The sequence below is a fragment of the Silvimonas soli genome, from assembly GCF_030035605.1.
Taxonomy (GTDB): Bacteria; Pseudomonadota; Gammaproteobacteria; order Burkholderiales; family Chitinibacteraceae; genus Silvimonas; species Silvimonas soli.
The window spans coordinates 2,766,745-2,881,469 of record NZ_CP106736.1; the positions used below are offsets into that span (position 1 = coordinate 2,766,745).

General features: G+C 58.0%; 105 protein-coding genes (2 of these 105 only partly in view). 41 read left to right on the top strand and 64 right to left on the bottom strand.

All coding sequences use genetic code 11. The annotated features are described in order from the left end of the window. Window positions 1-483: the end of an LLM class flavin-dependent oxidoreductase gene (locus N7220_RS12670; RefSeq protein ID WP_283147883.1), read on the top strand. Its footprint begins 870 nt before the window's first position; the window shows 483 of its 1,353 coding nt (coding positions 871-1,353); the start codon falls outside the window, past its left edge; it ends in the stop codon at window positions 481-483. A gap of 130 nt (window positions 484-613) precedes the next feature. Here N7220_RS12670 and N7220_RS12675 read toward each other — a convergent pair whose 3' ends face one another. After that, on the bottom strand, window positions 614-1,729 hold the full coding sequence (locus N7220_RS12675; RefSeq protein ID WP_283147884.1) for a sigma-54 interaction domain-containing protein: 1,116 nt from the start codon (window positions 1,727-1,729) through the stop codon (window positions 614-616). A 348-nt stretch (window positions 1,730-2,077) separates the two neighbouring features. Further along, complete coding sequence (locus tag N7220_RS12680) at window positions 2,078-3,100, bottom strand: sensor domain-containing diguanylate cyclase (RefSeq protein WP_283147885.1); 1,023 nt, start codon at window positions 3,098-3,100, stop codon at window positions 2,078-2,080. Between the two features lie 338 nt (window positions 3,101-3,438). Here N7220_RS12680 and N7220_RS12685 point away from each other — a divergent pair, with 338 nt between their 5' ends. Next, window positions 3,439-4,626: an alpha/beta fold hydrolase gene (locus N7220_RS12685; RefSeq protein ID WP_283147886.1), complete on the top strand. Its 1,188-nt coding sequence runs from the start codon at window positions 3,439-3,441 to the stop codon at window positions 4,624-4,626. Here N7220_RS12685 and N7220_RS12690 read toward each other — a convergent pair. Further along, window positions 4,623-5,537: a LysR family transcriptional regulator gene (locus tag N7220_RS12690; protein WP_283147887.1), complete on the bottom strand. Its 915-nt coding sequence runs from the start codon at window positions 5,535-5,537 to the stop codon at window positions 4,623-4,625. The genes N7220_RS12685 and N7220_RS12690 overlap by 4 nt on opposite strands. Before the next feature lie 151 nt (window positions 5,538-5,688). Here N7220_RS12690 and N7220_RS12695 point away from each other — a divergent pair, with 151 nt between their 5' ends. Continuing rightward, window positions 5,689-7,140 (top strand): MFS transporter, encoded by a 1,452-nt coding sequence (locus tag N7220_RS12695; RefSeq protein ID WP_283147888.1) that lies wholly within the window; start codon window positions 5,689-5,691, stop codon window positions 7,138-7,140. An 8-nt stretch (window positions 7,141-7,148) separates the two neighbouring features. Here the strand turns inward: N7220_RS12695 and N7220_RS12700 are convergent, their stop codons facing one another. The 3 genes from N7220_RS12700 to N7220_RS12710 form a co-directional block, all read right to left on the bottom strand. Then, complete coding sequence (locus N7220_RS12700) at window positions 7,149-8,702, bottom strand: hypothetical protein (protein ID WP_283147889.1); 1,554 nt, start codon at window positions 8,700-8,702, stop codon at window positions 7,149-7,151. A 179-nt stretch (window positions 8,703-8,881) separates the two neighbouring features. Continuing rightward, window positions 8,882-10,129 (bottom strand): DUF1479 domain-containing protein, encoded by a 1,248-nt coding sequence (locus tag N7220_RS12705; RefSeq protein WP_283147890.1) that lies wholly within the window; start codon window positions 10,127-10,129, stop codon window positions 8,882-8,884. Between the two features lie 110 nt (window positions 10,130-10,239). After that, window positions 10,240-10,590, bottom strand: a complete 351-nt coding sequence (locus N7220_RS12710; RefSeq protein ID WP_283147891.1) for a hypothetical protein — start codon at window positions 10,588-10,590, stop codon at window positions 10,240-10,242. Between the two features lie 439 nt (window positions 10,591-11,029). On the opposite strand from N7220_RS12710, the gene N7220_RS12715 reads away from it, so the two are divergent. From N7220_RS12715 to N7220_RS12725, 3 genes are all read left to right on the top strand, one after another. Next, on the top strand, window positions 11,030-12,277 hold the full coding sequence (locus N7220_RS12715) for an MFS transporter (protein ID WP_283147892.1): 1,248 nt from the start codon (window positions 11,030-11,032) through the stop codon (window positions 12,275-12,277). 294 nt (window positions 12,278-12,571) lie between these two features. After that, a complete protein-coding gene (locus tag N7220_RS12720; RefSeq protein WP_283147893.1) occupies window positions 12,572-13,306 on the top strand; it encodes a substrate-binding periplasmic protein in 735 nt (244 codons plus the stop codon). Window positions 13,307-13,358: 52 nt separating this feature from the next. Next, window positions 13,359-14,660: a GGDEF domain-containing protein gene (locus N7220_RS12725; RefSeq protein ID WP_283147894.1), complete on the top strand. Its 1,302-nt coding sequence runs from the start codon at window positions 13,359-13,361 to the stop codon at window positions 14,658-14,660. Window positions 14,661-14,675: 15 nt separating this feature from the next. On the opposite strand, the gene N7220_RS12730 is transcribed toward N7220_RS12725, so the two are convergent. Further along, the gene (locus tag N7220_RS12730) at window positions 14,676-15,395 is read right to left on the bottom strand and encodes an HAD-IA family hydrolase (protein WP_283147895.1); all 720 of its coding nucleotides are present in this window, start codon (window positions 15,393-15,395) and stop codon (window positions 14,676-14,678) included. 170 nt (window positions 15,396-15,565) lie between these two features. Between N7220_RS12730 and N7220_RS12735 the strand changes: the two genes are divergently transcribed. Continuing rightward, window positions 15,566-16,015 carry an SRPBCC family protein gene (locus N7220_RS12735; RefSeq protein WP_283147896.1) on the top strand — a complete coding sequence of 150 codons (450 nt, stop codon included), beginning with the start codon at window positions 15,566-15,568 and terminating at the stop codon, window positions 16,013-16,015. A 78-nt stretch (window positions 16,016-16,093) separates the two neighbouring features. On the opposite strand, the gene N7220_RS12740 is transcribed toward N7220_RS12735, so the two are convergent. From N7220_RS12740 to N7220_RS12750, 3 genes are all read right to left on the bottom strand, one after another. Continuing rightward, window positions 16,094-16,636 carry an isochorismatase family protein gene (locus N7220_RS12740; protein ID WP_283147897.1) on the bottom strand — a complete coding sequence of 181 codons (543 nt, stop codon included), beginning with the start codon at window positions 16,634-16,636 and terminating at the stop codon, window positions 16,094-16,096. Between the two features lie 220 nt (window positions 16,637-16,856). Then, a complete protein-coding gene (locus N7220_RS12745) occupies window positions 16,857-17,309 on the bottom strand; it encodes a hypothetical protein (RefSeq protein ID WP_283147898.1) in 453 nt (150 codons plus the stop codon). A 77-nt stretch (window positions 17,310-17,386) separates the two neighbouring features. Then, entirely contained in the window at window positions 17,387-18,280 is an 894-nt protein-coding gene (locus N7220_RS12750) for a LysR family transcriptional regulator (protein ID WP_283147899.1), read from the bottom strand. A 95-nt stretch (window positions 18,281-18,375) separates the two neighbouring features. Here N7220_RS12750 and N7220_RS12755 point away from each other — a divergent pair, with 95 nt between their 5' ends. Together N7220_RS12755 and N7220_RS12760 are read left to right on the top strand one after the other, a co-directional pair. Beyond that, complete coding sequence (locus N7220_RS12755; protein ID WP_283147900.1) at window positions 18,376-19,347, top strand: quinone oxidoreductase family protein; 972 nt, start codon at window positions 18,376-18,378, stop codon at window positions 19,345-19,347. Between the two features lie 218 nt (window positions 19,348-19,565). After that, the gene (locus N7220_RS12760) at window positions 19,566-19,769 is read left to right on the top strand and encodes a cold-shock protein (protein WP_283147901.1); all 204 of its coding nucleotides are present in this window, start codon (window positions 19,566-19,568) and stop codon (window positions 19,767-19,769) included. Between the two features lie 81 nt (window positions 19,770-19,850). Here N7220_RS12760 and N7220_RS12765 read toward each other — a convergent pair whose 3' ends face one another. Together N7220_RS12765 and N7220_RS12770 are read right to left on the bottom strand one after the other, a co-directional pair. After that, window positions 19,851-21,596 (bottom strand): FAD-dependent oxidoreductase, encoded by a 1,746-nt coding sequence (locus tag N7220_RS12765; RefSeq protein WP_283147902.1) that lies wholly within the window; start codon window positions 21,594-21,596, stop codon window positions 19,851-19,853. A gap of 334 nt (window positions 21,597-21,930) precedes the next feature. Then, window positions 21,931-22,884 (bottom strand): hypothetical protein, encoded by a 954-nt coding sequence (locus N7220_RS12770; RefSeq protein WP_283147903.1) that lies wholly within the window; start codon window positions 22,882-22,884, stop codon window positions 21,931-21,933. Window positions 22,885-23,170: 286 nt separating this feature from the next. Here N7220_RS12770 and N7220_RS12775 point away from each other — a divergent pair, with 286 nt between their 5' ends. From N7220_RS12775 to N7220_RS12785, 3 genes are all read left to right on the top strand, one after another. Further along, entirely contained in the window at window positions 23,171-23,689 is a 519-nt protein-coding gene (locus tag N7220_RS12775) for a DUF2127 domain-containing protein (RefSeq protein WP_283147904.1), read from the top strand. A gap of 136 nt (window positions 23,690-23,825) precedes the next feature. After that, window positions 23,826-25,091: an NRAMP family divalent metal transporter gene (locus tag N7220_RS12780; RefSeq protein ID WP_283147905.1), complete on the top strand. Its 1,266-nt coding sequence runs from the start codon at window positions 23,826-23,828 to the stop codon at window positions 25,089-25,091. Between the two features lie 139 nt (window positions 25,092-25,230). Further along, window positions 25,231-25,548: a plasmid stabilization protein gene (locus tag N7220_RS12785; protein WP_283147906.1), complete on the top strand. Its 318-nt coding sequence runs from the start codon at window positions 25,231-25,233 to the stop codon at window positions 25,546-25,548. 28 nt (window positions 25,549-25,576) lie between these two features. Here the strand turns inward: N7220_RS12785 and N7220_RS12790 are convergent, their stop codons facing one another. Then, entirely contained in the window at window positions 25,577-26,320 is a 744-nt protein-coding gene (locus tag N7220_RS12790) for an SDR family oxidoreductase (protein ID WP_283147907.1), read from the bottom strand. 121 nt (window positions 26,321-26,441) lie between these two features. Here N7220_RS12790 and N7220_RS12795 point away from each other — a divergent pair, with 121 nt between their 5' ends. From N7220_RS12795 to N7220_RS12815, 5 genes are all read left to right on the top strand, one after another. Continuing rightward, a complete protein-coding gene (locus N7220_RS12795; protein WP_283147908.1) occupies window positions 26,442-27,332 on the top strand; it encodes a LysR family transcriptional regulator in 891 nt (296 codons plus the stop codon). A 283-nt stretch (window positions 27,333-27,615) separates the two neighbouring features. Next, on the top strand, window positions 27,616-28,503 hold the full coding sequence (locus N7220_RS12800; RefSeq protein WP_283147909.1) for a transporter substrate-binding domain-containing protein: 888 nt from the start codon (window positions 27,616-27,618) through the stop codon (window positions 28,501-28,503). A 246-nt stretch (window positions 28,504-28,749) separates the two neighbouring features. After that, the gene (locus N7220_RS12805; protein ID WP_283147910.1) at window positions 28,750-29,499 is read left to right on the top strand and encodes an SDR family oxidoreductase; all 750 of its coding nucleotides are present in this window, start codon (window positions 28,750-28,752) and stop codon (window positions 29,497-29,499) included. Window positions 29,500-29,730: 231 nt separating this feature from the next. Beyond that, on the top strand, window positions 29,731-30,168 hold the full coding sequence (locus N7220_RS12810) for a carboxymuconolactone decarboxylase family protein (protein WP_283147911.1): 438 nt from the start codon (window positions 29,731-29,733) through the stop codon (window positions 30,166-30,168). Between the two features lie 91 nt (window positions 30,169-30,259). Next, window positions 30,260-31,108: a GNAT family N-acetyltransferase gene (locus N7220_RS12815; protein ID WP_283147912.1), complete on the top strand. Its 849-nt coding sequence runs from the start codon at window positions 30,260-30,262 to the stop codon at window positions 31,106-31,108. Window positions 31,109-31,113: 5 nt separating this feature from the next. Here N7220_RS12815 and N7220_RS12820 read toward each other — a convergent pair whose 3' ends face one another. Next, window positions 31,114-31,866: a CDP-diacylglycerol diphosphatase gene (locus N7220_RS12820; protein ID WP_283147913.1), complete on the bottom strand. Its 753-nt coding sequence runs from the start codon at window positions 31,864-31,866 to the stop codon at window positions 31,114-31,116. Between the two features lie 368 nt (window positions 31,867-32,234). On the opposite strand from N7220_RS12820, the gene N7220_RS12825 reads away from it, so the two are divergent. The 3 genes from N7220_RS12825 to N7220_RS12835 all read left to right on the top strand — a co-directional run bounded on the left by N7220_RS12825 (window position 32,235) and on the right by N7220_RS12835 (window position 35,158). Beyond that, on the top strand, window positions 32,235-34,148 hold the full coding sequence (locus N7220_RS12825) for a B12-binding domain-containing radical SAM protein (RefSeq protein WP_283147914.1): 1,914 nt from the start codon (window positions 32,235-32,237) through the stop codon (window positions 34,146-34,148). Between the two features lie 92 nt (window positions 34,149-34,240). Further along, complete coding sequence (locus N7220_RS12830) at window positions 34,241-34,867, top strand: glutathione S-transferase family protein (RefSeq protein WP_283147915.1); 627 nt, start codon at window positions 34,241-34,243, stop codon at window positions 34,865-34,867. A 75-nt stretch (window positions 34,868-34,942) separates the two neighbouring features. Next, window positions 34,943-35,158 carry an HP1242/YdcH family protein gene (locus N7220_RS12835; RefSeq protein ID WP_283147916.1) on the top strand — a complete coding sequence of 72 codons (216 nt, stop codon included), beginning with the start codon at window positions 34,943-34,945 and terminating at the stop codon, window positions 35,156-35,158. An 87-nt stretch (window positions 35,159-35,245) separates the two neighbouring features. Here N7220_RS12835 and N7220_RS12840 read toward each other — a convergent pair whose 3' ends face one another. The 3 genes from N7220_RS12840 to N7220_RS12850 all read right to left on the bottom strand — a co-directional run bounded on the left by N7220_RS12840 (window position 35,246) and on the right by N7220_RS12850 (window position 41,491). Next, window positions 35,246-37,525, bottom strand: a complete 2,280-nt coding sequence (locus N7220_RS12840; RefSeq protein WP_283147917.1) for a carbohydrate binding family 9 domain-containing protein — start codon at window positions 37,523-37,525, stop codon at window positions 35,246-35,248. A 218-nt stretch (window positions 37,526-37,743) separates the two neighbouring features. Beyond that, window positions 37,744-39,012 carry an amino acid--tRNA ligase-related protein gene (locus N7220_RS12845; protein ID WP_283147918.1) on the bottom strand — a complete coding sequence of 423 codons (1,269 nt, stop codon included), beginning with the start codon at window positions 39,010-39,012 and terminating at the stop codon, window positions 37,744-37,746. A 439-nt stretch (window positions 39,013-39,451) separates the two neighbouring features. Further along, window positions 39,452-41,491 carry a M3 family metallopeptidase gene (locus N7220_RS12850; RefSeq protein WP_283147919.1) on the bottom strand — a complete coding sequence of 680 codons (2,040 nt, stop codon included), beginning with the start codon at window positions 41,489-41,491 and terminating at the stop codon, window positions 39,452-39,454. Between the two features lie 274 nt (window positions 41,492-41,765). Between N7220_RS12850 and N7220_RS12855 the strand changes: the two genes are divergently transcribed. Both N7220_RS12855 and pta read left to right on the top strand, forming a co-directional pair. Continuing rightward, complete coding sequence (locus N7220_RS12855; RefSeq protein ID WP_283147920.1) at window positions 41,766-42,671, top strand: hypothetical protein; 906 nt, start codon at window positions 41,766-41,768, stop codon at window positions 42,669-42,671. Between the two features lie 317 nt (window positions 42,672-42,988). After that, on the top strand, window positions 42,989-45,049 hold the full coding sequence (gene pta, locus N7220_RS12860) for a phosphate acetyltransferase (RefSeq protein ID WP_283147921.1): 2,061 nt from the start codon (window positions 42,989-42,991) through the stop codon (window positions 45,047-45,049). Window positions 45,050-45,244: 195 nt separating this feature from the next. Here the strand turns inward: pta and pncB are convergent, their stop codons facing one another. The 3 genes from pncB to N7220_RS12875 all read right to left on the bottom strand — a co-directional run bounded on the left by pncB (window position 45,245) and on the right by N7220_RS12875 (window position 48,545). Continuing rightward, window positions 45,245-46,474: a nicotinate phosphoribosyltransferase gene (gene pncB / locus N7220_RS12865; protein WP_283147922.1), complete on the bottom strand. Its 1,230-nt coding sequence runs from the start codon at window positions 46,472-46,474 to the stop codon at window positions 45,245-45,247. A 68-nt stretch (window positions 46,475-46,542) separates the two neighbouring features. Further along, window positions 46,543-47,349 carry a cysteine hydrolase family protein gene (locus N7220_RS12870; RefSeq protein ID WP_283147923.1) on the bottom strand — a complete coding sequence of 269 codons (807 nt, stop codon included), beginning with the start codon at window positions 47,347-47,349 and terminating at the stop codon, window positions 46,543-46,545. Window positions 47,350-47,450: 101 nt separating this feature from the next. After that, the gene (locus tag N7220_RS12875) at window positions 47,451-48,545 is read right to left on the bottom strand and encodes a calcium:cation antiporter (protein WP_283147924.1); all 1,095 of its coding nucleotides are present in this window, start codon (window positions 48,543-48,545) and stop codon (window positions 47,451-47,453) included. Window positions 48,546-48,639: 94 nt separating this feature from the next. Between N7220_RS12875 and N7220_RS12880 the strand changes: the two genes are divergently transcribed. The 4 genes from N7220_RS12880 to N7220_RS12895 all read left to right on the top strand — a co-directional run bounded on the left by N7220_RS12880 (window position 48,640) and on the right by N7220_RS12895 (window position 51,460). Next, window positions 48,640-49,341, top strand: coding sequence for a pentapeptide repeat-containing protein (locus N7220_RS12880; protein ID WP_283147925.1), 702 nt, complete (start codon window positions 48,640-48,642; stop codon window positions 49,339-49,341). Between the two features lie 143 nt (window positions 49,342-49,484). After that, complete coding sequence (locus N7220_RS12885) at window positions 49,485-50,030, top strand: RNA polymerase sigma factor (RefSeq protein WP_283147926.1); 546 nt, start codon at window positions 49,485-49,487, stop codon at window positions 50,028-50,030. Next, complete coding sequence (locus N7220_RS12890; protein WP_283147927.1) at window positions 50,027-50,716, top strand: anti-sigma factor; 690 nt, start codon at window positions 50,027-50,029, stop codon at window positions 50,714-50,716. Before N7220_RS12885 ends, N7220_RS12890 begins: the two co-directional genes overlap by 4 nt. A gap of 192 nt (window positions 50,717-50,908) precedes the next feature. Next, complete coding sequence (locus tag N7220_RS12895) at window positions 50,909-51,460, top strand: fasciclin domain-containing protein (RefSeq protein WP_283147928.1); 552 nt, start codon at window positions 50,909-50,911, stop codon at window positions 51,458-51,460. A 128-nt stretch (window positions 51,461-51,588) separates the two neighbouring features. Here the strand turns inward: N7220_RS12895 and N7220_RS12900 are convergent, their stop codons facing one another. From N7220_RS12900 to N7220_RS12920, 5 genes are all read right to left on the bottom strand, one after another. Beyond that, window positions 51,589-51,723 (bottom strand): hypothetical protein, encoded by a 135-nt coding sequence (locus N7220_RS12900; protein ID WP_283147929.1) that lies wholly within the window; start codon window positions 51,721-51,723, stop codon window positions 51,589-51,591. Between the two features lie 236 nt (window positions 51,724-51,959). Next, window positions 51,960-52,166 (bottom strand): hypothetical protein, encoded by a 207-nt coding sequence (locus N7220_RS12905; protein ID WP_283147930.1) that lies wholly within the window; start codon window positions 52,164-52,166, stop codon window positions 51,960-51,962. A gap of 111 nt (window positions 52,167-52,277) precedes the next feature. After that, complete coding sequence (locus N7220_RS12910; RefSeq protein WP_283147931.1) at window positions 52,278-53,564, bottom strand: aspartate carbamoyltransferase; 1,287 nt, start codon at window positions 53,562-53,564, stop codon at window positions 52,278-52,280. 156 nt (window positions 53,565-53,720) lie between these two features. Further along, window positions 53,721-57,176, bottom strand: coding sequence for a DNA translocase FtsK (locus tag N7220_RS12915; protein WP_283147932.1), 3,456 nt, complete (start codon window positions 57,174-57,176; stop codon window positions 53,721-53,723). 147 nt (window positions 57,177-57,323) lie between these two features. Continuing rightward, the gene (locus N7220_RS12920) at window positions 57,324-58,226 is read right to left on the bottom strand and encodes an ion channel (RefSeq protein ID WP_283147933.1); all 903 of its coding nucleotides are present in this window, start codon (window positions 58,224-58,226) and stop codon (window positions 57,324-57,326) included. Window positions 58,227-58,501: 275 nt separating this feature from the next. On the opposite strand from N7220_RS12920, the gene bioA reads away from it, so the two are divergent. Both bioA and N7220_RS12930 read left to right on the top strand, forming a co-directional pair. Beyond that, entirely contained in the window at window positions 58,502-59,914 is a 1,413-nt protein-coding gene (bioA, locus tag N7220_RS12925; protein WP_283147934.1) for an adenosylmethionine--8-amino-7-oxononanoate transaminase, read from the top strand. Beyond that, entirely contained in the window at window positions 59,898-61,511 is a 1,614-nt protein-coding gene (locus N7220_RS12930; RefSeq protein ID WP_283147935.1) for a hypothetical protein, read from the top strand. The genes bioA and N7220_RS12930 overlap by 17 nt, the downstream gene beginning before the upstream one ends. A 19-nt stretch (window positions 61,512-61,530) precedes the next feature. On the opposite strand, the gene N7220_RS12935 is transcribed toward N7220_RS12930, so the two are convergent. From N7220_RS12935 to N7220_RS13005, 15 genes are all read right to left on the bottom strand, one after another. Further along, a complete protein-coding gene (locus N7220_RS12935) occupies window positions 61,531-62,430 on the bottom strand; it encodes a tyrosine recombinase XerC (protein WP_283147936.1) in 900 nt (299 codons plus the stop codon). Between the two features lie 21 nt (window positions 62,431-62,451). Beyond that, window positions 62,452-63,162, bottom strand: a complete 711-nt coding sequence (locus tag N7220_RS12940) for a DUF484 family protein (RefSeq protein WP_283147937.1) — start codon at window positions 63,160-63,162, stop codon at window positions 62,452-62,454. Window positions 63,163-63,228: 66 nt separating this feature from the next. Next, on the bottom strand, window positions 63,229-64,059 hold the full coding sequence (dapF, locus tag N7220_RS12945) for a diaminopimelate epimerase (protein ID WP_283147938.1): 831 nt from the start codon (window positions 64,057-64,059) through the stop codon (window positions 63,229-63,231). Between the two features lie 316 nt (window positions 64,060-64,375). Further along, entirely contained in the window at window positions 64,376-64,789 is a 414-nt protein-coding gene (locus N7220_RS12950; protein ID WP_283147939.1) for a CoA-binding protein, read from the bottom strand. Window positions 64,790-64,818: 29 nt separating this feature from the next. Continuing rightward, complete coding sequence (locus N7220_RS12955; protein ID WP_283147940.1) at window positions 64,819-65,202, bottom strand: Rid family detoxifying hydrolase; 384 nt, start codon at window positions 65,200-65,202, stop codon at window positions 64,819-64,821. A gap of 140 nt (window positions 65,203-65,342) precedes the next feature. Continuing rightward, entirely contained in the window at window positions 65,343-66,530 is a 1,188-nt protein-coding gene (gene hemW / locus N7220_RS12960) for a radical SAM family heme chaperone HemW (RefSeq protein WP_283147941.1), read from the bottom strand. A 127-nt stretch (window positions 66,531-66,657) separates the two neighbouring features. Then, on the bottom strand, window positions 66,658-67,011 hold the full coding sequence (locus N7220_RS12965) for a hypothetical protein (protein WP_283147942.1): 354 nt from the start codon (window positions 67,009-67,011) through the stop codon (window positions 66,658-66,660). Between the two features lie 105 nt (window positions 67,012-67,116). Continuing rightward, window positions 67,117-67,854 (bottom strand): metallophosphoesterase family protein, encoded by a 738-nt coding sequence (locus N7220_RS12970; protein ID WP_283147943.1) that lies wholly within the window; start codon window positions 67,852-67,854, stop codon window positions 67,117-67,119. Between the two features lie 21 nt (window positions 67,855-67,875). Further along, window positions 67,876-68,097 carry a hypothetical protein gene (locus N7220_RS12975; RefSeq protein ID WP_283147944.1) on the bottom strand — a complete coding sequence of 74 codons (222 nt, stop codon included), beginning with the start codon at window positions 68,095-68,097 and terminating at the stop codon, window positions 67,876-67,878. 2 nt (window positions 68,098-68,099) lie between these two features. Then, entirely contained in the window at window positions 68,100-68,693 is a 594-nt protein-coding gene (rdgB, locus tag N7220_RS12980) for an RdgB/HAM1 family non-canonical purine NTP pyrophosphatase (RefSeq protein ID WP_283147945.1), read from the bottom strand. 79 nt (window positions 68,694-68,772) lie between these two features. Then, window positions 68,773-69,414 carry a retropepsin-like aspartic protease family protein gene (locus N7220_RS12985; RefSeq protein WP_283147946.1) on the bottom strand — a complete coding sequence of 214 codons (642 nt, stop codon included), beginning with the start codon at window positions 69,412-69,414 and terminating at the stop codon, window positions 68,773-68,775. Further along, entirely contained in the window at window positions 69,411-70,373 is a 963-nt protein-coding gene (gene dusA / locus N7220_RS12990) for a tRNA dihydrouridine(20/20a) synthase DusA (protein ID WP_390901584.1), read from the bottom strand. Before dusA ends, N7220_RS12985 begins: the two co-directional genes overlap by 4 nt. 125 nt (window positions 70,374-70,498) lie before the next feature. Beyond that, window positions 70,499-71,215: a ribonuclease PH gene (gene rph, locus N7220_RS12995; protein ID WP_283147948.1), complete on the bottom strand. Its 717-nt coding sequence runs from the start codon at window positions 71,213-71,215 to the stop codon at window positions 70,499-70,501. Window positions 71,216-71,331: 116 nt separating this feature from the next. Continuing rightward, on the bottom strand, window positions 71,332-72,243 hold the full coding sequence (locus N7220_RS13000; protein ID WP_283147949.1) for a PP2C family protein-serine/threonine phosphatase: 912 nt from the start codon (window positions 72,241-72,243) through the stop codon (window positions 71,332-71,334). Next, on the bottom strand, window positions 72,240-73,208 hold the full coding sequence (locus N7220_RS13005) for a serine/threonine protein kinase (protein ID WP_283147950.1): 969 nt from the start codon (window positions 73,206-73,208) through the stop codon (window positions 72,240-72,242). Before N7220_RS13005 ends, N7220_RS13000 begins: the two co-directional genes overlap by 4 nt. Window positions 73,209-73,571: 363 nt before the next feature. On the opposite strand from N7220_RS13005, the gene N7220_RS13010 reads away from it, so the two are divergent. After that, complete coding sequence (locus tag N7220_RS13010; protein WP_283147951.1) at window positions 73,572-74,438, top strand: YicC/YloC family endoribonuclease; 867 nt, start codon at window positions 73,572-73,574, stop codon at window positions 74,436-74,438. Between the two features lie 69 nt (window positions 74,439-74,507). Here the strand turns inward: N7220_RS13010 and N7220_RS13015 are convergent, their stop codons facing one another. Together N7220_RS13015 and N7220_RS13020 are read right to left on the bottom strand one after the other, a co-directional pair. Further along, a complete protein-coding gene (locus N7220_RS13015; protein ID WP_283147952.1) occupies window positions 74,508-75,440 on the bottom strand; it encodes a DMT family transporter in 933 nt (310 codons plus the stop codon). A gap of 803 nt (window positions 75,441-76,243) precedes the next feature. Beyond that, the gene (locus N7220_RS13020; protein WP_283147953.1) at window positions 76,244-77,569 is read right to left on the bottom strand and encodes a carbohydrate porin; all 1,326 of its coding nucleotides are present in this window, start codon (window positions 77,567-77,569) and stop codon (window positions 76,244-76,246) included. A 799-nt stretch (window positions 77,570-78,368) separates the two neighbouring features. Here N7220_RS13020 and gmk point away from each other — a divergent pair. The 3 genes from gmk (at window position 78,369) to N7220_RS13035 (ending at window position 81,616) form a co-directional block, all read left to right on the top strand. Next, entirely contained in the window at window positions 78,369-78,983 is a 615-nt protein-coding gene (gene gmk, locus N7220_RS13025) for a guanylate kinase (protein ID WP_283147954.1), read from the top strand. Window positions 78,984-79,105: 122 nt separating this feature from the next. Further along, window positions 79,106-79,315 carry a DNA-directed RNA polymerase subunit omega gene (gene rpoZ, locus N7220_RS13030; protein WP_283147955.1) on the top strand — a complete coding sequence of 70 codons (210 nt, stop codon included), beginning with the start codon at window positions 79,106-79,108 and terminating at the stop codon, window positions 79,313-79,315. An 87-nt stretch (window positions 79,316-79,402) separates the two neighbouring features. Beyond that, window positions 79,403-81,616 carry a RelA/SpoT family protein gene (locus N7220_RS13035; RefSeq protein WP_283147956.1) on the top strand — a complete coding sequence of 738 codons (2,214 nt, stop codon included), beginning with the start codon at window positions 79,403-79,405 and terminating at the stop codon, window positions 81,614-81,616. 84 nt (window positions 81,617-81,700) lie between these two features. Here N7220_RS13035 and N7220_RS13040 read toward each other — a convergent pair whose 3' ends face one another. From N7220_RS13040 to N7220_RS13060, 5 genes are all read right to left on the bottom strand, one after another. Further along, entirely contained in the window at window positions 81,701-82,357 is a 657-nt protein-coding gene (locus tag N7220_RS13040; RefSeq protein WP_283147957.1) for an alanyl-tRNA editing protein, read from the bottom strand. 182 nt (window positions 82,358-82,539) lie between these two features. Continuing rightward, complete coding sequence (locus tag N7220_RS13045; RefSeq protein ID WP_283147958.1) at window positions 82,540-83,667, bottom strand: ABC transporter ATP-binding protein; 1,128 nt, start codon at window positions 83,665-83,667, stop codon at window positions 82,540-82,542. A 77-nt stretch (window positions 83,668-83,744) separates the two neighbouring features. Then, on the bottom strand, window positions 83,745-84,587 hold the full coding sequence (locus tag N7220_RS13050) for a carbohydrate ABC transporter permease (protein ID WP_283147959.1): 843 nt from the start codon (window positions 84,585-84,587) through the stop codon (window positions 83,745-83,747). Between the two features lie 15 nt (window positions 84,588-84,602). Then, window positions 84,603-85,517 carry a carbohydrate ABC transporter permease gene (locus tag N7220_RS13055; protein WP_283147960.1) on the bottom strand — a complete coding sequence of 305 codons (915 nt, stop codon included), beginning with the start codon at window positions 85,515-85,517 and terminating at the stop codon, window positions 84,603-84,605. A gap of 378 nt (window positions 85,518-85,895) precedes the next feature. Beyond that, a complete protein-coding gene (locus N7220_RS13060) occupies window positions 85,896-87,149 on the bottom strand; it encodes an ABC transporter substrate-binding protein (RefSeq protein ID WP_283147961.1) in 1,254 nt (417 codons plus the stop codon). Between the two features lie 376 nt (window positions 87,150-87,525). Between N7220_RS13060 and N7220_RS13065 the strand changes: the two genes are divergently transcribed. The 3 genes from N7220_RS13065 to N7220_RS13075 are packed head-to-tail and all read left to right on the top strand — an operon-like array spanning window position 87,526 to window position 91,010. Continuing rightward, window positions 87,526-88,821 (top strand): ABC transporter substrate-binding protein, encoded by a 1,296-nt coding sequence (locus N7220_RS13065; RefSeq protein ID WP_283147962.1) that lies wholly within the window; start codon window positions 87,526-87,528, stop codon window positions 88,819-88,821. Continuing rightward, window positions 88,796-89,509: a response regulator gene (locus tag N7220_RS13070; protein ID WP_283147963.1), complete on the top strand. Its 714-nt coding sequence runs from the start codon at window positions 88,796-88,798 to the stop codon at window positions 89,507-89,509. Before N7220_RS13065 ends, N7220_RS13070 begins: the two co-directional genes overlap by 26 nt. Then, the gene (locus tag N7220_RS13075; protein WP_283147964.1) at window positions 89,502-91,010 is read left to right on the top strand and encodes an ATP-binding protein; all 1,509 of its coding nucleotides are present in this window, start codon (window positions 89,502-89,504) and stop codon (window positions 91,008-91,010) included. The genes N7220_RS13070 and N7220_RS13075 overlap by 8 nt, the downstream gene beginning before the upstream one ends. Before the next feature lie 7 nt (window positions 91,011-91,017). Here N7220_RS13075 and N7220_RS13080 read toward each other — a convergent pair whose 3' ends face one another. The 3 genes from N7220_RS13080 to argB form a co-directional block, all read right to left on the bottom strand. Further along, window positions 91,018-91,698 carry a pyrimidine 5'-nucleotidase gene (locus N7220_RS13080; RefSeq protein WP_283147965.1) on the bottom strand — a complete coding sequence of 227 codons (681 nt, stop codon included), beginning with the start codon at window positions 91,696-91,698 and terminating at the stop codon, window positions 91,018-91,020. Window positions 91,699-91,770: 72 nt separating this feature from the next. After that, window positions 91,771-92,205: a CBS domain-containing protein gene (locus tag N7220_RS13085; protein WP_283147966.1), complete on the bottom strand. Its 435-nt coding sequence runs from the start codon at window positions 92,203-92,205 to the stop codon at window positions 91,771-91,773. Window positions 92,206-92,292: 87 nt separating this feature from the next. Beyond that, window positions 92,293-93,171 carry an acetylglutamate kinase gene (argB, locus tag N7220_RS13090; protein ID WP_283147967.1) on the bottom strand — a complete coding sequence of 293 codons (879 nt, stop codon included), beginning with the start codon at window positions 93,169-93,171 and terminating at the stop codon, window positions 92,293-92,295. A gap of 542 nt (window positions 93,172-93,713) precedes the next feature. Here argB and N7220_RS13095 point away from each other — a divergent pair. The 4 genes from N7220_RS13095 to N7220_RS13110 all read left to right on the top strand — a co-directional run bounded on the left by N7220_RS13095 (window position 93,714) and on the right by N7220_RS13110 (window position 98,360). After that, window positions 93,714-94,034 (top strand): H-NS histone family protein, encoded by a 321-nt coding sequence (locus N7220_RS13095; protein ID WP_283147968.1) that lies wholly within the window; start codon window positions 93,714-93,716, stop codon window positions 94,032-94,034. A 140-nt stretch (window positions 94,035-94,174) separates the two neighbouring features. Next, entirely contained in the window at window positions 94,175-96,334 is a 2,160-nt protein-coding gene (locus tag N7220_RS13100; RefSeq protein ID WP_283147969.1) for a UvrD-helicase domain-containing protein, read from the top strand. Further along, window positions 96,331-97,992 carry a response regulator gene (locus N7220_RS13105; protein WP_283147970.1) on the top strand — a complete coding sequence of 554 codons (1,662 nt, stop codon included), beginning with the start codon at window positions 96,331-96,333 and terminating at the stop codon, window positions 97,990-97,992. Before N7220_RS13100 ends, N7220_RS13105 begins: the two co-directional genes overlap by 4 nt. A gap of 68 nt (window positions 97,993-98,060) precedes the next feature. Beyond that, window positions 98,061-98,360, top strand: a complete 300-nt coding sequence (locus N7220_RS13110) for an STAS domain-containing protein (RefSeq protein WP_283147971.1) — start codon at window positions 98,061-98,063, stop codon at window positions 98,358-98,360. Window positions 98,361-98,447: 87 nt separating this feature from the next. Here the strand turns inward: N7220_RS13110 and N7220_RS13115 are convergent, their stop codons facing one another. The 14 genes from N7220_RS13115 to glnA form a co-directional block, all read right to left on the bottom strand. Then, window positions 98,448-100,346 carry a potassium transporter Kup gene (locus tag N7220_RS13115; protein ID WP_283147972.1) on the bottom strand — a complete coding sequence of 633 codons (1,899 nt, stop codon included), beginning with the start codon at window positions 100,344-100,346 and terminating at the stop codon, window positions 98,448-98,450. Between the two features lie 74 nt (window positions 100,347-100,420). After that, window positions 100,421-100,999, bottom strand: coding sequence for a 1,6-anhydro-N-acetylmuramyl-L-alanine amidase AmpD (gene ampD / locus N7220_RS13120; protein WP_283147973.1), 579 nt, complete (start codon window positions 100,997-100,999; stop codon window positions 100,421-100,423). Between the two features lie 4 nt (window positions 101,000-101,003). Beyond that, entirely contained in the window at window positions 101,004-102,518 is a 1,515-nt protein-coding gene (gene ubiB / locus N7220_RS13125; protein WP_283147974.1) for a ubiquinone biosynthesis regulatory protein kinase UbiB, read from the bottom strand. A 92-nt stretch (window positions 102,519-102,610) separates the two neighbouring features. Further along, window positions 102,611-103,171 (bottom strand): ubiquinone biosynthesis accessory factor UbiJ, encoded by a 561-nt coding sequence (locus tag N7220_RS13130; RefSeq protein WP_283147975.1) that lies wholly within the window; start codon window positions 103,169-103,171, stop codon window positions 102,611-102,613. 66 nt (window positions 103,172-103,237) lie between these two features. Beyond that, window positions 103,238-103,975, bottom strand: coding sequence for a bifunctional demethylmenaquinone methyltransferase/2-methoxy-6-polyprenyl-1,4-benzoquinol methylase UbiE (ubiE, locus tag N7220_RS13135; protein ID WP_283147976.1), 738 nt, complete (start codon window positions 103,973-103,975; stop codon window positions 103,238-103,240). 23 nt (window positions 103,976-103,998) lie between these two features. After that, window positions 103,999-104,382 (bottom strand): gamma-butyrobetaine hydroxylase family protein, encoded by a 384-nt coding sequence (locus N7220_RS13140; protein WP_283147977.1) that lies wholly within the window; start codon window positions 104,380-104,382, stop codon window positions 103,999-104,001. A 293-nt stretch (window positions 104,383-104,675) separates the two neighbouring features. Continuing rightward, a complete protein-coding gene (ntrC, locus tag N7220_RS13145) occupies window positions 104,676-106,082 on the bottom strand; it encodes a nitrogen regulation protein NR(I) (protein ID WP_283147978.1) in 1,407 nt (468 codons plus the stop codon). A gap of 95 nt (window positions 106,083-106,177) precedes the next feature. Continuing rightward, window positions 106,178-107,257: a nitrogen regulation protein NR(II) gene (gene glnL, locus N7220_RS13150; RefSeq protein ID WP_283147979.1), complete on the bottom strand. Its 1,080-nt coding sequence runs from the start codon at window positions 107,255-107,257 to the stop codon at window positions 106,178-106,180. A gap of 409 nt (window positions 107,258-107,666) precedes the next feature. Next, on the bottom strand, window positions 107,667-108,158 hold the full coding sequence (locus N7220_RS13155) for a DUF4124 domain-containing protein (protein WP_283147980.1): 492 nt from the start codon (window positions 108,156-108,158) through the stop codon (window positions 107,667-107,669). Between the two features lie 26 nt (window positions 108,159-108,184). Next, window positions 108,185-108,487 (bottom strand): Rdx family protein, encoded by a 303-nt coding sequence (locus N7220_RS13160; RefSeq protein WP_283147981.1) that lies wholly within the window; start codon window positions 108,485-108,487, stop codon window positions 108,185-108,187. Between the two features lie 14 nt (window positions 108,488-108,501). Further along, entirely contained in the window at window positions 108,502-109,125 is a 624-nt protein-coding gene (locus N7220_RS13165) for an HAD family hydrolase (RefSeq protein ID WP_283147982.1), read from the bottom strand. A gap of 115 nt (window positions 109,126-109,240) precedes the next feature. Further along, window positions 109,241-110,752, bottom strand: coding sequence for a sensor domain-containing diguanylate cyclase (locus tag N7220_RS13170; RefSeq protein ID WP_283147983.1), 1,512 nt, complete (start codon window positions 110,750-110,752; stop codon window positions 109,241-109,243). A 110-nt stretch (window positions 110,753-110,862) separates the two neighbouring features. Further along, a complete protein-coding gene (locus N7220_RS13175) occupies window positions 110,863-111,453 on the bottom strand; it encodes an O-methyltransferase (RefSeq protein WP_283147984.1) in 591 nt (196 codons plus the stop codon). A gap of 174 nt (window positions 111,454-111,627) precedes the next feature. Then, window positions 111,628-113,037, bottom strand: coding sequence for a type I glutamate--ammonia ligase (gene glnA, locus N7220_RS13180; protein WP_283147985.1), 1,410 nt, complete (start codon window positions 113,035-113,037; stop codon window positions 111,628-111,630). Window positions 113,038-113,453: 416 nt separating this feature from the next. Here glnA and N7220_RS13185 point away from each other — a divergent pair, with 416 nt between their 5' ends. Further along, window positions 113,454-113,906 (top strand): rhodanese-like domain-containing protein, encoded by a 453-nt coding sequence (locus N7220_RS13185; protein WP_283147986.1) that lies wholly within the window; start codon window positions 113,454-113,456, stop codon window positions 113,904-113,906. 157 nt (window positions 113,907-114,063) lie between these two features. Then, on the top strand, window positions 114,064-114,725 hold the 5' portion of the coding sequence (aroE, locus tag N7220_RS13190) for a shikimate dehydrogenase (RefSeq protein ID WP_283147987.1). 160 nt of this gene lie beyond the right edge of the window; the window shows 662 of its 822 coding nt (coding positions 1-662); its start codon is at window positions 114,064-114,066; its stop codon lies beyond the right edge, outside the window.

The following is a 114,725-nucleotide window of genomic DNA, read 5'->3' on the forward strand; positions in this document are numbered from 1 at the left end:
AAATACAAGGCACTGCAGGAGTTGATCCATCCTTCGGTGGGCCTGGCTTTGTTGTCCGGCATGCTGGGAGGGTTTGACCTGACTGGTTACGCGCTGGACGGCCCGTTGCCAGAACTGCCGGAAAGCAACGGCGGCAAGAGTCGGCAGTCGTTGCTGATTGACCTGGCGCGGCGCGAAAACCTGACCATTCGCGAGCTTTATCTGCGTATTTCAGGCGCACGCGGCCACCTGACGCTGGTAGGCACCGGAGAAGAGATCGCCGATCAATTGCAACTGTGGTTCGAGAACGAGGCGGCCGACGGTTTCAATGTCATGCCTCCGACCTTGCCGGGTGGTCTGGACGACTTCATCGAGCTGGTACTACCGGAACTGCGTCGGCGCGGTTTGTTCCGGACCGAGTACGAAGGCAGAACCTTGCGCGAGAGCCTGGGTCTGGCGCGGCCTGTGAATCGCTATACAACCCCAGCGGCCATTGCGGCTTGATTGACCGATGAAATAACACCGGGCGGCACAGTTCGCGCGGCCCGGTGTTATTGAGCAGATTGGTATTAGTGGAAAAGCGAAATGGTGATGCCGAAGTACCGTCAGCTTGATCAGATGGAGCTAGACCCAGTTAGATGGCTCTGGCGAGATTGGCAATGGACCAGGTCTGCTCGCTGTACAGCGCCGGCGCAGGCGCGGCGGGCTGCAACAAGCCATGCCGTTTCATCAGCGTACGCAAAGCATGCCGCGAAATCCCCAGTGATTCGGCAGTGCGGACCTGATTGAACTGGTGGCGCGACAACGCGGTGCGCACAATCAGCAGCTCCATCCGGGTAAACAAATCGGGCGTGGCGGCGTTCAACATTTTTTCTAGCGCCAAACCAATCTCGGCATCCGGATCGGCTGAGTGCGTTGGCGTTGGCTCACCGGAGGGTGTCGCGAGGTCTTGCTCCAGCAACAGGTGTTCCTGGCGAATTTCACCGCCGTGCGCCAGCAGCAAGGCGGCGTGGATAACGTTTTCCAGTTCGCGGATATTGCCGGGCCAGCCATGTTGCAGCAGCAGCGTTTTCAGTTCCGCACTCAACCGGGGAACCGCTTGCCCCAGCCGGGCGCAATAGTGGTTCAGGAAGTAATCGGCCAGCGGCAGAATGTCTCCCACGCGCGAGCGCAAGGGCAGCACCGGCAGCGTAATGATATTGATGCGGTACAACAGATCACGCCGGAAGCGCCCGGCCAGAACGGCGGCTTGCAGATCAACGTTGGTGGCGGCGACGATCCGCACGTCGATGGGAATCGGTTTGCGCGCGCCAACCCGCACCACTTCTTTTTCTTGCAGCACGCGTAGCAGTCGCGTTTGCAAAATCAATGGCAACTCGCCAATTTCATCCAGAAACAAGGTGCCACCCTGCGCCGCTTCAAAGTAGCCTTCGCGCTGGCGCAGCGCTCCAGTAAATGATCCGGCTTCATGCCCAAAAAACTCGCTTTCGGCCAGCGCTTCGCTGATCGCACCGCAATTGACCGCCACAAACGGGCCTTTGCGCGCGCTGGTTTCATGCAGCCGCCGCGCCAGAATTTCCTTACCGGTGCCGGTTTCGCCCACGATCAGCACCGGTGCTTCGCTGGGGCCAACGCGCGCCAGCATATCGAACAAGGCGTGGGATGCAGGATCAGAAAACACCACGGCTTTGGCCCGCTGGGCGGGGACGTCAGGTGTATGCAGCGTGAGAATCGGAACGTTGGCAGACATATTGGCTCCTCGCAAACAGGGGCAAAACGCATGTTCAAAGCAAAGCGGCTGAATAGCGTTTGAAATCAGCCCTTGATGCGGCGAAGGCGGTGGTGCGCCAGCCGAGCCAACTCACTGTAGCGTAACTTTTTAATAACTTAAATGAATTTAATATTCATTTGTTATTACTATTTTATCTTTTTTTTGAATGGTTTGAAGCGTATGACCAGCCATCCGCGGCAATTCGGGACTGTTTAGGTCAGAGAGAAGAGGGCAGGTATCGGCCGGCAATCAAACCAGCGGGGCTGGCGTGCCCGATCAGCGAACCGGTATGCGCCTTGGGTAAATAACCCGCAGGCGCATGCGGGCTCAGGGATTGGCTGGGGCTGGCAAGCGGCGGGCCTGTTTGACTTTGTACATAGCCGCATCCGCTTCGCTCAGCGCGTCCCAAGGGTTGCGAAAGGCTGGGTCCACAGCGATCGCGCCGACACTGGCACCGGCGTAGTCGAACGTTGCGTTGGGCGTGCTGATGCTGGCGCGCGTTACGTCAAATAGCCGCGACTTGAAGGTGTTCAACGCTTCATCTACCGATTCGCCAAGATGCGGACCCAAGCCAACGGCCACAAATTCGTCGCCACCGATACGCGCCAGCAGATCGCCAGCGCGCACGGCTTGCAGCAACTGGGTGGCGATTTGCCGCAGCACCGCGTCGCCGGCCTCATGGCCATAGTTGTCGTTGATTTGTTTGAAATGATCCAGATCGACAAAACCCAACAGCACATATTGTCCGGCGCGCTGGGCCGCAGCAAACATGCGTTGCAGTTCGTTCATCAAGGCGCGGCGATTGGGCAAGCCGGTCAGCACATCGGTCAGCGCCATGACGGCAAGATCGGTGTTGCGCTGTTTTAGCTCATCCAGCAGCGATTCCCGCTGAATATGCTGGGCAATCAGTTTGGCAAAAAACGCCACGATGCGGTCGGTGCCGACATCGACCGATTTCTGGTCCGAACTGGCCGCACACAAAGTGCCATGGAGGTCACCGGTTGCTGTGTGAATGGGCACGCTCAGATAGGTACGGATACCCAGTTCGCGCGCCGCGTCCGAATCGCCCCAGCAATCACTGACGTTGTCGGTGAACTGGCGACCTTCATCCAGCGAGCGCTTGCACAGGGTGTCTTCCCACGGCACTGACAGACCTTCAGGAATGACCAGGTGCCCGGTGTTGCGGGAAAACTGGATATGTTGCAGCCCTTGCGACAGATCGATGGTCGTGAGATAGGCCGATTCAAGCCCGGTGATGGCGACCAGCATCTCCAGCAATTGCCGGGTCAGGTCTTCCAGGGTTTCCGCCTCGTTGACGGATTCAGATAGCTGGAGCAAAAGTGGATTCACTGCCGGCTCCCTTGCGACGAGTAAAAATGATGAGGTAAGGCCGTCGACCTGCAGCCGGGACGCCAGTGTTGCGCCAGGCCCGGTTCAGTCAGCGCGATGAACAAGCCGCAATGGTTCGGCGTTGTTGTGACGGCACCAACGGCAAAGGCCTGACAGTGTTGACAGATTCTCGCATATGCCAGGAGTATTTAAAATAAACGCCGAAGGTACTGTGCCAAAGCGTGGGGTTGGCGCAATGGCAGCATGTTTTGGTGCCGTAATAAATCGCCAGGCTGCAGCCAGCGAAAAGATCATCTCGACAAAAATATCAGGCTGGGTAGGTCTATCCATTGGGGAGAATGGCTTTGCGGTTACTGCGCAATACACTCGTTGGCCTGCTGACTTTGTTTGCTGGGCTGGCTACATCGCTGGCGCTGGCTGCCACGTCGCCGCCCACTTCGGTTGCATCTGCGCCCGATGCCACACGGCCAATGTCGCGCGAACAAGTTACCCGCATTCTCGACAGCAACCGCCAGATACTGTTACCGCAGGGCGTGAACGAGCAGGTCAAACTGCGTATTGGCGGCATTGATCAATGGGTATCGATCCGCGGCAAGGATAAGCGTAATCCCGTTCTGCTATTCCTGCATGGCGGCCCGGCTGCTCCGGCCATGCCCGAGGCCTATACCTTCCAGACGCCGTGGGAAGACTACTTCACCGTGGTGCAATGGGACCAGCGCGGCGCTGGCAAAACCTGGCGGGCCAATACCGAACAAGCCATGACGCCGGGCATGAACGTTGCCAGCATGACGGACGACGCAGCACAACTGGTGCAGTACCTGCGCACGCGCTTTGGCAAGCAGAAGATATTTCTGCTGGGACATTCCTGGGGCTCAATTCTGGGCGTCGAGTTGGCGCAACGGCATCCTGAATGGTTCTACGCCTATATCTCGACCGGGCAGGTGGTGAACGGGCGACGCAACGAAGAGGTGGGTTATAACTTCGCGCTGCGCCAGGCCAGGGCCGAAGGCAATGCCACCGCGATTCGCGAACTGGAAGCAATGGCACCTTATCCGGGTACCGGCAAAATGAGCCTTGAGCGGATCGGCATGCGCAGCAAATGGGAGATGTATTACGGCGGGCTGGCGTGGGGTCGCAAGGATTACCAGTTTGACGTGGATGCCGAGGAACTGTCGCCCGACTACAGCCGCGCCGACCTTGATGCCATCGACAAAGGCAGCCTGTATTCACTGGGCTACTTGCTGGAGCCCATGCTGGCCTCAAACTTCGATCAAGTTACCCACTTTGGCTGCCCGGTGATTGTCTACGTGGGGGCGCATGACTACACCACGCCGCACGAACTGGCCGAAGAATGGTTTTCACATATCACCGCGCCATCCAAGCGGCTGGTCAGTTTTGCCGACTCCGCCCACATGATGATGCAAGAACAGCCCGGCCGCTTCCTGGTTCATCTGATCACCGACGCGCTGCCGTTTGCGCAGCAGGCGGGCGATGCCGCGCCAGCCGAAGTGGTGCGCGATCACTAAGGCGTCCAGGTTTCGCCCAGTTGCTCTGCGCAGACCTCACGCACACAGTCGCGTAACCAGCGATGCGCCGGGTCGGCATCCATGCGCGGGTGCCAGAGCATCGATACCGTAAATGCCGGGATGCTCACCGGCAGATCAAAACTGAACATATCGGCACGTAGGCTGCCGGTGTGGCGTTCGGGCACGCTGGCGATCAGATCAGTCGCCCGGGCCAGAGTCAGCGCCGTGGCAAAGCCGCCGACAATGGTGGCGATTTCGCGCTCCAGCCCCAAGGTCTGTAATGCGTCATCAATCGGCCCGCGATCTTGCTCGCGCCGCGATACCAGCACATGCCGGGCTGCAGCGTAGTTCTCCGGCGTGATTTCGCCCCGGCTAAGCGGATGCCCGGCACGCACCACGCCCACAAAGCGGTCGCGAAACAGTGCGCGAGTGCGGATTTCCGGACTGGTGCTGGTCCCGGCGACCCCGGTTTCCAGATCAACTGATCCGTCGCGCAGCGGCGTACTGTCTTTGCTGGTTTTGCCCACAAAGCGCAGCCGCACGCCAGGCGCTTGCTCATTAATCCGGGCAATCAGCCCCGGCCCGAAACTCTCGACAAAACCCTCGCTAGTACGCAGCGTAAATCGTCGCACCAACCGCTTCAGGTCCAGGTTTTCTGCCGGGCGCAGCACGGCTTGCGTTTCTTGTACCAACTGGCCAACCCGCTCGCGCAGTTCCAGCGCGCGCGGCGTGGGCACCAGTCCACGCCCGGCGCGCACCAGCAGCGGGTCACCGGTGGTTTCACGCAGGCGCGCCAACGCCCGGCTCATGGCGGATGGGCTCAGGTGCAGGCGCTTGGCAGCGCGCGCGACATTGCCTTCTGCCAGCAGCACATCAAGGGTAAGCAACAGGTTCAGATCGGGTCCGGGCATGCATTGACCATAGCACAGGCCCATCGTGGCATGGCGTTATACGCATGAATGAAGTGCAAATGGTGCGTCTTCCGCCATGTATGGCAAGGGGTTACTTTGATAACAACGCTCTCCCGTCGGGAGTTCCCCTTTTCACATCAAGGAAATGGCCTTGAAACCATTAAATCCTGAAGTTGGCACCGCGACCGCGGCCAATCCACCTCTTGTTGCTACGGCGCGCTGGGCGCTGGCCAGCCTGTCGTTATCAATGCTCATGCCTTCATTGGACACAAGCATCGCCAATGTGGGTTTGCCAACCCTGGCCGTGGCATTCAGCGCTCCTTTTCAGCAAGTGCAGTGGATCGTGCTGGCTTATTTACTGACTATTACCGCATTGATTGTCAGCGTCGGGCGGCTTGGCGACCTGGTTGGCCGCCGTCGGCTGTTGCTGGCAGGTATTGTTGTGTTCACCGTGGCATCGTTGTTGTGCGGGTTGGCACCAACGCTGATATCGCTGATTGTCGCTCGCGCCTTGCAGGGCCTCGGCGCGGCAATCATGCTGGCGCTGACCATCGCTCTGGTTGGCGAAACCGTACCCAAGGCCAGAACCGGGAGTGCCATGGGCTTGCTCGGCACGATGTCGGCCATTGGCACCACGCTCGGCCCGTCGCTCGGCGGCTTGCTGATTGCAGGACTGGGCTGGCGCAGTATTTTTCTGGTCAATCTACCATTGGGTTTGCTCAATTTTTTGCTGGCTGCCCGTTATTTGCCGGTGGATCAGCCCAAGGATCAGCCAAGACGGCAGCGTTTTGATCATGCGGGCACATTGCTGCTGGCATTGACCCTTGCTGCATATGCGCTCGCCATGACCATGGGACGCGGCCATTTTGGTCCGCTCAACATCGCGTTGTTGCTGGTTGGGGCGTTGGGGGCTGGTTTGTTTGTGCTGGTTGAAAACAAAGTCGCCGCGCCGCTGATGCGGCTGGCCATGTTCCGCGATCCGGCATTCAGCGCAAGCCTGGCCATGAACGTGTTGGTGCCAACGGTGATGATGGCGACACTGGTGGTCGGGCCGTTCTATCTGTCGCGCGCGCTGGGGCTGAGCGCGGCTCTGGTCGGGGGCGTGATGTCAATCGGGCCACTGATCTCCGCCCTAAGTGGGGTGCTGGCTGGGCGCGTGGTCGACCGCTGGGGCGCATCAGCGGTTGTCATGGCTGGCTTGGGTGAAATGGCACTCGGAGCTTTAGCGCTGGCCACGTTGCCGACGCTGTTCGGCCTGGCAGGCTATATCGTCGCCATTGCTGTGCTGACGCCGGGATATCAGCTGTTCCAGGCGGCCAATAACACCATGGTCATGCTGGAAGTGCCGCCGGATCAGCGCGGCGTCGTTTCCGGCATGCTCAGCCTGTCGCGCAATCTCGGGCTGATTTCCGGCGCATCAGTTATGGGGGCGATATTTGCGATGGCTACCGCGACCAGCGATATCACCGCCGCGCATCCCGCTGCGGTTGCCACCGGCATGCAACTGACCTTTGCGGTGGCGGCCGGGCTGATCGTGGTTGCGATTGCTATCGCGCTGGCCAGCCGGGCGCTGGTCCGCCACTCCGGGCTGTCCGCGCAATGATGAACATATCAGTGGGATGCGGCGCGCAGATCATTGGGTGACGTATGCAACAAAATCAACCCATGCGCCTTGACCAGATTCGGCGCATTGGCGGCATCGCTTTGTGCTGACGCTGCCGTGCTGGTTGTGTCGTTCTGCGCCAGCAAACCCAGCAGGTTGAGCGTCTGCGACTGTTGCACCGGCATGGTCTTGTCTTCTTCCTGTTTTCCCTGCACGAATTTGGTTTCATGCGTGGTCTGACTGGCCGATTGATCCAGCGTGGCGCTAGTCAGTTTGCCATCCTGATAAGTGATGTTGGCTTTGCTCTGCGCCACATCGTCAATCTGATCGTAGTAATAGTTCTGCGATTTGCGATCGCTGGTCAGATCCAGCCGGGTGCCGGTGAGCGGGCGATGGTAACTGGCGGTCAGGCGTGCTTGTTGCGTCTGGGTGATGGTCCGGTCCAGCGCGGTTTTGCCGCCGATGCTGGTGCTCTGCGAAGCGCTCCAGTTAAACGAATCAACCTCAGCCGGGCGCATCGGATTAACCGACCTGGGCGTATCGGTGATCGACGCCTGAAAATCTGCCAGCCCGGTCAGCATGGCATGATCCCGCGCATTGAGCGGTTGCGTGTAGCTGGTGCCAGCCGATGCGGTGTCGTTGTTCAACTGGACAAACGCGTCTTTGAACATGCTGACTAGCGTGGCATCGCCATGACCACGCGCTGCTGCGGCGTCCACCTGTTGCAGAAAACTGTTGATCGAGGCCGCACGCTGAGCGGCGGTACCCTGGATCAAACTGTTGCCCGTGTTGACGTTCAGCTGCAACTTGCCTTGCTCATTACTCACATTCAGGGCGCGCACCTTGTTGTCCAGATGCAGGGCCACGCTGGTGGGCTGCTGCCCCTGGCGCACGGCAGTCTGCAAATCAACCGAAGCCAATACGCGGTTGTCGTAACCCGCCATGCCCGCCAGATTCAGGCTGGGTGGCACTTTGGCCAAGCCGTCGAGCGCATCCTGAAATCCATCGGCCAATCCGGCGATGGCGGTTCGTTCCTGGTCGCTCAGTTTGCCGTCACTCTGAATATCCACGGCCAGTCCGGAATCCTGACTAGCCAGCGTTATCTTCACCAGCACGCCGCTGGCAGTTTTGATCCGCAATTCGGTGTCGGCGCGCACGCCATTACTCGAACTGAGTGCCATGCCCGCTGCACTGGCGCGCGTAACCGATTGCGAGTAATTGCCGCTGCCGGTTTTGAAAGCGTTCAGCACCGCCGCGCCCAGCCCTTTGAGACGCTGGCTGAGCGAAGAAGCCTGGTCGTTGTGCGCCATCAGCAGCGAAACCGCATCTTTGGAGTCGGTTTTCCAGGTGGTGATGGTTTGCTGTGCGAAGGCCACAGTGCCCTGTGCCGAGTAAGTCTGGACACTGCCACTGACATTTCCCAGCGTCACCACTGCAGATGGCGTCGGCTGCGCGGCCGCATTCGCAAGATTATCCGTTGTGCTGACCGAGCCAGCGCTTGTCAGCGTGCCGGCGCTCAAGAGATTCGGATTCGTATTGCTCAACGACGAAATGACCGTCATGGAATGGGTTCCGCAGGATGTACCGCTGACAAAAATTCCGGGCGCATGATTGAAAGCCCGGTGTATGGATATCGGCAGCTTGCGCGGATGCTTGAATGGCGGTTGGCGATGATTGCAGAGGCTGGACCAGACCGCAGTGCTGCGGTCTGGTTACCGGTGAGGCGATTTAATACGGGAGATCAGGCCTTGATGCCCAATTGCTGGCGGCCCAAGGTGGTCAGATCAGCAGCAGTTGCACGCCCGGTGAAATCCACTTCAAAGTGGTCCGCTGGAAAATCAGGTGGGCTTTTGCCTTCAAGGAACGCTGGCAACTGGCGTGCCAGATAGTCCTGGTTTTTCGGGCAGTCGGGCACAGCGGCGATATACATGACGTTGCTCCAGCCGGAGCCTTTGTGCTCGTCTTCCACCGCGTGAATCACATCGCTATGCCAGAACACGGTGTCGCCAGGTTGCATTAACGGGATCGACGACAATGCGGCCTGCAGCGGCTGATGCCATTCCGGCTTGAGCGACAACGCCCGCCCCGGCAACGCGCCGCACAGATCATCCTCGGGTACATCGTCTTGCAAGGCCCGCAACAGCACGTAAGCCATGGCATTGGCGATGGGAATCAACTGTAATGTGCCGTCGCCCGGCCCTTGGGCGGTGAGGGCGGTCCAGCCCTGAAACGTGCGGAACATGGAGCACACGGCGGGCGAGGGGATCTCGCCCACTTCGGTACGAAAAGCCGCATCGAATGGGTCGTAACGTTGCCAGTCGCCGCTGAAGACATGCCGGTAAACCTGGCGGAAATTCTCGTCCAGCCAGCGTTCGACCGAACCGCCATCGCAATGCGCCGACAAACCCAGTGATTCCGAACCCGGCGGGCGCCGCCGCAAACGGTCGGCATACACCGGCACCTGATCGGGGTCGAAATGCACTTTGCCTTCACTTTGCGTTTGCCATAAGCGATTCAGGAACACGCGGGTTTGCGTCAGCGCGGTGGACTGTCGCGCCTCCACTTGTGGCCGCGACCAGTACACGCCAAAAATCTGCGGTTTATTCGAGGCCAATTCACCAAAATATTTGTCTTCAGCGCGATGGGCCAGTTTGTCGACCATGTGGTTGCGCTCCACATAATCGCCAATCTCCGCGTTCCACGCCGTGGCCTGTTCCGCGCTGAACACGCCACGCACCACACAGGCGCCACGTTCTTTCACGCTTTGCCGCAACGCCGGGTCAACGCGGCCAGCGGCAATATCGGCGTAGCGGATTTCCGGGATCACCGACTTGCCTTGCTCGCGTTCGGCCACAATCGCGGCCACTTTGCATTTGAGGTCTGCTTCAACCTCCAGAAAGACTTCGCGATACTGCGGGAGGCGGGATCGCAGCAGACGTTTTGCCTCCCGAATCGCCTGAGGCAGGTCATCAATGCGTAGTGCAGCCATGTTGTTATCTCCGGGCGGGTGGAGAATTCAGCATAGACCCGCTCTGGCGGCCAAAGTGATCCTATCCTGTCGCATAATTCGCAAAATGAATCAGCCGCGATAGCAGGCGTTCAGTTCGCAATGCGCCGCCACAGTTCATATTCGACGCGCACGCCGTTCTCCCAGCGCTCGTTATGCCACTCGTCATTCATCAGGCGAGCCTGAAACGCATATTCGCGCAGGGCCTCAGGCGAATAAGTACCCATGTCCGGATTCTCGATATAGCGCTCGCCATCCACCCGAAAACGGCCACTGCCAGCAGACCAGAAGGCGCCCTTCTGGTACGAGATAAAGGTGAAATGGCCCTCCGCCAGCACTTTGCGGGAGCGGATATCCAGCTTGTCGTAATGCAGCATTTCGCCGTTATCAAGGCATTCGCCGGCAACCAGTTGCCAGGCGCCATCAAAAGGGGAGGTAGACATGGGTTGTTCCTGTTGCGTTAACAGGAGAGCATCCTATCGCGGCGATGAATGCCAGGAATGGCCTGGCTGAAACGAAAGGCGCAATCGGGCAATATGAGCCAAGATGGCCATCGATACACGTTGCAGCAACGGCTATTCTGCACAGGGTTATGCGCGAAGCCGGAAAAACAGCGTGACCAGGCTAGGCAAGCGTTCCGGCGGCTCGCGCAGGCTGCCGCAATAACGAGCAGGACTCCCTGCGTTTGTGCTGAAATACGCCGCGCAATAAAGCCGGGCTAACATCAGCTGGCTGAGCCACACAAAAACCGCAACATGCCAGCTCCGGCGGGCATGACAATGATATAAACACGCATCCAGATAAACGAAGGACACGGCCAAAGTCTGATGGGCCGATGTCCTCAGTATTCTCTTTTCCATTGTGTCGTTCCGGAACACCGTTATGAATCAAGCATCCTTGCCTGGGAAGTTCACGTCCTACCAAAAACTGGTTGTCGGCATGCTGGCGTTTTTGCAATTTGCCGTCATTCTCGACTTCATGCTGATGTCGCCGCTCGGCGCAATCATCATGCCGGCGCTCAATATCGGTCCGAAGCAGTTCGGGTTGGTGGTCTCGGCCTATGCCTTCAGTGCCGGGATATCCGGGTTGCTCACTGCCGGTTTTGCCGACCGCTTTGACCGAAAGAAAATCCTGCTGTTCTTCTATGCCGGTTTTGTCCTGGGTACGCTGTGGTGTGGCCTGGCGCAAACCTTTGAAACCTTGCTGCTCGCCCGCATCGTCACCGGTGTGTTTGGTGGCGTGATTGGTTCGGTAGTGCTGGCGATTGCCACTGACCTGTTTCCACCGCAAATGCGTGGTCGGGTAATGGGCGTGATCCAGACCGCGTTTGCCGCCAGCCAGGTGCTGGGCATTCCGGCCGGTTTGTATTTGTCCAACAACTGGGATTGGCATATGCCCTTCCTGGCAATGGCTGGCCTGGGTCTGGTCGGCGGACTGGTTGTGGCCTGGCGTATGCAGCCGGTTGCAGACCATCTGGCCATTCCGCAAGAACACAGCCCGTGGATGCATTTGTTCCACACGCTGACCGAGTCACGTTATTTGCTGGCCTTTGCCACGACCGCATTGCTGACCACGGGCGGCTTTATGCTTATGCCGTTTGCCAGCGCTTTCGTGGTGAACAATCTGGGTATTGGCTTGCACAGTTTGCCGACGGTTTATCTGATCACCGGGGTTTGCACCATCTTCTGCGGCCCGTTGATTGGTAAAGCGGCGGATGCGTATGGCAAATTTCGTGTGTTTACGCTGGGCACGGTGATCTCGATCATCATGGTGCTGATCTACACCCATCTGGGCCCGATCTCCTTGCCGTTGCTGGTGCTGGTCAATGCCCTGATGTTTGTCGGTATCTTCTCGCGCATGATCCCGTTTCAGGCGTTGATGTCGTCCGTGCCAGCGGTAACCCAGCGCGGCTCATTCAATGCCATTAGCGCGTCGATCCAGCAGTTGTCGGGTGGCATTGCTTCGGTGGTGGCGGGCCATATCGTGACGCTGGGCGTGACGGGCAAGCTCGAGCACTTTGAAGTGGTGGGTTATGTTGTGGTCGGTACCTCGGTGGTGGCATTTGCCTTGCTCTGGCTGCTGCAGCGACGCCTGCCAGCACCGGCCGCCAAGCCAGCGCTGGCGACTTGAGCCGCTGACTCACCGTATTCGCAAAAGCCTGGGGCGCCACGTGCTCCAGGCTTTTTCGCTCAGGGTCGCAGTTTGAAACGAAACTGCAGCCAAGGGGCAAAACCCTTGTGCCCCCAAATGAGCCGATTTGTTACCCGCTCGTAACCTGCCAAGCCCCCGTTAGTGCCCGCCAACTGTGGATTGGCGACAAACATTAGTCGCTGCTGTTGCATCTACCATGCATGCATACGTCATTGCGCGGGGTTGACCGGATTTTCTGGTAACTTGGCGGTATGTATCTGGGGATAAACGGTAATGAGATATGGCTTGATTGTCGGGTTGTTACTGGCTTGCCCGCTGGCGCAGGCCGAAACCACCATTACCCTCTATTCCGAAGCCGGGCAAAAGCCCATGTCTTACGAGGAAAACGGTGTCGCCAAAGGTGCGTACATTGATCAGATTCGGCGCATAACGCAGCAAATTCCTGGCTACAAAGTGCAGATCAAGTTTGCCTCATGGGCACGCGTGGTCGAAGAAGCCAGAACCGGCAATAGCGCCGGCATAATCGGCGTGTATTACCGCCCGCAAGAGCGGCCGTTTCTGAATCACTCCAAACCCATTTATCGGGAAGACGTGGCGGTTCACTGCAATCGCGATGCGGTGGCCAAGCGCACTTTCAACAAATATCCGGATGACTTTGCCGGTCTCAAATTTGGCAATCAGCGCGGCTACCTGGCGCCAGGCCCGGAGTTTTTCAAATTTGCCCAGCAAGGCAAGATTGTCGTAGTGGAAGGGCTGGAGTTTGCCGGCCTGGTCAAGAAGATGCTGGTCGGCGAAATTGATTGTGTCGTCAATCCCAGTCTGGTGCTGGATGAAGCACTCAACACATTACAAGAACGCGGTCTGCCCGAGCGCATGCGGTACAAGTCGGAACGGGTCATGGTCATCAAGTCGGAGACAGTCCATGTGGGCTTCAGCAAAAAATACGAAGAAACGCATCCCGAGCTGGCGCAGTTTCGCGTGCTGTTCGACAAGGCTGCCGGTTCTTGAATAGCCGCCGCCGCATGCAAACGCTGCGTTCAGTCACGACGCGATCCCTCAAATGAACTCGATTCGTTTGCGTCTGATTGCGTTGTTCATGGCCGTGACGACGGCGACCTTGGGCATTTTTGCTTTTTACGAGCAAACGCTGCTACGACGTGATCTGGAAAACCGCTTCCTGGCGTTGCAGGATGACGTATCCACACGTCTGGAGCAAAGCCTGGCACAGCCGGTCTGGGATATGGATCAGAGCGTGATCAAGGCCAAGCTGGAAGCCGCCATGATCCCGCTGGAAGTGCAGGCGGTGTATTTCTTCACGCCCGATCAGCAAGGGCCGGTGGCCAGTATGGACCGGGCGCTGAGCAATAATCATCAGTCCACTCGCGCACGAGATATCGCTAACGAGGTGGTCAAAGAGATCCAGATTTTTCCACCGCTGCAGGTGGATGAAACACGCCGCAAGACCAGCATTGGCAAGGTAGTGGTTTATTTCTCGCGGGCGCAGATCAACCAGGCGCTGGCGGATGCCTTGTTGCGGCGGGTGCTGGAAGTACTGGTGGTCAACGCGCTGCTATTGATTGTGCTGTTGTTCAGTCTGCGCCTGGTGTTCGTGCCTTTGCGGGGTTTGCGCGACGGGTTGCGGGCGCTGGCCTCTAACGAAGCAGCGGATCTGCAAGAACTGCCCCGAACCCACCGCGTCGAGTTCGACGAGGTCATCAACAGTTTTAACTCCACGCTACGCAAAGTGAAGACCGTGATATCGCGTCATCGCTTTGCCGAAACCGCCGCCCAGGAAGCCACGCGTGCCGCCAACGAAGCGCTGGCGCAGGTGAAAGTGGCGCAAGCGGAGCTGGTCACTATCAATCAGCAACTGGAAAGGCTGACCGTGACCGACGCGCTGACCGGTGTGGGTAACCGCATGAAGCTGGACCAGGTGCTGGAAAACGAACTGAATCGTAGCCAGCGCTCTGGCAGCCAGTTCGCGCTAGTGCTGCTGGATGTGGATCACTTCAAGCAGGTCAACGACACTCGCGGGCATCAGGTCGGCGATCTGGTGTTGATTGGCGTGGCGCAACTGCTGGTCACCACTACGCGCAGCATGGATATCGTCGGGCGCTGGGGTGGCGAAGAATTTCTGGTGATCTGCCCGGACACCAATCTGGCCGGCGCGGTGAGCGTGGCCGACAAACTACGTGAAGCAATTGCCAGCCATCGTTTTGGTCAGGTGGGTCAGATCACCGCGAGCTTTGGCGTCGCCTGCGCCAGGGCGGGCGACTCCGTGCACAGCACGCTGGCCCGGGCGGATCGGGCGTTGTACCGCGGCAAAGCCAGCGGGCGTGATCGGGTCGAGAGCGAGGGTTAGCCCGCTTCTGCCTGGCTAGATTGCCGGGCTGACCATCGTATCGCGTGCCAACACTGTCAAGCCGCCGGCGGGCGTCATTTCAACAAACAAATGCGCGTAGCCGGGAATCTGCGGATGCGCAGTCGGTTGCGGATGACTATGCGTGGCAGTCACCACCACCACTTTGGCACCCGCCGCTTCGCCCGCGGCAATCCCCGCCGGAGCATCTTCGAACACCAGACAATCTGTCGCCGCTACGCCCAGGCGGCTGGCCGCGAGCAGGAAGCAATCCGGCGCGGGCTTGCCGCGTTCCACATCGTCGGCAGAAACCAGTAGCGGCGGCACCGGCAAACCAGCAGCGGCGATGCGGCGCAATGCCAGTTCGCGCGGGGCGGAGGTCACAATGGCCCAGCGATCTTGCGGCAAAGCAGCCAAGAACGCAGCCACACCGGTGATCGGGTCGATGCCCTCAACGTCGGCAATTTCGGCGATCGTAATGGCTCGCGCTTCGGCTTCGGCATCGACACCTGGCAAGCCCAGATTGCGGATGGTATCCACCGCGCGCGCACCGTGGATGGTCGGCACAAAGGTCGCGGCGTCCAGGCCATGCTGTTCTGCCCAGCGGGTCCACACCCGTTCGGCCGAGGCGATGGACGTAAGCACGGTGCCATCCATGTCAAACAGGAAAGCGGCAAAGTGGCGGCCAGGAAACAGCGGCTGCCCCGACACGGAATGACTTGCGGTTGGATCGCTCATGATTGAACCAGGAAGTGAAGAAGAAAGAATTGCGGTAATGCGGATGCGAGATTGTGCGAATGCCCCATTCTAAGGGGGATCAGCATGCGGCAGAAGCGGCAGATTGCCACGCGCCGGTCACGGGTACGCGCTGAATGCGCCCAGGCAATCAGCGACCGAGGGAGAAAATCATGTCAGGCACCAGCACTTTTGCATATGTCACGTTCATACGCACAACACCGGAGCAACTCTGGTCTGCGCTCACCAATCCGGAACTCACCCGGCAATACTGGTTTGGCATGTACCAGTTGTCGCACTGGACTGCCGGCGCGCCATGGCAACTGGTGTTTGCTGATGGCCGCATCGCGGATAGCGGTGAAGTGCTGGAAAGTGAGCCAGCCCGGCGGCTGGTGTTGAAATGGCGGAACGAGTTCAAGCCGGAAATGCAGGCAGAAGGCTACTCGCGGTGCGTGATCGAGATCGAACCAGTCGGGGACGTGGCTAAACTGAGCATCACCCATACGCTGAATCAACCTGATTCACGATTTGTTGCGGCGGTGTCTGCGGGCTGGCCACGCATTTTGTCCAACCTCAAGTCCTGGCTGGAAACCGGCACTGTGCTGTTTGCCGAGAAGTTTTAGCGGGCAAGCGCAAGACTGGATCGGCAGGATGAGGTGAATGCGCTCGCCTGATTGCATCCACCTTCGCTATCTGCCAGTTCAGAACTCAACCTCAACCGTATTTTGCAGCTTCACAAAAGCGCCTTTGAGCGTGGCGTTGTGGTGCGCCACGATTTGCCTGGCTGAAAGCTCAGGTGTGTCAGAGCAGGTTTGCGCGTCGGCCACCAGCACCGCGCTATAACCGGCATCCCGCGCCAGGCGGCAGTTGGCATCAATACAATATTGCGTTTTCATGCCAGCGATCACCAATTGGTTGACGTTCGCCTCCAGCAATTGATCTGCCAGCCGCGTACCGGCAAAGCAACTGGGGCGGGCTTTGTCGAAGATTGTGTCACGCGCCGGGTCTATGGCCAGATCCGGCAGTAATTGAGTCAGCGGACTGCCTTGCGCGATGGGTGTGCCGGGCGGCCCGAAGAAGCGTGCGGCAAAGATCGGCGCTCCGGCCAGCCGGGCTTTGTGGATGAGCTGGTTGATGTTGTCGAGCACGCGCTGGCCTTCCCACGGCCGTTCAGGGCCGTGAAACAGTCCAACCTGCATATCGATGATCAGCAGGGCGGCGCGCTGCGGTTCTGAGTGCTGCATGATGTTTCTCCTGGTTGTTGTGCCAGTACGGACGGAGAAACAACAAGGCCCCGTCCATCTCTGGCGGGGCCTGCGGTTGAATACGTTAACTCGCTCTCACGCACTCACCTCACGGCCCGCCGCTAGCGGTCGTGGTGGTAGTGGTCGGGGTGAGGGCGATGCGGTTCATGCATTCAACATAATGGGCGACGACGGGCGCGTCAATCACCGTGTGTGTGGGTTAGTGCGCCGCCTGTGTACGCAGTGCCGCTACCCGGGCGCGATAAGTGGCTTCATCGGCGCGAAACAGATCGGTGCCGCCATTGCGACTGGTCAGATGCAAAACGCCGACCCGGAACGTGCTGGCGAGCGCCGCAACACCCATGTCCAGATTGCGTTGATTGAGCGTGGCGGTAAGCGTATTGCCATTGATGACACCGCCCACCGGCGCACTTTGCACTGCAATCTGGCCGTCGTTTTGCAAGGCGGATTGCTCGATCCGGCCAGTCCAGCGCTGTCGCTGCGTTTCAACAACCTGCACCAGATAAACGCTGCGCCCGTCTTGCCCCACGTAAGTGCCAGCCACGTCGGCGGCCAGTGCGGGCGGGCTGCTCAGCAGTGCCCATGCGGCCAAAGCGGGCAGCAATAATCGGGGGATACGGATAGACAGGAATGACGCGGTGCTGATCTTCATTGATGATTGGTCCTCAAGCTCGGGTGGTGCTAACGACTGCTGCCCGTTAATGACAGCCTTGCGCTACCGAATGTTCCTTAAAGCTGGTCCTGGCCTGCAGCGAACAACTCGATCAGCGTATCGACCACCGCCCGCACGCGTGGCGAGCGGCGAACATCTGGATGCATAACCAGCCACACCGGCCGACTCACTGGACATGCCTGATCAAGCTGCACCAGGGCCGGGTCTGGCCGCGCCAGGAAATGCGGCAGCACTGCAACACCCAGACCGGCGCGCGCGGCCTGATGCAAGGTGACTACATCATTGCTGCGCAAAACGAAGCGTCGATTGCCAGCAAAGCCATCCAGCCATTGTTGTTGCGGCGTTTCACGCAGGGCGTCGTCGTAGCCCAGCAATGGCCAGTGTGCGCTGGGCATGCTGGCGTAAGCGGGCGTGGCAAACAAACCATGCGCAATCTCGCCCACTGCGCGGGCCGCCAAACCGGGCGCAGAGGGGCGGGACAAACGTAATGCCAGATCTGCTTCGCCACGCGCCAGATTGGCTTCACGCGTCTCGCTGACGATTTCCAGATCAATATCCGGCCAGGCTTCACGCAATGGTGCCAGGCGCGGCATCAAAAAAAAGCTTGATAACGCAGGCGGCGCGGATAAGCGCACCGTGCCTTTCAGCGTTGCCACGCCCAACGCGGCGCGGGCAAAGCTTTGTGCTTCCTGATCCAGCGCCTGGGCGTGTTGCAGCAAGGTTTCGCCTTCGGCAGTCAGTTGCCAGCCGCGTGGCAAGCGGTCAAACAAGCGCACGTCAAGCGTGCGCTCCAGCGCCTCAACCCGTCTCGCCACGGTGGAATGTTCTACGCCCAGTTGCCGCGCAGCGCCGGACAAGCTGCCTTGCCGCGCCAGGGTAAGGAAGTGGCGAATGTCATCCCACTGCAGTTCACGGGCGGGATCGACGGGCTTATCTGGGTTTATTTGCACAATAAATGTGAAATTTTGTGGAATATCCGATCTATTTTGCGCGGTGTAGGCTGTGTCTGCAATCAACCAGAAAGGGGAACGACATGAACCCGACAATGCATTCAGCCGAATCACGTATCTATCTGACGGCTTATGGCGACGCCTCGGTGTTGCAGTTGCAGTCGTTTGAATTGCCGCCACCCGCTGCGGGCGAGGTGCGGGTACGACACACCGCGATTGGTGTGAACTATGTGGATATCTACCATCGCAGCGGGCTGTATCCGCTTCCCGACTTACCGGCCACGCCGGGTGTAGAAGCGGCGGGGGTGATTGAGGCTATCGGTGCGGGCGTGAGCGGGTTGGCGATTGGCCAGCGCGTGGCCTACGCCGGATTGCCAGGTAGCTATGCCAGTGCCCGCAATCTGCCCGCGCAGCGGTTAATCAAGCTGCCGGGTGAAGTCTCCGACCAGAGCATCGCCGCCGCTTTATTGCGGGGAGTTACCGCGCATATGTTGTTCGACCATATTCGTAAAGTGCAGCCCGGCGACACAGTGTTGATTCACGCTGCAGCAGGTGGTTTGGGATTACTACTGGTGCAATGGGCCAAGACGCTGGGCGCTCGCGTGATCGGTACCGTCAGCACGCCTGCCAAAGCCGCGCTGGCTATATCGCACGGTCTGAATCATGCCATTTTGTATCGCGAGCAGCCGTTTGCCGCCGCGACATTGGCGCTCACCGACGGGCACGGCGTGGATTACGCCGTTGACGGCATTGGTGGCCAGACTTTGCAGGATACATTGAGCGTGGTGAGCGCCGGTGGCGTGGTGGCCAGCGTCGGGCAAGTAGCCGGGCCAAACGATGCGGCACAATTGGCGGTACCGCCCGCAGTAACACTCTGCCATCCGAGTGTGATCCAGTTTATGGCAGATGCCACGCAGTATCAGCAAGGCGCAGCGGCGACATTGCACCAACTGACGCACGGCCTGCGGGCCACGGTGGCAGCGGTACTACCGCTGGATCACGCCGCCCAGGCGCATCGTTTGCTGGAATCTGGTCAAAGTACCGGGGCGATCTTGTTGCAGCCCTGACGCTGGTTTGCGCTGCATCGTAATCCGGGTACGCCAAAATAAAAGAGAAACTGCTTGACCCTCCAGCGCTTAGGGCGGATAAGGGTCAGGCAGGATCCTCAAGCGCAGACCTATCGTTACATCGTCAGTCCCCCCAGCGGCACTCCTTGTTACTTTATTGATTCCTTGATTGTCGTGCTCCCGGAGCTTTGCTCCTCACTTGATTCAAGGAATACAAAATGGAAACCGGTACCGTTAAATGGTTTAACGATGCAAAAGGCTTTGGCTTCATCACCCCGGCTGACGGTGGTGCTGATCTGTTCGCTCACTTCTCCGAAGTGAAAGCAGAAGGCTTCAAAAGCCTGCAAGAAGGTCAAAGGGTGACTTACGCGACCGCCAATGGTCCTAAAGGCCTGCAAGCAACCAATATCCAGATCGTGTAAATCACGTTTGGCTGGTTGTGAAAAAGCCCCGCACTGCGGGGCTTTTTTTATGTCGATGCCCGTGCCACTGGGCTTGGTAAATCAGTTTTGAGCGAGGGCCAGAAAAGCGTGAATCTGGGCCACCACCGCGGCTCCTTCACCCACCGCCGCCGCCACGCGTTTAGTCGAACCGGAGCGCACGTCGCCAATCGCAAACACGCCTTTCACACTGGTTTCCAGTGGATGCGACGGGATAAACCCGGTGCCGGCGGCATCTTGCCCGGTCGGTACAAAGCCTTTGTTATCAATACGCACGCTGCAACTGCGCAGCCAGTCGGTATTCGGGTCGGCACCGATAAACAGAAATACATGGCGTAGCGGCATGCTATTGTTTTCCACTTGGTCATTGGCGCGCGTGGTGCGATAGCCCACGGTAGTCAGGCCATGTTCATCGCCTTCAAAACCCGTGATCTCGGAATGCGGATGCATGATGATGTTCGGCAGCGCGGCCAGTCGCTCAATCAGATAACGCGACATACTGGCCTGCAAATTGGGCGCGCGAATGATCACGTGCACTTTGGCGGCATGCGCGGCCAGATAAACAGCAGCCTGGCCCGCCGAATTGCCACCGCCAACCAGCATGACTTCTTCATCACGGCACAGTTTGGCCTCAACTGGTGATGCCCAGTAATACACGCCGCGTCCTTCATAGCGCTCAAGCTGGTCAATCGCCGGTCGCCGGTACACAGCGCCGCTGGCAATGACCAGGGTGCGCGTGGGAATGCGGCGACCATCTTTTAATTCCAGCGCCAGCGGCTGGCTGTCGCAATGCAGGGCTTTGACTTCCAGCGGGATCGCCAAATGCGCGCCAAATTTCTGCGCCTGCACCAGCGCCCGCCCGGCCAATGCCTGGCCCGAAATGCCGGTCGGGAAGCCCAGGTAGTTCTCAATGCGGGAACTGGCTCCGGCCTGGCCACCGGGCGCGCGGCAATCAAACACGGCCACTGACAAACCTTCCGATGCAGCGTAAACCGCTGCCGCCAACCCGGCAGGCCCCGCGCCGACCACGATGACGTCGTAAACAAAGTCGGGTGCAAACTCCGGCAATAGCCCCAGATGCGAGGCTAGTTCGCCTTCGTTCGGCGCCCGCAGAATGCTGCCGTCCGGGCAAATCACTAGCGGGAAATCGCTGGGCTTGGTGGCGGTGCGTTCGAGTAACTGCACGACATCGGCGTCTGAGTGGGCATCCATCACCGTATGGGGGTAGGCGTTACGGCGCAAAAAGCTCTGCAAACCGTGCAGCTTGCCATCGGAATCACCGCCGACCAGCACCAATCCGCGACCTTTTTCCAGCAAGCCAACCCGACGCAAGATCAAGGCGCGCATGATGCGTTCGCCCAGCTCCGCTTCAGCCACAATCAACGCACGCAGCCGTTCCGGCGCAATCAGCAGTGTGCGTACCGGCGTTAACGCCAGGCCATCAACCAGCGCCGGTTTGCCCGATAGCTGACCGACTTCCGCCATGAACTCGCTCGGGCCTTGTTCCACGATATTGGTGGAATTGCCCAAACCGTCATGCGAGATGATTTGTACCCGGCCTTCCAGAATGACAAACATGCCCGGGCCGGTGTGGCCGGTTTCAAATAGCAAGGTCTGCGCGGCGTATTCGTGAACTGTGCCGAAGCTGCGCATGCGCTCGATCTCGGCGGCAGTCAGATGTGGAAAACGCTGATGATGGCGTGGCTCCAGCGCGGAAAACGGGGCTTCGGAGCTATTGGCCAACGGGTCCAGCCCGGCCAGTTCCGGCGGGATGGCGTTGGGCGCAAGCGCGGTGTCGGTGGTGATCATTACAAGCGGCCTCTGGGTAAAGATCGCCGCACGCCTGGTTTGCGTGTCTGACGCGAATCGTACCCGACCAGCATAGATCACTCGTTCGCGCCCGGAAGCGTACTGCTTGCCATGACTGCTGGCCGGTGCAGGGTGGCACTGAAAACAACCAGCCCCACCGTTGCGGATGGGGCCGACTATCTGGCCAGATGGCGCTGCCTGCGCCAAGGGCTGTCAGTGAAACATGATGGCGATCAGGATAATGATCGGAATCGGCACACCCAGAAAAAACAGTAGCAAGGAACGCATGTCAGTCTCCTTAAAAATAGCTCGGCAAGAGCGGGCTCACGGCCAATCAGGCGCGGGCAACAATAACCGGGTGATCCCGACGTTTGCCGCCCAAGGTGGCAAACAGGCTGGCAAAGAAGGCTCCGCACAGCAAAGCCACAAACATCCACAAAGCGCTGTATGCGGTGGCTTTACGGGCTTTATCGGCGGCGGCTTTGGCAGTTTGCGTGGCTTGAGTCACGGTCTGATCCAGCCGCTCATAGGCCTGGCTGACCCGCGTTTCAGCGGTGGCCTGATCGACCCCGGTCTGGCGAGCGATCACGCTGCCCAGATACTGCTTGTCCTGCGCGTCCAGATTGCCGGTGCGCAAGGCATTGGCAAATATTCGGGTGGCTTCAGCGCGGCTACTGGCATCTGTAGCCTGGGCTTCGGCAGGTGCCTGGTTGGTGCGGAACAGCGTATCGACAAAGTACCCGGTAGAGTTGGTGCCGGCGTCGCCACGCGATGTTGCCGTCTGGCTGGCCCCTGCGGCAGCGACACCGGTTGCAGCCGTAGCCACACCGCGTAACGCACCGGCGCCCACTTCAGCACCGCCGCTTAACACGCTGCCAATGGCGCTGGTCAAAAGGGTGGCAGTAACCAGCGTCGCCACTGCCCACGCCAGCAAGCCGTGCGCGGTGTCGCGAAAATAAACCTCATCTACATGAATATCGATCCAGCGATTGCGCAAACGTCCGGCCAGGTAACCACCGAGGCCGGATGCGGCAATTTGCGTTAGCGCCAGCCACACCACCGTGGAAATACCGATAGTGGATGCCGTGGCACCCGTGTTGGTCCACGGCGAAATAGCCGATAAACCCAGGCCAAAGCCCAGAATCAGCAAAATGAATGACAACGCCGCTGCTGCCGCAGCGCCGGCAAAAACCGCGCTCCACGACAAGCCGCTGGTGAACGAGTGCGATGTGGCGGTGGTCAGTCCGGGGGAAATATGTTCTGCTGCCAGCGGTGCGGTGGGATGCATGATCCAGTCCTCCTGTAGTGTTGCTGAGCCTGGTCGTGAAGACCAGCGCCTGAGCGTGGATCAATCCCGAGTGGAATTGTCCAGGCTGATTGCAGCGTAGGCTTGGGCAGGCGGCAAAAATGTAGGCAGAGCCAAGGAACACGGGTAAGACGAATGCGCAAAATGCGGTTGTCATTGCCGGACAGCACAATGCCAATACCGCGCGGCCCTTGCCAAAAAGCCGCGTGGACGCATGTACTGGTGTGTTGAGCGCCCCTAACCCTTGCTTCACGAGAACTGGATACCGATGACCGACCCAGCGCACCCAGCTTCAAGCCAGCACACTGGCCATCTGGCAAAGGGCCAGCGCGCCATGCGGGCAATTGCTGCCTTTGAGGCAGTCAAGGGCATTGCGGCGCTGGCGGCGGGAATCGGACTACTCAGCTTTGTGCATCACGATATCCGGCATCTGGCGCTGGAATTGATTGGCCACGTTGGCCTGAGCCCCTACGCCAAATATCCTGCCGTGTTGCTGCATTACGCCGACATGCTGCATGACGCCAACGTGCGGTTGCTGATTCTGGGCGCGCTGGCTTACGTGGCAATCCGTTTGGGCGAAGCCTGGGGCTTATGGTACGACCGGCCTTGGGCGCAATGGCTGGGCGCTATTTCTGGCGCAATCTATGTGCCGTTCGAATTGCGCCATTTGCTGGATCATCCAACCATCATCAGCGCTTTGGTCTTGTTCGGTAACGTCGCCATTGTGGTGTTTCTCGCGCTGCGGGTGTGGCGGCAGCGGCAGGCGCAACGGCACGCAAGAGATTGAAACCGGCGAAATGCCGGCGACCGGCAATATTTGCTGATGTCAGATAAATCCCGCAAATAAATAGCTTTGGCACGACTGGCCCCGTATACCGGCGCGGCATCACTCTAGGCCAACGGTTTAACCCTTGGCGGACAAGATGGCACAGAGCGAAAAGCAGCAACGCTGGTGGCAGCAATTGGGCCCGGGGGTTATTACCGGCGCTGCCGATGATGATCCCAGCGGCATTGCCACGTATTCCCAAGCCGGCGCTGCATATCGTTTTGATGCCTTGTGGACGCTGTTGCTGTCTTTTCCGCTGATGTATTCCATTCAGGCGATCTCCGCACGCATTGGCCGCACCACCGGCCACGGTCTGGCGACCAACCTGCGCCGCCATTATTCACCCTGGTTGTTTTATGTGATTGTTTTGCCGATGTTTGTGGCGAATGTGATCAATATCGGCGCTGATCTCTCCGCCATGGGGGACAGCGCCGCGCTGCTGCTGGGCGGTCGCGGCAAACATCTGTTCATGGTCGGCTTCGGGCTGGTTTGCACCGTCGCCATCGTGATGGTGCCGTACTGGCGTTATGCCCGCATCCTGAAATGGCTGACCCTGACGCTGTTTGCCTACGTGGCCGTGATCTTCACCATTACTGTGCCGTGGGGACAGATGCTGCACGGCACGGTATTGCCGCATCTCAAATGGGACAGCAAATACATCACCACTGTGGTGGCGATTCTGGGCACCACCATCAGCCCCTATCTGTTTTTCTGGCAGGCCTCGCAAGAGGTTGAGGAAATCCGCAAGGATCCGGAGCGCGAAGCATTGTTGCGGGCGCCCGAACAAGGCGCTGCCGCCAAGGCGCGCATTCACAGCGATACGCTGATAGGCATGGGTTTCTCCACACTGATTGCCTATTGCATCATGGTGTCCACGGCGGTCACGCTGAACATGCATGGCGTGACCGATATCAGCACCACCGCGCAAGCGGCACAGGCGCTCAAACCGATTGCCGGGCCATTTGCCTTTGCCCTGTTTGCCGCCGGGATCATCGGCACCGGCTTGCTGGGCGTACCGGTGTTGGCTGCATCGGCGGCATATGCCATTGCTGGTACGCTGCGCTGGAAAAACAGCCTGGAAGACCACGCCAGCAAAGCGCCGCGGTTTTATCTGGTGATTGCTCTGGCCATTGCCGTTGGCATTGCCATGAACCTGATCCATATCGACCCGATGAAAGCGCTGTTCTGGAGCGCCGTTATCAACGGCGTGGTGGCGGTGCCGATCATGATCATCCTGATGCTGATGTGCGCCAACGGCAAAGTCATGGGCCAGTTCGTGGTGACTGGCATTGTGCGAGTGCTGGGCTGGATTGCCACGCTGGTGATGGCGGTCGCGGTGGTGGCCATGTTTGTGCTGATGTGAGGTGTTCTGACACTGAGCTGCGACCGTGGCTGACATAGATGCGTGTCTGTGTGGCGTAAACCAGGTGGCGTCGGCGGCGGCACTCAATTGAATGCATCCGCTTGCCAATCCATCAGCGTTTTAGCCAGGAGTGACCACCATGCCACGCGGAGATAAATCAGCTTATACCGACAAACAAAAGCGCCAGGCCCGACACATCGAAGAGGGCTACGAAGCACGCGGCGTACCAGAAGAAGAGGCCGAAAGCCGGGCCTGGGCCACCGTCAACAAGGTATCGGGTGGTGGCAAGAAGTCGGGCTCTGGCCGGGGCCACGCCGAAAATCATGAACCGATGCACGAAGGCGGTCGCAAAGGCGGCGCCGCCTCGGCAGAGCGCACGCCAGAACAGCGCTCTGCATCCGCCCGTAAAGGCGCCGCCACGCGCAAACGTAACGCCGCCGCTCGTACGCATCATTGATCACCACCGTTGGTCCTGGAAATTGCGCTCAGGCCAGTCCGCCATTGGCGCGCAGAATCTGCCCGTTGACCCAGCCCGCATCGGCACCGACCAGGAAAGACACCACGGCCGCGATGTCGTCGGGCTGGCCCAAACGTTGCAGCGGCGGCATTTTGGCGAAAGTCTGGATCTGCTCTTCAGTCTTGCCGTCCAGAAATAGCGACGTGGCAATCGGGCCGGGCGCGACGGCATTGACGGTGATATTGCGGCCCCGCAATTCTTTGGCGAACACATGGGTGAACGCTTCGACCGCTGCTTTGGTCGCGTTGTAGATGGCGTAGCCCGGCATGTTCAGCGCCAGCGTGGTGCTGGAGAAATTCACAATGCGCCCGCCGTCATTCAACCGCGCGGCGGCTTCGCGCAGCGTATTGAAGGTGCCACGCACATTGATATCAAAAGTCTGGTCGTACAACGCGTCGCTGGTGTTCGCCAGTGGCACGGTCTTGAGCACGCCCGCGTTGTTGATCAGCACATCTACCTTGCCCAGTTGTTGTTCGGTGATCTCGAACATGGCACGCACTTCGGCCACGTTGGCGACATCCGCCTTTACCGCGATAGCCTTGGTTCCCAGCGCTTGCAATTGCGCCACCAGCGCCTCGGCTTCTTGCGAGCTGGACGCGTAGTTAACCGCGATGGCAAAACCGTCGGCAGCCAGCCGTTGGGCAATGGCCGCACCAATGCCGCGAGATGCGCCGGTAACGAGGGCAACTTGAGTGTTCTTGCTTGTGTTCATGATTCGTTTCCTTGCAGGAGAGTTGGTGAGACGAATCATGGATCATTCCACTCAAAAGATAATTGCTGGCGATCTGCTAACATCGTTCCATCTGTATTAACAATATCCCGGCCCGGACCCTATGGATCGCTTTCAGGAAATGCAGGTGTTTGTGCGGATTGCCGAGCGTCACAGCTTTAGTGCGGCGGCGGACGATTTGCAGATTCCACGTGCCACGGTCACCAATCTGGTTAAGCGGCTGGAACAACGCCTGGGCGCACGCTTGCTGGAACGCACCACCCGCACGGTACGCATGACGCACGACGGGGAGGCCTACTATCACCGTTGTTTACGCTTGCTGGCCGATCTGGAAGAAGCCGAGGGTTCTTTTCGTGATACCGCACCCAAAGGGTTATTGCGGGTGAACTTGCAAGGCACGCTGGCGCGCAATTTCGTGGTGCCGGCATTGCCCCTTTTTTTGGCGCAATACCCGCAGATTGAGTTGCAAATGGGGGAAGACGACCGCCTGGTCGACCTGGTGCGCGAAGGTGTCGATTGCGTGCTGCGTGCAGGCACTTTGCAAGATTCGCTGATGGTAGGACGCCGCGTTGGACTGATGGAGCAAGTCACCTGCGCCAGCCCGGCCTATCTGGCGCGCTTTGGTGAGCCTGCCGACCTTGCCGCGCTGGCAACCCACCAGGCAGTGAATTACATTTCCAGCGCCACCGGCAAAGCGGTGCCACTTGAATTTATGGTGAACGGGCAACTGGTGCCGGTTTATCTGCAGGGATTGGTATCGGTAACCGGGGCTGATTTGTATGCCGGGTCCGCTGTGGCAGGACTGGGCTTGGTGCAGGTGCCGCGTTACCGCATTCGCCAGGAACTGGAAGACGGGCAACTAAAAGAAATACTGCCCGCATTCGCGCCGCCACCCATGCCGGTGTCGGTGTTATATCCACAAAACCGCCAGTTATCGTCGCGCGTACGGGTATTTGTGCAATGGATGGCGCAACTGTTTGAAGATGCCTTTTGAGCTATGTCAAAGCAAGGCCACAGGCAACAAGAAGCGAGTGGGCGAGCCTGCAGAGCGACCGCCTTTGGAGCGGTTTCAGATAGGGCCGCCTGGCACCGGAACAGGGCCGTTGGGCCGAAACGCGCACCGGAAAAAGGCAATAATAATCAATTGGCTGCAATGTTTAACAGGTTGCGAAGGTTCTGGCTATTGAGGGAATTCCTGGCGCGGATTCATGACATCTACATAGCCGCTACAGGGTAGAATCGGCCATCCCCGAACATCCAGAAGGCAGAGCATCACCATGCGCCTGCAGAGCATTTTTTCCCGACTCGTTTATCCGATTGTGGTCGGTTTTTTGAGTTTTCAATCAGTCGCTGTTTTGGCAGACACGCTAGATACCATCAAGTCCACCGGTGAAGTCAAAGTCGGTTACCGCGAATCATCCCAGCCGGTGTCTTATGCCGTGAATGATGTTCCCACCGGCTTCGTTATTGATCTGTGCCGCGATATCGTTGCCAATAGCATTTCTCCGGCCATTCACAAGCAGGTGAAGATCAAGTTCGTCCCTGTTACGGCGCAAAACCGCCTGGGCATGTTGACCGACGGCAAAATCGACATGGAATGCGGCTCTACCACCATTACCGAAGACCGCCTGAAGAAAGTCGATTTCTCGGTGGTGGATTTTGTGACCTCATCGCGCCTGGTCGCTTTGAGCGGCGCACCGGTGACCTTGCAAGCGTTGTCGGGCAAGACCGTGGCGCTGAAATCGGGCTCCAGTCACGTTGAATTGCTGTCCAAAATGATCGGCAATGTGCACGTGCTGTACGTCAACGATGCCGCCCAAGGTGTACAAGCGGTGGTGAGCAAGCAAGCCGCTGCCTATCTGGACGATGAAATCCTGATCCAGAGCGCCATTCACAAAGCCGGGCTGGATCGCAAAAACTTCGGCTTTAGCGACCCGTTGTCGGTGGAGCCGTATGGAATCGCCTTGCGTCGCGGCGATACCGCTTTCAACGTGCTGGTCAATGCCGGTATCCGCAGCAACTTTTCTCACCCGGAAAAAGCCATTGCTTCGCTGGATAGTTATTCGTCGCAGATGGGCAGCAGCGTGAACAATCTGACGCGTGATGCCATCCGCTGGCCCGCGCATTCACGCCAGTGCAGTTTGATCGACAAGGGCGATTGCTAAGCGGTTTTGCCGCAACCATTCCAGCTGCCGCCATCTTTAAAAAGGGTTCCGTCATCATGTCGGAGCCCTTTTTTTGTTTTACGGCGGACATGCGCTGGTGCCTTGATTCCGGCGGTGCGCATTATTGGCCAATAACACGTTCGATAAAATCGCACGTATCGGTGGCGGGGACTGCACGTCTTGTCACTTGTGGGGGCGCACTATGGCTTCACGGTTTCAAACCGCCAACCCCACAGGAGAAACATCATGCAACGCTTTACAGCAAAAACAGTTCTGGTTACCGGCGGCAGCAGCGGTATTGGTCTGGCCGCAGCGCAAGCCTTCGCCGCCGAAGGTGCCCGCGTCATTATCACCGGGCGCGATGAAGCGGCGCTGGCCAAGGCCAAGGCTGCCATTGGTGACCAGGCAGAAGTCATCCGGGCCGACTCCGGCAATTCCCGTGCCGCCGCTGAACTGGCCGGTGAAGTGAGTCGCCTGGGTGTGCAACTGGACGCCATCTTCATCAACGCCGGGTCGGCCTCGTTTTCGCCTTTTGACAAGGTCAGCGAAGATTTGTGGGATCGCACCTTCAACACCAACGTGAAAGGTCCGTACTTCCAGATTCAGGCACTGCTGCCGTTGCTGAAACAAGGCGCGTCCATTGTGCTCAACGGTTCGATCAACGCCCATATCGGCATGCCCGATTCCTCGGTCTACGCCGCCAGCAAAGCCGCGCTGATTTCGCTGGCCAAAACGCTATCCGCCGAGTTGTTGCCACGAGGCGTGCGCGTGAACGTGATTAGCCCCGGCCCGATTGCTACTCCGCTATATGGCAAGCTGGGCATGGATGCCGAAACCCTGCAAGGCGTGGCTGAGCAAATTCGCAATCAGGTGCCGCTAGGCCGTTTTGGTACGCCAGAAGAACTGGCCTCGACCGTGCTGCATCTGTCGGCGCCGGAGTCCGCCTTTATTGTCGGCACCGAAATTGTGGTGGATGGCGGTATGAGCCAGTTGTGAGCGTAATCGGTCAGGAAAAATGGCGTGGCTTGCTGATGCGGGCCACGCCATTTTTTTTACCATGCCAGAGTGGTGATTTTGGGGCACCGTTTTTTCAGTTATTCAGTCCCGGTGGCTACCTGAAAATTCCGGAAATTGGATATTTGCGCAAGCCACCGGGACGCCTAATCTGGCTCCTGTCGCGTCATGGAACGCAGCCCTTTTAAAACTGAACACAACGGAGCAACCATCATGCAAGCTCGTCTGGACTTCTACAAAGCCAATCCCGCAGTGATCAAAGCCATCCTCGGGCTGGAAGAACATATCAATAAATCCAGCCTGGACAAACCCTTGGCCGAGCTGGTGCGTCTACGCGCTTCTCAAATCAATGGCTGCGCGTTTTGCGTGGACATGCACGTGACCGATGCGCGCAAAGGCGGTGAAACCGAGCGTCGTCTTGCCACAGTGGTAACCTGGCGCGAAACGCCATTTTTCACCGATCGCGAACGCGCTGCGCTGGAGTGGACCGAAGCGGTGACGCTAGTGTCGCAAGACCACGTGCCAGGCTTGGTGTGGGAATTGGTCAAGCCGCATTTCAGCGACGAAGAAATCATGGATTTAACGTTGCTGATTGCAGCCATCAACACCTGGAACCGGTTTGCGATTGCGTTTCGCAAATTGCCGGCTTGAGCGAGAATCGTGGCGGGCTGTGCCTTCCATGTTTGAGTCACTGCCCGCGTTACCCCGCCAGACATCCGCTCACTCCTTACCTGATTTCACCATGACTCTAACCAGCTCCAATGTCGCCGCGATCCTCGAACAAGCCGAGGCCAGCCATTTACAGCAGCAAGTGGCCGCGTTGCGCGAGTTGTCCGGGAATGCGGCGATGCGGGCCATGCCCTTCGCGGGCGGCGTGGCGGCGCTGACGCTCCCCGAGTTTGGACGCAAGCTTAACCATGTGACAGGGCTGGCCATGAGCGCGCCGGTGGGCGTGAAAGAACTGGCGCATTTAGAAACCGCGTATGCCGATCTCGGGCTACCTGTGGAGATTGACTTGTGCCCTCATGCGGACCCAACGCTATTGCCGTTGCTGGCTGCGCGTGGATATCACGTCAATGCCTTTAGCAACACCTACGTCATGCCTTTGGTCCACGAGGCAAATCGCCCTGCCAATAACCAGGAAATAGACATCATCACCGGCTCTCAACTGAGCGATGAGTTGTTTATCGAACATTGTGTGGCGGGTTTCTCCGTGCAAGCCGTGAGCCGGCCTGCCAGTTTGCTGCAAGCGCTGGCCCGGATTGCGGTCATGCGCCAAGACACCAGATTGTTTGCCGCGCGCATCAGCGGGCAGATTGTCGGGACCGCAGGTTTAAGCCTGTTGCCGACTCCGGCCGGAACCGTAGCGTATTTGTCGATTGCCAGTACCTTGCCAGCCGCACGCAATCGCGGGGTGCAGGCGGCATTATTGCTGGCCCGTCTGCAAGCAGCGGCGGATGCCGGATGCATCCTGGCCAGTGCATCGGCGCGCCCGACTAATAGCAGCGCACGCAATGCAGAACGGGCGGGGTTTAGCCTGGCTTATACCAAATGCACCTTTAGCCGGAGCGGCCAGACCCCGGTCAATTAACCTGGTCAGGGGCTAACCGCGTTCGCGCAGCCACTCAGCAAATCCTCCGCATGCCCCTGGTTCTGCACACCATACTGCCCCACCAACACCACGGTTTCAGCCCCGCTTTCAAGCCGGAAATCCACTGTGGCGGCAAACGCGGTGGCATTGCCTTCGCTGGCCGCCAGATCGGGATGGCTGGCCGCCAATTGCGCGAACAGATCGGGCGTAATCTGGTTGCCGGGCAGTCGTCTGGCCAGATAACGCTGTGGTCCGGATACGGTATCGAGCGTCAGTGGTTGCCAATCGGCGCTGATTTGTCCGCCAGCCGCGGCCAGTTGCCGTGCCACATCCTGCGCTACACAACTGATGTGCACATGCAGTTGTCCCTGACTGCGCCCCGGCACGGAATTGATGGCGATGCCCACCCGCGCCAGCGGCACACCTCCGCTAACTTTTCGGGCATTGGCAAACACGCTGCGCAAACGCCAGGCCTCGCCAAACCACGGCATGCTGCCGCTTTGCCAGAACATCGGGCTTTCAATGCCACAGGTCTTCTGGCGCGGCACCAGCAGATAATGGAATGGTGCGCGATTGTTCTCAAAAATGCCGAAATCATCGTCGTGATAAGGGCAGGATACGCGATCGACCTTGTCGCCATAACAGGCGTTTTGCAACACACGCGGCAAGTCATCACGGCCAGCGCACTGGATATCTGCGCCATACACGGCCAAGCTGACCAGGCACAGTAAAGCTGAAAGCCAGTAGCCCAAATTCATGACGTGATCCTCAATGCGGCCCGGTCAGGAGCGCGCTGCAAGCTCATCTTGGCGGGGAATGGTGATATGAACAAAGCCCGAGGCCGGGCACAGGTATAATCGCGGCCCCGCGGGTTAGGCGCAAAATTACAGTGCCGACATGACAACTTCATGTGAAAATCCGGGGATTCGCAAATTGCGCTAATTCATTGTCTCCGTTGGGAAAATCCGTTTTCTGGCCCCGCGTCTGACAAGCGCCCGAGTTATGGCGTTTTGAGTAAACCCGCTGCCGATGCGTGCATCCAGTAGGGCAAGAGAGTTTTTATGTTTATGTTCGTCGATTCAGTTGAGCCAGCCATTCACCGTTGCACACAGCACGGAGCCTCGCGATGAGTACCCCAGCGTTGCGCGTGCTGTCGATTATCCCGCCGATGACGCAATTGAACACGCCGTATCCGTCGACGGCTTATCTCACCGGCTTTCTGCGTTCACGCAATGTAGAGGCAGTGCAGGAAGACCTCGCGCTAAAACTGGTGCTGGAACTGTTCAGCCCGGCCGGTTTGCAGGCGGTGCGCGAGCGCATCGAACCGATTCCACCGCGTAAACGCTCGCCTGCGGTGAGTTCATTTTATGAACAGTTTGATCGCTATGTGGCGACCATCAAGCCAACGATCGCCTTCTTGCAGGGCCGCGATTCCACACTCGGGCATCGCATTTGCGGTCGCAATTTTCTGCCCGAAGGCCCACGGTTTGAATCGCTGGACGTGTATATCGATGACGAAGGTGGTGATCCGCTGGCGTGGGCGTTTGGTGCGCTGGGCCTGCAAGATCGCGCCCGCCATCTGGCCACGCTGTATCTGAACGATATTTCGGACGTGCTGCGCGATGCGGTCGATCCGCGTTTTGAATTCGTGCGTTATGCCGAATCGCTGGCGCAAAGCCAGCCGACTTTTGAGCCGCTGGCCAAAGCGCTGGCTGCACCGCTCAATCTGGTTGACGACACCTTGCGCACGCTCACGCTGCAAGCCATCGAGCGGCATAAACCGACGCTGGTGTTGCTGTCGGTGCCTTTCCCCGGCGCGGTGTATGCCGCGTTCCGTATCGCGCAGGCGATCAAGGCGCACGACCCGTCGATCACCGTCGGGCTGGGTGGCGGTTTTGTGAATACGGAACTGCGCGAGCTGGCCGAGCCGCGCGTGTTCGACTTCTTCGATTACGTAACGCTGGATGCCGGCGAGCGCCCATTGTTGGCGTTGCTGGAGCATCTGCAAGGTCAGCGCTCGCAGCAACGGCTGGTGCGCACTTTTGTGCGCGATGCTGAAAGTGGCAAGGTCCGCTACATCAACATGATGGAAGCCGATGTGCCGTTTGCCGAGGTCGGCACGCCGACTTGGGATGGTCTGCCGCTGGACCGATACTTGTCGCTGCTGGACATGCTCAACCCCATGCATCGGCTGTGGTCGGACGGGCGCTGGAACAAATTGACCATCGCCCACGGTTGCTACTGGAAGAAATGCAGTTTCTGCGACGTGAGCCTGGATTACATCTCGCGTTACGAGAATGCCTCGGCGGTGGAACTGGTGGATCGCATCGAACGCATCATCGCCGAAACCGGCCAGACCGGCTTTCACTTTGTCGATGAAGCCGCGCCACCCAAGGCCCTGAAAGCGCTGGCGCAAGAGCTGTTACGGCGCAAGATTTCCATTTCCTGGTGGGGCAATATCCGCTTCGAAAAATCCTTTACGCCCGATTTGTGCCAACTACTGGCAGAAAGCGGCTGTATCGCCATCTCCGGCGGGCTGGAAGTGGCGTCAGACCGGTTGCTGAATCTGATGAAAAAGGGCGTATCGGTCGAACAAGTCGCCCGCGTGACGCGCGGTTTTGCCGAGGCCGGGGTGCTGGTGCACGCCTATCTGATGTACGGCTTTCCGACGCAAACGGTGCAAGACACGGTCGATGCGCTGGAATATGTGCGCCAGTTGTTTGAGGAGGGCTGTATCCAGTCCGGCTTCTTCCACCGCTTTGCCTGTACCGTGCATTCGCCGGTGGGTAAGAACCCGGAAGAATACGGCATTACGCTGGAGCCGCTGCCGCCGATTACCTTTGCCACCAACGACGTCGGCTTTATCGACCCGACCGGTGTCGACCACGACTTGCTGGGTCAGGGGCTGAACAAGGCGCTGTACAACTTCATGCACGGTATCGGTCTGGATCAGGACGTGCGCAGCTGGTTCAACACCCGCGTGCCGCGCACTCAGGTTTCGCGCAATCGCATAGCCAAAGCGTTGTCTTCCCAGTATTGATGAATTGCACCGTTTAATGCGCTGGCGCTGAAACTGGTCTGATGCCATAACACCGGATAACCCTTATCCGGTGGCAATGGAGAAATCGATCCATGTTCATTCTTTATGGTGCTCAATCGTCTGGTGCAGCAGCAGTTGAGGCGGCGCTGGGCATGGTCAATGTGCCGTTTCGGTTGGTTGATGCGGCGTCCTGGCAACCCGGCCCCGGGCTGGATGAACTACGCCAGGTTAATCCGCTGGCGCAAATCCCTACGCTAGTTTTGCCCGACGGCTCGGTGTTGTCGGAGAGCGCCGCCATACTTATCCATCTGGGGCTGGTTTATCCGGACAGCGGCTTGCTACCGACGGATGCCAGTCAACGGGCGCAGGCCATTCGTGGCCTGGTGTATATCACCGCCAATTGTTATGCGGCCATTGGCGTGATCGATTACCCGGAACGCTGGACCGAAACGACCGACGAACAAGAGCATGCGCGGGTCAAACAAGGGGCCCGGCAGCGTTTGCATGGTTTGTGGGATATCTTCGCCGATACCTTTCCCGCCACGCCGTTTCTCAACGGTGAACAACCCGGCGCGCTGGATTTGCTGGCGGTGGTGGTTTCCAAATGGTCGGGCACGCGTGCGCACCTGGCGCAATCTCGCCCCGCATTCAGCGACTTGTTAAAACGCATTGAACAGCACCCGGTGTTCGCTGCGGTTAATGCACGCTACTGGCCTTGATCGGGATCAAAATTGCTCTGCAGGCATTGGGCTAACTTGCTTTGTTCAGGCCCCCAATACTTAAGGAGTTTCGAGATGTTTCCCGAATATCGCGACCTGATTTCCAGTCTGAAAAACAGCAACCCGCATTTCTCCAGACTGTTTAACCAGCACAATGAGCTGGACCAGAAAATCAAGAATATTGAATCCCAACCCGTGGGTTTTAGCGGCGCCGAAGTCGAAACGCTCAAAAAAGAGAAACTACGACTGAAAGATGAACTGTATGTATTGCTGAAACAGGCAGCGGTTTGAAGGTTTCAGAGCGGTTGCCAGATTGACCACCAACGTTAAAAAGCCGAAGCAAATTGCTTCGGCTTTTTTTGTTGTGACGTCAAATCATCAAATATCAAACTGGAACTTGGCAAACACTTCGGTGCTGCGCGTACTGGCCGTATCGGTAAAGGCGTTGTGGCTATAGGTCGCGCCCAGATACCAGACCTTTAGCGCGGACCAGCGATGGGCGTAGGTCAATGAGATCGAATCGGTTTGCGTAATCGATGTTGGCACGTCGCCCGGCATCACGGCGGTGCGGTTGGTGATCTCGCGCTGCAAAATCGCCCGGGCGGAATCCTGGCCAGTGAAATGCAGCACCGACAACAATTGCACGGCGGTGTCTTTCAGCGACACCGTGCCATCCGGCGCATACAACATCGTTTGCTCAAAGCGCGGTTCAATCTCCAGCCGGTCCAGCGCCCGAAAGCGCGCATCCAGCAGCAAATAAACGCTGCGGCTGACTCGATCATTGCCCACATCCACCTGGTCACCCAGAACGGTTTTGGCTTCCAGCCAGTTAAACCAGGCCGCCGGATTGGCGTCGATTTCCATCGAGTACTGGTTGAAACTGTGTAACGCGCCGCCATCGCTCACGCGTTGCGCCATGGCCGGGTGGTATTCCAGCGTCAGCGCGATCTGGTGCGGGCCATAAATTGCCACGCCCGGATCAATCTCGCGGAACACCGTGCTGCCATCGGCGGTAGTCACCGAATCCTGGTAAAACAGATATTCGTCGACCTCGCTCCAGTCACCATCGAGCCGGTTCCGGTGCAGCATTTGGGCGGTGAGTTGCCGATAGCCCGACTGGCCGAAAAAGCCGGTGTCGTCACGAAAAGCGTTAGAGACCTGCTGATAGGTGAGCGAGGGCTCCCACGACGGTGTTTTGCGTAGCCAGTCCACCAGCACATCCGAACCCGATTGCGCCGGGCCTTTTTGCAGCGTGCCGCTATCGGTCGCCAGCGCCGAAGTGCTGGATAACAGCCACTGCGCGCGAACGCGGTCGCCCTCGCTGGAATGCCACACCACATCTGGACCGATAACCGCGTTGTCGCCCAGATTGCCAGCGTAATTGCGAGCGGTGAACAAACCGCCCAGCGACACGCCATCGATATAGGTGCGGGCGCGCCCCAGGACCACATCGGACTCTGGCTGCAGCACGCTGTCGGTGCTGAACGCATGCGGAATCAGAATCTGGCTGCCACCGGTGTCATCCAGCGCCAGTAGCGTGGCCTCGGTGTTGTCGTCACGCCGCGTGGCACGCAAGCCCCAGTCCGGCTGGGTGATCGAGCGTGTATACAGGGCTTTGGGGCCGTTGCCGCCTTGTTCGTTCATCAGCGTGGGTGATTCCAGAATGTCACTGCTTTCCAGAAAGAACGGGCGTTTTTCCTGCAATTGCAGGGCAAACTGCGCATTGCTGGTCAGCTGCGGGACATCCAGCTCGACCTGGGAGAAATCCGGCTTGATGGTGGCATCGATGACCCACGCCGTGTTGGGCTGCCATTTCAGATCGATACCTGCGTCCAGATGCAGCGATTTGTCCACCGGCTGGCCGGAAGCGCCATCGCGATTCCCGCGCAAGGTCACTTGCGGGCGCAGGCTCCAGTTGTTATCCGGTGCAGCGGCTTGCAGCGCGTCCAGCGGGTTCATCAGCGCGATCATGCTGGTGGCGGTTTGCTGCAGCGGCACGCTCATCAAGATGTAGTTCTGCTCACGCGGATAGCTGCGCATGATCTGGAATTGCCACGGCTTGGCGCCTTTGTCGGCAAAGCGCAACTCGGAAAACGGAATGCGGATGACCGCCGAATAGCCGTCTTTAAGCATGACGGCGCGAGCGTCGACTTCAAAGTCGGGCGAGAAATCGGCGTTGTCAGTATCGGCGCTGTAAATGCCGTCAGAAATCACCCCGCGCGGATTGACCCGCACAAACATGGCTGACTTACCGGCACCAATCGGGTCCAGATACACCCCGACAAAATCCTGGTTGGTTTTCACGTTGTCCCGGCGCACGAACGGCGCGCGGATATCTTCCGGGTGTGGGTCGTAAGCACGAACGCCAAAGTAGATGGCTTTATTGTCGTACAGCACGCGCACGGTGGTGCGTACCGGCGCCGTTTTGCCGTCGACGGGTTCGTATTCCCAGAATTGATCGTATTCCGGCGCGGATTGCCAGACAGGGTCATCCAGCGAGCCATCAAATTTGAGTTTGGCGTCTGCGGGAATACGGTTTGCGGTACAACTGGCGGCAAAAACTGGCTGTGCAAGCAGGGTAATGCAGGCAAGCGCTATTGCTACCAATCTGACGCGTGCAGCCAGGGATCGCTGGCCAGGCGCAGTGGAACAAAGCATTGATACTTCTTCTTTTTTATTGTGATTTCAACAGCGATGAGGGCGCATTGTAGCTAGCAACGCGCGTGTTACATATCGCGCCCGCTGGCGCTGTCACATAAAACGAACACTCGCGCTGACATGATCAAAACAGGTGCGCAAAACGGCATCGGCACTGGGTCTGATCCCCGCGCCGGTGCACGTATTTACAGAATTCTGATTATTTGACCGTCACCCTTTTACGGCAGGATGGATTTGGGCGTGCGATGCAAAAAGGTCGCCTCACGTATCGACGGCAAACCCAATCGCAACGCCACCAGCCGCGCCAGTCCCAGCCCAAAGCCACCATGCGGGGGTGCTCCCCACTGAAATGAATCCAGATAGCCTTGCGCGCCTGCGCCCGACAAGCCTTTCTCGGCCAGCTGCGCGAGCAGTACGTCACGTCGATGTTCGCGCATGGCGCCGGTGGTGATCTCCATGCCGCGATAGAGCAATTCGAAGCTTTCAGTGAGGCCTGGCCGCGAGCTTTGTCGTCGGTGATAAAACGGCCGTTGCGACCACGGCACTTCGACGATTGCGCAAAAATCGACGCCTTGGGCTTGCAACTGTTGACCCAATTCGCGTTCATGCGCGCCCGTGAGTGCGGTATCGGTGGCAAGTTGCAGCCGACGACAGACCTGGGCGTGGGTGAGAATCTCAAGCGGCCCGCTGTCTGCCAGTGTCTGAGGAAAGTGTTGTTGCAGATGGCTGCCGTGGGCGGCTTCCAGTTCGGCAAACGCGTAACTGATCATGGCGTATTCCAGCGTGGCCAGGTCTGCCGCGCTGCGCTCGCCTTCCAGTTCGATATCCACGCTGATGAACTCAGTGGCGTGGCGCACCGAGAATGATGGCTCGGCGCGAAATACCGGGCCGATCTCGAAAACGCGCCCCATGCCGCCAATAATGGCCATCTGCTTGTAGAACTGCGGCGATTGCGCCAGATAGGCCGTCTGGCCGAAGTATCCCAGCTTGAACACCTCAGACCCGGATTCGGACGGCGCCCCCATCAGTTTTGGCGTGTGGATTTCTACAAAGTCCTGCGTGGCTAGCCAGTCTCGCAAGCCATGTTCCAGCGCGGCGCTGGCCAGTAAAGGCAGCAAGTCAGCAGCAAAGCGCAACCGGGCGCTGGGATGCTGGCCTTTCAGATGGACGTCGCTCTGCGCATCTACCGGCAGCGGGGCTGCAGCCGCCAGAACCTCCAGTTGGTCGGCGACGATTTCAATGCCGTGGATCGCTTGTGGCATCAATTGGCTGCGACCGTGGACCCGCACATAGCTCTCGCTGCTGAGGCTGGCGCAGATATCCAGCAGATCGGCTTGCAGCACCACGCATTGCAGCAGCGTCAGGCGGCTGCGTAACTGCACAAAGGCAATCTTGCCCTGATGCCGCACCGCATCGACAAAACCTTCAAGCGTGACTGGCGCGGGTGCGTGCTGTTTGAGGTCGGAAATAGTGGAAAGAGAAAACATGTCTGGCTCCTTGCTGCGTTAACAACAGAAAAAAACGGCCGCAGCGCCAGGACATGAAAAACCCGGCACTGGGCCGGGTCGGGGATTTTTGCTTGCTGGGCGGATCGTGTTTCAGTGTCTGTCTTGCGATCCTTGCGCACGCAACAATCCCTGCCCGGCATTGCGGGCATTGGCATTATTAAGGCGTGAGAGGCGGGACAAACTGACCAGCATTTCAAAAGTCCACGTGAGATACACCGTAAGTGGGTGTGTTTTGATTATTTCGATAATTGAGGAGCTTGGCAAGAGCTGTCGCCAGGGCCGAGCGATGCGACATCCGGGCTTATGTATCTGTCACCCAAAAAAAACAGGGCAGGTTACAGACCGCCGTAATGCCGGTTCGGTCCCGGTATCACGGCGGCTTGCACCGGCCTCGTAGATTGCCAACAGCCAGAAAACCTTACGCTGCAATCAACCCGCGCTTGCGCAACATCGGCGTCGCTTGGGGTTCGCGGCCACGGAAGGTGCGGAAAGCCAACCCCTGTTCACGTGAATCGCCCGCACTGTAGATATAGCGATAGAGCTTTTCTGCCAGAGCCGGATCAAATGCGCTGCCTGCTTCTTCAAACGCATCAAACGCTTCGGCTTCCAGTACTTCGGCCCACATGTAAACGTAGTAACCGGCGGCGTAATACTCGTCGGAGAAGATATGTCCGAAGTGCGGCAGACGGTGATTCATGCCTGCTTCTGGCGGCACGCCCAGACGAATGCGCTCGGCGGCTTCAAATTCGGCAATATCCACGCCCTGGGCATCGGTGCGCTGATGCAGTGCCAGATCAATCAATGTGGAAGCGGTATAGCGGACGGTTTCGTAGCCCTGATTGAAGGTGCGAGAAGCACGGATGCGCGCGACCAGATCAGCCGGGATCACCGCACCGGTTTGCAGATGACGCGCATGGCGTTCCAGCACTTCTGGCACCAACGCCCAGTTTTCAAGCAGTTGCGACGGCAGCTCTACGTAGTCTTGCGGCACGTTGGTGCCAGCAAGACGATTGTAGGTGACGTTAGACAACAGCCCGTGCAAACCATGGCCAAACTCGTGGAACAGCGTGGTCACGTCGTCAAAGCTCAACAGGGTTTCGCCGCTGCTGGCTTTGGCAAAGTTGTTGTTGTTGATCACAATCGGCAACACGGTGGCGCCATTGCGCGACTGGCTGCGGAATATGTTCATCCACGCGCCGCTACGCTTGCTGGCGCGGGCAAAGTTATCGCTCAGGAACAGGCCGATGAGCTGGCCATCGCGGGATACCTCAAACAATCGCACGTCCGGGTGATACAGCGGCACATCGGTGCGCTCGGCAAAAGTCAGGCCAAACAGGCGATTGGCGCAATCAAACACGGCACGCAGCATGTTATCCAGGCTGAAATACGGTTTGACCTCGGCATCGTCCAGATCATATTTGGCGACACGAACTTTCTCTGCCAGATAACGCCAATCCCACGCCTGGATGTCCTGCGCTTCGCCCAGTTTGCGGGCAGCTTCGACCAGTTGTGCGCGCTCTTGTGCGCAACTTTGTTTGGCTGGCTCCCACACTTGCTCCAGCAACTGGTAGACCGCATCTGGCGTTCCGGCCATACGATCAGCCAGTGCGTAATCGGCAAAGTTTTTGTAACCCAGCAGATTGGCTTTTTCCAGGCGCAAGGCGAGGATTTCTTTGGCCAGCGGGGCATTTTCGCGACCGGCATGCTCGCCGCGGCTCACCCAGGCGCGCCAAGCGCTTTCACGCAGGTCACGGCGGGTGGAGTAAGTGAGGAACGGCACCACCAACGAGCGCGACAGGGTGATCACATAACCGTCGACGCCGCGTTCTTTACCAGCAGACTGGGCAGCATCACGTAGAAAGTCTGGCAGGCCAGCCAGGTCGGCCTCGTCTTTCAAAGTCAGACGAAATTCCGACTCATCGGCCAGCACGTTCTGGCTGAATTGGGTGCTCAGCTCGGCAATGCGGCTGACGATAACGGCAAAACGATCGCGATCAGCACCTTGCAGTTGCGCGCCGGTGCGAACGAAGTCCAGATGCAAACGGGCCAGCAGGCGGCGTTGCTCTTCGTTCAGTTCCAGCGACTGGCGCTGTGCGTACAGGGCATCCAGCCGGGCAAAGAAACCCGCATGCATCGATACTTTGCTGGAGTGCGCCGCCAGTGCGGGCGCCATGTCGCGTTCTACCGCTTGCAGCTCGGAGTTGGTCTCCGACAACGTCAGGTTTTCAAACAACAGTTCGGCACGGCTCAGGCGAGCACCGGCCGCGTCGAAGGCCGCCGCGGTATTGGCAAAGGTGGGCGCGGCTGGATCGGCAGCAATGGCGTCGATTTCGGCCAGATGCTCAGCAAACAGGGCGGTAAATGCCGGGGCAAAGTGCTCGGCGCGGATCAGGTCAAAGGGCGGCAGCTGGTGTGGGGTGTCCCAGTCTTGCAGCAGCGGGTTGCTGTTGGTAGTCATATTGGTGGCCTTGTGGGCGGGTAATCGGAAAGCGCTTGCGGCTAGTCGGTCACTTTGCCAGCATTGTTTGCTGCGGGTCAAAGACGATCGGTCGTATGTCATGCTGGTGCGACACCGTTTGTCTGACTGGGCCGATGGCATGTGACCTTGCATTGGTGCGCTTGGGTTTTCAGTGGTTTGCTGAAAAAAACTTGCGTGATGCGTAATTGATTGCGGTTTTTGTTATTGTTTTATTGTTGTTCCGACAACGGTGAACCGGGGAGCGCAAAGGATCATGAATCTGGAAGAACTGATTGATACCGGCTGGCAAAAGCACGCAACCGATCCGCACAGCGTGGCCCAATTGCTGCAAGCCCACCAACATCTGGTTGGCAATGCCGAGCAGGCCGGCAATTTCTTGCGCTTGTCCAACCATACGATAGGCGAGCACTTGCAAGACTGGCCGCAAGCCCACGCCTTGGCTCAATCGGTGCTGGCTCAGGTGCCGCAGACGACAGATGCGACCAACGCGCTGATCTCTCTGGCGGTGGCGCAATGGCTGGCGGGTGACACAACTGCTGCGCTGGTCACCCAAACGCGTGTGGTGACGCTCAACCCAACGCAGCCGACCGCCAGTCTGGCGCGGATGACGGCGCAGATTGTATCGGGGCTGATCGCCAACGACCGTGTCGAGGAAGGCTGTGAGCTGTATCGGGCGCTGCTGGACATGGCCTCGGCAGCAGGGGATGGCAGCATCGATCGGGTATTAGCCGTGACCAGCAACAATGTGGCCTCCGAAATGCTGGAAAAGGCCACACTGAATCCGCCTGAGACCGCTTTGATGCTGGACGCCGCTGCTGCGGCTCTCGCATGCTGGCGGCGCTGCGGAACCTGGATGCATGAAGAACGCGCTTTGTATTTGCTGGCGCTGGTGCACAACAAAATCGGTCAGGCGGAAGTGGCCCTGGGCCACGCCCACGCGGCGTTGGCGTTGATTCGCGGCAATCACGCGCAAGCTTCAGAAGAGACGGTAGACGAGGCTTTTCTGGAGCTGGCGTTGGCGCATGCTTATCAATTGACCGGAGCAGCGCAGACAAGCGCGGCGCACCTGAATCAGGCCGACGCGCTGGCCAGTGCTTTTGCCGATGAAGGTTTGCAGCAATGGTTTGCCACCGAGCGCGCGCGCTTGCCGTCGGCATAATGGCATTGGACTGGTCAACGACATATTCACGGCGAAACCCGGGTATTCATTTGTCCTGACCCAAAGCAAGTGCAATCTGAACAAGGCATGATCTCGCTCAAGTGTCAGCCCCTGTTCTGAATCTGCCAATGAATACCCCGGCAGGCTTGGTAACAGAGGTTTTCGATTCCCCTCTTGATCGCATTAGCTCGTTACGGGGGAGTCAATCGCGCTATAACGATGACAACGGTATTGAGTGAGTTACTGCAGCTGGCGTACCCAGCCTGGCAGTAACGCCGGATTCCGCCGCGCCCGGCGGTCAGCACAGGATATTCAACATGCAGACATTCTTGATTGCACCAACCCGCCAGAACGTAGGCCTGACCTCCGTGGCATTGGGTGTGGTGCGAGCTTTGCAGCACCAGGGCCTGAAAGTGGGGTTTGTAAAACCCGTAGGGCAGGATCACGGCGATGTGGAACGCTCTACCCACTTTGCCCGTTTGATCTGTCATATCGACAGCCCGGTACCACTCTCCACCGCGCAGGTCGTTTCACGCGTGGTAGCAGGACAGAACGACGAGTTGCTGGAAGACGTGGTCAGCCTGTGTATGGCCGCAGCGATGGGCGTGGATGTACTGGTGATCGAAGGGTTGCATATTGATCCAAGCAATCCGGTGACCGCTCGCCTGAACGAGGAAATCGCCCGCAGCATGCAGGCGGAGATCATCCTGGTTTCCAGTGCGTCGGTGCCCGGCGCCGCCGCCGAAGCCCGCGTGATTGGTCGCCAACTGAAGAATGAAGGTCGCAGTGTTGCTGGCGTCATCTTCAACAAAGCGCCAGAAAATTTTGATGCGGCCTCAGCGCAATATGAACTGGATGGCCTCGCCCTGTGGGGCGTGATCAAGTATGACGCCAGTTTGATGGCGCCGCGCACGCTGGATGTGGCGCGGCATCTGAACGCCGAGATTCTGATCGAGGGTGAACTGGCCACCCGCCGCGTGCAGGAAACCGTGATTGCGGCGCGTTCGGTGCCAGAAGTAGTGGAACGCATGAAGCCAGGTGCACTGATTGTCAGTGCCGGTGATCGTGACGACGTGATGCTGGCGACCGCGCTGGCTGCCGGTAGTGGTATTCAGCTGGCCGGTTTGTTGCTGACGCATTCCAGCGCGCCAGATCCGCGTATCCAGGCGCTGGCTGCGCTCGCGCTCAAGAGCGGGATTCCGGTGTTGCGCACTGATTCTGACAGCTACGGCACTGCCGAACGCATCAGCCGGGTGCCACCTGCTGTGGCGGCAGACGATACCGAGCGCATGAATTTGGTGCTCGACGCTGTGGCCGATCAGTTGGGTACCGAGCAATTGATGAACGCGGTCAAAGTGGTGCCGTCGATTCGCATGTCGCCGCCAGCCTTCCGCTTCCAGTTGATCCAGAAAGCGCGCTCGCACAAGAAACGCATTGTGCTGCCTGAGGGCGAAGAGCCGCGCACCATTCGCGCCGCCGTCGTTTGCGAAGAAAAAGGCATTGCCCACTGCGTATTGCTGGGCAAGCGCGCCACCATCGAAGCAGTGGCCGCCGCACAAGGCGTGGTACTGCCGCCAAGCCTGCAGATTCTCGACCCGGATGAAATCCGCGCTGAATACGTCGCGCCGATGGTCGAGCTGCGCAAGAGCAAGGGTTTGACTGACATCCAGGCGCTGGAACAACTGGGTGACTCGGTAGTGCTGGGCACGATGATGCTGGCCGTAAACAAGGTCGACGGCCTGGTTTCTGGTGCCATCCACACCACTGCCAGTACCGTGCGCCCGGCATTGCAACTGATCAAGACTGCTCCGGGCTCATCCATTGTGTCGTCGGTGTTCTTTATGCTGATGCCAGATCAAGTGCTGGTGTACGGTGATTGCGCCATCAACCCCAACCCGACCGCCGAGCAACTGGCCGAGATTGCCAAGCAAAGTGCCGACAGTGCGTCTGCGTTCGGCATCGTGCCGAAAGTGGCCATGATCAGCTACAGCACCGGCAAGTCTGGCGCTGGCGCCGATGTCGACAAAGTGCGTGAAGCCGCCGAACTGGCTCGCGCCAAATACACCGATCTGGTACTGGATGGCCCGCTGCAGTACGACGCTGCATCCACCGCCGACGTTGCCGCGCAGAAAGCCCCAGGCAGCAAAGTGGCGGGCCAGGCCACCGTGTTTGTGTTCCCGGACTTGAATACCGGCAACACTACCTACAAGGCTGTGCAACGTAGCGCGCATGTGGTGAGTGTGGGCCCAATGTTGCAGGGCTTGCGTAAACCGGTGAACGACTTGTCGCGCGGGGCATTGGTGGACGACATTGTGTTCACGATTGCGCTGACGGCGATTCAGGCACAGCAGATGAGTGCACACGCTCAGCCAGCCTGATTGATTGGTCAGACTGGTTAGTACTGTGGTTCAAGCAAAAGGCCAACCTTGCGGTTGGCCTTTTGTATTTGGGGAGGGTTCGTTGCAAACCTCATGTAGGGCGGGTGCAACCCGCCGCGTCACAACACGATCAAAGCGAGGGCTTGTTCAATATTGCATGGCGGGTTGCACCCGCCCTGCACGACTATGCGTGACTCAACCCGGCAATACCGCCTCGCGATTCGGAATCTCGAACACATCACACAGATAATTGAGGAAGTTGGCATCCTCGCACATTCCCTTGCCGGGACTGTCGCTGACCTTGGCCACAAACTGGCCGTTGCAGCGGGTGAGCTTGATGACGATCTGCAATGGCTCCACGCCACAATCGTTGGTCAAATTGGTACCAATGCCAAACGATGGCCGAGTGCGGTCACCAAAGTGGCGATACAAGGCGATAGCGCTTTGTAAATCCAGCCCATCGCTGAACACCAGTTGCTTGCCCGCCGGATCGATACGCATTTTCTCGTAGTGCTTGATGGCTTTCTCACCCCAGGCGTACGGGTCGCCCGAGTCGTGGCGTAGGCCATCAAACAGCTTGCAGAAGTACAAGTCGAAGTCGCGCAAGAAGGCATCCATCCCGACCACATCGGTTAGCGCGATACCCAAGTCGCCGCGATATTCACGCACCCAGTGTTCCAGTGCGTTTTTCTGGAAATCCCGCAGCCGTGAGCCAAAGCACTGGAAGGCCTGCATGTATTCATGCGCCATGGTGCCAATCGGTGTCAGGCCATAACGCATGGCCAGCAGCAGATTGCTGGTGCCGCGCATAAAGGGTTTGGCATGGCGTGCCAGCGTGGCGACCACCTCTTCTTGCCAGTCGCGGGAGAAGCGACGGCGAGTGCCAAAGTCGAAAAAGATGAATTGCGAGCGCGCTTGCGGCTCTTTGGCAAACTGCTTGAGCAAATCGATTTTGGCGGCGAGCCGTTCGCGCCCGGCTGCCAGTGCCGCCGCTTGGTCGAAATGGCGGAAGTACACCTCGTTCACAATCGACAGCACGTAGATTTCGTACAACATGCAATGCAGCATCGGACCGTGGACATGAATCGCCAGATCATCAGGCGCGGTGCCTGCGACTGATACGGTGATGAACTTGCGCTGCAGCTGGAACAGCCGCAAAAAGTCGATGAAATCGCCGTGAATAAAACGCAAAGCGCCGAGCCATTCCAGTTCTGCTTCGGAAAAACGCAGCGTGCACAGGTGATCCAGTTGCGCTTCGATCTCTGCTTTGAGCGTGGACAGCGGGTACGCGGCCCGGTTGCGGCACTTGAAGGTGTATTCGGCCTGCGTTTCGGGCTGATGGTGCAGAATCTCCTGCATCATGGTGAACTTGTAGAGATCGGTATCCAGCAATGAATTGATGACTGGATTGGCGACAGCGGTCATGCGTTTCTCCTGGCGCGGCGGGCGCCGGTGGGGTCGCGGTGTGGATGCGCAATCAGCAAGGCGAGCGCTTAGCCAAACAACTGGTTTGAGGTCACCGTGCGCATGCCGCGCGCGGTCAGTTCCCGGATAAAGTCTTCACCCTGAGTTTCAAAGCCGCTGACCGGGCTAGTGCAATCGGTCAGCAACACCAGCTTGTGTACGTTGTCCGGGCCCAGTTGGTCAGCCAGATCACGTACTGTTCCGGCCACGCAGTGCGACAACGCTTCACCAGCGATAACGATGGTGTCGGCCTGCGCCAGAGTATGAATCCAGGCCGCATCCGGCAGTGTGCGCGGGTCATTGATGTCGGGGACTTCAGCTTTGATCGCCGAATAATGTTCGGTGGCCTCGTTCATGCCTTTGAGCTGGTAATGCACCAGCCGCATATGTTCGCGGGCCCAGTGGTTCAGCGCCGCGTGCAAGCCCGCATGTACGTTATGTCCCCAGCTACCCAGCAGGCAATGCTCTGGCCAGATGATCAACTGGTAATGGCCTTGCGCGGCCAAAGCGTTTACATACGCCAGACTCTGCGCTTGCCGGGCCGGGTCACGCGCCGCCCATTTGCCCGCGCTGACGTCATCCACGCTGATCAGCGTGAACGGTGCCGGAGATTCGCCCGCTGCGTTACGCCACCAGCGCGGATGGGCAATATCGACTGGATTGTGGCTATCCAGCGTGACGTGGATCGCGTCAAAGCGGGCGCCATGTTGCGCCAACAGATCGGCAACTCGTTGCAGATCGGCATTGGCGCCCGGCACGGGCAGCGCTGCGCCGGGGATATCGCAAAAGTCGTTCTGCGGATCAATCAATAACAGGTGAGTGGTTGCGGCGGACATGGCCTGCTCCCAATGACAATGTCGTTTCCTTGAGGCCCACACTATACTTGCTGGCTTGGCTGGCAGGGCGGCTACTGGTGTTATTCACCGCCTGCGCCGGGTTACAGGCCCATCGCCGCCAGCATCAAGAAAGTGGCGAACAGTACAAAGTGCGTCAGTCCTTCGATGGCGTTGGTTTCACCGTCATGCAGATTGATGGCGGCGGCCAGCAAGGTCAGTAGCATCATTACGGTCTGCGTGGGCGAGAGCGCCATATAAATCGGCTCGCCCCGAATCAACGCCAGACCCTCTATCACCGGTACCGTCAGAATGATGGTGGAAAGCGATGCTCCCAGCGCAATGTTCACCACGCCCTGCATGCGATTGGCCAGTGCCGAGCGCAGCGCAGTGAGGATTTCCGGGCTGGCGCTGATAACAGCCACCACCAGCGCGGCGGTCATTGGCGGCACGCCCGTACCGTGCAAACCCAGAGACAGCGTTTTGGACATCACTTCCGCCAGCGCGCCAATCAGGATCAAGCCACCCACCAGCAACGCCGCAGACAAGCGCGTATTGCCATTGCCACCGTGATGCTCATCCTCTTCGCCGTCGGTGCCATGCGTGCGCGAGCCATAGGTATAGCTGAAAAAATAGCTGTGTTGCCCGGTCTGCAGACGCAGGAACATGCCATACATGGCCACCATGGTGATGATGATAAAGATCGAATACACCTGCCACTGACCTTGCGGGATGAACTCCGGCACGATCATCGAAATGCCCAGCGCGGTCAGGATCATCACGATGTAGGTGTTGCCCGAATCCACATTGTATTTTTGCTCGCCATGCTTGAGCCCGCCCAGAATGGCTGCCAGCCCCAGAATGCCGTTGATATCGAGCATTACCGCCGAATACACCGTATCGCGCATCAAGGTGGGCGAGGGCGTATGGCTGGTCATGATCGCCAGAATCACCACTTCCACCAGTACGGCGGACAAGGTGAGGATCATGGTGCCGTAGGGTTCGCCCACTTTTTCGGCGAGTATTTCGGCGTGGTGGGCGACCCGCAATGCAGCCAGTAGAATGGCGGCAATAATAAGCACCGAGGCGATCAATGCGGCGGTTTGCCCGGCGGCCAGCACGCTGTGCTCGACGGCGTAGGCGATCACCATTGCCAATAGTGCAATGACCAGGAATGTCTCTTGTTTGACCAGTTTCATGATGTGCGGTTTGCTGTTGTTGTGACCGCAGTGTAGTGCAATGTCCGCTGTTCCGGCGTCGCCCGGCGTTCCCGCTTTTCATTCAGGCTAGCTCATGACCGATTCTGCTTCTTCCCCGCAACTCATTACCTGGCAAACGCTGGGCCGCGCCGCCCTGCAAGCCCTGCTGGACGAAGCCGGCGCGCCATTGCACCTGGAAGACTGTGATCTGGAAGGCGGTGATTTCTCGCGGCTGGATTTGCGTGGCTGCCACTTTACCCGCTGCGCCATCATGGAGGCCTCCTTTGCCGGGGCGGCATTGGGTGATACGCACTGGAGCAGTTGTCGGGGGCGCCAGGCGGACTTCAAAGCGGCGGATGTGACTGACTCGGTGTTCGAGAAGTGCGATCTGAACAACACCAACTGGCGTCGCGCCAAGCTGGGAGCCAGCAGTTTCACGCACTGCAAACTGACCGGCGCGCATCTGGAGGACGCTGCCACGCTGGGGCTGACCTTTGCCGACACCTTGTTGATCGGCGCCTTCTTGCAGGGCATGTCGTTCCGCAAATGTCTGCTGCAAGGACTGGATTTCTCCGATGCTGATCTGGTCGGCGCAGATTTTCGCGAGGCGGTGTTTATTGGTGGCAGCTTGCGTAATGCCAATCTGCAAGACTGCCGTTTTGATGGCACCGACTTGCGCGAGGTCGATCTGGGCGGCCTCAAGCTGATCGACGCCCGGCCATTTCGTGGCGCGACCATTTCTTCTGCGCAAGCGGCCATGTTGTTGCACGAACTGGGGCTGACTGTCCTGGATTAACCCGCGCTGGCGCTGACAAATCTGCCGAACGGCGAGCGATCTGCTATACACGCTGTGATTAGCCCGTCACCTGTTCATGTTTGAGGGATTCGCTTTGCCCATGCGCCGTCTTGCCGTCTTTAAAGCACAAGGATGTTCAGCCTATGGTCACCGCTGAAACGTTGTCGCCGTTGCTGGCCCGCTGTGCCCAAGGCGATGAAAAAGCGCTGGAGCAACTCTATAAGCACACTGCACCGCAACTGTTTGCCCTCGTGCTGCGTATGTTAAGAAGACGAGACTGGGCGGAGGAAGTCATGCAGGAGTGTTATGTGCGCATCTGGCAACACGCAGGTGATTATTCGGCGGCACAAAGCCAGCCACTGACGTGGATGAGCCGCATTGTGCGTAATCATTGCATCGACTGGTTGCGCAAGCCGCAGCTGGAAGTGCCGGATGTCGACGACGTCATCGTCAATGCCTGGGCCGATGAAGCGCCGGGGCCGATGAGTTTGTTGTCGCAAAACCAGGAAAGCAAACGCATCGCCGAATGCCTGAAACGGCTGGAATCCGTGCAACGGCAGGTGATCGCCATGGCGTTTTTTGACGACCTGAGCCACAGCGAAATCGCCGCCCGGCTGGCCGCGCCGCTGGGCACAGTCAAAAGCTGGTGCCGTCGCGGGCTGGAAAAGCTCAAGGGGTGCCTGGCATGAACTATCGCAACCCGCTGCTCCAGCAAAAGCTGGCCGATGAATATGTGATCGGCACCTTGCGCGGCCAGGCCCGCCGCCGCTTTGAGGCGGTGATGTTCTTTGATGCTGCCTTGCGCCGCACCGTGCGCGAAACCGAAGAAAAGCTGCTGCCGCTGATCTACGCCTTGCCGCAGGTCGTGCCACCGGCCAGTGTCTGGCGCGGTGTCACCCGGCGTATCCATGATTTGCGCCCGGCCGCGCCACCGTGGAGTTGGCAAGGCATCTATCTTTGGCGCTTGTTGGCCGGTGGTTTTGCTACCGCCGCAATTGCCTTGGCCGTGGTGTTGACCTTACCCAAGTCGACCGTGGAAGTCGCGGGCCATATGGCCTTGCTGCAAGACCCGCAGTCACACGCCGCTGCTCTGATGGCGCGCGTTTCACCAGATGGCAGCTTGAAGATTGCCACGCTGGAAAACCTGGGTAACCGGGTTGCGGCGGATAAATCGCTGGAATTGTGGGCGATTCCGGAAGGTGGCAAGCCGCGCTCACTGGGCTTGATTGCCGCCAATGGTGCAACCGAAGTTGTTCGACCCAAAGAAATGCAATCGGCTGCCGTGCTGGCGGTCTCGCTGGAACCCCACGGTGGTTCGCCAACTGGCGCACCAACTGGCCCGGTGTTGTGGGTGGGTAAACTGGTCGACCTCTAAAACGCTCGTTCTCAGGCCCACGCCCGATGCGCCATCCTCGCGGATGAGCATCGGGCTTTTTCATGTGCGTTTTTGCGCTATCTGACCCCGGTCTTGCCAGGCTTTTTCGTGATCAGGCCTTGCGGGTGCATCCGGTTCGATGGTGGCTGCGTATGTCCAGATGCAAGGCCCACATAAACCAGGAGAAACATCATGCAAAAGCTCTGCTCACTGATCGCCCTTTCCCTCGCACTGGCATTGCCGCTGGCACAGGCCGACTCCACCATCGACGTTGGCGGCCAGGCCATGTTCCCCAGCAAAGACATTGTGGATAATGCCGTGAACTCGGCTGATCACACCACGCTGGTCGCTGCCGTCAAAGCTGCTGGTTTGGTCGATACGCTCAAGAGCAAAGGCCCGTTCACCGTTTTCGCTCCCACCAATGCCGCTTTCGCCAAATTGCCCGCTGGCACGGTGGATACGCTTCTGAAGCCAGAAAACAAAGACACGCTGACCAAAGTGCTGACCTACCACGTGGTTCCTGGCAAATATGACTTCAAGGCCTTGTCTGCCGCCATCGAAAAAGGCAACGGTACTGCGACCCTCAAAACGGCCAGCGGCGGCATGCTGTGGGCCATGTGGAACGGCCCGCACAATATCGTGATCAAGGATGAAAAAGGCGATGTCGGCAACATCAGCACCTATGACGTGTACCAATCCAATGGCGTGATCAACGTGGTGGATACTGTTCTGCTGCCCAAATAACCACGCCATCCAGATCGGCCCAAGGGGAAACACTTGAGACCCTCCTTGCTGCCCTGTGCAGACATTCTTTGGCAGCAACCCCGCTCTGATCGGCGGGGGTTTTTATTTGCAGGTTTGCGTGCCAGGTCTCACGCGTGTTTTTTGCGGTGATACGTCAGCGCCATTTCCAGGCACAGCGCGACGGCAATCCACCATTTGCCGCCCAAACCCACTATAGGGTCGTAGCCCGGATGAAGCGGTAGCGGGAATCCGGGGTGGGACATTGGCAAATTCAAACCCGGTGGCTCATCCATGCATGGTCCCCCGGATTCTCGCTAACGCGCCATCCGGGCTACACAAACGGGCTACTCCTTTCATCATTCCCGGCTGGACGGCCCCCTTGGCTGGAATCCAGTGCAACGGTGATGGCTAGCGGAAGTAACAACAAACAGAACCACCTGGCCAACAAACGACGTAGTTTTCCTCCCCGTCAGGCATTCAAGCTTTTGAAGCCACCACCCTAAACCCGCACCACAAACAATCCCACGCACAACACGCACCCGATCACGTACAACAACCAGGTCTGCGAAATGAAATACGGATAAACCATCAAGCCGATGCCGATCACCATTGGCGCCCACATCCCTTGTTTCTTGCCATAACGAAAAGCCACCATGCCGATCAGGCTGAAGAGCAAACCGGCAAACAGTACGGCAGGGGTAGGCATCGGGCGGACTCCGGGTTGGAACAATTCAGGGTTCAAACAAATGAAACAAGCCGCGCCGGGTATCGCACCGGCACGGCTTGAGTATTATTCCAGTTACCTCGCAGGTTTGGGTCACTCCATCGTGTAGAAGGCCGCGTCGTCCGGCCCAACGTGTTGCGGCGCGCGCCAGGTCACGTCGCGCATATTGCGCTGAATCAGCCCTTCCACGCCCAGCAGCGTGGCAAAGATGGCCATGCGTACCGGAATGCCGTTATCGGTCTGGCGGAAGATGGCCAGGCGGGGATCGTGATTCAAGTCGGTGGACAAATCATTGGCACCCTCACGGCTGTCGCGTGGCAGCGGGTGCATGATGATGGTGTCGGCCTTGCAATAAGCGCTGACGATGGCAGAGTTGACCTGGAAGTCCGGCGTGTAGCCTTCCAGGTTTTCGTCGGCAAAGCGCTCTTTCTGGATGCGGGTGGCATAAACCACATCGGCGCCTTTCAAGCCTTCAGCCAGCGAGGCGGTTTGTTCGATCACGTGGCCATTGCGGCTGGCGTGTTCGATCAAATATTGCGGCATTTCCAGAATCGGCGGCGAGATCAGCGTGAACTTCATATTGCGGTACAGCGATAGCAGCTTGATCAGCGAATGCACCGTGCGGCCGTATTTCAGATCGCCGACCATGGCGATATGCGCGCCGTCGACCAGCTTGCCCAAGCGCGAGAACTCCGTTTCGATGGTGTAAAGGTCGAGCAAGGCCTGGCTGGGGTGCTCGCCGGGGCCGTCGCCGCCGTTGATCACGGGGATATTGGTGGCGCGGGCAAATTCGGCAACTGAGCCTTTTTCCGGATGGCGAATTACCACCGCGTCGGCGTAACCGGCAATCACGCGGCTGGTGTCATAAATGGACTCGCCCTTGGCCATCGAGGAAAACGAGAAGCCCGTGGTATCGCACACGCTGCCACCCAGGCGGCAAAATGCGGCGCCAAAGCTGACGCGGGTACGGGTGCTGGCTTCAAAAAACAGATTGGCCAACACGGCCCCTTCCAGTACGCGGCAAACTTTCTGGCGGCGGGCGATGGGTTGCATGATGTCGGCCACGCGCAGCAATTCGCCAACGGATTCGCGGGTGAACTGATCAACCGATAGTAGTTGCGGACGACCATTGGCGGAAATGCGGTCGCGCAAATAGGTGGGTTCTACGCTCTGCGTATATCCGGTGGCAGGCGTATCGCGCAGCAGAATCTCGCTGACAAAACGCTCAACCATCTCCGGCATGGTGCGAAATTCGGAAGATTCATCCGGCAAGAGCCAGGTGTCGAGTGCTCTGCGGCTGGCCGCGATGCGATCGGCAAAGCTGTCGCGGGTCATGTTCAGTTTGCGCATGGCGTCGCGCAGAAAAACTTGCTGGCTCATGATGATGTCTCCGGTATGTACGCGGAGCGCATATTAAGCCTGTGGCAGGGGAGGTGTCCAGCCAGGACGATATAGGGCGGCTGGAACCCACCGCAATGTTGACCATTAGCAGCGGCGCGTTTCAGCTACCCTACAAACCCCCTGGCGAATCAACCCTTATTCAGCGTATTCATTGCCCGGCGGAGCGAGCACATTGCGCGAGCCATTGTTCTCCATAGCAGAGACCAACCCGGCGCCTTCCATCTGCTCAATCAAGCGCGCCGCACGGTTGTAACCGATGCGCAGCTGGCGCTGTACTGAAGAGATTGATGCCCGGCGGCTCTTGAGTACGAACGACACCGCTTCGTCATACAGCGGGTCGGTTTCTTCGCCGCCAGCTTCTGCCCACGCCCCACCGGCACCGCTGGCTGCGGCTTCGGCATCAAAGCCGCCGTTGAGAATCGCTTCGACATAATCCGGCTCGCCGGTGGTCTTCAGATACTCGACCACGCGATGGACTTCATCATCGGCCACAAACGCACCATGAATGCGTTGCGGGTAACCGGTGCCCGGCGGCAGGAACAGCATGTCGCCCTGGCCGAGCAAAGCTTCCGCCCCCATCTGGTCCAGAATCGTGCGACTGTCGATCTTGGACGATACCTGGAACGCCAGCCGGGTCGGGATGTTGGCCTTGATCAGGCCGGTAATCACATCCACCGAAGGGCGCTGCGTAGCCAGGATCAGATGGATGCCCGCCGCCCGCGCTTTCTGCGCCAGCCGGGCGATCAATTCTTCAATCTTCTTGCCGGCCGTCATCATCAGATCAGCAAACTCATCCACCACCACCACCACGAACGGCAGATGTTCCAGCGGCTCCGGGTTGTCCGGGGTCAGGCTGAACGGATTGGTGAGTGGCTTGCCCGCCTTTTCAGCTTCTTTCACTTTCTGGTTGAAACCGGCGAGGTTACGCACACCCATGGCGCTCATCAGCCGGTAGCGCTTTTCCATCTCCGCCACACACCAGTTCAGCGCGTTGGCGGCCAGCTTCATGTCGGTCACCACCGGGGCCAGCAAGTGCGGAATGCCGTCATAAACCGACAATTCCAGCATCTTCGGGTCAACCATGATGAAGCGCACTTCGTCCGGCGTGGCCTTGTACAGCAACGACAGGATCATCGCGTTCACGCCCACCGACTTGCCCGAGCCGGTTGTCCCGGCCACCAGCATGTGCGGCGCCTTGGCCAGATCGGTCACCACCGGCTTGCCGGTGATGTCTTTACCGAGCGCCATGGTGAGTTTGGAGCCAGTGCTGGTAAATTCTTCCGCCGCCAGAATCTCGGACAAGCGAATCATCTGCCGGGTCGGGTTGGGTAGTTCCAGACCCATGCAGGTCTTGCCCGGAATGGTTTCCACCACGCGAATCGAGACCAACCCCAACGCGCGGGACAGATCCTTCATCAAATTGACAATCTGCGCGCCGCGCACGCCAACAGCGGGCTCGACTTCGTAACGGGTAATGACCGGGCCAGCGTATGCATCCAGCACGTTGACCTTCACCTTGAACTCGGCCAGTTTTTCTTCGATCACAATGCCGCGATCAATCAGGTCGTCCTGGCTGATCGGGTCAATCTGCGCAGCCGGTGGTGTCAGCAATTCCAGTGCGGGCAGGCAACTGTCGTCGTAAAGCGGGCGGGGCGGAGGTACTGACGCGGGCGGCGGGCGATCCACAATGGCGGCGGCCCATGCTGACGGTTGATAGCTCGCCTGCTCCGGCTGCACCACTTCGTCGCTGTCAAAGGTGCTGAACGCGCTGGACGCCGCGATCGGATCAGTGACTTGATGCGCAACGCCGGAGAACGGGCCGGGCAGCCACGGTGGGTTGGCCTCTGCTGCATCTTCGTCATCCGCGGCGTCCGTCCATGCTGAATCGGCAACAAAACTTGCTGCAACTGGAGCGACGGCGGCGAATTGAGTCGCATGGGCCGTCACTGGCACGCTGCTGGCGATTGGTGCTTCCGGCACAAAGGCTGGTATCGGTGCGGAGACGGCGGATGTGAACGTTGTGAATGGAGTGCCTGGCTGGGTGACTTCGAGATGGACTGGAGTGGTTTCCAACGGCCCGTGCGCCAAGGAATCAGCTGCGGCTAATTCTGGCAGTACCAGGTCTGGCGCAATAGGGTCGATACGCGACGGGATCGGCGCAGCAGTGCGCCAACTGGGTGGCGTGTGCAGTGCAGGTGTGGCAACCGGTGGTCTTGCGTTTGCGCTCACTGCCGTATTGGGCACCGCGACCGTCGGGGTGAACTCCAGCGCGGGCAGCTCTATTGGTGCGGCAGGCGCTTCCGGCTCGACCGGACGTGGGGCTTGCCAGCCCAGTGCGCGGGCAGTGGGCGGCGGTGTGATTGTTGTTTCTGCCGGGGATGGCGTCGGCACTACAGCTACAGGTTGCAACGGCGTTGCAATGTGCGGCTCGGCTATGGCCGGAATTTCGGCGGTTGTGGGAACCGGTTCCTGTGTTGATGACTGGTTATGCCGCGCCGTAATGAATACGGCACCATCGGCATTGCTCACTGTGCGGCGGGACCGCACCACAATCGGCGCGCGCGATACCGCTGGTTTGGCGGGTTCCAGCAGAGGGGCTGGCCGTTGCACCGGCGTTTCGATGCGCTGGGTGCCACGATGACTATGCAGTGCTTGCAGGCGTTCGCGAATTTCATCGGCCTCAATGCGCGGCAAATTGGGAGCTGGTGTCGCTTGCGCCAACCGGTTGGAACGCGTTGCCACTCGCGCAGGTGGTTGCAATACCTGTTCGCGTCCCAGTACGGGTAATGGTTTGGGCGGCGGTGCTGGCTGCGCCGCTGCCGGTTTGATCAGCGTGACCAGCGGCAAAGGCTCGGCAGGACGTGGCTTGCTGGGTGCCCAGACGTTCTTGTTGCGCGTATCCAGTTTGGCCGCCGCTGCTGCCAATGCCGCAAGCCGTTCGCGTTCGACTTGGGCGGCGTAGTCGGCCACTGGGTCGTGCGCAACTTCGGTCGTTGTCTGCGCTTTGGCGAAGACGGGCGCGGCAGCTGGCATTGCCGTGACGGATTCTTCCTCTTCATCAGCTGCGTCATCGGCTGGCGTTGCTGGCGGCGCGGCTTTAAGGAAGGGCGAGTCTTTGCCAATGCGGCGCAAGGTGTTTTCAATGCGGGCACCGACATTTTCCGTCAGCCCGTTCCAGCTCTGTTGCAGCCAAAGCGGCAGACCTGCAGCAACGCCTGCCGCAAGTACCACCAGGCCCGCAAGCGGGTTTTGCCACGGGCCAACCAGCCAGGTGCCCAGTGATCCGCTGGCCAGCAATAATACGAAACCCAGCGGACTACGCCAGCCCGGCTGGATTACCCGGACCGGTTGCTGGCGGAACGACTGCCAGGCGGCGATGGCACAGGCGCCCGCCACCCACCAGCCGCCGATGCCAAGTCCTGCATGCCACCATTGCGGCCAGTGCGTAACCTGGAAAATGAGGCTGGCTGCGGTCGCAAGGGTAAGGGCGAGCGAACGCCCCAAATGTGTTGAAAACGCGGAGGTGCGGTTGTTGCCGCGAGGCCGGCTGGGGGTAGGGCGCGGCGTGCGCTGCGGTTGGCCTTGGGTCATGTCTGGATCTGTGCTTTGTTACCGGCGCAAGGTGAACGGACGTTCTGTCGCGCCAAACCGGCAATCATAAGCTCGTATGGCGCAATCGTCATTAGCAACCGACCGCTGCATTGTTACAGTATTTGGTGTAAGTGCCTGGCGCAGCCTCTAGCCGGTGGCTTGTTCGCTCTCGGCGAGCGGGTAGATTTCGTCCAGTTGGGCGTAATCAACGTGCTGCTGGCCGTTCTCGTCGGTGTACAGCAAGTCGGCATAAGCATGCTGCCAGCGGATCAGACTGTGATCAAAATTGTGGCGTGAACGCATGGTCTGCGTCGTGGTCTCATCGGTGCCATCCAGGCTCAGGATCAACGAACTCTGGTACGTCGCCAGCGTTTCTGGCGTCATGCCATGCAAAGGGCTGGATTCGTCAATCACGTGCATCACGGTCCAGCTCAGTACAAACATGGGATGCTCATCACGCACCAGCTGCAAGTCGTAAATGCGGCGAATGCGAAAACCCTCGCGGCTGGTTTCCTGGCGTAACAACCGTAAACGGGCGTTGGCATCGACAATCACATTCTGCCGGGCGTTAGCGGCGCGCATCATCAGCACGGTTTGCCCGTCCACCTGGCGCACCACCGGATGTCTGGAAAACACGATGCGGGCATGCGGGCGAGAGAAGCGGGCGAACATCACGCCGGTGATCAGCGCAATGCTCATCATGCCCCAGAAAATTTCTACGGTAGCCACCAGGTGACCATAGAGCGTTTGTGGATGCATATCACCGTAACCGACCGTGGCGATGGTCTCTACGCTGAAGAAGAACGCACCGCGAAAATCCGGCGGTAACTGGTTGGCAATCGGGTGCTGGCCCAACTGATAAAGCCCGGCAAAAAAGGCGTTCAAAAGCAGAAAGGCCAGACCTATCAGTAGAAAGAAAACTGGCCATGTGACCGTCATGCAGCGGTGATAGAGGTCACTCCAGAATTGCTTTTGCAAGCCGTGTGTAATGATCTCGCGATCACCCAACCGCATGGAGTTCTGACTAAAAAACGGTCGCAAGTTGGGCATGGCAAACACTCATTTTATTGTTTGTTTCAATGATTGTGACCTCTTTCGGGCTGACCGCACGGATCGGAAACTGCCATTTTTGGTAGGCGTTTTATGTCACTTGTGCCGAAAATTGTCACTACGAATTTAACGTAATTGAATGAAAACAGAAAGCTTTGTGAAATTATTTGCGTAATTCGCATTAGGTGCTTAACAGCCACTACCTGAATCGTATAATCTGCCGCTCAGTCGGTTCTGAACGGGTGACGATTGGCACTGTCTGGATCGGGTGCAACATGGAAATATCCAAGGTCTGTATGCAGGAGAAGAAACTGGAAAGCAAGATGAGTCCGGCCGAACATGCCACAAATAATGACAACCTGCTCGCGCGTAGCCGCGCGGCGGTGTGGCATCCGTGCACGCAAATGAAGCGCCTTGAGACTTTGCCGCTGGTACCGATCGAGCGCGGCGAAGGGGTCTGGCTGTACGATTGCGACGGTAAGCGTTATCTGGATTCCGTTTCCAGCTGGTGGGTTAACCTGTTTGGCCACGGCGAGCCGCGGATCAAAGCCGCCATCAAAACCCAGCTAGACAAGCTTGAACACGTGATGCTGGCCGGGTTCACGCATCGCCCGGTGGTCGAGTTGTCGGAGCGTCTGGGCGAGCTCACTGGCTTGGGCCACGCCTTTTATGGTTCGGATGGCGCTTCTGCCACCGAGATCGCACTCAAGATGTCGGCGCATTACTGGAAGAACAGTGGCCGCGCCGACAAAAACCGCTTTGTTTATCTGGCGGGCAGCTATCACGGCGAAACCGTCGGTGCCTTGTCGGTCACCGACGTGCCGGTGTTCCGCAGTGCGTATTCCAGCCTGGTGCGCGACAACTTTATTGCGCCATCGCCCGATAGCCGTCTGGCGGGCCCGGGCGAGACCGCCAAAGACGTGGCCGAAGCCGCCGCCAATGGCCTGGCTGCCATTTTTGCGGCCCACCACACCGAAATCGCCGCCATTATTCTGGAGCCGCTGGTGCAGGGCGCGGCCGGGATGGCGATGTACGACCCGCATTATCTGGTGCGCGTGCGCGAATTGTGCGATCGCTACCAGATTCATTTGATTGCTGACGAAATCGCCGTGGGTTTTGGCCGTACAGGTACGCTGTTCGCCTGCGAACAAGCCGCCATCAAGCCCGACCTGCTGTGTGTCTCCAAAGGAATTACCGGCGGCTTTTTGCCGCTGGCGGCAGTGCTGACCACAAATGAGATTTATGCCGCCTTTTATGACGAAGACGTCACTCGCGGCTTTCTGCATTCGCATTCCTACACCGGTAATCCGCTCGCCTGCGCTGCGGCGCTGGCGGTGCTGGCCATCTTTGCCAGCGACAACGTGATCGCCGCCAATGCCGAGCGCGCTGCCCGCTGGTCGACTCGCTTTGCCACTTTCGCCCAGCATCCACGGGTAAGCCATTATCGTAATACCGGCATGATCTGGGCTTTTGACGTCGCTGACGAGCGCCCGGGCTTTGCCCAGCGCATGTATCGCGCGGCGCTGGCCGAGGGATTATTGCTGCGGCCAATTGGAAACACGGTGTATTTCATGCCGCCTTATGTGATGCAAGACGACGAAGCCGATTGGCTGGTACAGGGCACTGCCCGCGCGCTGGAAGTCGCGCTGGGTGGTCAGGAGGAGCAGGACGATGCAGCTATCGCTTGATCTGCCGCAACCGGATGCCCGGCTGGCTGCGATAGTCGAGACCGATCCGCGTGCATTGCGGATGTGGCTGATCGGCTTGCCCAGCGGCCAGGTGCTGGAAACAGGACGGCAGATTTTTGACTCGCTGGCATCGTGTAATCGTACCGTCATTGATGCCGATACCCGGATCAAGCTGCTTGATGAATACCGGCGCGTGCTGGACGTGATGTCCGGCGATTTTGCTGCCCAAGCGGTCTCGCAGGGCATGCCGATGCGCGACAAACCACGCCAGGCCATGCTGCTGATGCGCAATTTGTGGCTGGAACTGGCGGGTGGCTACAAGCTGGCGCTGGTCGAACGCGTGGAAAAACGCTCGTTCTTTGGTGGCACCACGACCAGGCAAGTGCCGCAACTGGTGCAGTTGATCATGCTGCTGTTTTATCGGGCGTTTCAGCTCGATTGCCGTATGGCCATGCCCCCGGCAACGGGAATGTGGCGTGAACTGCATCAGCTATTTCAGCTGGTAGCGCAATCGCGGCAACTGGACGAACCCAAGGAAGAAGAACTCGGCCCGCCGGTGGGCGTTTTGTACAAGCGCATTGTGTTGCTGTCGCTGGCCGATCCGCTGCGCTTTTCCACGATCGAGCTGGAAAAAGTCATCGAGATTATCGATAACTATGCGCCCGCCGCGCACTTTCAGCCTGTGGCACAGCATGCCGGTTCCGGTGGGTTCTTCCTGACGCGGCTGGATACTGACGAGCCGCCGTCTTATTACGGTGCCAACTTGCCGGGTGATCATACTGGCCCGGCCATGTTGATCGATACCATCGAGTTGGGCAAAAAGCTGCATCGCATGCTGCAAGGGCTGGAAACCAAAGCGCCTGGCGTGCCCGATCGCGTCAAGATCCAGTTCTGGATGGATATCCTGCGCCGCTTGCTCAAGCAGTGGAGCATCGCGCCCCGACGGATGTTCCAGCGTATTCCCAAAGCGGCTACGGTGCATCTGTGCGTTGGCCTGCGCAACGTGGCGGCCTGCGCTCATGACATGGAGGTACCACTACCGCCATCGCAGCTGGAACAGGCCGGAATTAGCGTTGAGCCGAGCCCGCAGGCGTGGGAAGTACAGGACGAAAGCCCGGGTGGTTATGCGCTAAGCAAGCGTGAAGCGCCGCCCGAGCGTTTACGCGTGGGCGAACTGGTGTCGGTCAAACCCCAAGATGCTGGCGCCAACTGGATGTACGCTGCCGTGCGCTGGATTCAGCAAAGTGTGGATGGCGCATTGGAAATCGGCGTGCAGATTTTTTCAGCACGCGCCGAACTGGGCTTGCTCCAGTTGGCTGGTGCGCCACCCGGATCGCCCCCGCAGGCCGTTTTGTTGCTGCCAATGATGTCGATCTTGCGCCAGCCTGCCCGCATACTCGCGCCACGCGGCACCTTTGTGCATGGCGGGCAGTTCGCGGTAACGACGGGCAGCGAGACGTTGTTGCTGACCGCAGTGCGGCTGGTAGAACAGCAAGCGGGGTTTGATCTGTTTGAATACCGTTTGCCGGATGCAGTCGTGGCAGATGCAGTGCCATCCCGATCTGCTGCCCCGCCATCACCGCAGCCATTGCGTTAGGGCGTTCGCAGGTTATCGGTCAGGTCTCTTCGTCATCCTTGCGCTTGGCGCGCGGATGGAACGCATCGTAACCCTTGGCCAGGGCTTGCCAGTCCAGATGGGTATATACCTGCGTGGTCGATAGGTTGGCGTGGCCCAGCAATTCCTGCACCGCCCGCAGATCGCCTGAGCTTTGCAGCAAGTGAGTGGCGCAACTGTGGCGCAACTTGTGCGGGTGCAGCGGCTCGGTCACGCCCAAACGTGCTTCCCACGCCTTGAAGCGCAATTGCACGGCGCGGGTAGTCAGTTGTGCACCCTGTTTGCCCACAAACACGGTGGTGCAATCTGGCTTGGCCCACATCGCCCGCATTTTGAGCCAGTGGCGCAGTTCATCCAGCGCCGCCGTGCCAATTGGCACCATCCGGGTTTTGTTGCCTTTGCCGGTAACCCGCGCCAGACCACCACCCAGATCAACGTCGGCCAGTTGCAGCCCCACCAGTTCGGATACCCGCAAGCCCGATGAGTACGCCAGTTCAAATATGGCTTTGTCGCGGCAAGAAATCATTTCATCGTCGGGCATGTTGTCGAGCAAGCCAATGGTGGCATCGACATCCATGGCCTTGGGCAGGCGCTGGCGTTTTTTGGGTGGTTTGACGCTGGCGGCAGGGTCTAGCTGCCAACCCAGATCCCGCGCCATCAGGCGATAGAAGGTGCGCCACGCGGAGAGCATTCGGGCGATGGTGTAGGCCGATAATCCACGCGAAGCCAGCTGCCGCACGAAACCGCGCACATCCAGTGCGGTGAGTTCATTGAGCGGCGTGTTTTGTGCCAGCGCGACCAGATCATGCAGGTCGCGCAGATAGGCCTTGCGGGTTTCCGGGCTGGCGTGTTTTTCGCCTTCCAGATATTGCGAAAACCGCGCCAGCAAGGCCTCGTTCATGATGGCATGCGCCAGAGGCGCTTATTGCAGTTCATCGCTCAGCGCAGGGGTTTCAGCGACTTCGGCCAACAGCAGTGGCGGGCCGGAGACCACCACGCGCTTGATCGCTGCGGCCAGCAGTTCGGACAGGCGTTGCAGATACAGTGTGCCCATGTCCGGGAAGAAGCGGTCCGCATCGTCGCTGGCCAGCACCATGATGCCAAATGGCTCATCCGCGGTTTTCAGAGCGAACAGCGCGAAGGACTTCAGGCTGCCGCCGCTACCTTCAAACCATTCGGTGACTTCTTCAGTCACGTACGGGCCACAGTAAGGCGAGACCAGATTGGCAGCCAGTTTGTGTACCACGTCGCCCACTGGTGTGAATTCACGCAGTTGCACATCGGCGGCCAGCCACAGACGCAGCGCCACATGCGGCACCAGGAAGCGTTCTTTCAGGTGGTATTCCAGCGTGCCGATAATGCCGGGCAGATCGTTGGCCTGCATCAGTCCGACGGTGAGCTTTTGCAGCAAGTCGGAGATCACATCGTTTTCTTCGCCAAACTGCAGCAACTCGCCCATGCGCCGCTCCATGGCGCGATTTTTGTCGCGCAAGGTCAGCAACTGACGTTCCGCGAGCGAAACGGCCTGGCCGTTGTGGCTGTGCGGCACAAAAATATCGGCAATCTCGTCTGCGTAGTCTTCAAAAAAACCGGGGTTTTCCTGCAACCACTGCATCACTTCCTGGGCTTGCATCGCGCTACTCGCTCTTGGCTGATTTCTGGATATGAATGAACTGGATTGGAACTGGATTGAACTGGCTCAGATTTCAATCTGGCCGGTGAATACGGTCACGGCCGGGCCGGTCATGAACACGGGCTGGCCGGGGCCCCCCCAACGAATGGTGAGATCGCCACCACGCGTGGTGACACGTACGGTTTCATCCAGCAGGCCGCGACGGATGCCGGCAACGACAGCGGCACAAGCACCTGTGCCGCATGCCAGCGTTTCGCCCGCGCCGCGTTCGTGCACGCGCAGTTTGATGGCGCCACGGTCGATAATCTGCATGAAACCGGCATTCACCCGTTCCGGGAAGCGTGGATGAACCTCGATGGTCGGACCTTGTTGCGCCACTACGCCGCTATCGACATTGGCCACGACTTGTACGGCATGCGGGTTGCCCATCGACACCACAGTGACATCGACAGTGACATCGCCCACCACCAGCGGATGCACAACGGCATCACCCGCGGCCACAAACGGGATTTGCGCGGGCAACAATCCTGGCACGCCCATATCAACTGTTACCAAGCCGTTGTCTTCCAGTCGTGGCCGGATCACGCCTTTGGCGGTATCGACGACGATTTCGGTTTTGTCGGTCAGTCCCTGGTCGTGCACGTAACGCACAAAACAGCGCGCGCCGTTACCGCATTGCTCAACTTCACCACCATCCGAATTGAAAATGCGATAGCGAAAATCGATGCCTTCGCGGTCGGCAGGCTCAACCAGCAACAGTTGGTCAAAGCCAATGCCGAAATGACGATCGCCCAGTTTGCGGATCGTTTCGCTGGAAAGCTGCAGTTGCTGGCGCACGCCATCGAGCACGATGAAATCGTTGCCCAAGCCCTGCATCTTGGTAAAGGTGAGATTCATGGTTCCTGCTGGCTGCGGTTTTTGTTCAGTTTGTTCAGGCTAAACGTGAGCGGGGTTCGTTGCAAGATGACGTTGGTATTGCTGTGGTCATTTCGGTTGTCTCGCCACTTCAGTGTTGCAAACCTCGGCTTCTCGCAAGAAGCCTGCTTTGTCTGGACTAAAACAGCCTTGTCTCCCCTCTTTTGGAAGAGGGGCCGGAGGAGATGGCCGCAATGCTGGGTTAATCATTGCAGCGCGATCCGGCCCAAAACCAATCTCCCCTAACCCCTTTTTGTAAAAGAGGGGGACTAAGTTCCCGGTACGTCGGTCTTGAAGCTCACAAGCACAGCCGCATGTATTCAATCTTGATGCACTTGTCCATAACCACAACCAGCCCGGCATCTTTGGCTTTTTGCGCGGCCTCGTTGTTCACAATGCCGAGTTGAATCCAGATGGCCGGTGCGCCAATGGCGATGGCTTCATCGACAATGGCATCAATTTCCTCGGCGCGGCGAAATACGTTTACCAGATCAACCGGGCCGGGCACATGGGCCAGGTCGGGATAGGCTTGTTCGCCCAGAACTTCGGTCACCAATGGCCGTACCGGCACAATCTGGTAACCGGCGCGCTGCATGATTTGCGAAACTCCAAAGCTGGGTCGGTCCGGCTTGGGCGATAAACCGACCACGGCAATGCGCTTGACGCGTTTGAGCAGATCGCGGATTTCGTCGTCAGAAGGGTTCTGGAACATGCAGGCTCCGGCGTGAAATGGCGTTGCGTTTACTTGGACAAAACCAGTACGCCATCTGCTTCTACCACCGCGCCTTTAGGCAATGCCGCAGCCTGGATTGCCGCGCGAGCCGGGTAGGGTTCGACAAAGTATTCGGTCATGATTTCGTTCAGCCGGGCAAAGTTGCCCAGGTCAGTAACGAACACGCCCAGTTTGACGATATCGGACAAATCGCCACCCGCCGCTTGGGCCACGGCGCGCAGATTGGTGAACACCTGATGCGCTTGGGCATCGAAACCTTCCACCAGATTGCCGCTGACCGGGTCCAGACCAATCTGGCCAGACAGATACACGGTATCGCCCACTTTCACTGCCTGAGAATACGGGCCGACGGCTTTAGGTGCTTTGTCGCTATGAATGATGGCTTTGCTCATGGGAACTCCAGCGGTAACTTGGAAAAATTTTTGTAGGGTGCGCAATCTGCGCACCGCTGCACGGTAATTCACTATGTCGCGTTCGCACACCTGATGTGTGCAAACCCTACATCCCGAAAAGAGGGGTTCAGTGTACCTGCTCACTGCTCGGGCAGGAACCGCTCCAGCAAGGTGTTCAAAAAGCGCCGACCACGCTCGCTGGGTTGAATGTGATGCAGATCGCGGGTGATCAGGCCATCAGTCACGGCGCGTTCGACCTCATGGATGACTTTGGTCAGCGGCAGGCCAGTGCGTTGGGTAAACAGGTCGATATCAAACCCGTCAATCAACCGCAGTGCGTTGAGCATGAATTCGAACGGCAGTTGCTCAAGGGTGACTTTTTCTTCGGTCTGTACGGCGTTGCCAGCGGCCATTTGCGCCAGGTATTCGGACGGCTGTTTGTAGCGCATTTGCCGGATGATCTTGTCCGGAAAACTGATCTTGGCATGCGCGCCCGCCCCAATGCCCAGATAGTCACCAAAGGTCCAGTAATTGAGATTGTGTTTAGCACGACGGCCCGGCAAGGCAAACGCGCTGGTCTCGTAATGCTCGAAGCCAGCCTTGGCCAGATGCTGTTCAATGGCGTCTTGCATGTCGGCAGCGGCATCGTCATCCGGCAGCGCGGGCGGGTAGCGGTGGAACAGCGTGTTCGGTTCCAGCGTCAGATGGTAAGCCGACAAATGCGTTGGCTTGGCGGCGATGGCACTGTCGATATCGCTCATGGCTTGCTCCAGCGTTTGCTTGGGCAAGGCGTACATGATGTCGAGATTGAAGTTGTCAAAATGCTTGCGAGCAATCTCGATGGCCTTGTGGGCTTCTTCATCGTTATGAATGCGCCCCAGTGCCTTGAGGTGATCAGCGTTAAAGCTCTGGATACCAATCGACAGGCGATTGATGCCCGCTGCGCGATACCCGGCGAACTTGTCCGCTTCAAACGTCCCCGGATTGGCTTCCATGGTGATTTCGGCATCGGGTTGCAAGCGCACGCGGGCGCGAATGCCAGCCAGCAGTTCTTCCATGGCTTCGGCCGAGAACAAGCTCGGCGTGCCGCCACCCATAAAGAGGGTGTTGACCTGGCGACCCCACATCAGCGGCAAACAGGATTCCAGATCGCGCAGCAGCAGGTCGACATACTGTTTTTCTGGCACACCCTCGCGCACGGCATGACTATTGAAGTCGCAATACGGGCACTTCTTTACGCACCATGGGAAATGGATATACAGCGACAACGGCGGCAGCGCCGTGAGGCCCCAAGTGGCAGCGGAAGCAGGTTGCAGAATGGTTGGCATGGTGTTGCTCTGTAACAGTACAAAAGGCAGGCGCGGGCCGGTAACGACTCAGGCACGGCGTAAATACGTAAAGCGAAAGGCTGGGGATAACCGTTGGGGTTATGTCAGGCACTTTCGCTTGAATGGGTCATTCGTCCCCGGCGGGCTCGGCTTCGCTGGCGGATGGTGCCGCTTCGGCCTCTTTGGCCAGCAGCATGCTGCCATCGTACAAAATCAGTTTGCGGCGCACGCGGTTCAGGCGATCCAGTTCAAACAGCATCTCGAAACCATCTTGCTCGCGCTCGGCCAGTTTGCGCTGGGTGGTCCAGTGCAGCTTGAGATTGGCCGCTTGCGATTGCTCCAGAAATTCCGGTTGTGCCAACCATTGGTTGGTGACCAGTTTTGGGGCCGTTTCTTTCCAGCGGGACCAGATTGCGCCTGCTTTAGGCCGGGAATAAAACACCCCGGAAACTTCAAAATCAAATACAAAATCCTGCGACAAGTGAGACTTCCTTCAAATTAATTAGACGCAATCAATGGGATCACGATGGGACCGCGCTGCCGTCAAGGGTGTTTGATGAATGCGGGCCAGTTGTGACTGACCCCGTTACCGGACATATCCGGTCGTTAACGCCCGCTCCCAGTCGGCAAAGCCACGCGCTGCGGCGGCTTGGGCAGAGGAGAGGAAGTCGTACGGTACAGCAAGTAACTCGGCATGCCAGTTGCCATCGCATTGTTCGCAAATGGCATAACGGGCATGTGGTGAACCGTTTTCAATCGCATGCGGCCACGGATGAGCATCGTCATAGGCCGGTAAACCCACACTGCCCGGGTTCACAATCAGCTTGCCGGTGCGTGTACTGACGATACGCGGATAGTGCGTATGGCCGCAGGCAATCAGATCAGCGTCGATATCGCCCAGACGCTCTTCAATTTCTTCCGCCGAGGCCAGGCGGATGCCGTCTGGTTCAACGGTTTCCAGAAAATACGTCAGATCACTGGTGGGCGTGCCGTGGCACAAAAACACGGCCGGACCAAGCCAAGCCGTACCCGGCAGTTTATGCAGCCACGCGAGGATTTCCGGAGTGAGCTGGCTATGCGCATAGATATCCGACGCGCTGCGTTTGACCGGGTCGAAATCCAGCAATTGCCGCTCGTGATTACCAGCCAGTTGAATCCAGCGCTGGCGCATCAGGAACTCTGCCGTTTCGCGCGGCCATAATGGGCCGGACAAACTGTCGCCCAGATTCACAATGGTGCCGACGCCGCGACTGTGGGCGTCGATCAAAACCGCTTCCAGCGCTGGCAAATTGCCGTGTATATCGGAAACCAGTGCAAATCTCATGCTGTACCTACCTGAAGGCCATCAGCCTTTCTGCCAGGGATTTTCCAGCGTATCGACCATGCGATGCAGCACTTCACGCATCTGGGTCGGTGCCACTTCCATCAACAAGCCATCTTCGAACGCGTCTTGCATTAGCTGCACGATCTCGTCCAGATTCTCGTTCATGACTTTTACTTTCTCGGTGCACGACACCACACTGCCGTCGTCACGTACAAATACTGCCCAGCGCTTTTCGTCTGCCATGTTTACAAACCTTCTTCCCGCAGTTTGGCGATCAGCGCGGCGAGCGCTTTTCCTCTGTGGGAAATGAGGCCTTTCTCCTCAGACGTCAACTGCGCGGCGGTGCGATTGTAATGAGGAATCAAAAACAGCGGGTCGTAACCAAAGCCGCCATCGCCATGCGCTGCTTCCAGCACATAACCGTGGCAGGTGCCGTCGGCGATCAGCGGTTGCGGATCATCAGCATGGCGCACCAGCACCAGCGCGGCGTAATACCAGGCGCGGCGATCTTCTTGGCCAGCCAGCTCCGTCAGCAGTTTTTCATTATTGCGCGCATCAGATTTGGGTTCACCGGCAAACCGCGCGGAGAACACACCCGGCGCGCCACCCAGCGCGGCCACACAAATGCCCGAGTCATCGGCCAGTGCGGGCAAGCCCGTGATCCTGGCTGCATGCCGGGCTTTGGTCAGTGCGTTTTCAATAAACGTGAAATACGGTTCTTCGGCTTCGGGCACGCCCAGTTCGCCCTGCGGCACGATTTCTATCTCGAGCGGGGCAAACAATCGCTGGAATTCACGGACTTTGCCGGCATTGTTGCTGGCCAGGACGATGCGTTTCATTGAGAAAAACCTGTTGAAGCTGGCACGGTAGAAAGTGCGATAACGCTATTCTAGCAAGCTGTGGTGCACAGCCTGCGCTTTAGTGCGTGCGGGTGAGGACCATGAGCGAGTTTTCCCGCTTCACATCGAACTGCGACATCACGGACATACCAATCAGCGCAAATTTTGGATCGTCACCATCTAGCACGGCAGCGGGCACGTTGTTTAGTGTGATGTTATCTAGCGTGATTTCCGGCACCGTAACCAGCCAGGTGTGCGCATTGCCATTGGCCGTCATGGACGTGGTCATCTGGCCCGAGCGGTAGTTGATCTTCATCTGGTCTGCCATCGTGCGGGACAACGTCAGATGGCTGGCGCCGGTATCGACAATGGCGCGCACGCTTACCGCACCGACATGCACAGTGGTGTAATACTGGCCGCGCTCGTCCGGGCGCAAGATCAATGTGGTGTTACCGCGATCGGCCGCCTGGTAGCCTTCCCCCAGCTTCAGCTGGCGGGTTTTGCCATTGATCTGCACGGTGGCGCTGTCTTCAGTTAACTGCACCAGCCGCACATTCTGCGTGGTTTGCCCCACCGCCAACAGTACCCGTTGCCCATCTATCGTCAGCATGGCTTTGTTTCCCATCGCCGCCATAAAGGTCAGCGATTGCGCATTGGCATTGAGCGCCAGCCAGAAGCTGCACACGCCCACCAATAACCAGCGCGCAAGGGTAGCAATCATTGGGTCTCTACTTGTTGAGGACGGCTTTGGGTTTGTTCCAGCGCCAACTCGATCAGCGACCAGTTGGCATCTTTCAGTAATTTGGAATCAGACAGCATCCGCCGCCAGTTACGCGCGCCATGCTGCCCCTGGAACAAGCCCAGAATATGGCGGGCGATAAAGCGCAACGGCGTACCGGCCTTTAACTCGGCCTCAATAAACGGGCGCAAGGCACGAATTGCCTCTTCACGGCTGATTTCTGTCAGCGGCTCACCGTAAAACAGATGATCCACTTCAGTCAGCGTAAACGGGTTGTGATAAGCCTCGCGCCCCACCATTACGCCATCGACATGTTGCAGGTGCTGCAGCGCGGTGGCGTGATCCGTAATGCCGCCGTTGATGATGATTTCCAGTTGCGGGAAATCACGCTTGAGCTGGTACACGTAATCATATTTGAGTGGCGGAATGTCGCGGTTTTCTTTGGGCGACAAGCCTTTGAGAATGGCATTGCGCGCATGCACGATAAACGTCTGGCAACCGGCCTGCGCCACCTGCCCGACAAAATCGCGCACGTAGTCGTAGGTTTCAACTTGATCGATCCCGATACGGTGCTTGACCGTGATATCGATGCCGCTCACCGCATCGCGCATGGCTTTGACGCAATCGGCGACCAGTTGCGGCTCGGCCATCAAACAAGCGCCAAAACTGCCCGATTGCACGCGCTCGGACGGACAACCGACATTCAGATTGACCTCATCGTAACCCCAGTCTTCGGCAATCTTCGCTGCACGCGCGAGATCAGACGGGTCTGAACCGCCCAGTTGCAGGGCCAGCGGATTCTCGATCTCGTGAAAGCGCAAATGGCGCATCTTGTCGCCATGCAAAATCGCCCCGGTGTTCACCATCTCAGTATAAAGCCACGCGTGCTGCGATAAGGTGCGGGCGAAATGGCGATAGTAACGGTCAGTCCAGTCCAGCATCGGGGCGATGCTGTAACGGCGGGAGGGAGTGAGCGGGGGCGATGGTTCAAGCAAATTCAAAACGGCTTCCTGATGCATTCAAATCCGGCGCGCTGGGCGCCGGATGGCAAAAAGTTGAGTGTGGTTCACGCGGCCAAAGCCGTTTTTTGCAAAACGATCAATTCGCGAATGCCTTTCTCGGCCAGATCCAGCAACGCGTTCATTTCGGCGCGGCTAAAAGGTACGCCTTCAGCGGTGCCCTGGATTTCTACAAACTCACCCTTGCCGGTCATGACCACATTCATGTCGGTTTCGCAGGCGGAGTCTTCCGGGTAGTCCAGATCCAGCACTGGCGTGTCGCCAAAGACGCCGACCGAAATCGCGGCGATATGGTCACGCAATGGGCTTTCGGTGAGCTTGCCAGCGGCGATCAAGCCATTGATGGCATCGGTAACGGCGACGAAGGCGCCGGTAATACTGGCGGTACGTGTGCCACCGTCGGCCTGGATCACATCGCAATCCACCAGAATCTGGCGCTCGCCGAGTTTTTCCAGATCAACCACGGCGCGCAGGCTGCGACCGATCAACCGCTGGATTTCTTGCGTGCGGCCAGATTGCTTACCTTGTGCGGCTTCGCGGCGCATGCGGCTGTTGGTGGAGCGCGGCAGCATGCCGTATTCGGCAGTCACCCAGCCTTGACCTTTGCCTTTGAGAAATGACGGGACCGATTCTTCGACCGTGGCGGTGCAAATGACCTTGGTGTCGCCAAATTCAACCAGTACGCTGCCTTCGGCATGACGGGTGTAGTTGCGGGTGAGGCGCACTTCACGCAGTTGGTCGGGGCGGCGGTTGGATGGGCGCATGCGGCAGTCCTTGTTGAATAATCAAAGGATTATACCGTGTGCGCGGCCCAGCGGACGGCGTTACGACGGGCGCGCCGCAGACAAGTAATTATTTCGGGTGCGTAAGCGGTGAATGCTTATTTGGAATAACGCGAAATGGCGGTCTGGATTTCCGCAATCGCTTTTTCGATATCGGCTTCGGTGATCTCGCCGGTTTTCTTGATATCCATGGGATCAACGTGCGTGGCGATGGTGACTTGATCCAGTTTCTGGGTCGACACAAACGCCGAGCTGGAAACGCTCTCGTCGTCGTCATCGTGCCAGTTGATGCCCAGCGCGGTGAGGTTGTCGCCAAATTTGCCGCCACGCAGATCGGCGCGATCCATCAACTGCGGAATCGAGAACAACACCGGGAAAGCCGACAAGAACTGGGTCAGTTCGTCGTTTTCTACCGAACTCCAGAAGCCATCGGTGCACAGCAGGACCGAGTCTGAATCAGACAGCGCAATCTTGCCGCCAAGTTCGATTTCCGGTGGATAAGAGCCGCCCAGGCAGCTGTAGATTTTGTTTTTTTCCGGATGCACCAGCGCTTCTTCGGCGGTGATCTTGCCTTCTTCCACCATGCGCTGCACTTTGGAGTGATCGCGGGTTTTGGCCAGCACGCGGCCCTGACGTACCAGGTACAAGCGGGAATCACCGACGTTGGCCCAGTACGCAATGCCATCCTGAATCACACAGGCGACACAGGTGGTACGCGGCACCTCAACCAGTTGATGGTTGGCAGCGTAATGAAAGATGGCTTCATGCGCACGCTGGAAGGCGTCGGCCAGGAATTGCGAAGGCGCATCCAGCGAAGGCTGGGCTTTTTTCTGGAACTGGTCTGTCAGCAGCTCGACGGCGATCTGCGCCGCGACTTCACCGTGTAAATGCCCACCCATACCATCGGCCACTACCAGCAACAAGGCATCGCGACTGTAGGAGTAACCCACGCGATCCTGGTTGTACTTACGGCCGCCAGTGCGGCTGTCCTGGTAGATGGAAAACTTCATTCGGTCACTCGGGCTGGTTTGGTGGTGATGGATTGCCAGGTACGGCGCAATTGATGAATGATGCTGCGGCGGCGGGCCGGGCGCGATGCGGCTTCGGCCAGCTGTTTTTGCACTTGTAACACGCTTTGCGGGCGCTCATCGGCGTTCAGGCGCAAGCAGCGGTCGATCAGCGATAGCAGTTCGGGCGAATAGCGGTCGCCATAACGAACCGACAAGTCCTGCAGTTTGTCTTCTTTGAGGCGGGCATCGGCCGGTGGTGGTGCGGTGCCGGCAATGCAGGCAAACATGGTGGCGCCGACGCCGTAAATATCGGTCCACGGGCCCAGTGGTTCTTTCTTGCCGTACTGTTCGGGCGCAGCAAAGCCGGGTGTGTACATCGGCGTGAGGCGATTGTGTTCGCTGGTCAGTGTCTGACGCGCCGAGCCGAAATCCAGCAACACGGGCGAGCCGTCTTTGCGGATGTAGATATTGGCGGGCTTGATATCCAGATGCAGCAGTTTGTTCAGATGAACTTCGCGCAAGCCGTTCAGCAAGGTGAAGAACACGTGGCGGATGAGTTTTTCATCAACGCCTTCGCGGTCATGCTTAAGCTGGATTTCTTTTTGCAGGGTGCGGCCACGCTCGTATTCCATGACCATATAAACCGTGTCGTTGGCGCGAAAGAAATTCAGCACCCGCACAATGTTCATATGCTGGATATGCGCCAGCGTTTTGCCTTCTTCAAAGAAGCATTTCAGGCCGTGCCGAAACAGCGCCAGGTTTTCGTCACTGGTCGCCTGCACTTGCGTGCCTTCGCGGCGCAGCACCAGCGAATTGGGCAGATACTCTTTGATTGCCACCGGATAGTCGTTCTCGTCATGCGCGAGATAGACAATACTGAAGCCGCCAGCAGACAACAGCTTGGCAATCGTATAGTTCTGTAGCTGATAGCCGCGTGCCAGCGGTTGATTACTGGGCGTTGTCATTATGGGGGATTGTTATACTCATGTTCCTCGGCGCATTGTGAGTGGCGGCTTCTCGAAAGTAAAGCTGCTTGCTTACGAGAATAAGCGGGGCGGCGGGAGAGGCTGGCTGGCCGGTCGTTTGGCCCCGAAAACAAGGCCCGTGGTGTCGCGAGACCACAACAGGACATGCTGATTTGGGTTGGCACTGAAAGGCCAGGGCGGCGCACATTGCCGCCTGCCTTACAGAAATTATTCGCGCAACGGTGCGGCGTTTTATGCTGCGCTGGGCAGAGCTGGAAAAGCGTGCAAAGCTTGTTCGTCGTTACGAAAAGCGCGCACGCTGGCACCAACAAGAGATATATGAACTGATCCCGAGGATTTGAAATGATTTACAGCATGACCGGTTTTTCTGTAGCCCAGCGTGAATTGTCCGCAGGCACACTCACCGTGGAACTACGCGCGGTGAACCATCGTTTTCTGGACCTCTCGGTGCGCTTGCCGGAAGAGTTTCGCGCGTTTGAAGGCGCAATCCGCGAAAAAGTGGCTGGTGGCGTGGCCCGCGGCAAAGTGGAATGCCGCATTGGTTTCAATGCCAATGCCGGTTCCGCCGGCGAGCTGAAACTGGATCGCCAACTGCTGCAAGCACTGATTGATGCCTCGCGTGTGGCGCAAGAACTGGCGCCGGGCACCGGTGATCTGAAGCTGGGTGAAATGCTACGCTGGCCGGGGGTGTTGACCCAGACTGCACCGCAGCCGGAAGAACTGGGCGAAGCGTGCCTGGCGCTGCTAACTGGCGTGCTCAAAGACTTCAGCGCCAGTCGTGGCCGGGAAGGCGAAAAGCTCAAGGCGCACCTGGTGGAGCGTGTGCAAGGCATGGAAGCCATCGTGGCTGAAGTCAAACCACGTATTCCGCAACTGGTTGTGGAATACGAAACCAAGCTGAAAAACCGCTTCCTTGAGGCGCTAGGCACCATGGATGACGATCGGGTGCGCCAGGAAATCGTGGTCTTTGCGCAGAAGATCGACGTAGATGAAGAGTTGTCGCGCCTGACCGCGCACCTGGAAGAAGTCCGCCGCATTCTGGACAAGGGCGGCGCAGTGGGTAAACGCCTGGACTTCTTGATGCAGGAACTGAATCGCGAAGCCAATACGCTGGGCTCCAAGTCGGTATCGGTGGAAACCAGCCGGGCGTCGATGGCGCTCAAGGTGTTGATCGAGCAAATGCGTGAGCAAATCCAGAATCTGGAGTAACTGACCAGGCATGGAGCGCATGAAAAAGCCGGCATAAGCCGGCTTTTTTGTTAGCAGAAAACCAGTGAACTAGCGTAGCGATACCGGCGCTTGCCGCACCATACTCATCCCGCGCATTGCGCCATTCGCCACGGCTACACCAGCCAGAATGACCGCCAGCCCGGCGATATGCCACCAGTGAAGTTGCTCGCCCAGCAACAACATTGACAGCGCCGTGCCGAAGGCCGGAATCAGATGCATGAAGCTGCTCGCCCGCGCTCCGCCAAGTCGCCCGACGGCAACGTTATAGAACTGGTACGACAGCACAGATGGGAAGACCCCGAGAAACACCAACGCGCCGGCACTGTGCAAGGTCAGATGAGGTAGCCCGGAGCTAGCCCATTCCCATGCGGCAAGCGGGATCAAAAACAATGTACCCGCGCCGATAGTGGCAAACAACAGCGCCACTTTATCGACGCCCGCCGGAATGCGGCGCAAAAACAGGGTATAGGCCGCCCAGCACATCACCGCGACCAAAATCCACAGGTCCCCCGGATTGAGCGTCAGACGCAGTAACGCGGCCGGATGGCCTTGGGTCAGGATGAACGCCACGCCGCAGAACGACAGCACCGTACCTGCCGTTTGCGCGAGCGTCATGCGTAATCCGCAGAAAACATGGCCGCCTAGCAAAACCGACATCGGGATAAACGCGCTGAGCATGACTGCATTGGTTGCGCTGGTTTGCGCTACACCGCGGTAGATCAGCGTGTTGCACAGGGCGATACCAAACAGGCCAAGCACCAGAATCGAACGCCAATGGGGGCGCAATTGCGGCAAGACGGTGCGCCAGCGGGGCAAAACGAACGGTGCCATGCAAGCCAGTGCGACCAGCCAGCGGCCAAGCGAAATGGTAAGCGGAGAGAGTGAACCGTGAAGTGCGCGTCCGGCGACAAAGTTACCGGCCCAGAACAGCGCAGCGAGCGTGGCCAGTACAACCGGCCGGGAAAGCGGGGTGGAGGACATGCTTTTTTCCTGTAGGAAAAAATGGATCAATCCGCAGGAATGGCTTGTGGCTGCTGCGGGGTAATTAGGTGCAATGCATGGGCGTTGCACAGCGTAGATCAAGCAAGGGTTATGCCCGTCACGCCATTGTGGTTTGCATTTTAGGCAAAAATGGTTAACAAGGTTGACCTTTTTGTCTGAGAAATTGGCCGATTGTCGGATGACCCGGATGGGCGTCATATAAACGGCTTTATCGCGCCGGGCTGCAATGAAAAGCGGGCTGGGTCTTGCCAGGAATAACCAGAGGGAAGGGGGACTTGCGGACAAAAAAAGTCCCCGACCGCCAGGAGACGATCGGGGTATATAAGTTAGCGTGCTCTTGCTGCTACCTCGCGGCAGACCGCCCCGGCACAACAAGCTGTACCGGCAAGAAAGGCAGTATTACTGAGCCAGTCCCTCACGGGCATGGCGCAATTGGTGTTTTCAAAACCAATGCGTGTAAACGCAACCCAGGTGGACGTGAATCGTCCGCCGCTACCGGTCAGACCGGTGGCAGAGGCTTTGAAAACACAACTGGTTTGTTTCGTCTCTGATGATTATTTTTTGTAGTCTTGATCAGCTCATTTGGCCGATCTTTTTGAGGTACTGCATTTGCTGCCGTGTGGCTTTACCTGCCACTGGTTTGAGAGGTGACCCACAAGCTGGCAGGCAACCCCGCCAGCTTGTGTTTCATCCCTTTGGCGTTGCCGCCAAATCTCCTCCATCCGATTAGCTTCTCGCCGCCTTTAACCGGACCTGGTCAAACGGCGACAGCTGTCAGATTCTTACCACCATGCTTCAGCTTGAACACCGAACGAGCTACCCGATGTGGACATCGCGTAAACGCTCTGATGGCCATTGCTGCCAACTGCGTTCATCGGAGTGCCAGGATCTTTCTGAGCTGCATCGTTCCACTTGGCGTAGGTGTAGTACAGACGCAGTTCCGGACGGGAGTAAGCGCCCTTGCCTGCTGCTGCAGTCAGTGCCAGTGTCAGCTTGGTGATGTTCTCGTTACCGATGTTCAGGTTGTCTTGCTTGAACGATTCGTAGCCAAGTTCAGTTGCGAAACCGAAGATGTCATTGAAGTGGTATTGAGGACGAGCACCGATTGCCCACCATGTACGCTTGCCACCAGTCAGATCGGAGTAGCTGTCGTCACGATAGATAGCGTGGGCCATTACGGTCCACTGGCTGTTCTTCGGTTCCAGAGTCAGGTTGTCGATAACCTGAAGGGTGGAATCGTCAGAAGCGGCGCCTTGGTTGATGCTGCTGAAGTTACCGGTAGCGTTCGCGCCACGGCCGTACTGCAGACCGATGCGGTTAGAGCCAACATCGCCAACCGGGTGATCAAACATACCCGACAGGTACCAGCCATTGCTGGTGTGCGGTGTATCGGTTGTGGTTGCAACGCCGTCTGTAACGGTGGTGGTGGTGTCAGAGTGCCATGCACCAGTCAGGCCAGCGTTGAATGTGAACGCGCCAGGACCTGCCTTGACGTTGGAAACCTTGAACAGGTTTTCCAGCCAGGTGCGGCCGATGTCGTTCGAGTCAGCCGGACGCATGATGGCGTAGCTGAACATTGCGCCATCGGAACCCAGAGCGATGTTTTCGATACCAGCACCAGTGCCGTCACCGACCAAGTACTTGTAATCGAGCATGTGCAAGTCAGGACGATCGTAGTAACGCTGACCAGCCCACAGAACGGCATCCTTCAACGCGCCGTCACCCCAGTGCGCTACGCTGATGTAGTTCTGGGCAAACGCCAGCTTGGTGTCCCAGTAGTCAGCGGAGTAAGGGATGTCGGTGTTAACCATGGTGTGTGCAGTCCACACGGCACCATTGGATTGGTTGAACACAGGGATATCCAGACCGATTTCGCCGTAGGCATCGCATTCGTTACCAAGACGGAACTTGCCATAGCCAACGCCGAAACATTCTTGAGCGCCGCCCTTGCCGGCTTCACCGAAGCCTGCGCGGAAGTAACCGTTGGAAGTAACACTGCCTACAACTGCTTGCAGGGCTGTCGGTGCTGCATCGTCAGCCATCGCCATTGCGCCGGAAGCCAGCATGGCTGCGGCAGCGAAGTGGGTAATGCGGAACTTGAATGCCATTTTTGGTACTCTCTCTTTGCTCGAGTGTTAAAACCCGTGTGTACGGGGACTCAAAATAGCGAGGGTCGCTGCCACGACGCTTGCTACATTCGGGAACAAACAGCGGCGTACTACATAAAATGCCGTGTCAGTAATACGTGCCTGCTACATCAACCTGCCGTGGAAAGTGGACTGATGTATCAGAGCCTTTCTTCAAGCCTCAAGGCACCGCCTTGGGGCTTCTTTCATTTCAGCCTGTTGCGCCGGTATCCTGTGGCAAACCCGCTGTTTTACTAGGTTTGCTTATGTTGTCCGGTGTTACTGAGCGGGTGGCTCAAAAACGTGCAACTGCATGTAAGCCTGTGCTGAAACTGTGCGTTGACGATAAGCAGCAGCGACTTTGGCAGGAATCAGTAGAACACCTGTCGGGTGTTTCTCTTAGGTAAATTGCCTTATGCGATTTGCTCAGAAATAAGCGAAAAAACACTAGACATGACCAAAAACATGGCCTTTTTTAAGGTGTTTTCTGTAGTCCAAGGTGCCTTTGCTACGATTTTCAGCGTTTATCAGCCGTGTTAAAAAATGTTGCAAAAAGTCGACAGTTTGCGGTTTTGGTGCAGTCGATTTCATATGAAACTGCCTTGTAACGCTGTTCTTTGCTGACAACCGCCCCTGAAACGACGATTTTGTGGCCCTTGTTGTCAGCATCCCGCCGCTTATCTGCGCAAAGTGCGTCTGCTTTGTAGTGCGCCATTGCTTGTAAACAGCAACTTCCGTTTGTGCTAACCTGCAAGACAAGTTTTCCGACAGGTTTTTCTACATGGCAAAAGGCACTATTTTCGTCGTGACGGCCCCTTCGGGTGCCGGCAAGACCACGCTGGTTGCGGCTCTGCTCGCAGCCGATCAGCAAATTCAGCTATCTGTTTCTTATACCTCGCGCCCGGCGCGCGCGGGCGAGGCCGATGGCAAGGATTACCACTTTGTCGATCGTGCAGAATTTGAACGCATGATTGCCGCTGGCGATTTTGTGGAATGGGCCGAGGTTTACGGTAATTACTACGGCACCTCAAAGCAGTGGCTCGAGTCGGTCATTGATGACGGCCGCGACATCCTGCTGGAAATCGACTGGCAAGGCGCACAGCAAGTACACAAGCTGTTTGCCGAATCGGTTGGCGTGTTCGTATTGCCGCCGTCGATTGAGACACTTGAAGCGCGCCTGCGCGCACGTGGCAAAGATCCGGAAGAAGCCATTCAGCGCCGCATGTCTAAAGCGCGCGAAGAAATGGGCCATGTGGGCGAAGCGCAATATGTGATCATCAATGAGCATATTGATGACGCCGTACGCGACATCATTAGTGTGGTGCGTGCCGAGCGCCTGCGTGGCGAGCGCCAGGCTATCCGCCATGCGGAGCTGGTTGCTTCGCTCAAAGCCTGACGCCATCTGGTACAATAGGCACCATTCAAGGCCATAACGGGTTTTCGTCATGGCCATTTTGGTTTTATGGGCTGCCCGTGCAACCGTGCGAGCAACCCCGGTATTTTGGAGAAACAACTTATATGGCACGCGTAACTGTTGAAGACTGCCTGAACCGCATCGAAAACCGCTTCGATCTGACTTTGGTCGCTGCCTACCGCGCCCGCCAGATCGCTAACGGCTCTACTCCGCAAGTGGACGCACCGGGCCGCGACAAGCCGACTGTTCTGGCTTTGCGTGAACTGGCAGCTGGCCTGGTTGGCCGCGAACTGCTCAATCGCTCGCGTCCGTAAGCCTCTCCGGCTTAATCACTCCACCTCCTCTATATTTAGATAGATAACAGGCCGCCGTTTTCAGGTGGCCGGGTGGAGTGTCTGCTTATGGAAACGCTACTCGCCGCAGCTGATGTCCCCGATCTGGCCGCCAAAGCGCCAGCGGTGATTGCTGCGGCCAATCGTTTCCTGACCGAAGATACGGCTTACCTCAAGCCGGAAGATCGCGTCTTTCTTGCTGCCGCCTTCAAGTTCTCTGAAGCCGCGCACCGGGGCCAAAGCCGCCAAAGCGGCGAGCCCTACATCTCGCATCCCCTTGCTGTTGCTTCCATCCTCACGTCCTGGCATCTGGACGCGCAGGCGCTCGCTGCCGCATTGCTGCACGACGTCATGGAAGACAGTGGTATTACCAAGCTGGAACTCACCGAGAAGTTTGGCAAGCATGTGGCTGATCTGGTCGATGGCATGTCCAAGATCGACAAGCTGGAGTTCCAGAGCAAAGAAGAAGCGCAGGCCGAGAACTTCCGCAAGATGCTGCTGGCGATGGCGCGCGATCTGCGCGTTATCCTGATCAAGCTGGCCGACCGTTTGCACAATATGCGCACCATGGGCGTGATGCGGCCGGACAAGCAAAAGCGCATCGCCCGCGAAACCATGGAAATCTACGCCCCCATCGCCAACCGTTTGGGGCTGAACGCGGTGTACCTGGAACTGGACGATCTCTCGTTCAAGTACATGTACCCGAATCGCTACGAGGTGTTGTCGCGGGCGCTCAAGTCCGCGCGTGGCAACCGGCGCGAAGTGGTGGGCAAGATTCTGGATGGCTTGCGCAACAAGCTGACCGATTCGGGTATCGAAGCCAGCGTGACCGGCCGTGAGAAAAACCTGCACAGCATTTATCGCAAGATGCAGGAAAAGAGCCTCAGCTTTTCTGAAGTCCTGGATATCTACGGCTTTCGCGTGATCGTGAAAGACGTGCCTACGTGTTATCTGGCCATTGGCGCCTTGCATGCCTTGTACAAGCCGATTCCTGGCAAGTTCAAGGATTACATCGCCATTCCCAAGGCCAACGGCTACCAGAGTCTGCACACCACGCTGTTTGGTCCGTATGGCTTGCCGATTGAAATCCAGATTCGCACGCAAGACATGCACCGCATTGCCGATGCCGGCGTCGCCAGCCACTGGATGTACAAGAGCGGCGACGAGAGCTTCTCGGATGTGCAGCAAAAGACGCATCAATGGTTGCAATCACTGCTGGAAATCCAGGCCGAGTCAGGCGATGCGGTGGAGTTCCTCGAACACATCAAGGTCGATCTGTTCCCGGATCAGGTGTACGTGTTCACGCCCAAGGGCAAGATCATGAGCCTGCCGCAGGGCGCGACTTGCGTGGATTTTGCCTACGCCGTGCATACGGATATCGGTAACCGCTGTATCGCCGCCAAGGTGAATCACGAACTGGTGCCTTTGCGCTCGCGCCTCAAGAGCGGCGATCAGGTCGAAGTCGTCACGGCCGCCCATGCTAAACCAAATCCGTCCTGGCTGACCTTTGTCTCCACCGGCAAAGCGCGTTCGCATATCCGGCACTTCCTCAAAACCATGCGGTTTGAGGAGTCCGTGCATCTTGGTGAGCGCTTGCTGGCGCAAGGTTTTGCCACGCTGCATCAGCAATTTGTGCCGGTGGGCGAAGAGACGTGGGATCGTTACCTCAAAGAAAGCAGCGCCCGCACGCGTGAAGAAGTGCTGGCCGATATTGGCTTGGGCCAGCGCTTGGCGGTGGTGGTGGCCAAGCGGCTGCTGCAGTTGTCGGGCCAGTGGCAGGACGAAACGACCGCTGCTGCATCCGGCCGTAAGGCCTCTTCGGTCACCATTCGTGGCACCGAAGGCATGGCCATCCAGTTTGCCCGTTGCTGTAATCCGATCCCGGGTGACCCCATTATTGGCCTGGTGAAAAAAGACCAGGGCTTGCTGGTACACACGCATGATTGCCCGCAGATTTCCGGTCGTGGCCGCATTGATGCGGACAAACTGATCGACGTGGAATGGGACCCGGATTCCACACGTCTGTTTGATGTACCGATTCGGGTGCTGACCGAAAACACGCGCGGTGCGCTGGCGCAAATCTCGGCCGCCATTGCCGAGGCCGAAGCCAATATTGTTTCGGTTGCCACGCAGAATGCCGAACACGAAGGTGATCGCTTTATGCAGATCGCGTTTGTGCTGCAAGTCTCCAACCGCGTGCATCTGGCCCGCGTCATGCGCAGCCTGCGTCAATTGCCGAGCGTATTCCGGATTCTGCGAATGCGCGGCGGCGAGAAGCCATAACCACCATGTAGCCCGGATTCCTAATCCGGGGTCACACCTTAGCTACACGCCACCCTATTCACAGTTGCGGCCGCACGCCCCGGATTATGAATCCGGGCTACAGGTGTCCAGATAAATCTCCACCCGCTCCTTGCCCTTGCCGATGTTCTTGCGCTTGAGCGCAATCGCGCCGATTTCGCCGGTGCGGTGCAGATGCGTACCGCCGCAGGGTACTTCGCCAAACTCGGCAATCTTCCAGTAACGGCGCTGCGCGGCTTCGTCACTCCAGGCGCTGAGAATGACTTGATTGCTGGCGATGATGGTGTTGGCTTGTTCCAGTAGCCAGGCAAACTCCCCAGCAATACTTTGCGGCCATTCAAAATCAATGCGGGCCTTGTCGGCGGCGATATGCGCGCCAATTTTCTGCACTGGCCCCAAGCGCTGGTAGATCAGCTCCAGAATGATTTCAGCGGCAAAGTGCAGCTTCATCAGGCGATAACGGCGTTCCCAATCGATCTCGACCTGCACCGAGTCACCCGCGTTCAGGCCATGGTTGTCGGACAAGGTATAAACGATATCGTGGTCGGCTTTGCTGGCTTGCAATACGATATGCCCACCAATCGTGCCACTGTCACTTTCCTGCCCGCCAGACAGGGCATAGAAAATGGTGGATTCCAGCGTAACCAACGCGCCATTCACGCTGGTAATGCGTGTCTGCAGCCGGGTTTGGTAGGGGTCTTGCCAGAACTGTTTGTGAGTCATGGGGTGTATGCGTGCCGCAAATAAAAACGCCTTGCACGACTATCGCGCAAGGCGTTGATTTTGGCCAGTTCAACGAACAGGCCGCAAACAAAGGCGCTCTGACACGACGCCTGACCGCAGACAGTACAATGAGTACGCCAAGGTCGGGCAACACAGTCAGTGCGGTTTTGTTTGCGGCATGGTTAAGCAACGCGTTTGGCGGCAACCATATTGCCCGGCTTCAGGCGCTTGAACGCCTTGCCATCCCGATCAAACACGTGGAACGCGGCTGACGGAGCCGAGATGCTGATCGCATCGCCAATCTTCACTTCACGATCACCATGACCACGTACGGTCAGGTTCTGACCGGTTGAGAGGGTCAGATACAAGAAGTTGGATTCGCCCAGATGTTCGACCAGATCTACCGTGCCGGAGAAACGCTCGCTGCCGTTACTGTCTTCCCACAGGTGTTCGGAACGAATGCCCACGGTGACGCGATCACCCACGGTCGCGTTGGCACCGTAGACCTCAGCGCGCACATTCTGGCCACCAGCCAAGGTCACGATCAGGTGATCCGCCGCTGCAGATTCCACCACGCCTTCCAGCAGGTTCATTTTGGGCGAACCAATGAAGGTGGCCACGAACAGGTTGGATGGCTGCTGGTACAGTTCCAGCGGCGAACCCGCTTGCTGGATCAGTCCGTCGTGCATCACCACAATCTTGTCGCCCAGGGTCATGGCTTCGACTTGATCGTGTGTCACGTAAACAATGGTGGCTTCCAGTTCGCGGTGCAGCTTGGCGATTTCCAGCCTGGTTTGTACGCGCAGCGCAGCGTCCAGGTTGGACAGCGGCTCGTCAAACAAGAACAGCTTGGGTTCACGCACGATGGCACGACCAATCGCCACACGCTGACGCTGACCACCCGACAATTCGCGTGGCAGGCGTTCCAGCAGGTGGTCAATTTTCAGAATCTTGGCGGCGTTGCGGATACGGGTATCGGCTTCGTCTTTGGTTTTGCCAGCCACTTTCAGGCCAAACGCCATGTTCTTGTACACATTCATGTGCGGGTAGAGCGCGTAGCTCTGGAACACCATGGCGATGCCGCGCAGGGCAGGGGGCAGATCGTTCACGCGGTTGTGATCGATTTCCAGATCGCCCGAGGTGATTTCTTCCAGACCACAGACCATGCGCAAGAGCGTGGATTTGCCGCAGCCCGACGGGCCGACCAGCACGACGAATTCACCGTCGTTGATTTCCAGATTGATCCCGGACAGCACATTGGTTTTGCCGTCGTAGGACTTGGTCAGGTTCTTCAGCGAAACATGGGACATTGCTAACTCCTTGGGCATGCGGCCATGCGTGGCCTCATGCAATATTCATATTCGGTATTCGATGCAGGTTGGGGCGCTTACTTCACGGCACCGGCGGTAATGCCGCGAATCAGTTGCCGGGAGAAGAACACGTACATGATCAGCACCGGCAGCACGGCCAAGGTCAGCGAGGCCAGTACCGCGTTCCAGTTGGTCACGTACTGACCAATAAACTGCTGCACGCCCAACGTCACGGTTTTGGTTTCATCGCCCGGCGCCAGAATCAGCGGGAACCACAAGTCGTTCCAGATCGGCACCATGGTAAACACGGCTACGGTCGCAACGGCAGGGCGAATCAGCGGCAGGATCACCTGGAAGAAAATCTTGAATTCACCCACGCCATCACAGCGGGCGGCTTCTTTCAGTTCTTTGGGAATCTGCTGCATGAACTCGCTCAGAATCATGATCGCCAGCGGCAAACCTTGCGCCACGTAGACCAGCACCAGCGCAGTCAGCGTGTTTACCAGTTGCAGGCTCACCATCAACTTCAGGATCGACACCGTGCCCAGGCGAATCGGCACCATGATGCCGAAAGCAAAGAACAACGCCAGGATGCGGCTGCCCTTGAACTTGTATTCAGACAGCGCCCAGGCGGCCATCGCGCCAAACAGCAAGATCAGCACCAGTGAAGTAATCGTCACGGTCAGGCTGTTACCGAAGTACAGCGTGAAGTGCGATTCGTGCAGCACTTTCTGAAAACCGATCAGTGAGAACGTATCGGAGTTCGGCAGCGCCAGTGGATCATCAAAAATGCCGGCGCGGCTTTTGAGGGAGTTGATCAGGATCAGCGCGATCGGGAACAACGCCAGCAGCGTGTAGCCCGCCAGAATGACCTGGGTAAAACCCGCGCTAGCCCAACGGGAAGCTTTGTTTTGTGCCATTGTTTGATGCCTCCCTTAGAAACTGAAACGTTGCAGCTTGCGCTGGATAAAGTAGAAATACACACCCACGCCCAGCAGGATTACCAGGAACATCAGCGTGGCCACTGCGGCGCCCATGGTCGGACTGCCGATTTGTGACTGGTAACCAAAGAACGCGCGGTAGAAGTAGGTACCCAAGATGTCGGTACTGAAGTTCGGGCCAGCCAGCGCGCCTTTGACTGAGTAGATCAAATCAAATGCGTTGAAGTTACCGACGAAGGTCAGAATGGTGGTCAGACCCAGTGTCGGCAGAATCAGCGGTACGCGGATTGTCCAGAAAATGCGCCATGACGATGCGCCTTCGACATAAGCGGCTTCGATGATGTCATCGGGAATCGCGATCAGCGCGGCGTAGATCAGCATCATCGGGATACCGACGAACTGCCACACCGACATCAAGCTCAGGGTGTACAGCGCGGTTTCTTCCTGGCCCAGCCATGGCGCGAAGAAGTCCTGCAGGTGTACCCAACCCATCATTTTTTCGGACACGCCCCACAGCGGGGACAAGATCAATTGCCAGATAAAGCCAATGATCACCACCGACAACAGCGTGGGCAGAAAGATGGCGGTCTGGTAGGCCTTGGCAAACTTCACGCCGCGCATGCTCAGCAGCGCCGCCAGCAACAGGCCCAGCGGGTTCTGGATGCACATATGCACCAAGAAGAACTTGCAGTTGTTACGCATCGCGCCCCAGAAACCTTCGGACCACGATGGATCAAGCAGCAGCGAGCGATAGTTCAACAGCCCGGCCCACGTTTGCGCGCCACTGTCGGCGGTGGTGAAAAAGCTCAGGCGCAAGGTATCAACCAGCGGGTAGGCGCTGAAGACGGCGTAAATCAGAAATGCCGGGGCCAGAAAGACCGCGATATGCCAGGGAAACTTACGTTTCATGGCTATTACTCCCCTTGAATCACCAACAAAGTGTGCTGCCACTGGTCCCGGGGCCGGGGTCGCTGGCAGGCGGCCTTGCGGGCAACCCTTTACAGATTATTTATATTTCCGGATCAGTCGCAGCTAACGGATCTCTGCGCCAGCTCCGGGAAACAGGCAAAAAAAACGCCGGCGGCGACTGCCGCCGGCCCAACTCACAGTCGAGGGTATGGAGAGGAAGAACAAACTACACAACAACTTCAAGATTCCGGCAGCCCCGGCACGTTCTCCCTCGCGCCGGAGCCGGGCGGGACTCATGGGGCAATCCCGCCGACCGGTTTCCTTCATCGCAACAACAGCACAGCGACAACTTCAATATTTTTAGTTATCAGCCAGAGCTTATTGCGCTGGCTTGTACCACTTGGCCAGACCGGACTGCAGGCGTGCGGCGCCATCCTTAGGCGACAGCTTGCCGTTCAGAACTTGCGAGTTCACGTTCCACAGTTCGTTTTCCAGGTTCGGCGTGCCACGGTTCAGGATCTGCGCGTTCACACGGATGGTGGAACCGCAGCTCTTGCGCCAGTCGAGGAACTCTTTGGCAACCGGATCTTTCACAGCGATCAGGTGGTTGGACAGCGAGAAGAAGCCGGTGACCTTGTTGGTGTACAGGTCAGCAAATTCTTGCGAGCCGAGCCATTCCACAAACTTGTAAGCGTCGTCCTTGTTCTTGGACTTGCTGTTCACGCCCATGCCCAGATCGGTGTGATCCGAGATGTAGCACTTGTCGCCAGCCTTAGGGACTGGTGGCGGGAAAGCGCCCAGTTCAAAGCCTTGTGCGTTCTGGTTGTAGTAACCGATATCCCACGAACCGGCAGCAACCACAGCAGCCTTGCCCGAAGCAAACAGGTTTTGGGTGTCAGCGTAGGTTTGTGCGCTGTAGCCCTTGGCCAGGTACGGTGCGTACTTGGCTTCGATTTCCAGTGGCTGTTCGAAGGCCGGATCAGTGAACTTTTCCTTGCCAGCGATCAGAGCCTTGCGGCCTTCTTCGCCCTTCCAGTACGGAGCACCAATGCTGGTGTAAACGATCTGGCTGGCTTCCCACTGATCGTTGGTACCCAGAGCCAGCGGGGTGTATTTGCCGGAAGCCTTGACCTTGTCCATGACTTTGAAGAAGTCATCAGTGGTCTTTGGCTCGGACAGGCCCAGTTCTTTGAAGATTTTCTTGTTGTACAAGAAGCCGTGGATCACGGAAGCGATAGGCTCACAGAAGGTGGCTTTGCCATCGTCGGTTTCCCAAGCTACCTTGGCCGAAGCCGGGAAGTTTTCCAGACCCTTCTTGCCATTAAGCTTTTCCAGGTAGCCCTTGTTGTACATATCCAGGGACTTGTCGAACGGACGGCAAGTAATCAGGTCACCGGCAGTGCCGCCAGTCAGGCGTGCGTTCAGGCTGGAATCGTATTCGGTCGGAGCGGTCGGTGCGAACTTGACCTGAATGTTCGGGTAGTGTTTCTGGAATGCCGGAATCAGCACGTCTTCCCACAAACCTTTGTCATCGGTACGCCAGCTTTCGATGGTCAGGGTGCCAGCGTGGGCAGCACCTGCAGCCAACAGCGCGGCGACAATGGCGCCACGCATGATGTTCTTGCTTTGCATCGGTCGATCTCCTCAGATCCGGTTGAACCCCTGTTTCATGTTCTGGGGGCGTGACCGGAAATTAGCACCCACCCTTGCGTGACACAAAAAGCACTTGTTACCGCGTTGTTAAATAAAATAACATGTTGATTATTATGTGAAAATTAACGGAGTGAGTAAGCTCTGTTGTTACGTTTAATTACGTTGGAATGAAGCTATTTCGGCTAATTGCTTGTGGCAATCAAGGGTTCTGGCGATGATGCTCAAAAATGCATAACTAGAGATCGCAAGTAATCGCAATCTTTCTTTACAAATCAGGTTGCATCGTTACGTTATTCTGCGACGAAAAAACACGGGGCCAGGGGAAATGGGGATAAACACAGGCCGGACAAGGGGAGTGTGGCGCCCGCCGGGAACGCTAGGCGCATGCGCATTGCTGGTTGGGGCATTGTGTTTTAGTCCGCCAGTACAAGCGCAAGACACCGTGAACGTACTGCATTGGTGGACATCTGCCAGCGAACGCAAAGCGGCCGATTACCTGGCTGATCGACTGCAGGATGAAGGCGTTACCTGGCAAGATGCCGCCATTCCGGGCGGCGCCGGGGTCGGCGCCATGAAGGTACTGAAAAGCCGTGTGCTGCTGGGTAAAGCACCCGATGCCTCACAGCTGATCGGCCCGGCCATCTCCGAATGGGCCGATCTGGGCTTGTTGCTGGAACTGGACAACGTGGCACGGCGGGGCAACTGGAATGACAAATTGTTCCCCACGGTCAATAGCCTGATTCGCCTGCGTGGCCACGTGGTGGCGGCGCCATTGGGTATTCATCGTATCAACACACTGTTTTACAACCAGGGTCTGTTTACCAAGCTGGGTCTGGCGCCGCCGCATACCTGGGCGGACTTTGATCATGCTGCCGAAGCGTTTTCGCGTATTGGCGTGACGCCGCTGGCGCAAAGTACCGAGCCCTGGCAAATCGCCACCTTGTTCGAAACGCTGTTGTTGTCCGAGACTGGCCCGGCGTTTTATCGTGATCTGCTAGTGCGACGTAACGCCAATTCCTGGTTTGACCCACGAGTGTCGCGGGCGCTGGAACGCCTGCGCAAACTCAAACGCTGGATGCCGCAACAGCTGAGTGAACGGCCATGGCAGGACGAGGCGAGCGATCTGGCGCATGGCAAAGCCGCTATGTGGATCATGGGCGACTGGGGTAAAGGCGAACTCCAGGCGCAAGGGCTGACGCCGGGCGACCAGTTTGGCTGTATCGCCGTGCCCGGGACGGCGGATGCGCACTTATATAGTATTGATACGTTTGTGATGTTCACCGGCGACTACGGCAATCAGGCCGCGCAAGAAAAGCTGGCACTGATGGTGGCTTCGCCGCAGGTTCAGGCTGGTTACAACCGTATCAAAGGCTCGGTGCCCGTGCGGCGCGATGTCGATCCGTCCACGCTAGACCCATGTGCGCGCCAGTCGTGGATGGCTTTTGCCCGCGGTGCTGCGGTGCAGGCGCCTAGCCTGGTGCACCGCATGGCCACGGACGAAGCGCTCAAGGATGCGATAGTCAGCCTGATCCGCCGTTATTTCATGGATGATCACATCCCGACTTCAGAATTACAGCGCCGCATTGCGTCGGTAGTCCGCGCTCTGTCGCAGGAAGGAAACAGTTATGACTCGCAAGATACTGGTCGTTGATGATGACCAGAAAACCAGAGCGCTGCTGAAAGCGTACCTGGAAAAGAACCAGTATGAAGTGCGGCTGGCGCACGATGGCGCCAGTTTCATGACCGAATTCGAGCGTTACAAAGATGAGTTGTCGCTGGTGATTCTGGACGTCATGTTGCCCGACACCGACGGCTTTGCCTTATGCGCACACATCCGTAAACGCTCCAACATGCCAGTGATCATGCTGACCGCCAGCGCCGACGACACCGACCGCATCGTCGGGCTGGAACTGGGCGCCGACGATTATCTGGGCAAGCCGTACAATCCGCGCGAACTGCTGGCCCGTATCAAGGCGATTCATCGCCGGGCCGGGGTGGAAAACGGCGCGCCGCCACGCTTCTACCGCTTCAACGGCTTTGCGCTGGATACCGTGGAACGCACGCTGACCGATCCGCTGGGCGAAACCGTCAAACTGACCGGGCTGGATTTTCAGTTGCTGAAGTATCTGGTGGAACATCCGGGCGAGATTCTGGATCGCAGCGTGCTGGCCGAAGAAACGCGTGGTCGTGATCTGGGGCCGCTGGACCGTTCGCTGGATGTGCAAATCAGCCGCTTGCGCCAGCGCTTGCTGGATGACGGCAAGCAACCGGCGCTGATCAAAACCGTGCGCGGTGCGGGATACGTATTCTCTGCCGAGGTTGCTGCCAGCCATGCTTGAGTCGTCCCCGCGTCCGCGTTCCTGGCTGCGGCGGTTGATTCCGTCGTCGCTGCTCGGGAGACTGACCATCGTGATGGTGATGGGCGTATTGCTCACCCAAGTGGTTGGCAATCTGATCTGGGCCAGCCAGTTGCGCCAGAAAGTGGCCACCGAGGCTCTCGATGCGGCCGAGCATATTGGTGGCAGCGCCGCCGCCGCACTGCGTTTCTTTCGTAGCCTGCCGCCCAACTATCGCCCCATTTTGATCGACCAGTTACGCGAAATGGGCGGCACGCGCTTCTTCGTGAGCGTAAACCGCAATCAGGTGAAGATTGAGGAGATTAAAGGCTCGCAACTGGCCGATGCCGTGCGTGGTCGCGTGGTGGAGGTACTGCATCGCGAATACGCCAAGCTGCTGGATTTTCAGGTGGGCTTTGCCTGGCCCGACAACCTGCCGGTCACCGATGATGGCATTACGCTGGATGACCTGCCTGATGGCTGGGTGCAGAACACGTTGGTGGTCAAACCACGCCCGGCGCCGATTCTGGTGATTCAGGCCGAGATCGAGCCGGGCAACTGGCTTTACTTGGCAACGTTGATGCCCGATCCGTACTTTATGGAAAGCGATCAGCCGCTGGCGCATGACCGCATCGTGCTGCTGCTGATTACCGTCGGTGTGGTATTGCTGCTGTCGTTGCTGGTGGTGCGCTGGATGACCAAGCCGTTTGCCGCGCTGTCCAACGCCGCAGAAGCGTTTGGCCAAGGTATGCCGCTGGTGCCGCTGCCCGAATCCGGCAGCCGCGAATACGTCAAAACCGCCCGCGCCTTTAACGCCATGCGCGCACGTACCCAACGTTATCTGGAAGATCGCGAGCGGTTGTTTACCTCGATCTCGCACGATCTGCGCACGCCAATCACCCGCTTGAAACTGCGCACCGAAATGCTCGACGATGACCAGACCCGGGCGGAGTTCCACGAAGACCTGGATGATCTGGACGTGATGGTCAAGGGTGCGCTGCAAAGCGTGAAAGACACCGATATCCACGAAAATCCGGTGCATATGCGGCTGGACAAGCTGATTGAACGCCTGGTGGACGGCGCGCAACTGGCCGGTAAAGACGCTACCTTTGCCGGTGGCCCGGTCACGGTATTTGTCCGGCCTCTGGCAATCAAGCGCGCAGTGGGCAACTTGCTGGATAACGCGCTGTTCTATGGTGGCCGCGCCGAGGTGTTGGTGACGCGCACCGATGCGCAAGTCGAACTGACCATCCGCGACTACGGTCCCGGCGTGCCAGAAGAAGCGCTGCCGTCGCTGTTCCAGCCGTATTTGCGACTGGAACACGGGCGCTCATCCAACAGCAATGGCATGGGCTTGGGTTTGGGGATTGCGCGCAATATCGTGCATGCGCATGGTGGGGATCTGTTGCTGGCGAACCATCCACGGGGTGGCTTGGTGGCGACGATTCTGTTGCCCAAAGGCAAGGATGAAGTAGCGATACCGCTGACCGAGGCGAGCTTGTAGGGCAGCGTTAGCTGGTGTGGTCGTGGGCGTGCGCGGCGCACCAGTCACGCCAGCGTGCCGGCAACTCTGCCAGCCGCCGCAATACGATATCCACGCTCGCGTGACCACTGCGATGCCGCCGTAACCAGACCGTTTTCATTCCCAGCCGCCGCGCCGTGTGCAGATTGGCCACGGTATCTTCCACCATGACGCAATCGGCTGGCTGCAATTGATACGCGTGCAGTAAATGCCGGAACGAGCGCATATGTGGCTTGGGGCTGAAGCCGCCGTGTTCAATCGCATGAACGGCTTCAAACTCGGACGCTACGCCTATCCCGCGCAAAATGGCCTCGGCGTAGGCTTGCGGACCATTGGTAAACAGGATTTTTCGCCCCGGCAATTGCGCCAGCGTACGCTGCAACCCTGGCATGGGGTGCAAGCTGGCTAGCAAGATGTCCAGCGGATGCGTCAGCGCGAGAAATTCATGCGGATCAATGTGTGGATGGTGCCGCAGCAAGCCAATCAGCGTGGCCCCGTAACGCTGCCAATAACCTACCCGCAAGGCCGTTGCGGCCGCGTCATCCAGAGCCAGCCGTTCCACCAGGAATCGGGTCATGGCGGCATCGATCACCGGAAAAGCATGGCGACTGGCGTCGTGCAGCGTGTTATCCAGATCAAAGAGCCAGACCGGGTGTTTGGAGTTATGCATTAGTCGCAGCGGCAAAAAAAGCCGGCTATTAACCGGCTTTGGGTGAGGTGGGGCTCGACTTGGCGAACCGCGTTATCCGTGAATATAGGTTTCCAGTTGCTTGATGGTGAATTCCTGCTGCGCAATGGTCTCGCGCACCAGGTCGCCAATCGACAACATGCCCAGCACTTCGTTTTCCGGCCCCAACACGGGCAAGTGGCGAATGTGCTTGTCGGTCATGATCGCCATACATTCGTCGACCGAAGTATTGGGTGTGACGTAAATCAGCTTGGAGGTCATGACTTCCGAAACCGGCGTGCCGGCGGATGTCTTGCCCATCAGCACCACTTTACGGGCGTAATCCCGTTCGGAAAAAATCCCGACCAGTTCGTCGGCTTCCATAACCAGTAAAGCGCCGATATTTTTATCGGCCAAAACCTGCAAAGCCTGATAAACCGTGGCTTGCGGGTTCACGGTGATAGTTCCGTGTATAGCTTTTTCTGCGAGCAGATGATGTGCGGTCTTCATGATGTAGCTCTCCCGGGGCGACTACGAAGGTTCTATTAATCTAGACTGCGCACGCCAGCTTGCAACCACCCCAGGGAAATACAGCAGTTAACCGGCGCGGATCATCGTGCCTACGCCCTGGCTGGTGAGTACCTCCAGCAGCAGCGCGTGTTTAACGCGACCATCAATAATATGCACGGTCTTGGCACCGTTTTTGGCTGCGTCCAGCGCAGAGGAGATCTTGGGCAACATGCCGCCAGAGATCGTGCCATCCGCGAACAGTTCATCGATTTTCTGGGCGGTCAGGCCAGTCAGCAGGTTGCCCGCTTTATCCAGCACGCCGGGGGTGTTGGTCATCAGGATCAGCTTCTCGGCGTGCAGCACTTCGGCCAGCTTGCCAGCGACCAGATCGGCGTTGATGTTGTAGCTTTCGCCTTCGCGATCCACGCCAATCGGTGCAATCACCGGAATGAAGTCATGCGCATCCAGATGCGCCACGATGGATGGATCGATGCTTTCAATCTCGCCCACCTGGCCGATGTCGATCAATTCATCTTCGTTGGCGCCCTTCAGGTACATCTTGCGCGCCTTGATAAAGTGCCCATCCTGGCCGGTCAACCCGACGGCCTTGCCGCCATGTTTGTTGATAAGCGACACAATCTCTTTATTGACGTGACCGCCCAGCACCATTTCAACGACATCCATCGTCTCGGCGTCAGTCACGCGCATGCCCTGGATGAACTCGCCCTTCTTGCCAATACGATCCAGCAGTTCATTGATTTGCGGTCCGCCGCCATGCACGATCACCGGGTTCATGCCGACCAGCTTGAGCAAAACCACGTCGCTGGCAAAGCCTTCTTTCAGCTCTTCATCAATCATGGCGTTGCCACCGTACTTGATGACAATGGTCTTATCGAAGAAACGCTGGATATAAGGCAGCGCTTCGGACAAGACTTCAGCCTTCTGTTGCGCGGTGATATCGGTCATGACTGCTTCCCAATCAATACAAGGTTCGGATGGCGGCAATTGTACCAGTGTGCGCCGTCTAATCGACAAAACAAGCACGGGCTTTTCTCGCACGGTCTGGCCAATCTGGCAGCGTCAGGTTAAAGATTTATGAGTTCCGGGAATTATTACCAAATGCGTTGGTCTTGAACCTGACGGTAACCAGGCTAATCTGCTGCATAGCTGATATTACAATCGATACGGTCGGAATTTGCCGGTGCTTTAAGTCTGTGCATTGGCCAGAAAATGCAACTCTGGATAAACAATTGCTGATTAACCTCACGGTAGATCAATTGCAATAATTGCCCGGCTTATCGCCGGCAAATAAAATCCGGGCTTGAATAGATAAAAAGCAACATGCATAATCAGTTCATGCATTAATTTCTTCCGTGCGCGCAATCACACACACGCCGGCGTTAAACCACCGGAAACACTTGATGGTGTGTTGCCAGATTTACCTGCTGGCAGGTTTTGCGCAATGCATCAACCCAACACCATTGCTGACTGAACCAAGGAGCAACCAAATGGATTTGTCCGGCCTGAATCTGCCACAACTGTACAAGCTGCAAAAAGACCTCGAGACCGAAATTGTTCGTCGCAAGGAAACCGACAAGGTCACCTTGATCAACGAATTGCAACAACTGGCAGCAGCCAAGGGCTTCTCGCTGAATGAAGTACTGGGTCTGGAAGGCAAGAAGATTGGCAAGAAAGCCGCTTCTACCAGCAAGGCGCAATACCGCAATCCGCAAGATCACAACCAGACCTGGTCGGGCCGTGGTCGCAAGCCGCAATGGGCCATTGACTGGCTCAACGGTGGTAACTCGCTGGACGATTTGCGCGTTTGATTTAGCCGCGCAATCTAGAAAAGGGCAGCCGCAATGGCTGCCTTTTTTTATTGTGTGCGGATTGGCCGGCAAGCTGTTTGGTGTGGCCTTGCTGGCACCGGTACAATGCTCGCTTGACCCCTCAGCAAATGAAAGCCGGCATGTCTCATCCCCTTACCGCCTCACTGAACCCGGAACAGCGCGCCGCTGTTGAGCTTCCGGCTGAACACGCCCTGATTCTGGCTGGTGCCGGCAGCGGCAAGACCAAGGTGCTGACCACGCGCATTGCGTGGCTGCTCTCTACGGGCCAGATCAGCCCGGCGGGCCTGCTGGCGGTGACCTTCACCAACAAGGCAGCCAAAGAAATGCTGGCGCGCATTACCAGCATGCTGCCATTGAATCCGCGTGGTCTGTGGGTCGGGACGTTCCACGGCTTGTGTAACCGCATGCTGCGATTGCACCATCGTGATGCCGGTTTGCCTGCCACATTTGCCATTCTGGATTCGCAAGACCAGCTTGCCGCAGTCAAGCGTGCAATGAAAACATTGAATGTCGATGATGAGCGCTATCCGCCGCGCACCGTCCAGCAGTATATCAATGGCAACAAAGACGCTGGCATTCGTGCAGGCAAGGCTGAAGCATGGGATGAATATTCACGCATGCTCAGAATGATCTATGCTGAATACGAATCGCAATGCCGCCGTGAAGGCGTGGTTGATTTTGCCGAATTGCTGCTGGCCTGCTATGAATTACTGGAACGTAATGAACCGCTGCGTAACCATTATCGCAGCCGTTTTCATCATATTCTGGTCGACGAATTCCAGGATACAAACCAGCTACAATATGCCTGGTTGAAATTGCTGACCGGACCGGAAAGCGCTTTATTTGCAGTCGGAGATGACGATCAGTCCATTTATGCCTTTCGCGGGGCAAGGGTTGGCAACATGCTCGACTTCCAGAAAGATTACACGGTTAAACATGTAATCCGGCTCGAACAGAATTACCGTTCCCACGGCAATATCCTCAATGCTGCCAACGCCGTGATTGAACACAATCGGGATCGGCTGGGAAAACAATTGTGGACCAAAGACGATGCCGGTGAGCCAATCCGGCTCTATGAGGCGGCCACTGATAGCGAAGAGGCCGGCTTTCTGGTCGATGAGATTTCTGCCCAGCAACGCGAGGGCATTGCGCTTGATGACATAGCCATTCTTTATCGTTCCAATGCCCAATCACGGATTGTCGAGCATGCACTTGTTGCGGCGGGTTTGCCGTACCGTGTTTATGGCGGCCTGCGCTTTTATGAGCGCCAGGAAATCAAGCATGCACTGGCTTATCTACGGTTGCTGAGTAACGAAGATGACGATAACGCCTTATTGCGGGTGATTAATTTCCCCACGCGCGGCATTGGCAATCGCACCGTTGAAACCATCACCGATACCGCCCGTATTGCAGGCACCAGCCTGTGGCAAGCCGCCTGCACGGCTGGCACGGGGCGTAGCGCGGCGGCAGTGGGGCGTTTTGTCCAGTTGATCGAAGCCATGCGCCAGCAAGCGCAAGGTTTGCCGCTGCCCGAAGTGGTGTCGATGATGTTGTCGCTATCTGGTCTGAATGAGTTTTACCAGAACGAAAAAGAAGGCGAAGAGCGCCTGGCCAACTTGAACGAACTGGTGAACGCGGCGGCCTCGTTTGTTACTGAAGACGCCAATGATCTGGTCGCGTTTCTGGCCAATGCCTCACTGGAAGGCGGCGAACATGCGGCCAATGCCGGTGAGGTGGCGGTGCAATTGATGACCATCCACGCTGCCAAGGGGCTGGAGTTTCACTCGGTGTTTCTGACCGGGCTGGAAGAAGGCCTGTTCCCTCACGATAACAGCATGTCCGATCCGAAAGGGCTGGAGGAAGAGCGGCGGCTGATGTACGTGGCCATGACGCGCGCGCGGCGGCGGCTGTATATCTCACTATCGCAAAGCCGCATGCTGCATGGGCAAATGCGTTATGCGCCAGCCAGCCGTTTTCTGAATGAAATCCCGGCCGATTTGCTGAAGTATCTGAATCGCGGTTACGCACCGAACAGCTACGCCGCACCTTCGTCCAGCGGTAACAGCCAGGGTTATGCGCCTACACCGCGCAGTGCCCGCGCCAGCGCGCCGGAACACGGCTTGAATATTGGCATGAGCGTGCGTCATCCCAAGTTCGGGATCGGCGTGGTGGTCGATCACGAGGGCGGTGCCAATGGTAATGTCCAGGTCAACTTCCAGGACCTGGGCACCAAATGGCTGGCCGTCGCCTACGCCAAGCTGGAGCCCGTAAAAGAATGACTACCTCCGACGCTGCCATCGAAGTCCGTGCTCTGGTCATTGACCGGGCCAGCGAGATGCGCAGCGCGCTGGGCATGGCGCTGGCAGAGGCAGGCGTCGCCACTATCGATTACGCCAGCAAGCAAACCGCAGCGCTGGGTTATATCCAGAATCACAGCTACGACGTGGTGCTGTGCGAATACGATCTGGGCGGCGGTCAGGACGGCGTGCATCTATTTGAGGCTTGCCAGCAACATCATCTACTCAAGCCTTCATGCATTTTCATGATGGTGACTGGCGAACGCCGCCATGCGCAAGTCATGAGTGCCGCCGAGCTGGTACCTGACGGTTACTTGCTCAAACCGTTTTCCACCGCTGACCTGATCATGCGACTGGCGCGGGCGCAGCGGCGCAAGGCTGGCTTCAGGACGATAGATAACGCGGTTCGCGCGGGCGATTATTTGGGCGCAATCAGCGCGTGTGACCGGGAAATGGCCGAGCGGCCACCCGCTGAAATCGACGACTTCATGCGCTTGAAAACCCAGCTGCAATTGCGGCTGGGCGAGCACGCAGATGCAGCGCAAACCAGCGAAAGTGCGCTGGCCTTGCGCAACAGCGCGTGGGCCCGCCTGGGTTTGGGCAAGGCACAGTTTGGCCTCAAGGATTATGCCGCTGCCCGTGGCAGCTTTGAAACGGTCAAACAGGAACACGAACTGGCGCTGGAGTCCTATGACTGGCTGGCGCGCACGCTCACGGCTCAGGGCGACATTACCGGTGCGCAAACCGTGCTGGGTGAGGCAGTCCAGCGCTCACCGCTGGCCGCCCAGCGTCAGTGTGCTCTGGGGCGCCTGGCCGAACGCAATGGCGAGCTGGATGTCGCTGAAGCGGCCCTGACACAGGCATTGAATCTGTCACGTGGTTCGTTCTGGCCGGATTTGTCGCTCTATTGCGAATTGAGTCGCGTACAGCTGGAGCGTGGCGATATCGGTGGTGCTCGGCGCACCGCGCAGCGCTTGCGCCGCGAATCGGGTGGTGGCGAGAACGTCGAGACCATCTGCGAATTGATTGAAGCTGCGGTGCTGGAAAAACTGGACGACCGCAAGAATTCCGCCGAACTGTTTGAACATGCCTGCGAAACATTGCGGGCGCAAGAAGACCCGCTGCCGGGCGTGTTGATCGAGGCTGCGCGGCAGGCTTATACCCGCCGTCGCCAGGAAGCGGGCGCGACTTTGGTCCGCACAGCGCTACGCAGTGCCTCGGAAGACTCGGCCATCCTCTCCAGCGTCGAAAGTCTGTATCAGTCGCTGGGTGAGCCCCAAACCGGCCAGGCGCTGATCGCTGAAGTTGCCCGCGATATCACCGCCTTGAACAACGAAGCCGTTGCCGCTGTACGCAATGGTGATCTGGCAGGTGCGTCGCAAATGTTCATCAATGCGTTGCAGTCACGCAATGGCAATATCCAGTTGTTGCTAAACGCTGTGAATACGCTATTGTCTTGCGTCAATCAGCAAGGCTGGAATGAACAATACGTAGAGCTGGCGCAAAGCTATCTGGTGCGGGCACGCAAGCTCGATCCCACCAATGGCAAGGCCCGGCAGCTGGCTGACGCACTGCGGCGCACTCGGACGCGGTTTGGTATCGATGCTGGCCAGCAAGCCCAGCCGCCCGCTGCGGCATAGCTACCCGTCAAGCCCGGCCAGAAACCGGCTCGTACCCGCTAGAACAATCAGACGTTATGGAGAATGGTGTGCAGGCAATACTGAACCTGGATCAGCACATTGCGCAGATCCAGTTGAAAGGCAATTTCACGTGGGAAGGGCAGCGCGAGATCAAGCAAGTGACGCAAGAAGTGCTGGCGAATGGCGCGATCACCGAACTGCATTTTGATCTGGCTGAAGTGGAGCGCATGGATTCGGCCGGCTTGGGAATGTTGCTGTTGCTGCATGAACGCTCAGCCGGACGGCGCATTGTATTGAGCAACATTCCGGAGCCAGTGCGGGCAACGCTGGATGTCGCCAACACCGGCGGTATCTTTGAGATGCGTTAACCGTGGTTTGCTGATCTGAAAGATACAGAAATACAGAAAACAAAAAGGGCGCCGATGAGCGCCCTTTTTTCATGCTGAGTCGGGCGGTTACAGCTCGACTTGCATCCCCATTTCCACCACCCGGTTAGGCGGGATCTTGAAGTAATTGGTCGCGCGCGTGGCATTGCGGGTCATCAAGGAGAACAACTTGCGACGCCACCACGCCATCGCCGGATACTTGCCCTCGACGATGGTTTCACGCGACAGGAAGAACGAGGTCTGCATCGGGTCGAAATCCAGCTCCGGTTGCAGTTCTTCTACCTGCCGCAAAATGCCAGGTACGGATGGCTCTTCCTTGAAACCGTAAGTCGCGATCACCTGATAGAAGCTCTCGCCCAGCTTGGGCACCACAACCTTCTCACGCTTGGCCACAAACGGGATATCCGCGGTGCGGATGGTCAGGAACACCACCTTTTCATGCAGCACCTTGTTGTGCTTCAGATTATGCAGCAGGGCATGGGGCACCGAGTCCGAGCTGGTGGTCATGAAGATGGCGGTGCCATCCACGCGTTGCGGTGGTGAGGCTTCCAGGCTTTCCACAAAGCCTTGCAGCGGCAACTCGCCTTCACGCAGCCGGTCACCCAGCAACACGCGGCCGCGTTTCCAGGTGGTCATCATGGTAAAGATGATCAGACCAATCACCAGCGGAACCCAGCCGCCATCGGGCAACTTGAGCATGTTGGACGACAAGAACACCATGTCGACCACCAGGAAGCCGGTCAGCACCACCCAGAACAATACCTTGCGGCCCTTGGTACGACCCTTGGCCAGCACATTGAACGCCAGCAAGGTGGTCATGACCATGGTGCCGCACACAGACAAGCCATAGGCCGACGCCAGGTTATCGGAAGTACGGAAGGCCAGCACCAGCAGAATCACCGCCACCATCAGGAACCAGTTGATTTGCGGCACGTAGATCTGGCCGATTTCCTGGTCCGAAGTGTGATCAATATCCACGCGCGGGCAATAACCCAGTTGCACGGCTTGGTTGGTCATGGAGAACGCGCCAGAGATCACCGCCTGCGAGGCGATTACGGTTGCCGCTGCAGCCAATACCACCAGCGGCGCCAAAGCCCATTGCGGCGCCAGCAAGAAGAACGGGTTCTTGATGGCGGCCGGGTTATGCAACAGCAGTGCACCCTGGCCAAAGTAACACAGCACCAAAGACGGCAAGACCAACCCAAACCACGCGATGCGGATCGACTTCTGGCCAAAGTGGCCCATGTCGGCATACAGCGCCTCGCCACCAGTCACGGACAGCACCACCGCGCCCATGATGATGAAGCCGCGCCACGGGAAGTCGATGACGAAACGCGCACCATAGAGTGGGTTGATCGCGGCGAACACCTCGGGTGCATGCACGATGCTGCGGATGCCCATCACCGCCAGCGTGAGAAACCAGAACACCATGATCGGGCCAAACAGTTTGCCGACCTTGGCGGTGCCGTGGCGCTGGATGGCGAACAGACCCACCAGCACAATAATGGTGAGCGGCACGATGTATGGATCAAGCGTGTGGGAAATAACGCTGATACCTTCGAACGCCGATAGCACTGAAATCGCCGGGGTAATGATGCCGTCGCCATAGAACAGCGAGGCGCCGAAAATACCCAGCCCCATCAGCAGCAGACCTTTGCGCGAGCGCGTATCCATGTCGCGCAAGGCCAGCGCCATCAACGCCAGAATGCCGCCTTCACCGCGGTTATCGGCCCGCATGATCACCACCACGTACTTGGCGGAGACCACAATCATGATGGCCCAGAAAATCAGCGACAAAATACCCAGGATGTTTTCCGGGTTGATCGGCAGGTTGCCGTGCGCGGTAAGACAGGTTTTGAGGGTGTAAAGCGGACTGGTACCGATGTCGCCGTACACCACGCCAATCGCACCCATCGTCAGCCCGGCCATGCGGGATGCGGAAGGTGCCTGGCTATGATTTGCGCCCATGTTGCGAGAGTCTCGTAAACGGTAATTAGTATAAAAATTGCATAAAGAACAAGCGGCGCGATTATAGCCCCGCCCTATATCTGTACACCCGAACAATCCGGTTTCAGGTGCGGCAACGCAACATAGAGACGCCGCCAGTCAAAACACGGGCCGGGGTCGGTCTTGCGCAATGGCGCGATATCGTTGTGCCCCACCACCGCTTGCAGGGGGTAGTTCAACTGTAGTGCCTGAATCAGACTAATGAGAGATTGATATTGCGATTCAGTAAAAGGCACGTGGTCGGTGCCTTCCAGTTCCACACCGATAGAGAAGTCATTGCAGCGCTCGCGCCCTTGCCAGTCAGACACGCCGGCATGCGCCGCACGCAGGCTGATGGGGACAAACTGCACCAGTTCGCCATCGCGGCGGATCAGAATATGCGCCGACACCCGCAATGAACCGAGATCAGCAAACAGCGGGTCTTCGGGGGCGATGGTGTTGGTAAACAACTGTTCAATGGCGGGACCGCCAAACTGACCGGGCGGCAGGCTGATGTTGTGGACCACCAGCAAATCGGTGGCAACGCCCGCAGGTCGGGCATCGCAATTGGGGCTGGGCACCTGACGCGCTTGTGCGCACCAGCCCGCAGCATCAAAGCGCAAACCCTCGCTCATGCGGTTAACGCCACCACAAGGTGGCGACCAGGGTGGCCAGCAACACGACAATGGCGGCTAGCAGCCAGTTGCGCTTTTTCTGCTCCCACATCATCCCCTGATAACCTGCGACCATCAGATCAACCGGATTCTGGCTGACCAGATCATTGAGTTTGCGCGGCAGCGTGGGCAACATGGCGGCCCACAGCGGTGCCTCGTGCTTGATATTACGCCATAAACCACGCCAGCCAATCTGCTCGTGCATCCAGCGTTCCAGGAATGGCTTGGCGGTTTTCCACAGGTCCAGATCCGGATCAAGCTGTCGCCCCAGCCCTTCTATATTTAATAGTGTTTTCTGCAAAAGCACTAACTGTGGCTGGATTTCTACGTTGAAGCGGCGGGAAGTCTCAAACAGCCGCAGCAACACCTGGCCAAACGAAATCTGTGAGATCGGCTTGTCAAAGATGGGCTCGCACACCGTGCGCACGGCGGCTTCCAGTTCTTCTACCCGCGTGTCTTTGGGCACCCAGCCAGATTCGATATGCGCCGCGGCAACGCGGTGGTAATCGCGGTTGAAGAACGCCAGGAAATTGATCGCCAGGTATTGTTTGTCGCTTTCCGACAGCGTGCCGACAATGCCGAAATCCAGCGCAATGTAGCGGTTGTCGGGCGCGACAAAGATATTGCCCGGATGCATATCGGCGTGAAAGAACCCGTCGCGGAATACCTGGGTGAAGAAAATTTCCACGCCGTAGACCGAGAGTTTTTTCAGGTCGATGCCGCTGGCGCGCAATTCATCCACGCGCCCGACCGGAATGCCATCCATCCATTCGAGCGTCAGCACCTGGCGCGCGCACCAGTCGTAGAAGACTTCTGGCACGATCAGCATGTCGGAATTGGCAAAATTGCGCCGCAGTTGCGAGGCGTTGCCTGCTTCGATCATCAGATCGAGTTCGTCATGTAGATATTTGTCGAACTCGGCCACCACTTCGCGCGGTTTGAGGCGCTTGCCATCGGCAAACAGGCGCTCGACCAAGCCGGCCATGACCTTCAACAGCGCCAGATCGCTTTCGATGATCGGCAAAATCGACGGACGCAATACCTTTACCGCGACATCACGACCATTGGGCAAACGCGCCCGGTGTACTTGCGCGATGGATGCCGATGCCACCGGTGTGCGATCAAACTCGGCGTATAGCTCGGTGAGTGGTCGCTTCAGGCCGGCTTCGATGACGGCAACGGCGATATCGCCGGGAAAAGGCGGTACGCGGTCTTGCAGAAACGCCAGTTCGTTGGCGATGTCTTCCGGTAACAGATCGCGTCGGGTCGACAGGACCTGGCCGAATTTGACGAAGATCGGCCCCAAGGCTTCCAGCGCCAGGCGCAAACGTACGCCGCGCGGTTGCTCGAGCTTGCGCCAGAAGAACAGTACGTTGGCCAGCTTGTGCAAACCATGCACTCGCTCGTGACCGAGCAAGAACTCGTCCAGACCGTATTGCACCACCACGCGGGCAATTTTAAAGAGGCGGAATATCCGCATGGGTATCCATTTTGTTGGGTTGAGCCGTCAGTAACGTTAGGAATGCGACTCGGGAAAAGTATTGATTGCGCGGGTCAGGTTCGGCCCGGCAGTTACAGCGATTTGATCGACAACCGTTCCAGCCGTGCTTCCAGCCGGGCCAGGTCGTCACGCAGCGTATCTACTCCGCCACAGAAATCATCGACGTGCCGCTTGGTCACTACCAGCGGTGCTTCATCGCGCCAGTATTCGGTCAGTTCGATCAACAGCCGCGAGCCAATGGCGCCCGGGACTCCGCCAATTTTGCCCGCCAGCCAGGTAATGCGATGGGCCGCCACATCGCCGACCAGTTGTGACAATTCTTCCGCCATATCCCAACGTAAACCGGCCAATACCTGACCAACCGCAGCGGCCAGTTCAGTGTCGCCATTCAGGCCGGCCTTTTTGCTGGCGGCGTCACGGTCGAAGAGCCAGGTGGTAAAGAACGTTGGCGACAAGGTAATGGTCGCCTCGGCCGGGCCGGTGGCGCGATCAAAAGTGCCGTCAGGCTGGATGGTGAGCGTGCCGGACAAGACCGGCAGCACCAGCCGCACCACGCGCCCCGGATACTTCGCCAGCGCGGCAGCTGCAGCAGCATCGTGCGAGAGCATGCGATTCAGGATTCTGGCGAGCATGAGGCGAAACTCCGGTCTGTTGAAAGCGATTCACAATCCATCCAGCAAGGCGCAGCGGGCAGGGCGTTACAGCTTGATGCCCTTATGCAGCGCCACCACACCAGCCGACATATTGTGATAATCGACTTTGCCAAAACCCGCATCCAGCATCATGGCTTTGAGGGTTTCTTGGTCCGGATGCATGCGGATCGACTCGGCCAGATACTGATAAGAGTCGGCATCGTTGGCCACCAGCTTGCCCATAAATGGCAACAACTTGAACGAGTAAATATCGTAAGCCGGCTTGAGCGGCGTCCAGACTTTGGAGAACTCCAGCACCAGCAAGCGGCCGCCGGGCTTGAGGACGCGATACATCTCTTTCAGCGCAGCGTCTTTATGCGTCATGTTACGCAGGCCAAACGCCACCGAGACGATATTGAAATAGTTGTCCGGGAACGGCAGTTTTTCTGCATCACACAGCGCAACTGGCGTCGCAATGCCGGCATCAAGCAGGCGATCGCGGCCAACACCGAGCATGGAGCTGTTGATATCGGTCAGCCACACTTGACCGGTTTTGCCGACCTTCTTGATAAAGGCTTTGGACAAATCGCCGGTGCCGCCCGCGATATCCAGCACCTTGTCGCCGGCCTTGGCGCCACTGGTCTCGATGGTGAAGAACTTCCAGGCGCGGTGCAGACCGGCCGACATCAAGTCGTTCATCACGTCGTATTTCTGCGCGACGGAATGGAAAACCTCGGCCACTTTTTGCGCCTTTTCCGATTCCTCGACCGTCTTGTAACCGAAGTGCGTGGTGTTTTCGCTCATAGCGTGCTCACAGTCTCGTCAATTCAATGTGCCGCAGGATCGCGGCTGGCCCCGGCCGCAGCCAGTTGTGCCAGATATTCTTGCCAGCGGGCGGTGTGGTCACGCCCCAACTCGTACAGATATTGCCAGGAATACAGGCCGGAGTCGTGGCCATCGTCGAACACCAGTTTTACGGCGTAATTGCCTACTTGTTCGACGCCGGTAATCGCCACATCGCGCTTGCCAGTCTGTAAGACACCTTGGCCAACGCCGTGGCCCTGCACCTCAGCGGACGGGCTATTGACTCGCAGATACTCGCACGGCAATGAAAAACGGGCGCCATCGTCAAAGGCGACTTCCAGCGTGCGCGAGGCTTTATGCAAGCGGATTTCAACTGGAAGCGCGCTGGCCGGGGTGAGTCCTGCCATTTTGGGGTGTCCTTTACCTGCGTCCGGGGTAATCCGGACTTTCAAGCCCGCCATGATACCGCGTTGCCGTGGTGGGCGCGATGCAGGCGAGGAAGTGCCAGCGCCAGGCCCGCTCGGGAGAGCCATTCGGAGAAAAGACGCGGGGCGCGGCAGCGCAATAACAAAACAAAAGGGCAGCCACCTTGCGGTAGCCGCCCTGTATTCGAGCATGAACACAAAAGAGCAAAGAGAGTAAATCGAAAGATCTGTTTTTATCAGGCACTGGCAGGTGCCTGATTTACAGATGTGCTATGTCAGACTTCGTTGTCCATGCCTAGTTCCTGGATCTTGCGGGTCAGCGTATTGCGGCCCCAACCCAGCAATTCGGCGGCTTCGATCCGCTTGCCGCCGGTGTGGGCCAGCGCGCGTTCGATCACCGTGCGCTCAAATGCCGGCATGATCTGATCCAGAATCCGGCTTTCGCCTTTGGCCAGACGACTGCCGATATCCGAGGCCAGCGCGGCACGCCAGTCGCCACTCACCATGCTGATGCCGTCGGTAGTGTCATTGCTTTCGCTGATTTCCGGCGGCAAATCGCCCGCTTCAACAATGGCTCCCGGTGCCATCACGGTCATCCAGTGACACAGGTTTTCCAACTGGCGCACGTTGCCCGGAAAGCTAAAGCCGCTCAGTGCCGCCATCGCGTCTTCCGATAGGCGTTTGGTTTCGACGCCCAGTTCCGCAGCCGAGCGCGACAAGAAGTGTTTGGCCAGCAAAGGGATATCCTGGCGCCTTTCCCGCAGGGCAGGCAAACGCAGGCGGATCACATTCAGACGATGGAACAAGTCTTCACGAAAGCCGCCCAGTTTGACGCGTTCTTCCAGATTCTGGTGAGTTGCGGCAATGACGCGCACATTCGCTTTGATCGGCGCCTGACCACCAACACGATAGAAATAGCCGTCCGACAAGACCCGCAGCAAACGGGTTTGCAGGTCGGAAGGCATGTCGCCAATTTCATCCAGAAACAGCGTGCCGCCTTCGGCTTGTTCAAACCGCCCCTGGCGCCGCGCTTCTGCGCCAGTGAACGAGCCACGCTCGTGACCGAACAATTCGGATTCGAGCAAATCCTTCGGGATCGCAGCGGTATTGATGGCAATAAACGGTTTGGCGGCTCGCGGGCTGTGGCGATGCAAAGCGCGCGCAACCAGTTCTTTACCGGAGCCGGATTCGCCGGTGATCATCACCGTGGCGGCCGATTGCGACAAGCGGCCAATGGCGCGGAACACATCCTGCATGGCGGGTGCCTGGCCGAGGATATCCGGGTTGGTTACCGGCGCCTCTTCGCCGCCGACCTGGCGGGCACCTTCTTGCAGCGCGCGCTGGATCAACGCAATGGCAGCATCAACATCGAACGGCTTGGGCAGATACTCAAACGCACCACCCTGGAATGCCGACACCGCGCTTTCCAGATCGGAATGTGCGGTCATGATGATCACGGGCAGGCCGGGATAATCCTTTTTGACCAGATCCAGAAAGGTCAGCCCCGATTCACCGGGCATGCGAATGTCACACACAATGGCTTCAGGAACTTCGCGGCCCAGCCGGGCGAGTGCTTCGGTCGCCGAGGCAAACGCGGCGTGGGCAATGTTTTCTCGTGCCAGCGCTTTCTCGAAGACCCAGCGGATGGAACGGTCGTCATCAATAATCCAGACAGTGCTCATGGATTCTCCGTAACTTGTGGTGACTGGGGTTCCGCTTGTTCAAAGCCCGTGTTGCGGGCAGGACATGAGCAAACGGTGTTCCCAGAGCGGTTGGTTTAGTTGTTCTTGGTTTTGTCGAAATCCTGCCAACCATTGAGCGGTAGCAGCATGTTGAAACAGGTGTAGCCCGGGCGGCTGTCAAAATCGATGGAGCCGTGGTGCTGGTTGATAAAAGTGTGCGCCAGGTGCAGGCCAATGCCGGTTCCACCCGGACGACCCGACACCAGCGGATAAAACAAAGTGTCCTTCAGGTGATCCGGAATCCCCGGGCCGTTATCGATAATCTGCAACTGGATGGCAATCGGGTAGCGTTGCCGATTGAGCGTGACCTGCCGCGCCACGCGAGTACGCAGCATGATTTCGCCCACACCATCCATGGCTTGAATGGCATTGCGCATGATGTTGAGTACGGCCTGGATCAGTTGTTCGCGATCGCCAATCAGCGTGGGCAGACTGGTGTCATAGTCACGCTTGATCGCCAAGCCATTGGGTGTTTCCGCCAGCATCAACGAGCGCACGCGCTCCAGTACTTCATGAATCGACAATTCGGCCAGTTGCGGCAAGCGATGCGGCGTCAGCAGCCGATCCAGCAGGCTTTGCAGGCGTTGCGATTCCTCAATGATGACCTGGGTGTATTCCTTCAGTTGCGGGTCATGCAACTCGCGCGACAGCAATTGCGCGGCGCCGCGAATGCCCCCCAGCGGGTTTTTGATCTCATGTGCCAGATTGCGGATCAGCTCGCGATTAGCCTGTTGCTGCGCTTGCAGGCGCTCTTCATTGGCGATTTTGCGTTGCTGGTCAATCTGGCGGATTTCCGCCAGCGCCGCAGCCTCGGTGCTTTCAATCGGGCTGGCGGTGAGCGAAACATAAACTTCGCCATGCGAGGTATTTAGCGCGATTTCGTGTTCGGTGAGGCTGACGTTATCGCGGCTGGCGTTGTACAACGCTTGGGCGACCGGATTGTCCGGGCCGAGGCAGTCGGTCAGCGACATCCCCAGGCAGTCGTCACGCAGACCCAGCAGATCGGCCGCAGTCGGGTTGTAATAGACCAGCGCGCCATCTTCGCGTGTGGCCAATACCGCAGCATCGAGAAATTCCAGTCCAGCGAACGTGGCAGGAGTAGGGCTTTTTGTCATAGGGTGCGGTCTATGTAAAACGTGCGTCGAACAAGGCGTAAAGCATGCGTGGTGGCGTGTGCCGGTTCCGCGGCTTCTTTCATGCGGCTTAACCAAGCAATTAGCGGGCCAGCTTGCAGATGGCATGCACAAGGCGGTTTGAGGACTAGAAACCTGGGTATTGCACACATATGGTGCATTATAGGTGTCGTTGTGGTGCACTGCCCCGTGATGGGGAGCTAACACCGCAAAAACAGATCAGTGGATTGATCAGGATGGGGCAAATCGCGGCGCGGGCTAGCCGGTGACGATGGCTGGCTGCGATGGAGCTGGCGACGCGAATGGAGATAACAGGCTGGTTGAATGCCCAAAGCGGATAAAACCGGCCGCGGCTGGAAGGCGCTACTTCTGTGCGCCCAGCCTGACAGCGCTATTTACTGCGTGCCAGTTCCTGTTGCAACGCGGCCACGTTCTTTTCATGTACCGTGGCGTTGTCACGCAAGCGACTCACCCGATCCTGGTATTTGGCGGAATTGGCTTGGGCATCGGGGCTGGCTTGAGCATCGCTGAGCGCCCGGCGGGAGTCGGCCAGCGCTTGCTGCTCGGTATTCAGCTCGTCTTGCAGAATCTGCTTGCGGTTGGAATCGCGCGATTTCTGGGTGGCGCTGTCGACGCGAGGAAAGTCAGCCGGACTGGGCGCTGTAACCCGGGTGCCGGATGCGCCAGTGCCTTTGCCGCGCGCTTTATTGCCCATGGGGATCGGGTCGGTATATACCCGGCTCGCACCGTGCATAGGCAGATTGGAAAACGTGATCCGGCCATCGGCATCAACATATTTATAGATATCTGCGTGCGCGAACGCGGCCAGCAGACTCAGTGTGACAATGGCGGCAAAACGGGGTAGCAAACGACAAATAGACATGGGACGGAACCTTACCACAGCGGGCCTCAAGCCGGCCGGTCACTATGACCGAGTGGTCGATCTGGTGCGATCAAATCACGCACGCGTTGTTTCAATTCTTTGGCTTCGGGAAAGCGCCCTTCAATTTTGCGATCCCAAATCACCTGATCCTGGCAATGCACCAGGAAAATCCCGCCAGTGCCGGGTTGCAATGCCACCTCGCCCAGTTCTTCGGCGAAAGTGTTGAGCAACTCTTGCGCCAGCCAGGCCGAGCGTAATAACCAGTTGCACTGGGTGCAATAGCGAATACTCACACGCGGTGTGGCAGGCCCGGCGCTGATTTCGGTCATTGGTTGCTCCTGATTCAAAACGCGACACCCAAGGTCCGTAGCGCGGCTTCGGTAGCTGCCGCACTGGTGTGATGAATGCCATGCCAACCTAACGCACTCGCCGCCCGGGCGTTGGCCTGGTTGTCGTCAATAAATACCAGTTCTTGGGGTTGCAAGTCGGGCAGATCACGGGCGATGCGCCGGAACATCTCATGATAAATGGCTGCGTCGGGTTTGATTAGCCCAAGTCGGCCAGAGACGACGATGTCGCGAAAGCGGCGCAGGAAAGGGTAGTTGTCCCATGCGTAGGGAAAGGTCTCGGCCGACCAGTTGGTCAGGCCGTAGAGTGGCACCTGGGCGTATTCCAGGTCTTCCATCAGTTTGATGCCTTCGACCAGCGTGCCTTTGAGCGATTCCGGCCAGCGTTCGTAGAACGCACGGATCAATTCGGCGTGCTCGGGAAACTCTTTGATCTTGCTGGCCGTGGCATCGACGATAGAACGGCCACCGTCTTGCTGCAGATTCCATTCACCATTGCAAACATGCTGCAAAAACCAGGCGCGCTCGACATCGTCGCTAATCAGTTTGCGGTAGAGGTAATCCGGGTTCCAGTCAAACAGAACACCACCGAAATCAAAAACGACAGCACGTATGGTCATGGAGGGGCGAAAGTGGCGAAGGAATTAGAGAATTGGAGTTACATTGTAGCCGGGATAGGTCTGAACTGGCGTGGTGAGGATGCCCGGATGATGTAGCCGCAGGCACCCGCCCAGGTCAGGCGTGTTTTTTGGGCAATTCATTGGCGGGCAATTCGGTTTCCAGCACCACCCGATTGCGGCCATATTCTTTGGCGTGATACAGCGCGTGATCGGCGCGGGTGAGCAGGTCGTCCAGATCAACATCACTGGGGCGCAGGCGCGACACGCCCATGCTGGCGGTAATGCGCACGTACTCGCCACCATCCAGCGGGACATGCGTGGCTGAAATCGCCAGCCGCAACTTTTCGGCGACCTGCTGCGCGTCACCCAATGGGGTGTCTGGCAGCACCACCACAAATTCCTCGCCACCCCAACGCCCAAAGCTGTCGCTGGCGCGCAGGCTTTCGCGGCAAGCGTGGGTGACTGCGCGCAGCATCAGGTCGCCAATCAAATGGCCGTAGGTATCGTTGACCTGTTTGAAGTGGTCCAGATCCAGTAGCAAGATCGACAACGGCGTGTCCTGGCGTCGGGCCAGCAGCACGGCTTGGGCGCAGCGGCGCTGCCACTCGCGACGATTGGGTGCGCCGGTCAGTTCATCGGTGGTGGCCAATTCTTTCAGACGCTCGTTGGCTTGGGCCAGTGCCTCGGTGCGCGCGGCGACTTCAGATTCCAGCTGGATGCGGTGACGTTTGATCAGTTCTTGCGCCAGCGCCAGGTATTGCAACATGACCGTGGTCGAGAACAGGAATAACTGCAGATTCACAAACGAAATGGTCGGATTGGCATGCACAAACGGGCCGAGGCGATAAGCCGTGGCCAGTGCCGTGGCCATGGCGCAAATCAGGATCGCGATCACCATCCCGGGCAAGCGATAACGGATGGTGGTTGCCAGCAATACCGGCAACAGCAGTACCAGTGCCGGCGGATACAGCAACAGTGCACCGGCCAGAATCATCAATGCCAGCAAGATTGACCACCAGTGGTGGATCGAGGAAAAGCGCAGTGACCAGCGACTGCGATCGCGCCAGATTACGTAACACGGTGCAATCAGCAAAATGCCGGCGGTATTGGAAGTCACCAGCATCAGCCAATGCCGCATGATGCCGGCGGTAGAGGCATCGGGCAGCGCGTGGCAGAACCACTGCAACAGCGTCATCAAGGGCGCGGTCACCAGAACCGGTACCAGGCAGACCCAGAGCCAGAACCAGGGTAGATCTTGCGGCTGGCGCAGAAAGTTGGCGTGATAGCGTGCTTCGTGCAGGCGCCACGCCCGCATGGCCAGATAAGCTTGCAGGGCGTCCAGCGCCGCCGCCGGTATCGCCATGCGCCAGGAGGTGTTCAGATCCAGCAATTGCGCAGTGGCAGGAATGGTGACCAGCAGGCTGGCCAGCCACACGCAGAGCAAACCGGCCCGTCCCAGCACCAACAACGCCACAACGCCAACGCCGCTGGGCAGCCAGATGGCGGCCACGTTGTCGCCCGGGATCGCAGCGGCGCCCACGCTCAACCAGCCGGTCAGGACCCAGGCCAGAATCAAAGGCAAAAAGAAGCGCTGTCGTGAGCGCGAGGGCAGGTTGAGTGTGAACATGCAGTACGGGCCAAATAAGTTGCTCAGAGCATAACCAACGACAGGCGGTGTGTCTCCTGTGTTCGGACGAAAGCAGCAAGTAATCCGCCAGTTATCCCAAACCGGCCTTGTTAGTCCAATAGTTTTACTGCCAGCAATTCGCCTTTGCCCACCGGCACAAGGCTGGTCTTGAACTCAATATCGGCTTTGATCAGTTCGCTGAACGCGTTCATTTCATCGGCGTGGGAGAGTGCGTTATCCACCACCAGTAGCCCACCCGGGCGTAAAACCCGACTTAGGTGCGGCCACCACGCCACATACTGGCTGCGTTCAGAATCCAGAAACAAGAGATCGTAGGTGGCCGGGTGGGCGTCGGCCAGAAAGCGTCCGGCGTCGTCATGTACCAGATTGATTGATCCTTCCAGTCCGGCCCGGGCGAAGTTCTCTGCCGCCATGGCCACTTTATGCTCCGCATGTTCCACGGTAGTGACTACGCCGCCAGTTTCGCCGCAAGCTTCAGCGAGCCACAGCGTTGAATAGCCATTGGAGGTGCCAATCTCCAGCACTCTGCGCGCTTGCATAGCCAGTACCAGCACGGCCAGAAACTCGCCGGTATCGCGTGTGATATTGAGCATGCGTTTGGGGCGCTCGCTCTGGTCGTTATCGTTGGCCTGGCCAAATTGTTCGAGTTCTGTTTTCAGATTTTGCAAAGCGATATTCATGGCGGTGGCTCCCGGCTTTGGCGCGCATTGAATAGCTAGTGAATATCAAAATGTCATAGGACTCAAGAGGATGGCTGATATCTTGAGCGCAAAAAATGAAAAACCCGCCCAGGCAAAGCCTTGAGCGGGTTGGGTAGCCTGCTTGCGCCTGTCCAGAGACAGACATCAAGCTGATTACAGGCTGTAGTACATGTCGAATTCGACCGGGTGAGTCCACATACGGATCTTGTTCACATCGTTCTGCTTGAGTTCGATGTAGGAGTCGATCCATTCGTCTGTGAACACGCCGCCACGGGTCAGGAACTCGCGATCCTTGTCCAGTGCGTCCAGTGCTTCGTCCAGCGATGCACACACAGTCGGGATCAACTTGTCTTCTTCTGGCGGCAGATCGTACAGGTTCTTGTCTGCAGGATCGCCAGGATGGATCTTGTTCTGGATACCATCCAGACCAGCCATCATCAGTGCAGCAAAACACAGATACGGGTTGGCCAACGGATCCGGGAAGCGAGTCTCGATACGACGGCCCTTGTCGGACGCAACGTGCGGGATACGGATCGAAGCGGAACGGTTCTTGGCGGAGTAAGCCAGTTTCACCGGTGCTTCATAATGCGGAACCAGACGCTTGTACGAGTTGGTACCCGGGTTGGTGATGGCGTTCAGTGCACGAGCGTGCTTGATGATACCGCCGATGTAGAACAGGGCAGTTTCAGACAGGCCAGCGTAGCCGTTACCTGCGAACAGGTTCTTGCCATCTTTCCAGATCGACTGGTGCACGTGCATGCCCGAACCGTTGTCGCCAACGATAGGTTTTGGCATGAAAGTAGCGGTCTTTCCGTACTGGTGAGCGACGTTATGCACCACGTACTTCAGAACTTGAGTCCAGTCAGCGCGTTGGGTCAGGGTGCTGAACTTGGTGCCGATTTCGTTCTGGCCAGCGTTTGCCACTTCGTGGTGGAACACTTCAACCGGGATGCCCAGTTCTTCAAGTACCAGCACCATGGAGGCGCGGATGTCTTGATGGCTGTCGACCGGAGGAACCGGGAAGTAACCGCCTTTCAGGCGTGGGCGGTGGCCCATGTTGCCGCCTTCAAATTCCAGGCCAGTAGCCCAGGCGCCTTCTTCCGAACCGATCTTGACGAACGAACCGGACAGATCTGCGTTCCAGCGAACGTTATCAAAAATGAAGAATTCTGGTTCTGGACCGAAGTAAGCTGTGTCACCAATACCCGATGCCTTCAGGTAGGCTTCAGCGCGCTTGGCCAGCGAACGTGGGTCGCGGTCATAGCCCTTGCCGGTAGCTGGCTCGATCACGTCACATGTCATGAACACGGTCGGTTCGTCGTAGAACGGATCAATGTTGGCAGTGGCCGGATCAGCCATCAGCAGCATGTCCGAAGCCTGAATGCCCTTCCAGCCGGTGATGGACGAACCATCAAATGCGTGGCCGGTTTCGAACCATTCTTCGTCGACTACATGCGACGGCACGGTGACGTGCTGTTCTTTACCAATAGTGTCGGTGAAACGAAGGTCAACGAACTTGATGTCGTTTTCCTTGATCAGCTTGAGTACGTCGGCTACCGCCATCTGAGCTCTCCTTGGTGCAAGAGATAGTTTGAAGTGAGTGTTGTCTCGTCGCCGGCCATGCAAGGTTTGTTCGAGTAAGACCGGCTCGGGTCGGAACGCTATGAAGCAGAAAGTGTGCCAGGGTGTTAACCCCGCCGACAGCCATTGTGCCACAAGAAATCGGCTATTGCGGGTTTTACCTATGCAATCCGATTTGGTGCGCAATTCAACGAAAGGCACCGTTATGGTGCGTTTTGTTGCGGCAAATCTGTGCATGCCGTGCACCGTGTCACAATCACGCAGGCGCTGCGCAACAGGGCTAGAATGCAGAAAACGGCATGAAAAAATTGGGTGGCACGGCTGGCAAATGGCGCTGGCCCGGACCACTCCAGTTGACGTTTTGAAAACGAGATAGAGTCAACGCGAAGGAATCAGCCATGAGTACCGTTAGCACCATTCTGGAAAAAGCCCGCCAGAGAGCGGCCGAATCGGGTCTTGCTTATTCGGGCGCACTCACGCCGGATGAGGCATTTGCGCTGCTGCACGAGGTCCCAGGCACCAAAGTGGTGGATGTGCGCACCCATGCGGAATGGCAGTTTGTGGGCGTGGTGCCCGATGCCTTGCTGATTGAATGGAAACGCTATCCCGACATGGCTTTGAATCCGGAGTTTCTCACCCAGTTAAAAGCGCAGGTCGATCCGCAAAACGTGGTGTTGTTTATGTGCCGCTCTGGCGCGCGCTCGCATGATGCGGCGGTGCTGGCCGCCAAACACGGCTACAGCGAGGTCTACAACATCCTCGAAGGATTTGAGGGTGACAAGGACGAGCAACAACATCGCGGCAAGAGAAACGGCTGGAAAGGTCGCGGTTTGCCTTGGGTTCAAGGGTAACGGGCATCCCGATAACCCGGGATGTTAAAAGCGAGAGGGGTGAGGCGCTGGGGATGAACCCAAGGCGTCAAACCCTTCGCTTGCCGCACTGGACAGGACCGCGTCACCAGTCTTTCAAAATCACACTTCACCTTCTGATTTATTCTCCCCATACACCATGCGCTACGTCGTTATCGGCAACCCGATTGCCCACAGCAAATCCCCTCAAATCCACACCGCCTTCGCCGCCCAGTTTGCTCTGGCGCCGTTCAGTTATGAGCGACTGCTGGCACCGCTGGAAGACTTCGATGGCACCGTGCGCAGCTTTGTGGCGGCGGGCGGCGGAGGTTGTAACGTCACCGTGCCATTCAAGGAGGCCGCGTATGAACTGGCTTCCGAGTTGACCGAACGCGCCGCCGCCGCCGGTGCGGTCAATACGCTGGTGGTGCGCAAGGACGGTTCGTTGCTTGGCGATAACACCGATGGCGCCGGGTTGGTGGCGGACTTGCTGCGCCATCGCTCGCTAACCGGCTTGCGCATACTGGTGCTGGGAGCGGGCGGCGCGGCGCGCGGTGTGTTGTTGCCGCTGGCGACCGAACAACCGGCGTCAATCACGTTAGCCAACCGCACCGCGAGCAAGGCGCTGTTGTTGGTTGATGCGTTAAGCGCCAAAACCTCGGTGCCGCTGCAAGCCTGCGGTTTTGCCGAAATCGCTGGATCGTTTGATGTGGTGATCAACGCGACCTCGGCCAGTCTGGGCGGGGAGCGCATTCCATTGCCGCCTAACGTTTTTGCGGCCAACGCCCTGGCCTACGACATGATGTATGGCAAAGGTGAAAC

Excerpts from the sequence above, each read along its gene's own strand:
- N7220_RS12905 (WP_283147930.1), bottom strand. The coding sequence starts at position 52,166 with ATGCCTACCCCTGCCGTACTGTTTGCCGGTTTGCTCTTCAGCCTGATC.
- N7220_RS12800 (WP_283147909.1), top strand. The coding sequence starts at position 27,616 with ATGCGCCTGCAGAGCATTTTTTCCCGACTCGTTTATCCGATTGTGGTC.
- dusA (WP_390901584.1), bottom strand. The coding sequence starts at position 70,373 with ATGCTGGACTGGACTGACCGTTACTATCGCCATTTCGCCCGCACCTTA.
- N7220_RS13060 (WP_283147961.1), bottom strand. The coding sequence starts at position 87,149 with ATGCAAAGCAAGAACATCATGCGTGGCGCCATTGTCGCCGCGCTGTTG.
- N7220_RS13035 (WP_283147956.1), top strand. The coding sequence starts at position 79,403 with ATGGAAACGCTACTCGCCGCAGCTGATGTCCCCGATCTGGCCGCCAAA.
- N7220_RS12880 (WP_283147925.1), top strand. The coding sequence starts at position 48,640 with ATGACCGATTCTGCTTCTTCCCCGCAACTCATTACCTGGCAAACGCTG.
- glnL (WP_283147979.1), bottom strand. The coding sequence starts at position 107,257 with ATGACAAAAAGCCCTACTCCTGCCACGTTCGCTGGACTGGAATTTCTC.
- N7220_RS12845 (WP_283147918.1), bottom strand. The coding sequence starts at position 39,012 with ATGTTTTCTCTTTCCACTATTTCCGACCTCAAACAGCACGCACCCGCG.
- N7220_RS12830 (WP_283147915.1), top strand. The coding sequence starts at position 34,241 with ATGTTCATTCTTTATGGTGCTCAATCGTCTGGTGCAGCAGCAGTTGAG.
- N7220_RS12930 (WP_283147935.1), top strand. The coding sequence starts at position 59,898 with ATGCAGCTATCGCTTGATCTGCCGCAACCGGATGCCCGGCTGGCTGCG.
- N7220_RS13160 (WP_283147981.1), bottom strand. The coding sequence starts at position 108,487 with ATGACCGAAATCAGCGCCGGGCCTGCCACACCGCGTGTGAGTATTCGC.
- N7220_RS12840 (WP_283147917.1), bottom strand. The coding sequence starts at position 37,525 with ATGCTTTGTTCCACTGCGCCTGGCCAGCGATCCCTGGCTGCACGCGTC.
- N7220_RS12910 (WP_283147931.1), bottom strand. The coding sequence starts at position 53,564 with ATGAGCCAGCAAGTTTTTCTGCGCGACGCCATGCGCAAACTGAACATG.
- N7220_RS12870 (WP_283147923.1), bottom strand. The coding sequence starts at position 47,349 with ATGTCCGCCGCAACCACTCACCTGTTATTGATTGATCCGCAGAACGAC.
- pncB (WP_283147922.1), bottom strand. The coding sequence starts at position 46,474 with ATGACCGCTGTCGCCAATCCAGTCATCAATTCATTGCTGGATACCGAT.
- N7220_RS12850 (WP_283147919.1), bottom strand. The coding sequence starts at position 41,491 with ATGACTACCAACAGCAACCCGCTGCTGCAAGACTGGGACACCCCACAC.
- N7220_RS12740 (WP_283147897.1), bottom strand. The coding sequence starts at position 16,636 with ATGCAGCACTCAGAACCGCAGCGCGCCGCCCTGCTGATCATCGATATG.
- N7220_RS12735 (WP_283147896.1), top strand. The coding sequence starts at position 15,566 with ATGTCAGGCACCAGCACTTTTGCATATGTCACGTTCATACGCACAACA.
- N7220_RS12810 (WP_283147911.1), top strand. The coding sequence starts at position 29,731 with ATGCAAGCTCGTCTGGACTTCTACAAAGCCAATCCCGCAGTGATCAAA.
- N7220_RS12725 (WP_283147894.1), top strand. The coding sequence starts at position 13,359 with ATGAACTCGATTCGTTTGCGTCTGATTGCGTTGTTCATGGCCGTGACG.
- N7220_RS12700 (WP_283147889.1), bottom strand. The coding sequence starts at position 8,702 with ATGACGGTCATTTCGTCGTTGAGCAATACGAATCCGAATCTCTTGAGC.
- N7220_RS13100 (WP_283147969.1), top strand. The coding sequence starts at position 94,175 with ATGTCTCATCCCCTTACCGCCTCACTGAACCCGGAACAGCGCGCCGCT.
- dapF (WP_283147938.1), bottom strand. The coding sequence starts at position 64,059 with ATGAATCTCACCTTTACCAAGATGCAGGGCTTGGGCAACGATTTCATC.
- N7220_RS12675 (WP_283147884.1), bottom strand. The coding sequence starts at position 1,729 with ATGTCTGCCAACGTTCCGATTCTCACGCTGCATACACCTGACGTCCCC.
- N7220_RS13105 (WP_283147970.1), top strand. The coding sequence starts at position 96,331 with ATGACTACCTCCGACGCTGCCATCGAAGTCCGTGCTCTGGTCATTGAC.
- N7220_RS13055 (WP_283147960.1), bottom strand. The coding sequence starts at position 85,517 with ATGAAACGTAAGTTTCCCTGGCATATCGCGGTCTTTCTGGCCCCGGCA.
- N7220_RS13000 (WP_283147949.1), bottom strand. The coding sequence starts at position 72,243 with ATGAAGTTTTCCATCTACCAGGACAGCCGCACTGGCGGCCGTAAGTAC.
- N7220_RS12745 (WP_283147898.1), bottom strand. The coding sequence starts at position 17,309 with ATGAAGATCAGCACCGCGTCATTCCTGTCTATCCGTATCCCCCGATTA.
- N7220_RS13040 (WP_283147957.1), bottom strand. The coding sequence starts at position 82,357 with ATGACTCACAAACAGTTCTGGCAAGACCCCTACCAAACCCGGCTGCAG.
- N7220_RS12915 (WP_283147932.1), bottom strand. The coding sequence starts at position 57,176 with ATGACCCAAGGCCAACCGCAGCGCACGCCGCGCCCTACCCCCAGCCGG.
- N7220_RS13010 (WP_283147951.1), top strand. The coding sequence starts at position 73,572 with ATGATTTACAGCATGACCGGTTTTTCTGTAGCCCAGCGTGAATTGTCC.
- N7220_RS12975 (WP_283147944.1), bottom strand. The coding sequence starts at position 68,097 with ATGGCAGACGAAAAGCGCTGGGCAGTATTTGTACGTGACGACGGCAGT.
- N7220_RS13165 (WP_283147982.1), bottom strand. The coding sequence starts at position 109,125 with ATGACCATACGTGCTGTCGTTTTTGATTTCGGTGGTGTTCTGTTTGAC.
- argB (WP_283147967.1), bottom strand. The coding sequence starts at position 93,171 with ATGACCGATATCACCGCGCAACAGAAGGCTGAAGTCTTGTCCGAAGCG.
- N7220_RS13020 (WP_283147953.1), bottom strand. The coding sequence starts at position 77,569 with ATGGCATTCAAGTTCCGCATTACCCACTTCGCTGCCGCAGCCATGCTG.
- ubiB (WP_283147974.1), bottom strand. The coding sequence starts at position 102,518 with ATGCGGATATTCCGCCTCTTTAAAATTGCCCGCGTGGTGGTGCAATAC.
- rph (WP_283147948.1), bottom strand. The coding sequence starts at position 71,215 with ATGCGCCCATCCAACCGCCGCCCCGACCAACTGCGTGAAGTGCGCCTC.
- pta (WP_283147921.1), top strand. The coding sequence starts at position 42,989 with ATGCAGACATTCTTGATTGCACCAACCCGCCAGAACGTAGGCCTGACC.
- N7220_RS13080 (WP_283147965.1), bottom strand. The coding sequence starts at position 91,698 with ATGCATAACTCCAAACACCCGGTCTGGCTCTTTGATCTGGATAACACG.
- N7220_RS12690 (WP_283147887.1), bottom strand. The coding sequence starts at position 5,537 with ATGCCCGGACCCGATCTGAACCTGTTGCTTACCCTTGATGTGCTGCTG.
- N7220_RS12900 (WP_283147929.1), bottom strand. The coding sequence starts at position 51,723 with ATGTCCCACCCCGGATTCCCGCTACCGCTTCATCCGGGCTACGACCCT.
- N7220_RS12950 (WP_283147939.1), bottom strand. The coding sequence starts at position 64,789 with ATGTTCCAGAACCCTTCTGACGACGAAATCCGCGATCTGCTCAAACGC.
- N7220_RS12935 (WP_283147936.1), bottom strand. The coding sequence starts at position 62,430 with ATGAACGAGGCCTTGCTGGCGCGGTTTTCGCAATATCTGGAAGGCGAA.
- N7220_RS12775 (WP_283147904.1), top strand. The coding sequence starts at position 23,171 with ATGACCGACCCAGCGCACCCAGCTTCAAGCCAGCACACTGGCCATCTG.
- ampD (WP_283147973.1), bottom strand. The coding sequence starts at position 100,999 with ATGAGCGAGGGTTTGCGCTTTGATGCTGCGGGCTGGTGCGCACAAGCG.
- ntrC (WP_283147978.1), bottom strand. The coding sequence starts at position 106,082 with ATGAGCACTGTCTGGATTATTGATGACGACCGTTCCATCCGCTGGGTC.
- N7220_RS12785 (WP_283147906.1), top strand. The coding sequence starts at position 25,231 with ATGCCACGCGGAGATAAATCAGCTTATACCGACAAACAAAAGCGCCAG.
- N7220_RS12730 (WP_283147895.1), bottom strand. The coding sequence starts at position 15,395 with ATGAGCGATCCAACCGCAAGTCATTCCGTGTCGGGGCAGCCGCTGTTT.
- N7220_RS13170 (WP_283147983.1), bottom strand. The coding sequence starts at position 110,752 with ATGTTCACACTCAACCTGCCCTCGCGCTCACGACAGCGCTTCTTTTTG.
- N7220_RS12780 (WP_283147905.1), top strand. The coding sequence starts at position 23,826 with ATGGCACAGAGCGAAAAGCAGCAACGCTGGTGGCAGCAATTGGGCCCG.
- N7220_RS13015 (WP_283147952.1), bottom strand. The coding sequence starts at position 75,440 with ATGTCCTCCACCCCGCTTTCCCGGCCGGTTGTACTGGCCACGCTCGCT.
- N7220_RS13155 (WP_283147980.1), bottom strand. The coding sequence starts at position 108,158 with ATGTCTATTTGTCGTTTGCTACCCCGTTTTGCCGCCATTGTCACACTG.
- N7220_RS12720 (WP_283147893.1), top strand. The coding sequence starts at position 12,572 with ATGAGATATGGCTTGATTGTCGGGTTGTTACTGGCTTGCCCGCTGGCG.
- N7220_RS12820 (WP_283147913.1), bottom strand. The coding sequence starts at position 31,866 with ATGAATTTGGGCTACTGGCTTTCAGCTTTACTGTGCCTGGTCAGCTTG.
- N7220_RS13115 (WP_283147972.1), bottom strand. The coding sequence starts at position 100,346 with ATGGGCGCAAATCATAGCCAGGCACCTTCCGCATCCCGCATGGCCGGG.
- N7220_RS13130 (WP_283147975.1), bottom strand. The coding sequence starts at position 103,171 with ATGCTCGCCAGAATCCTGAATCGCATGCTCTCGCACGATGCTGCTGCA.
- N7220_RS12885 (WP_283147926.1), top strand. The coding sequence starts at position 49,485 with ATGGTCACCGCTGAAACGTTGTCGCCGTTGCTGGCCCGCTGTGCCCAA.
- N7220_RS13005 (WP_283147950.1), bottom strand. The coding sequence starts at position 73,208 with ATGACAACGCCCAGTAATCAACCGCTGGCACGCGGCTATCAGCTACAG.
- N7220_RS13175 (WP_283147984.1), bottom strand. The coding sequence starts at position 111,453 with ATGAATATCGCTTTGCAAAATCTGAAAACAGAACTCGAACAATTTGGC.
- rpoZ (WP_283147955.1), top strand. The coding sequence starts at position 79,106 with ATGGCACGCGTAACTGTTGAAGACTGCCTGAACCGCATCGAAAACCGC.
- N7220_RS13050 (WP_283147959.1), bottom strand. The coding sequence starts at position 84,587 with ATGGCACAAAACAAAGCTTCCCGTTGGGCTAGCGCGGGTTTTACCCAG.
- N7220_RS13085 (WP_283147966.1), bottom strand. The coding sequence starts at position 92,205 with ATGAAGACCGCACATCATCTGCTCGCAGAAAAAGCTATACACGGAACT.
- N7220_RS12890 (WP_283147927.1), top strand. The coding sequence starts at position 50,027 with ATGAACTATCGCAACCCGCTGCTCCAGCAAAAGCTGGCCGATGAATAT.
- bioA (WP_283147934.1), top strand. The coding sequence starts at position 58,502 with ATGGAAATATCCAAGGTCTGTATGCAGGAGAAGAAACTGGAAAGCAAG.
- N7220_RS12755 (WP_283147900.1), top strand. The coding sequence starts at position 18,376 with ATGCATTCAGCCGAATCACGTATCTATCTGACGGCTTATGGCGACGCC.
- hemW (WP_283147941.1), bottom strand. The coding sequence starts at position 66,530 with ATGCCAACCATTCTGCAACCTGCTTCCGCTGCCACTTGGGGCCTCACG.
- N7220_RS13045 (WP_283147958.1), bottom strand. The coding sequence starts at position 83,667 with ATGTCCCATGTTTCGCTGAAGAACCTGACCAAGTCCTACGACGGCAAA.
- N7220_RS12875 (WP_283147924.1), bottom strand. The coding sequence starts at position 48,545 with ATGAAACTGGTCAAACAAGAGACATTCCTGGTCATTGCACTATTGGCA.
- ubiE (WP_283147976.1), bottom strand. The coding sequence starts at position 103,975 with ATGAGCGAAAACACCACGCACTTCGGTTACAAGACGGTCGAGGAATCG.
- N7220_RS12715 (WP_283147892.1), top strand. The coding sequence starts at position 11,030 with ATGAATCAAGCATCCTTGCCTGGGAAGTTCACGTCCTACCAAAAACTG.
- N7220_RS12825 (WP_283147914.1), top strand. The coding sequence starts at position 32,235 with ATGAGTACCCCAGCGTTGCGCGTGCTGTCGATTATCCCGCCGATGACG.
- N7220_RS13075 (WP_283147964.1), top strand. The coding sequence starts at position 89,502 with ATGCTTGAGTCGTCCCCGCGTCCGCGTTCCTGGCTGCGGCGGTTGATT.
- N7220_RS12940 (WP_283147937.1), bottom strand. The coding sequence starts at position 63,162 with ATGCAAGCCCAGGAAGTGATGCAGTGGTTGCAGGAAAACCCCGGTTTT.
- N7220_RS12920 (WP_283147933.1), bottom strand. The coding sequence starts at position 58,226 with ATGCCCAACTTGCGACCGTTTTTTAGTCAGAACTCCATGCGGTTGGGT.
- N7220_RS12895 (WP_283147928.1), top strand. The coding sequence starts at position 50,909 with ATGCAAAAGCTCTGCTCACTGATCGCCCTTTCCCTCGCACTGGCATTG.
- N7220_RS12815 (WP_283147912.1), top strand. The coding sequence starts at position 30,260 with ATGACTCTAACCAGCTCCAATGTCGCCGCGATCCTCGAACAAGCCGAG.
- N7220_RS12710 (WP_283147891.1), bottom strand. The coding sequence starts at position 10,590 with ATGTCTACCTCCCCTTTTGATGGCGCCTGGCAACTGGTTGCCGGCGAA.
- N7220_RS12795 (WP_283147908.1), top strand. The coding sequence starts at position 26,442 with ATGGATCGCTTTCAGGAAATGCAGGTGTTTGTGCGGATTGCCGAGCGT.
- N7220_RS12790 (WP_283147907.1), bottom strand. The coding sequence starts at position 26,320 with ATGAACACAAGCAAGAACACTCAAGTTGCCCTCGTTACCGGCGCATCT.
- N7220_RS13095 (WP_283147968.1), top strand. The coding sequence starts at position 93,714 with ATGGATTTGTCCGGCCTGAATCTGCCACAACTGTACAAGCTGCAAAAA.
- N7220_RS13185 (WP_283147986.1), top strand. The coding sequence starts at position 113,454 with ATGAGTACCGTTAGCACCATTCTGGAAAAAGCCCGCCAGAGAGCGGCC.
- N7220_RS12760 (WP_283147901.1), top strand. The coding sequence starts at position 19,566 with ATGGAAACCGGTACCGTTAAATGGTTTAACGATGCAAAAGGCTTTGGC.
- N7220_RS13070 (WP_283147963.1), top strand. The coding sequence starts at position 88,796 with ATGACTCGCAAGATACTGGTCGTTGATGATGACCAGAAAACCAGAGCG.
- N7220_RS12955 (WP_283147940.1), bottom strand. The coding sequence starts at position 65,202 with ATGAGCAAAGCCATCATTCATAGCGACAAAGCACCTAAAGCCGTCGGC.
- gmk (WP_283147954.1), top strand. The coding sequence starts at position 78,369 with ATGGCAAAAGGCACTATTTTCGTCGTGACGGCCCCTTCGGGTGCCGGC.
- N7220_RS12685 (WP_283147886.1), top strand. The coding sequence starts at position 3,439 with ATGGCTTTGCGGTTACTGCGCAATACACTCGTTGGCCTGCTGACTTTG.
- N7220_RS13140 (WP_283147977.1), bottom strand. The coding sequence starts at position 104,382 with ATGGCAGGACTCACCCCGGCCAGCGCGCTTCCAGTTGAAATCCGCTTG.
- N7220_RS12985 (WP_283147946.1), bottom strand. The coding sequence starts at position 69,414 with ATGATTGCTACCCTTGCGCGCTGGTTATTGGTGGGCGTGTGCAGCTTC.
- N7220_RS12835 (WP_283147916.1), top strand. The coding sequence starts at position 34,943 with ATGTTTCCCGAATATCGCGACCTGATTTCCAGTCTGAAAAACAGCAAC.
- N7220_RS12765 (WP_283147902.1), bottom strand. The coding sequence starts at position 21,596 with ATGATCACCACCGACACCGCGCTTGCGCCCAACGCCATCCCGCCGGAA.
- N7220_RS12705 (WP_283147890.1), bottom strand. The coding sequence starts at position 10,129 with ATGGCTGCACTACGCATTGATGACCTGCCTCAGGCGATTCGGGAGGCA.
- glnA (WP_283147985.1), bottom strand. The coding sequence starts at position 113,037 with ATGGCGGTAGCCGACGTACTCAAGCTGATCAAGGAAAACGACATCAAG.
- N7220_RS12855 (WP_283147920.1), top strand. The coding sequence starts at position 41,766 with ATGAATCTGGAAGAACTGATTGATACCGGCTGGCAAAAGCACGCAACC.
- N7220_RS12805 (WP_283147910.1), top strand. The coding sequence starts at position 28,750 with ATGCAACGCTTTACAGCAAAAACAGTTCTGGTTACCGGCGGCAGCAGC.
- rdgB (WP_283147945.1), bottom strand. The coding sequence starts at position 68,693 with ATGAAACGCATCGTCCTGGCCAGCAACAATGCCGGCAAAGTCCGTGAA.
- N7220_RS12770 (WP_283147903.1), bottom strand. The coding sequence starts at position 22,884 with ATGCATCCCACCGCACCGCTGGCAGCAGAACATATTTCCCCCGGACTG.
- N7220_RS12970 (WP_283147943.1), bottom strand. The coding sequence starts at position 67,854 with ATGAGATTTGCACTGGTTTCCGATATACACGGCAATTTGCCAGCGCTG.